Annotated in this window: 97 protein-coding genes, 2 tRNA genes, 1 other RNA gene, 1 pseudogene and 1 riboswitch (2 of these 102 cut by a window edge); of the genes and pseudogenes, 52 read left to right on the forward strand and 49 right to left on the reverse strand. The window is 60.0% G+C overall.

Annotation, left to right across the window (positions count from 1 at the left end):
- The 5 genes from INHI_RS0104435 to INHI_RS0104455 form a co-directional block, all read left to right on the forward strand.
- On the forward strand, positions 1 to 143 hold the 3' end of the coding sequence (locus INHI_RS0104435; protein WP_027246863.1) for a P-loop nucleotide/nucleoside kinase family protein. Its footprint begins 370 nt before the window's first position; the window shows 143 of its 513 coding nt (coding positions 371-513); the start codon falls outside the window, past its left edge; its stop codon occupies positions 141 to 143.
- Between the two features lie 151 nt (positions 144 to 294).
- Entirely contained in the window at positions 295 to 1,650 is a 1,356-nt protein-coding gene (gene gor, locus INHI_RS0104440; RefSeq protein WP_027246864.1) for a glutathione-disulfide reductase, read from the forward strand.
- Positions 1,651 to 1,719: 69 nt separating this feature from the next.
- On the forward strand, positions 1,720 to 2,877 hold the full coding sequence (hflK, locus tag INHI_RS0104445) for an FtsH protease activity modulator HflK (protein ID WP_027246865.1): 1,158 nt from the start codon (positions 1,720 to 1,722) through the stop codon (positions 2,875 to 2,877).
- Positions 2,877 to 3,767: a protease modulator HflC gene (hflC, locus tag INHI_RS0104450; RefSeq protein ID WP_014875271.1), complete on the forward strand. Its 891-nt coding sequence runs from the start codon at positions 2,877 to 2,879 to the stop codon at positions 3,765 to 3,767. Before hflK ends, hflC begins: the two co-directional genes overlap by 1 nt.
- Before the next feature lie 284 nt (positions 3,768 to 4,051).
- Positions 4,052 to 5,551 carry a Do family serine endopeptidase gene (locus INHI_RS0104455; RefSeq protein WP_211233562.1) on the forward strand — a complete coding sequence of 500 codons (1,500 nt, stop codon included), beginning with the start codon at positions 4,052 to 4,054 and terminating at the stop codon, positions 5,549 to 5,551.
- A gap of 557 nt (positions 5,552 to 6,108) precedes the next feature.
- Here the strand turns inward: INHI_RS0104455 and INHI_RS0104460 are convergent.
- Together INHI_RS0104460 and INHI_RS0104465 are read right to left on the reverse strand one after the other, a co-directional pair.
- A complete protein-coding gene (locus tag INHI_RS0104460; RefSeq protein WP_231739762.1) occupies positions 6,109 to 6,885 on the reverse strand; it encodes a Crp/Fnr family transcriptional regulator in 777 nt (258 codons plus the stop codon).
- A 42-nt stretch (positions 6,886 to 6,927) separates the two neighbouring features.
- Positions 6,928 to 7,512, reverse strand: a complete 585-nt coding sequence (locus INHI_RS0104465; RefSeq protein ID WP_027246868.1) for a peptidoglycan-binding domain-containing protein — start codon at positions 7,510 to 7,512, stop codon at positions 6,928 to 6,930.
- A 321-nt stretch (positions 7,513 to 7,833) separates the two neighbouring features.
- On the opposite strand from INHI_RS0104465, the gene INHI_RS0104470 reads away from it, so the two are divergent.
- The 3 genes from INHI_RS0104470 to INHI_RS0104480 all read left to right on the forward strand — a co-directional run bounded on the left by INHI_RS0104470 (position 7,834) and on the right by INHI_RS0104480 (position 11,001).
- Entirely contained in the window at positions 7,834 to 8,157 is a 324-nt protein-coding gene (locus tag INHI_RS0104470; protein WP_014875267.1) for a 2Fe-2S iron-sulfur cluster-binding protein, read from the forward strand.
- Positions 8,157 to 9,020 carry an FG-GAP repeat domain-containing protein gene (locus tag INHI_RS0104475; RefSeq protein WP_027246869.1) on the forward strand — a complete coding sequence of 288 codons (864 nt, stop codon included), beginning with the start codon at positions 8,157 to 8,159 and terminating at the stop codon, positions 9,018 to 9,020. Before INHI_RS0104470 ends, INHI_RS0104475 begins: the two co-directional genes overlap by 1 nt.
- A 205-nt stretch (positions 9,021 to 9,225) precedes the next feature.
- Entirely contained in the window at positions 9,226 to 11,001 is a 1,776-nt protein-coding gene (locus INHI_RS0104480; protein ID WP_027246870.1) for a DUF1217 domain-containing protein, read from the forward strand.
- A gap of 624 nt (positions 11,002 to 11,625) precedes the next feature.
- On the opposite strand, the gene INHI_RS0104485 is transcribed toward INHI_RS0104480, so the two are convergent.
- From INHI_RS0104485 to purD, 3 genes are all read right to left on the reverse strand, one after another.
- The gene (locus tag INHI_RS0104485; RefSeq protein WP_014875264.1) at positions 11,626 to 12,258 is read right to left on the reverse strand and encodes a LuxR C-terminal-related transcriptional regulator; all 633 of its coding nucleotides are present in this window, start codon (positions 12,256 to 12,258) and stop codon (positions 11,626 to 11,628) included.
- A 144-nt stretch (positions 12,259 to 12,402) separates the two neighbouring features.
- Complete coding sequence (locus INHI_RS0104490; protein ID WP_027246871.1) at positions 12,403 to 13,284, reverse strand: bestrophin family protein; 882 nt, start codon at positions 13,282 to 13,284, stop codon at positions 12,403 to 12,405.
- A 415-nt stretch (positions 13,285 to 13,699) separates the two neighbouring features.
- A complete protein-coding gene (gene purD, locus INHI_RS0104495; RefSeq protein WP_027246872.1) occupies positions 13,700 to 14,965 on the reverse strand; it encodes a phosphoribosylamine--glycine ligase in 1,266 nt (421 codons plus the stop codon).
- 144 nt (positions 14,966 to 15,109) lie between these two features.
- Here purD and xseA point away from each other — a divergent pair, with 144 nt between their 5' ends.
- Complete coding sequence (gene xseA / locus INHI_RS0104500) at positions 15,110 to 16,675, forward strand: exodeoxyribonuclease VII large subunit (protein ID WP_027246873.1); 1,566 nt, start codon at positions 15,110 to 15,112, stop codon at positions 16,673 to 16,675.
- Between the two features lie 77 nt (positions 16,676 to 16,752).
- Here the strand turns inward: xseA and INHI_RS0104505 are convergent, their stop codons facing one another.
- Positions 16,753 to 17,166 carry a hypothetical protein gene (locus INHI_RS0104505; protein WP_014880647.1) on the reverse strand — a complete coding sequence of 138 codons (414 nt, stop codon included), beginning with the start codon at positions 17,164 to 17,166 and terminating at the stop codon, positions 16,753 to 16,755.
- A 228-nt stretch (positions 17,167 to 17,394) separates the two neighbouring features.
- Between INHI_RS0104505 and INHI_RS0104510 the strand changes: the two genes are divergently transcribed.
- The 16 genes from INHI_RS0104510 to INHI_RS0104585 all read left to right on the forward strand — a co-directional run bounded on the left by INHI_RS0104510 (position 17,395) and on the right by INHI_RS0104585 (position 38,055).
- Complete coding sequence (locus tag INHI_RS0104510) at positions 17,395 to 18,072, forward strand: lysoplasmalogenase (protein ID WP_027246874.1); 678 nt, start codon at positions 17,395 to 17,397, stop codon at positions 18,070 to 18,072.
- A 111-nt stretch (positions 18,073 to 18,183) separates the two neighbouring features.
- The gene (gene ftsY / locus INHI_RS0104515; protein WP_027246875.1) at positions 18,184 to 19,467 is read left to right on the forward strand and encodes a signal recognition particle-docking protein FtsY; all 1,284 of its coding nucleotides are present in this window, start codon (positions 18,184 to 18,186) and stop codon (positions 19,465 to 19,467) included.
- Between the two features lie 96 nt (positions 19,468 to 19,563).
- Entirely contained in the window at positions 19,564 to 20,466 is a 903-nt protein-coding gene (locus tag INHI_RS0104520) for an EamA family transporter (protein WP_027246876.1), read from the forward strand.
- A gap of 123 nt (positions 20,467 to 20,589) precedes the next feature.
- Positions 20,590 to 21,204, forward strand: a complete 615-nt coding sequence (locus tag INHI_RS0104525) for an inner membrane-spanning protein YciB (RefSeq protein WP_014875256.1) — start codon at positions 20,590 to 20,592, stop codon at positions 21,202 to 21,204.
- Between the two features lie 162 nt (positions 21,205 to 21,366).
- Positions 21,367 to 21,445, forward strand: a riboswitch (SAM riboswitch).
- Positions 21,446 to 21,505: 60 nt separating this feature from the next.
- Positions 21,506 to 22,696, forward strand: a complete 1,191-nt coding sequence (metZ, locus tag INHI_RS0104530; protein WP_027246877.1) for an O-succinylhomoserine sulfhydrylase — start codon at positions 21,506 to 21,508, stop codon at positions 22,694 to 22,696.
- A 209-nt stretch (positions 22,697 to 22,905) separates the two neighbouring features.
- The gene (gene folE2, locus INHI_RS0104535) at positions 22,906 to 24,009 is read left to right on the forward strand and encodes a GTP cyclohydrolase FolE2 (protein ID WP_014875254.1); all 1,104 of its coding nucleotides are present in this window, start codon (positions 22,906 to 22,908) and stop codon (positions 24,007 to 24,009) included.
- Positions 24,010 to 24,233: 224 nt separating this feature from the next.
- Complete coding sequence (locus INHI_RS0104540; RefSeq protein ID WP_027246878.1) at positions 24,234 to 24,992, forward strand: hypothetical protein; 759 nt, start codon at positions 24,234 to 24,236, stop codon at positions 24,990 to 24,992.
- Between the two features lie 64 nt (positions 24,993 to 25,056).
- Positions 25,057 to 26,505, forward strand: a complete 1,449-nt coding sequence (locus tag INHI_RS0104545) for a TrkH family potassium uptake protein (protein ID WP_014875252.1) — start codon at positions 25,057 to 25,059, stop codon at positions 26,503 to 26,505.
- 157 nt (positions 26,506 to 26,662) lie between these two features.
- Complete coding sequence (locus tag INHI_RS0104550; RefSeq protein ID WP_014875251.1) at positions 26,663 to 27,901, forward strand: aspartate kinase; 1,239 nt, start codon at positions 26,663 to 26,665, stop codon at positions 27,899 to 27,901.
- A gap of 45 nt (positions 27,902 to 27,946) precedes the next feature.
- Positions 27,947 to 30,187: a phosphoenolpyruvate--protein phosphotransferase gene (ptsP, locus tag INHI_RS0104555; protein WP_014875250.1), complete on the forward strand. Its 2,241-nt coding sequence runs from the start codon at positions 27,947 to 27,949 to the stop codon at positions 30,185 to 30,187.
- A gap of 662 nt (positions 30,188 to 30,849) precedes the next feature.
- Positions 30,850 to 33,144 carry a bifunctional salicylyl-CoA 5-hydroxylase/oxidoreductase gene (locus INHI_RS0104560; RefSeq protein WP_027246879.1) on the forward strand — a complete coding sequence of 765 codons (2,295 nt, stop codon included), beginning with the start codon at positions 30,850 to 30,852 and terminating at the stop codon, positions 33,142 to 33,144.
- The gene (locus tag INHI_RS0104565) at positions 33,141 to 33,914 is read left to right on the forward strand and encodes an SDR family NAD(P)-dependent oxidoreductase (RefSeq protein WP_027246880.1); all 774 of its coding nucleotides are present in this window, start codon (positions 33,141 to 33,143) and stop codon (positions 33,912 to 33,914) included. Before INHI_RS0104560 ends, INHI_RS0104565 begins: the two co-directional genes overlap by 4 nt.
- A complete protein-coding gene (locus INHI_RS0104570; RefSeq protein ID WP_014880637.1) occupies positions 33,914 to 34,372 on the forward strand; it encodes a MarR family winged helix-turn-helix transcriptional regulator in 459 nt (152 codons plus the stop codon). Before INHI_RS0104565 ends, INHI_RS0104570 begins: the two co-directional genes overlap by 1 nt.
- A complete protein-coding gene (locus INHI_RS0104575; protein WP_014875246.1) occupies positions 34,369 to 35,172 on the forward strand; it encodes an enoyl-CoA hydratase family protein in 804 nt (267 codons plus the stop codon). Before INHI_RS0104570 ends, INHI_RS0104575 begins: the two co-directional genes overlap by 4 nt.
- Positions 35,173 to 35,276: 104 nt before the next feature.
- Positions 35,277 to 36,437 (forward strand): acyl-CoA dehydrogenase family protein, encoded by a 1,161-nt coding sequence (locus INHI_RS0104580; RefSeq protein WP_027246881.1) that lies wholly within the window; start codon positions 35,277 to 35,279, stop codon positions 36,435 to 36,437.
- A gap of 1 nt (position 36,438) precedes the next feature.
- Complete coding sequence (locus INHI_RS0104585) at positions 36,439 to 38,055, forward strand: AMP-binding protein (RefSeq protein ID WP_027246882.1); 1,617 nt, start codon at positions 36,439 to 36,441, stop codon at positions 38,053 to 38,055.
- Between the two features lie 32 nt (positions 38,056 to 38,087).
- On the opposite strand, the gene INHI_RS0104590 is transcribed toward INHI_RS0104585, so the two are convergent.
- Both INHI_RS0104590 and INHI_RS0104595 read right to left on the reverse strand, forming a co-directional pair.
- Positions 38,088 to 39,209 (reverse strand): glycosyltransferase family 2 protein, encoded by a 1,122-nt coding sequence (locus tag INHI_RS0104590; RefSeq protein ID WP_027246883.1) that lies wholly within the window; start codon positions 39,207 to 39,209, stop codon positions 38,088 to 38,090.
- 3 nt (positions 39,210 to 39,212) lie between these two features.
- Positions 39,213 to 42,533 carry a glycosyltransferase family 2 protein gene (locus tag INHI_RS0104595; protein WP_027246884.1) on the reverse strand — a complete coding sequence of 1,107 codons (3,321 nt, stop codon included), beginning with the start codon at positions 42,531 to 42,533 and terminating at the stop codon, positions 39,213 to 39,215.
- A gap of 342 nt (positions 42,534 to 42,875) precedes the next feature.
- Here INHI_RS0104595 and INHI_RS0104600 point away from each other — a divergent pair, with 342 nt between their 5' ends.
- A complete protein-coding gene (locus tag INHI_RS0104600; protein WP_014880632.1) occupies positions 42,876 to 43,658 on the forward strand; it encodes a hypothetical protein in 783 nt (260 codons plus the stop codon).
- Between the two features lie 143 nt (positions 43,659 to 43,801).
- On the opposite strand, the gene INHI_RS0104605 is transcribed toward INHI_RS0104600, so the two are convergent.
- Entirely contained in the window at positions 43,802 to 44,593 is a 792-nt protein-coding gene (locus INHI_RS0104605; RefSeq protein ID WP_027246885.1) for a DeoR/GlpR family DNA-binding transcription regulator, read from the reverse strand.
- A 148-nt stretch (positions 44,594 to 44,741) separates the two neighbouring features.
- On the opposite strand from INHI_RS0104605, the gene INHI_RS0104610 reads away from it, so the two are divergent.
- The 3 genes from INHI_RS0104610 (at position 44,742) to INHI_RS21180 (ending at position 48,787) form a co-directional block, all read left to right on the forward strand.
- Complete coding sequence (locus INHI_RS0104610) at positions 44,742 to 47,165, forward strand: GcvT family protein (protein WP_027246886.1); 2,424 nt, start codon at positions 44,742 to 44,744, stop codon at positions 47,163 to 47,165.
- Between the two features lie 11 nt (positions 47,166 to 47,176).
- On the forward strand, positions 47,177 to 48,109 hold the full coding sequence (locus INHI_RS0104615; RefSeq protein ID WP_254656846.1) for a choline kinase family protein: 933 nt from the start codon (positions 47,177 to 47,179) through the stop codon (positions 48,107 to 48,109).
- 537 nt (positions 48,110 to 48,646) lie between these two features.
- Positions 48,647 to 48,787, forward strand: a complete 141-nt coding sequence (locus INHI_RS21180; RefSeq protein WP_014875237.1) for an HAD family hydrolase — start codon at positions 48,647 to 48,649, stop codon at positions 48,785 to 48,787.
- Between the two features lie 148 nt (positions 48,788 to 48,935).
- On the opposite strand, the gene INHI_RS0104625 is transcribed toward INHI_RS21180, so the two are convergent.
- The 11 genes from INHI_RS0104625 to INHI_RS0104675 all read right to left on the reverse strand — a co-directional run bounded on the left by INHI_RS0104625 (position 48,936) and on the right by INHI_RS0104675 (position 63,150).
- Positions 48,936 to 50,081, reverse strand: a complete 1,146-nt coding sequence (locus INHI_RS0104625) for an iron-containing alcohol dehydrogenase (RefSeq protein WP_027246888.1) — start codon at positions 50,079 to 50,081, stop codon at positions 48,936 to 48,938.
- A 93-nt stretch (positions 50,082 to 50,174) separates the two neighbouring features.
- Positions 50,175 to 51,557, reverse strand: a complete 1,383-nt coding sequence (locus tag INHI_RS0104630; protein WP_027246365.1) for an aldehyde dehydrogenase family protein — start codon at positions 51,555 to 51,557, stop codon at positions 50,175 to 50,177.
- A gap of 82 nt (positions 51,558 to 51,639) precedes the next feature.
- The gene (locus INHI_RS0104635) at positions 51,640 to 53,001 is read right to left on the reverse strand and encodes a glutamine synthetase family protein (protein ID WP_027246889.1); all 1,362 of its coding nucleotides are present in this window, start codon (positions 52,999 to 53,001) and stop codon (positions 51,640 to 51,642) included.
- Positions 52,998 to 53,750, reverse strand: a complete 753-nt coding sequence (locus INHI_RS0104640; RefSeq protein ID WP_027246890.1) for an N-formylglutamate amidohydrolase — start codon at positions 53,748 to 53,750, stop codon at positions 52,998 to 53,000. The genes INHI_RS0104635 and INHI_RS0104640 overlap by 4 nt, the downstream gene beginning before the upstream one ends.
- Before the next feature lie 79 nt (positions 53,751 to 53,829).
- Positions 53,830 to 54,630: an inositol monophosphatase family protein gene (locus INHI_RS0104645; RefSeq protein WP_027246891.1), complete on the reverse strand. Its 801-nt coding sequence runs from the start codon at positions 54,628 to 54,630 to the stop codon at positions 53,830 to 53,832.
- A 22-nt stretch (positions 54,631 to 54,652) separates the two neighbouring features.
- Positions 54,653 to 55,645, reverse strand: coding sequence for a GlxA family transcriptional regulator (locus INHI_RS0104650; protein WP_254656847.1), 993 nt, complete (start codon positions 55,643 to 55,645; stop codon positions 54,653 to 54,655).
- An 87-nt stretch (positions 55,646 to 55,732) separates the two neighbouring features.
- Complete coding sequence (locus INHI_RS0104655) at positions 55,733 to 58,180, reverse strand: GcvT family protein (protein WP_027246892.1); 2,448 nt, start codon at positions 58,178 to 58,180, stop codon at positions 55,733 to 55,735.
- 8 nt (positions 58,181 to 58,188) lie between these two features.
- Positions 58,189 to 59,070, reverse strand: coding sequence for a phosphotransferase (locus INHI_RS0104660; protein WP_027246893.1), 882 nt, complete (start codon positions 59,068 to 59,070; stop codon positions 58,189 to 58,191).
- Positions 59,071 to 59,072: 2 nt separating this feature from the next.
- Positions 59,073 to 61,067 (reverse strand): ABC transporter permease, encoded by a 1,995-nt coding sequence (locus tag INHI_RS0104665; protein ID WP_027246894.1) that lies wholly within the window; start codon positions 61,065 to 61,067, stop codon positions 59,073 to 59,075.
- A complete protein-coding gene (locus INHI_RS0104670) occupies positions 61,064 to 62,098 on the reverse strand; it encodes a quaternary amine ABC transporter ATP-binding protein (RefSeq protein ID WP_027246895.1) in 1,035 nt (344 codons plus the stop codon). The genes INHI_RS0104665 and INHI_RS0104670 overlap by 4 nt, the downstream gene beginning before the upstream one ends.
- Positions 62,099 to 62,202: 104 nt before the next feature.
- Complete coding sequence (locus INHI_RS0104675; RefSeq protein WP_014875226.1) at positions 62,203 to 63,150, reverse strand: ABC transporter substrate-binding protein; 948 nt, start codon at positions 63,148 to 63,150, stop codon at positions 62,203 to 62,205.
- Between the two features lie 216 nt (positions 63,151 to 63,366).
- Here INHI_RS0104675 and INHI_RS0104680 point away from each other — a divergent pair, with 216 nt between their 5' ends.
- Entirely contained in the window at positions 63,367 to 64,203 is an 837-nt protein-coding gene (locus INHI_RS0104680; RefSeq protein WP_014875225.1) for a DeoR/GlpR family DNA-binding transcription regulator, read from the forward strand.
- Between the two features lie 779 nt (positions 64,204 to 64,982).
- Here the strand turns inward: INHI_RS0104680 and INHI_RS20855 are convergent.
- Positions 64,983 to 65,750, reverse strand: coding sequence for a HipA domain-containing protein (locus tag INHI_RS20855; RefSeq protein WP_162148080.1), 768 nt, complete (start codon positions 65,748 to 65,750; stop codon positions 64,983 to 64,985).
- Positions 65,751 to 65,785: 35 nt separating this feature from the next.
- On the opposite strand from INHI_RS20855, the pseudogene INHI_RS21040 reads away from it, so the two are divergent.
- Positions 65,786 to 65,956 (forward strand): annotated as a pseudogene (locus INHI_RS21040) (IS3 family transposase); the annotation flags it as partial.
- Between the two features lie 461 nt (positions 65,957 to 66,417).
- Here INHI_RS21040 and INHI_RS0104700 read toward each other — a convergent pair.
- The 5 genes from INHI_RS0104700 to INHI_RS0104720 form a co-directional block, all read right to left on the reverse strand.
- Positions 66,418 to 66,491: transfer RNA gene (locus tag INHI_RS0104700), tRNA-Cys, on the reverse strand.
- Positions 66,492 to 66,748: 257 nt separating this feature from the next.
- On the reverse strand, positions 66,749 to 67,498 hold the full coding sequence (locus INHI_RS0104705; protein ID WP_027246898.1) for a CbiX/SirB N-terminal domain-containing protein: 750 nt from the start codon (positions 67,496 to 67,498) through the stop codon (positions 66,749 to 66,751).
- A gap of 186 nt (positions 67,499 to 67,684) precedes the next feature.
- Positions 67,685 to 69,955 (reverse strand): hybrid sensor histidine kinase/response regulator, encoded by a 2,271-nt coding sequence (locus tag INHI_RS0104710; RefSeq protein WP_027246899.1) that lies wholly within the window; start codon positions 69,953 to 69,955, stop codon positions 67,685 to 67,687.
- A complete protein-coding gene (locus INHI_RS0104715; RefSeq protein ID WP_027246900.1) occupies positions 69,952 to 71,205 on the reverse strand; it encodes an FIST N-terminal domain-containing protein in 1,254 nt (417 codons plus the stop codon). Before INHI_RS0104715 ends, INHI_RS0104710 begins: the two co-directional genes overlap by 4 nt.
- Positions 71,206 to 71,222: 17 nt before the next feature.
- Entirely contained in the window at positions 71,223 to 71,939 is a 717-nt protein-coding gene (locus INHI_RS0104720) for a LuxR C-terminal-related transcriptional regulator (RefSeq protein ID WP_027246901.1), read from the reverse strand.
- 357 nt (positions 71,940 to 72,296) lie between these two features.
- Here INHI_RS0104720 and INHI_RS0104725 point away from each other — a divergent pair, with 357 nt between their 5' ends.
- The 5 genes from INHI_RS0104725 (at position 72,297) to INHI_RS0104745 (ending at position 78,183) form a co-directional block, all read left to right on the forward strand.
- Complete coding sequence (locus INHI_RS0104725; protein WP_027246902.1) at positions 72,297 to 72,845, forward strand: SRPBCC family protein; 549 nt, start codon at positions 72,297 to 72,299, stop codon at positions 72,843 to 72,845.
- 121 nt (positions 72,846 to 72,966) lie between these two features.
- A tRNA-Gly gene (locus INHI_RS0104730) sits at positions 72,967 to 73,040 on the forward strand.
- Between the two features lie 200 nt (positions 73,041 to 73,240).
- Entirely contained in the window at positions 73,241 to 75,040 is a 1,800-nt protein-coding gene (locus INHI_RS0104735; protein ID WP_014875218.1) for an ABC transporter transmembrane domain-containing protein, read from the forward strand.
- Positions 75,041 to 75,221: 181 nt separating this feature from the next.
- Entirely contained in the window at positions 75,222 to 77,117 is a 1,896-nt protein-coding gene (locus INHI_RS0104740) for an acyl-CoA synthetase (protein ID WP_014875217.1), read from the forward strand.
- Positions 77,118 to 77,256: 139 nt separating this feature from the next.
- Complete coding sequence (locus tag INHI_RS0104745) at positions 77,257 to 78,183, forward strand: alpha/beta hydrolase (protein ID WP_027246903.1); 927 nt, start codon at positions 77,257 to 77,259, stop codon at positions 78,181 to 78,183.
- 8 nt (positions 78,184 to 78,191) lie between these two features.
- Here INHI_RS0104745 and INHI_RS0104750 read toward each other — a convergent pair whose 3' ends face one another.
- The 15 genes from INHI_RS0104750 to INHI_RS0104820 all read right to left on the reverse strand — a co-directional run bounded on the left by INHI_RS0104750 (position 78,192) and on the right by INHI_RS0104820 (position 94,075).
- The gene (locus INHI_RS0104750) at positions 78,192 to 78,755 is read right to left on the reverse strand and encodes a DUF4453 domain-containing protein (RefSeq protein ID WP_027246904.1); all 564 of its coding nucleotides are present in this window, start codon (positions 78,753 to 78,755) and stop codon (positions 78,192 to 78,194) included.
- A 56-nt stretch (positions 78,756 to 78,811) separates the two neighbouring features.
- Positions 78,812 to 79,648 carry an alkaline phosphatase family protein gene (locus INHI_RS0104755; RefSeq protein ID WP_027246905.1) on the reverse strand — a complete coding sequence of 279 codons (837 nt, stop codon included), beginning with the start codon at positions 79,646 to 79,648 and terminating at the stop codon, positions 78,812 to 78,814.
- 125 nt (positions 79,649 to 79,773) lie between these two features.
- A complete protein-coding gene (locus tag INHI_RS0104760) occupies positions 79,774 to 81,411 on the reverse strand; it encodes an ABC transporter ATP-binding protein (protein ID WP_014880512.1) in 1,638 nt (545 codons plus the stop codon).
- Positions 81,408 to 82,223: an ABC transporter permease gene (locus tag INHI_RS0104765; protein WP_014880511.1), complete on the reverse strand. Its 816-nt coding sequence runs from the start codon at positions 82,221 to 82,223 to the stop codon at positions 81,408 to 81,410. Before INHI_RS0104765 ends, INHI_RS0104760 begins: the two co-directional genes overlap by 4 nt.
- On the reverse strand, positions 82,220 to 83,176 hold the full coding sequence (locus tag INHI_RS0104770) for an ABC transporter permease (protein ID WP_027246906.1): 957 nt from the start codon (positions 83,174 to 83,176) through the stop codon (positions 82,220 to 82,222). The genes INHI_RS0104765 and INHI_RS0104770 overlap by 4 nt, the downstream gene beginning before the upstream one ends.
- Before the next feature lie 14 nt (positions 83,177 to 83,190).
- Positions 83,191 to 84,777, reverse strand: coding sequence for an ABC transporter substrate-binding protein (locus tag INHI_RS0104775; RefSeq protein WP_027246907.1), 1,587 nt, complete (start codon positions 84,775 to 84,777; stop codon positions 83,191 to 83,193).
- Positions 84,778 to 85,231: 454 nt separating this feature from the next.
- Positions 85,232 to 85,678, reverse strand: coding sequence for a D-aminoacyl-tRNA deacylase (dtd, locus tag INHI_RS0104780; RefSeq protein ID WP_027246908.1), 447 nt, complete (start codon positions 85,676 to 85,678; stop codon positions 85,232 to 85,234).
- Positions 85,679 to 85,706: 28 nt separating this feature from the next.
- Positions 85,707 to 86,378, reverse strand: a complete 672-nt coding sequence (locus INHI_RS0104785; protein WP_027246909.1) for a nitroreductase — start codon at positions 86,376 to 86,378, stop codon at positions 85,707 to 85,709.
- 55 nt (positions 86,379 to 86,433) lie between these two features.
- Positions 86,434 to 87,585: a TFIIB-type zinc finger domain-containing protein gene (locus INHI_RS0104790; RefSeq protein ID WP_027246910.1), complete on the reverse strand. Its 1,152-nt coding sequence runs from the start codon at positions 87,583 to 87,585 to the stop codon at positions 86,434 to 86,436.
- Between the two features lie 9 nt (positions 87,586 to 87,594).
- The gene (locus INHI_RS0104795) at positions 87,595 to 88,122 is read right to left on the reverse strand and encodes a cytochrome b (RefSeq protein ID WP_027246911.1); all 528 of its coding nucleotides are present in this window, start codon (positions 88,120 to 88,122) and stop codon (positions 87,595 to 87,597) included.
- Positions 88,123 to 88,208: 86 nt separating this feature from the next.
- A complete protein-coding gene (locus INHI_RS0104800) occupies positions 88,209 to 89,396 on the reverse strand; it encodes an SPFH domain-containing protein (RefSeq protein WP_027246912.1) in 1,188 nt (395 codons plus the stop codon).
- Positions 89,397 to 89,451: 55 nt separating this feature from the next.
- A complete protein-coding gene (locus INHI_RS0104805; protein ID WP_027246913.1) occupies positions 89,452 to 90,336 on the reverse strand; it encodes a DUF2927 domain-containing protein in 885 nt (294 codons plus the stop codon).
- A gap of 86 nt (positions 90,337 to 90,422) precedes the next feature.
- Positions 90,423 to 91,619, reverse strand: a complete 1,197-nt coding sequence (locus INHI_RS0104810) for a toxic anion resistance protein (protein ID WP_027246914.1) — start codon at positions 91,617 to 91,619, stop codon at positions 90,423 to 90,425.
- Positions 91,620 to 91,641: 22 nt separating this feature from the next.
- The gene (locus INHI_RS0104815) at positions 91,642 to 92,559 is read right to left on the reverse strand and encodes a 5-bromo-4-chloroindolyl phosphate hydrolysis family protein (RefSeq protein WP_027246915.1); all 918 of its coding nucleotides are present in this window, start codon (positions 92,557 to 92,559) and stop codon (positions 91,642 to 91,644) included.
- 190 nt (positions 92,560 to 92,749) lie between these two features.
- A complete protein-coding gene (locus tag INHI_RS0104820) occupies positions 92,750 to 94,075 on the reverse strand; it encodes a pseudouridine synthase (protein ID WP_027246916.1) in 1,326 nt (441 codons plus the stop codon).
- A gap of 62 nt (positions 94,076 to 94,137) precedes the next feature.
- Between INHI_RS0104820 and INHI_RS0104825 the strand changes: the two genes are divergently transcribed.
- Positions 94,138 to 94,599: a nucleoside deaminase gene (locus INHI_RS0104825; RefSeq protein WP_027246917.1), complete on the forward strand. Its 462-nt coding sequence runs from the start codon at positions 94,138 to 94,140 to the stop codon at positions 94,597 to 94,599.
- Between the two features lie 74 nt (positions 94,600 to 94,673).
- On the forward strand, positions 94,674 to 95,297 hold the full coding sequence (locus INHI_RS0104830; RefSeq protein WP_027246918.1) for a DNA-3-methyladenine glycosylase I: 624 nt from the start codon (positions 94,674 to 94,676) through the stop codon (positions 95,295 to 95,297).
- A gap of 153 nt (positions 95,298 to 95,450) precedes the next feature.
- Here INHI_RS0104830 and INHI_RS0104835 read toward each other — a convergent pair whose 3' ends face one another.
- On the reverse strand, positions 95,451 to 96,143 hold the full coding sequence (locus INHI_RS0104835; protein ID WP_027246919.1) for a metal-dependent hydrolase: 693 nt from the start codon (positions 96,141 to 96,143) through the stop codon (positions 95,451 to 95,453).
- A 195-nt stretch (positions 96,144 to 96,338) separates the two neighbouring features.
- Between INHI_RS0104835 and gatC the strand changes: the two genes are divergently transcribed.
- The 6 genes from gatC (at position 96,339) to rpmG (ending at position 100,513) form a co-directional block, all read left to right on the forward strand.
- A complete protein-coding gene (gene gatC, locus INHI_RS0104840) occupies positions 96,339 to 96,626 on the forward strand; it encodes an Asp-tRNA(Asn)/Glu-tRNA(Gln) amidotransferase subunit GatC (protein ID WP_014875197.1) in 288 nt (95 codons plus the stop codon).
- A gap of 3 nt (positions 96,627 to 96,629) precedes the next feature.
- Positions 96,630 to 98,117: an Asp-tRNA(Asn)/Glu-tRNA(Gln) amidotransferase subunit GatA gene (gatA, locus tag INHI_RS0104845; protein ID WP_027246920.1), complete on the forward strand. Its 1,488-nt coding sequence runs from the start codon at positions 96,630 to 96,632 to the stop codon at positions 98,115 to 98,117.
- A 39-nt stretch (positions 98,118 to 98,156) separates the two neighbouring features.
- Positions 98,157 to 98,930, forward strand: a complete 774-nt coding sequence (locus INHI_RS0104850; protein WP_014875195.1) for a hypothetical protein — start codon at positions 98,157 to 98,159, stop codon at positions 98,928 to 98,930.
- 15 nt (positions 98,931 to 98,945) lie between these two features.
- On the forward strand, positions 98,946 to 99,659 hold the full coding sequence (locus tag INHI_RS0104855; protein WP_027246921.1) for an N-acetylmuramoyl-L-alanine amidase: 714 nt from the start codon (positions 98,946 to 98,948) through the stop codon (positions 99,657 to 99,659).
- A gap of 158 nt (positions 99,660 to 99,817) precedes the next feature.
- Positions 99,818 to 100,238: RNase P RNA component class A (gene rnpB, locus INHI_RS20775), an RNA gene on the forward strand.
- Between the two features lie 107 nt (positions 100,239 to 100,345).
- On the forward strand, positions 100,346 to 100,513 hold the full coding sequence (gene rpmG / locus INHI_RS0104860; RefSeq protein WP_007814563.1) for a 50S ribosomal protein L33: 168 nt from the start codon (positions 100,346 to 100,348) through the stop codon (positions 100,511 to 100,513).
- A 440-nt stretch (positions 100,514 to 100,953) separates the two neighbouring features.
- Here rpmG and INHI_RS0104865 read toward each other — a convergent pair whose 3' ends face one another.
- The 4 genes from INHI_RS0104865 to INHI_RS0104880 all read right to left on the reverse strand — a co-directional run bounded on the left by INHI_RS0104865 (position 100,954) and on the right by INHI_RS0104880 (position 103,554).
- Complete coding sequence (locus INHI_RS0104865; protein ID WP_027246922.1) at positions 100,954 to 101,427, reverse strand: GNAT family N-acetyltransferase; 474 nt, start codon at positions 101,425 to 101,427, stop codon at positions 100,954 to 100,956.
- A gap of 125 nt (positions 101,428 to 101,552) precedes the next feature.
- Positions 101,553 to 102,329: a Bax inhibitor-1/YccA family protein gene (locus INHI_RS0104870; protein ID WP_027246923.1), complete on the reverse strand. Its 777-nt coding sequence runs from the start codon at positions 102,327 to 102,329 to the stop codon at positions 101,553 to 101,555.
- Positions 102,330 to 102,679: 350 nt separating this feature from the next.
- Positions 102,680 to 103,051, reverse strand: a complete 372-nt coding sequence (locus tag INHI_RS0104875; protein WP_014875191.1) for a hypothetical protein — start codon at positions 103,049 to 103,051, stop codon at positions 102,680 to 102,682.
- A gap of 287 nt (positions 103,052 to 103,338) precedes the next feature.
- Positions 103,339 to 103,554: a DUF1127 domain-containing protein gene (locus INHI_RS0104880; RefSeq protein WP_014875190.1), complete on the reverse strand. Its 216-nt coding sequence runs from the start codon at positions 103,552 to 103,554 to the stop codon at positions 103,339 to 103,341.
- 127 nt (positions 103,555 to 103,681) lie between these two features.
- Between INHI_RS0104880 and INHI_RS0104885 the strand changes: the two genes are divergently transcribed.
- The gene (locus tag INHI_RS0104885) at positions 103,682 to 104,575 is read left to right on the forward strand and encodes a LysR family transcriptional regulator (RefSeq protein WP_027246924.1); all 894 of its coding nucleotides are present in this window, start codon (positions 103,682 to 103,684) and stop codon (positions 104,573 to 104,575) included.
- Positions 104,576 to 104,666: 91 nt separating this feature from the next.
- Here the strand turns inward: INHI_RS0104885 and INHI_RS0104890 are convergent, their stop codons facing one another.
- The gene (locus INHI_RS0104890) at positions 104,667 to 105,638 is read right to left on the reverse strand and encodes an NADPH:quinone oxidoreductase family protein (protein ID WP_027246925.1); all 972 of its coding nucleotides are present in this window, start codon (positions 105,636 to 105,638) and stop codon (positions 104,667 to 104,669) included.
- 366 nt (positions 105,639 to 106,004) lie between these two features.
- Here INHI_RS0104890 and INHI_RS0104895 point away from each other — a divergent pair, with 366 nt between their 5' ends.
- The 3 genes from INHI_RS0104895 (at position 106,005) to INHI_RS0104905 (ending at position 108,689) form a co-directional block, all read left to right on the forward strand.
- Entirely contained in the window at positions 106,005 to 106,376 is a 372-nt protein-coding gene (locus tag INHI_RS0104895) for a helix-turn-helix domain-containing protein (protein WP_014875187.1), read from the forward strand.
- Between the two features lie 65 nt (positions 106,377 to 106,441).
- Positions 106,442 to 107,236, forward strand: coding sequence for a histidinol-phosphatase (gene hisN, locus INHI_RS0104900; RefSeq protein WP_027246926.1), 795 nt, complete (start codon positions 106,442 to 106,444; stop codon positions 107,234 to 107,236).
- 112 nt (positions 107,237 to 107,348) lie between these two features.
- Positions 107,349 to 108,689 (forward strand): 8-oxoguanine deaminase, encoded by a 1,341-nt coding sequence (locus INHI_RS0104905; protein WP_027246927.1) that lies wholly within the window; start codon positions 107,349 to 107,351, stop codon positions 108,687 to 108,689.
- Positions 108,690 to 108,819: 130 nt separating this feature from the next.
- Here INHI_RS0104905 and guaD read toward each other — a convergent pair whose 3' ends face one another.
- Positions 108,820 to 110,106, reverse strand: coding sequence for a guanine deaminase (gene guaD, locus INHI_RS0104910; protein ID WP_027246928.1), 1,287 nt, complete (start codon positions 110,104 to 110,106; stop codon positions 108,820 to 108,822).
- A gap of 136 nt (positions 110,107 to 110,242) precedes the next feature.
- On the opposite strand from guaD, the gene mgtE reads away from it, so the two are divergent.
- The 4 genes from mgtE to INHI_RS0104930 all read left to right on the forward strand — a co-directional run bounded on the left by mgtE (position 110,243) and on the right by INHI_RS0104930 (position 115,241).
- Positions 110,243 to 111,631, forward strand: coding sequence for a magnesium transporter (gene mgtE / locus INHI_RS0104915; RefSeq protein ID WP_027246929.1), 1,389 nt, complete (start codon positions 110,243 to 110,245; stop codon positions 111,629 to 111,631).
- 60 nt (positions 111,632 to 111,691) lie between these two features.
- Positions 111,692 to 112,255, forward strand: coding sequence for a 5-formyltetrahydrofolate cyclo-ligase (locus INHI_RS0104920; RefSeq protein WP_027246930.1), 564 nt, complete (start codon positions 111,692 to 111,694; stop codon positions 112,253 to 112,255).
- Positions 112,256 to 112,371: 116 nt separating this feature from the next.
- Entirely contained in the window at positions 112,372 to 113,184 is an 813-nt protein-coding gene (locus tag INHI_RS0104925) for a TIGR00282 family metallophosphoesterase (RefSeq protein WP_014875181.1), read from the forward strand.
- 278 nt (positions 113,185 to 113,462) lie between these two features.
- Entirely contained in the window at positions 113,463 to 115,241 is a 1,779-nt protein-coding gene (locus INHI_RS0104930; protein ID WP_027246931.1) for an SLC13 family permease, read from the forward strand.
- A 41-nt stretch (positions 115,242 to 115,282) separates the two neighbouring features.
- Here the strand turns inward: INHI_RS0104930 and INHI_RS0104935 are convergent, their stop codons facing one another.
- Positions 115,283 to 115,343, reverse strand: partial view of an FAD-binding dehydrogenase gene (locus INHI_RS0104935; RefSeq protein WP_027246932.1) — the end only. 1,610 nt of this gene lie beyond the right edge of the window; the window shows 61 of its 1,671 coding nt (coding positions 1,611-1,671); its start codon lies beyond the right edge, outside the window — the gene reads right to left on this strand; the stop codon is at positions 115,283 to 115,285.

The raw sequence follows: 115,343 nt of genomic DNA on the forward strand, positions 1-115,343 counted from the left end.
TGGCGCGGCTCCGTCTGCGCAACGCGGGGGGCGTGCATCCCTTTGCGGCAACCGAAGCGCAGTTTCACGCGTTCAGCAAGCATTTTGCTTATCCTACTGAACAGGAAGGGTTCACGCTCGTGGTACATGGGGCAGCAGAGTGATCCCGCCCTTGCTTCTTCACGCGCCCTTCACGGTTTCGCGACTAAACCACGCTTGGCATTATAAACCGGCCACCGCACCCCCACCTGCGAGACTGGCAATTACCTCTGCGCTATGTGATACCTCGCGCAAGATATGAGAAGGGCGACTAACATGAGCTTTGATTACGATCTCTTTGTCATCGGCGGCGGTTCCGGTGGGGTGCGTGCGGCGCGGGTGGCAGCACAGCGCGGCGTCAAGGTGGCGCTGGCGGAGGAAGACCGCTATGGCGGCACCTGCGTGATCCGGGGCTGCGTGCCGAAAAAGCTCATGGTGTTTGCCAGCGAATATGCGGGCATGGTTGAGGACGCGCAGGCCTATGGCTGGGATCTGTCGCCCGGCAGCTTTGACTGGGATCGGTTCAAGACCAAACTGCACGCCGAGCTGGACCGGCTGGAAGGGATCTATCGGAATATCCTGAAAAATAACGAGGTCGAGACCTTTGATCAGCGCGCCAAACTGGCGGATGCCCACACGGTGGAGCTGGCGGACGGCACCCGCAAGACGGCGAAACATATCCTGATCGCGACCGGTGGCTGGCCGGTGACGCCGGAGTTCCCCGGCTCGGAGCTGGCGATCACCTCAAACGAGATCTTCCATCTGGAAAAACTGCCCGAAACCATGCTGATTGTCGGCGGCGGCTATATCGCCTGCGAATTTGCCGGCATCATGAACGGGCTGGGGGTCAAGACCACGCAGTATTATCGCGGTGCGCAGATCCTGCGCGGCTTTGATGATGAGGCACGCGGGCTGATCTCCGAAGAGATGTGCCAGTCCGGTATTGATCTGCACCTGGGCACCAATGTGCTGGAGATGCGCAAAGAGGGCGACAAGATCTGGGTGAAAGCGACCAATGGCAATGAGAGCCTGTTCGATCAGGTGATGTTCGCCACAGGTCGGGCCCCTAATGCCGATGGCCTCGGGCTTGAGGAACTGGGCATTGAGCGTGACCGCGCCGGGGCCATTGTGGTGGATCAGTACAGCCAGACCGGCGTGCCCTCGGTCTATGCGGTGGGGGATGTCACCAACCGGGTGAACCTGACGCCGGTGGCGATCCGTGAAGGCATGGCTTTTGTCGAGACGGTGTTTGCGGGCAATCCGACAAGCCCGGATCATGAGTTGATCCCAACGGCGATCTTTACCCAGCCTGAGATGGGTACTGTGGGCCTGAGCGAGGAAGCGGCGGCCGAGCAGGAAGAGATCGAGGTCTATGCGACCTCCTTCAAACCGATGCAGCAGGCCTTTGCCGGGCGGGCGCAACGGGTGCTGATGAAGCTGATCGTCTCCAAGGCGACGCGCAAGGTGCTGGGATGTCATATCGTCGCCCCCGGCGCGGGTGAAATGATCCAGCTGGCGGGCATCGCCGTAAAAATGGGCGCAACAAAAGAAGACTTTGATCGCACCGTGGCGGTGCATCCGACCATGTCTGAAGAGCTGGTCACGATGAAGACACCAGTGCGGACGGCTTGATTTTTCAGGCAGAAACCACAGGTAGGAACAATAAGCCGCGATGGGCGGCGAGATAGGGATTGGACACATATGGCGGGCAATAATGGTGGCCCCTGGGGGGGCAGTGGCTCTTCTGGCGGCTCAGGCAACAGAGGCAACAACCAAGGCGGTGACGACAACCGGGGCGGCGGACGTCGTCCTGATGACGGTCAGATCCCCGAGATCGACGAGCTGGTCAAAAAAGGCCAGGAGCAGCTGCGCGTTCTGATGGGCGGTCGCGGTGGTGGCACAGGCGGCGGCGGTCGCGGTGGTGCTGGTGGCGGCGGCGGTGGTCCGCAGCTGACCAAGGGCACCCTTGCGCTGGGCGCGCTGGCTGCGGTTGGCTTCTGGGCTTTTGCCAGCTTTTACACCGTGAAGCCGGAAGAACAGTCGGTTGAGCTGTTTCTTGGGGAGTATTCCGCAACCGGGCAGCCAGGCCTGAACTTTGCGCCCTGGCCGCTGGTGACCAAGGAAATCCTGCCGGTGACCCGTGAACAGACCGAAGACATCGGCGTCGGCGGCGGTATCAGCTCCGATGCAGGGCTGATGCTGACCGGGGACGAGAACATCGTCGATATTGACTTTCAGGTGGTCTGGAACATCAACGATCCGGCGAAATACCTGTTCAATCTGCGCGATGCCCGTACCACGATCCGCGCGGTGTCGGAATCGGCAATGCGCGAGATTATTGCCCAGTCCGAACTGGCGCCGATCCTGAACCGGGACCGGGGCGCGATTGCCTCGCGCTTGCAGGATCTGATCCAGTTCACGCTGGATGACTATGACAGTGGGATCAACATCATCCGGGTGAACTTTGACAAGGCGGACCCGCCGGCATCGGTGATCGCGGCGTTCCGGGATGTTCAGGCGGCTGAACAGGAACGTGACCGGCGCCAGAACGAAGCGGATGCCTATGCCAACAACGCGCTGGCCGAGGCCCGTGGTCAGGCGGCGGAACTGCTGGAGAAAGCCGAAGGGTACCGTGCACGTGTCGTGAACGAAGCCCAGGGTGAAGCCAGCCGTTTCTCTGCGGTTCTGACCGAATATGAAAAGGCCCCGGATGTGACCCGCAAGCGTCTTTATATCGAGACCATGGAGAAGGTGCTGAGCCGCGTCGACAAGATCATCCTGGATGAGCAAACCGGCGAAGGACAGGGCGTGGTGCCATATCTGCCGCTCAATGAACTGCGCCGTGGAGGAAGCAACTGATGCGTAAATCAACTCTCTTGCTGCCCGCGCTGGTGATCGTGGCGATCACGGTGCTGTCGTCGGTGTTTATCGTGGACGAGCGCGAAAAGGCGCTGGTTCTGCAGTTTGGCCGGGTTGTCTCGGTCAAGGAAGAGCCGGGACTGGCGTTCAAGATCCCGCTGATCCAGGAAGTGGTGCGTTATGACGACCGCATCCTGAGCCGGGATATCGACCCGCTGGAAATCACCCCCTCGGATGACCGCCGTCTGGTGGTTGACGCCTTTGCCCGCTATCGGATCACCGATGTGAACAGGTTCCGTCAGGCGGTGGGTGCCGGCGGTATCGCAACGGCTGAAAACAGGCTGGATTCGATCCTGCGGGCGCAAACCCGTGAGATCCTCGGCTCTGTCAGCTCAAATGATATCCTCTCCTCGGACCGGGCGGCGCTGATGCTGCGGATCCGCAACGGGGCGATCGCCGATGCCCGTGCGTTGGGGATCACTATCATCGACGTGCGGCTGAAGCGGACCGATCTGCCTACCGAAAACCTTGATGCGACCTTTGAACGGATGCGGGCCGAGCGTGTGCGCGAAGCCACTGATGAGCGCGCCCGTGGTAACGAGGCGGCGCAGCGGATCCGGGCGCAGGCCGACCGGACCGTGGTTGAACTGGTGTCCGAGGCGCAGCGCGAGGCGGAGATCATTCGTGGTGAAGCGGATGCTGAACGCAACGGTATTTTTGCGACTGCCTATGGTGCGGATCCTGAGTTCTTTGAATTCTACCGCTCGCTGAACGCCTATGCCACGTCACTGCAAGCCGGGAACTCCACCATGGTGTTGTCGCCGAACAATGAGTTTTTCAACTATTTGAAATCCTCCGACGGCAAACCGGCGGCAGCTGCCCAGCAATGATCACCGTTGCGGATATTCTGCGCGTGAGTGTGAAAGAACAGAGGGGGCTGACCGTTGGGTCGGCCCCTTTTTCGTCCCCCTTTTCTTGGGTGTGTTCCCCAGCGGCAGCTCACCGGGTTTCACTTCGAATTGAATACGTGCAACATTCGTTGTGACCGTTTTTGAAAAGACTACATTACAGCCCATGATCCGCTGCGGATCCAGAGGTGCGTGCCCGTGCAGGCCCCGCCGCAGACGATGGAATTTGGCGACAACTAAGGAGTAGTTTCGTGCAGCCACAGGCAATGAAAAATACAATCAGCAGCGCCCGCGCCGTTGCGCGCCAGCCCGCGCGCCAGATGACGCAGTGGCGGTTGCTCTGGCTGGCCATGATCAGCACCCTGATGGTGCTGGCGCAGGTGGCCATCGCGCAGGCCCGGCCCGAAAGCCTGGCGCCGCTGGCCGATAAGGTCAGCCGCGCGGTGGTGAATATCACGACGACAACCGTCGTCGAGGGGCGATCCGGCCCGCAAGGTATCGTCCCCGAAGGCTCACCTTTTGAAGATTTCTTCCGCGAGTTTCAGGACCGCAACGGTGGTCAGGGCGACCGTCCGCGCCGGTCTTCGGCGCTTGGTTCCGGTTTTGTGATTTCGGAAGACGGCTACATCGTCACCAACAATCACGTCATCGAAGAAGCGGATGAGATTGAGATTGAATTCTTCCCCGGTGAAGGTCAGCCGGCGCAGCCGCTTCCGGCCAAGGTTGTGGGCACTGATCCCAACACCGATATCGCGCTTCTGAAGGTCGAAGCGCCGATGCCGCTGACCTTTGTCAAATTCGGTGACAGCGATCTGGCGCGTGTTGGCGACTGGGTTGTGGCCATGGGGAATCCGCTGGGACAGGGGTTCTCTCTCTCGGCGGGTATCGTCTCCGCGCGCAACCGCGAGCTGTCAGGGTCTTATGACGATTACATCCAGACGGATGCGGCGATCAACCGGGGCAACTCAGGCGGGCCGCTGTTCAACATGGATGGTCAGGTTGTCGGTGTGAACACGGCGATCCTGTCGCCCAATGGTGGCTCGATCGGGATCGGGTTCTCCATGGCTTCCAATGTGGTTAGCAAGGTGGTGAACCAGCTGAAGGAATTCGGCGAAACCCGGCGTGGCTGGCTGGGGGTGCGCATTCAGGACGTAACCAAGGACGTTGCCGATGCGATGGGTCTTGACAGCGCCAAGGGCGCGCTGGTCACGGACGTGCCGGAAGGCCCGGCCAAGGCTGCTGGTTTGCTGGCAGGCGACGTGATCCTGTCCTTTGACGGGGTGGATGTGAAAGACACCCGTGCGCTGGTGCGTCAGGTTGGCAATACCGAAGTCGGCAAAGCCGTGCGCGTGCGCGTTTTCCGTGAAGGCAAGACCGAGACGCTGCGGGTGACCTTGGGCCGTCGCGAGGATGCGCAGCGCCAGAGCACTCCGGTCAGTGGCGATGACAACGCACCTGACATGACTGAAAAGCAGCTGCTGGGTCTGACCGTCAGCCGGCTGAGCGAGGACCAGCGCAGCGAGCTGAACGTGCCCGATGGCATGGATGGTCTGGTGATCACCTCGGTGGATGAAACCTCGGAGGCCTGGGAGAAGGGCATGCGCGCCGGTGATCTGATCACCGAGGCAGGCCAGCAGAAACTGACCTCGATCAGCGAGCTGGAAGCGCGTATCGACGAGGCAAAGGAAGCGGGTCGCAAGTCGCTGCTGTTGCTGGTGCGTCGCGCAGGTGAGCCACGCTTTGTGGCGCTGAACCTGTCTGAGTAAATTTTGGCTGTGGGCTGCTGCAAACAGTGGCCCGCCGCCGATGCGGTGCCCCGCGGCGCAGTTCTAAATCGCTGACGCTGGGGGAATATCGGCACAGATCGCAAGACAAAAGGGCCGGGCAGGGATGCTCGGCCCTTTTGCGTGGATCACAACAGGGTGGCGAAATTGCCCCCAGCCCTTGGTCCGGCGCGTCACGGACTCACGCCGGCGGGAGGTATCTGCACATGGGTCCAATGACCCCAGGCACCTCCCGGCACCTTCTGTCCGATCCAACGAGCTGTTCTTAGGTTTCCGCCGCCCCAGATGGCGCAGATGGTCCCCGGTGTGCGCCCGGCGGATTTCCTGGGTCCCGTCGAGCCATGTGCCGTGACACATGGCTCTTGATGGGACAGGCTGCCGTTGGGATGGAACGGATAACGGCGGCCTGACACGACCATGCCCCTAAGCGTTGGGGGTGGTCTGTAACCCAGTTCACAATTGAGTAAGATTATTCAGATGTGACCCCGCGCGGCGGTTGTTGCCTGATCCGGGGCCGGGACCTTGGGGGGCAGGTTGTGTCAGCCGATGTCGGGGTCGGCCAACAGCTTCAATGCGGCCCGGTCGCGGATGGTCAGACCACCACGGCTGATGTCGATCACGTCACTGCGTTTCCACTGCGACAGTGTTTTTGAAACCGCCTCACGGGTGGCGCCGACAAACTCCGCAAGTTCGCTCTGTGACAGCGACAGGCGCGCGTCTTCGCCTTCGGTCGTCAGATACAGCAGCTTGCGGGCCAGCCGCACGGGCATCGGCAGAAAGACCTGTTCGCTGTACTGCGTGTTCATCCAGCGCATCCGCTGGCCCGCCAGCCGCAGCAGATCCCCGGCCAGGGCGGGGTGGTGTTGCAGTTTTGCGACCACATCGCCGCTGCGCAGTCGGCGCAGGCGGCTGGGCTCCAGCGCGGTCGCGGTTGCAGTGCGCGGTCCGGGATCAAACAGCGCGATCTCACCAAAGACCGCGCCGGGGCGCATGATGTCCAGCGAGAGTTTGCGCCCGGCAGAGGACAGCGTGGAGAACTCCACCGCGCCACTGACAATGGCATAGAGCGCATCGCCCTCATCGCCCTGTTCAAACAGCTCTTCACCGGTCTGCAACAGAACTTCGCTGGCCTGGCTGTCGAGCATTTCCAGCAAGCGATCAGAAGCACCGGAGAGAAAGCCGCGATCGGGCAGCAGCCATTTGCGCCGCGGCGCATTGCCAGCGCCCGAGGTGCTGCCGGTGGTTCTGCCAGAGGCGTTCCCAGAGGCGTTGCCAGAGCGGGGCAGAGCACCAGGGGCAGGCCGCAGCGGGCTCATGCCGGGCCTGCGGCGATGATGCGAGGATGGCGGAGATCTGTCTCAGGTTTCAACGGCAACCAACCCCAGTTTGCGAGCGCTGAGCAGCGACAGCTGATCGTTGTCGAACCCGTCCTGTTTCTGAAATTTGCGGACAGACGCACGGGTGGCACTGTCCAGCTGGCCGGTAATTTCGCCGGTGTAGAGGCCGCGTGCCGCCAGAGCGCGTTGTAAGGAACCGACAAGTTGCGGGGTCATATCAACCGGGCAGGGCGTCTCAAACCAGCTCTCACGGCGGGGGCGTACGATGTCCTGACGGGTCTCCCGGCGAAAGCGGGCAGGCGCAATAACACGTCCGTCCGGCGCGGTCCTGGCCGGGCGGGTCATCACCTGTACGGTGACAGTTTCGATCACGGCAGGCGTTGTATGGGTGGCCCAGCAACTGCCGGGGGCCGCACCGGGCGGGGCGGCGGGGGTGTTGCGGGAGACCTGAGTGCTGTTGCCGCCTGTCGAAGAGTCGGCACAGGCGCTGAGCAGCAGCCCTGTCACCACAAGCGAGATCAGGCGCAGGCTGGTCCGCCGCCAACTGTCGCGCCTGAAACAGGCCTGTCCCAGCCAGGGCCCGTGCGGGCGCAAGAGGTCAGCCATGAACAAAGTCCCCGTGACGAAACACCGATGTGAAACACCTGTGTCGAAATATCAGCAGCCGTGATGCCGCGATGGCCCGTCCGCATGGGCGCATCTGGGCCTAGGCTACCGCAGTTCCGCCTCCGGCGCAAAGCCCTGTTGCCGCGGCACAGGGACGGGTGCCACACCCACGGCCCAAAAGGGCAGCGCAGGGCGCAAATGGGTCAGGGTGCCCCGGCGTCGGATCGCAGGAGTTTTACCCAAGCCGCGGTTTCTGACTGGCGCGGTGGCCGGTGGTTGGCTACAACCTCGGACGCAACGCGAAAAAGGATGCAGCTGACGATGGCAAAGATCACTTATGTCGAACACAATGGTGCCGAACACGTTGTGGAGGTGGCCAACGGCCTGACCGTGATGGAAGGCGCGCGCGACAACAATATCCCCGGTATTGAGGCAGATTGCGGCGGTGCCTGCGCCTGTTCGACCTGCCACGTCTATGTTGATGCGGGTTGGGTGGAAAAACTCCCCGCCAAGGATGACATGGAAGAGGACATGCTGGATTTCGCCTATGAGCCTGATCCCGCCCGCTCACGCCTGACCTGCCAGATCAAGGTGACGGATGATCTGAACGGTCTTGTGGTGCATATGCCCGAGAAACAGATCTGATGCTGTCGGGGTCTCAGGCGCGGCGTTCTCTGTCGCGGGCCTGGCCCCGGTTCATGCGCCGCGCAGCGCGGGCCTTGCGTCTGTGGCAGGCGGTGGTTGGTGGCGACGGCGCCAAACGGTCGGATTTCGCCGGGATCTGCGGCGTTGTCCTGCCGCTTGTTCTTAGCGTTGGTGCCGGAGCAGCCGCGAACGCGCATCCGGTCCTGACAGACGCGCAGTTCGAAGGGCCGGTCACCCATTATCCGCACGGGGTCTTGGGGGATCGCATTGAGTATTCTGCGATGGTGCTGCGGGACAGCCGTGGGCACAGCCATCGCATCGACCTGCCTGTCGGCGGAGCTGTCTTTGAGGATCTGTCACCGCGACTGTGGGATGTGACCGGAGATGGTCAGCCGGAGGCGGTGGTTGTTGAAAGCGATCCGCAGGCCGGCGCACAGCTGGCAATCTATGGCCTGCGCGGCGGGGCATTGCACAAGATCGCGGCAACCCCGCATATCGGCACCCGGTTTCGCTGGCTTGCGCCGGTTGCTGCGGCGGATCTGGACGGCGACGGCCATATCGAGATCGCTTATATTGACCGACCGCATCTGGCCAAGACCCTGAGGGTCTGGCGCTACCGGAACGGGGCGTTGCAGCAGGTGGCGCAGAAGGTGGGGTTGACCAATCACCGCATCGGCGAGGATTATATCACCTCCGGGCTGCGTGACTGCGGGGCCGGGCCTGAGCTGATCACGGTTGATGCCGGGTGGACGCGCATCATGGCAACGTCGCTGGTGGCCGGTCGGTTGATCAGCCGTGATATCGGCGTGTTTTCGAACCGGGACCAATTGACGGCGGGCTTGCACTGCCTGGACCCGGCATAGCCGGATAGGCATGCGGTGGGCGCCATCAAACCCATTGATAAAGTTACGCGTATTTTTTCCCCGCTGCCTGCGCTGCGCGCCCATTGCGTTGCAGGTTTGTTCACCAATTTGCCTGTAGTCTCTTGCCAAAGACACCTCCCGGGGGGCTGCGGATTAGGCCGGGGCGATCCGTGGCGGACCTCGTTTGCAAGCAGGAGACAGGCGCGTGACCTTTTCACCCTATGTGCTGGGCACCGGTATCGCCGGATGGAATTTCCTGGACCGAACCCGTGTCCAACAGCAGCAGATTTTTGAGAAATCGCCAATCCTGGATCGGGCGGTGCAGGATTTCACCCAGAAGATCGAGGGTATCCAAAGCTCGGATCAGCTGCTCGATGACTATAATGTGCTGAAGGTCGCGCTGGGGGCCTTTGGCCTTGATGAAGATATCAACAACCGCGCGTTTATCAAAAAGGTGCTGGATTCCGATCTGTCGGAGCCGACGTCATTTGCCAACCGCCTGAACGATAACCGCTATCTCGGTCTTGCTCAGACCTTTGGCTTTGGCAATGATGCAGGGCCGCAGTTGCCCAGCTCCAGTGTTGAAAAACCCTATGCCAATGTCGCCAGCCCGGAGGATCTGCTGTCCAACCAGACCCTGCTTAATCAGGCGCTGGACGATTTTGGTCTGAAAAAATACGCGGGCAACGAGTTCTTTCTCATGCGGGTGCTGGAATCCGACACCACCGATCCTGCGTCGTTTGTGAACCGGCTGAGCGACAGCAAGCTGGCCGATTTCGCCAATGCGTTTCAGTTCAATCAGCCACCTGAGTACACCAGCAGCATGGAGGCGCTGGTGGGGGAATTCAATGCCATGAATGATGGCAATGGCCCTGCCAATGCGAATGAGTTGTTGGAAAATGAGGACCTGTTGAAGGCGGTCGTCGACAGCTTCGATCTGGAATATACCAATACCATCTTCCTCAAGCGGATGCTGGAATCCAATCCATATGATCCGGATTCACCGGTGAACCAGCAGGAGGATCCGCGCTATCTGGCGATGTCGCGGGCCTTTGGCTTTGGCATTTCCGACATCAATAGTTTTACCAGCCCGGAGGAGCTGCTGGCGCAGCCCCAGCTGCTGGAAGATGCGCTGGAGCAGTTCAATCTCAGCAACCCCGGTGAACAATATATCCGGGATGTGCTGGAGTCGGATCTGTCGGATCCGAATTCCTTCGTGAACCAGCCAAGCAATCTTGCCTTCTATGACTTTGCCGAAGCCTTTCAGAATGAGTGGCCAAGCGCGCCCAGCCGGATGCAGGTGCTGGCCGATGAGGTGGGTGGCAAATTGGCGGGCTATGAACAGCCACAACAGTTTGTCTTTGATTTCGACGCCTTTGAGGCGGGGCTTGATGTGTTCAATATCAGTGAGCGGGAGCTGGATTTTGACGTAATGATCAAGGCGTTTGAATCCGATCTCTCCTCCGAGATTTCATATGCAAACCTGCACCGCGATCCGAACCTCAAGGCAATGGCGCATGCTTTTGCCTTCAATCCGGGGGGCAGTGATCACACCTATCCGGCTGGCTTTGCACAGGAAATCGCAGATCTATACAAGGATCGGAATTTCGAAATCGCTATCGGAGAAAGTGACCCGAACATGCGTCTGGCGCTGTCGCTGGAGCGTGAGTTACAGTCGATCGCGGATGCGGGGGGCAGCGAAGATGCGCATTGGTTCGGGATCATCGGATCGCCGCCGCTCAAATCCATGTTCGAGACGGCGCTTGGCCTGCCTGCGAGTTTTGGACAGCTTGATGTCGACCGTCAGGTGAATGAGATGAAAGAGCGTGCGCAGACATCCTTTGGCACGACGCATCCGGCTGATCTGTTGGAGCCGGAGACATTGGACGCGTTTCGCAACCGCTTTCTGCTTCTGAGCGGGCTGAACAGCGATCAGGCGGCAAATGGGTTCAGTAATCCGATCTTCACCCTGTTCCAATAGGGCTGATTGGGTGCTTGGTCACCGTGATGGTTGCACGGTTTGACTTCGGGCGTCGATGCCTGACTGTTGGGGCGGCGTGCTGGGGCAACTAGCATGATGGAGTGGTGGATTTGTACTTTATCCGGCCTTGGGGGCACGGATGAAATGATCTGCGGCATGTGTCCTGACGCCATGATTTTGACAGATGCACTAGACAATGGTCCGAGCATGTAGGGTCAGCTCTCAGCGAGCTTGGTCATACCTGGCTGGGCCATCAGACTTGATCACTTTGCAATGTCTCACATCGGGTTCGATCAGACTTGGCCGCCTGATACTGGGATGGACCATACCGGGCGGGAATAACCTGAAGCTGGGCCGCCTTGAGCCAGGCCATAATTGGCGCTGGACGTCTTCTGTGTCGCATGTCCCGAAATTGACAGAACACGGGCGCATGACATGCCGCATGACTGCGCCGATCAGATTGAACGGGTAGGAGATTGGGCGGACCAATGTGGACGGAAACCGGTGAAGCCCGCAGATCGACACGGACCGAGCGGTCTGCCGTGGCTCATCGGCAAATCGCTGCCGGATTTGGATTGGCTCAGGTCCGAGATTGCCGCCCAGTGCAGAGACCGCCGCGGAGGATCAAGGCTCGGCGCTGCCAACCACATGGTCCCCATCGATATCGCCAAGCGAGGAGAACAGTGCGGCAGTATTGCTGACCCCCATCTTTTTCAGCAACCGCGCCCGGTGGACCTCCACTGTGCGATAGCTCAGACCGAGGCTTCGGGCGATTTCCTTGCTGGTCTTGCCCTCGCAGAGCAGGGAGTAAACTTCCCGTTCGCGCCGGGTTAGCGGCTGATAAGGGCGTGAGCGTGATAGGTCAGCGAAGCTCCAGACCGCGCGCGCCAGCGGATCCTCAGGGGTGAAACTGTGGCCACGCACCCGCACCCAGAACAGGCTGCCATCCTTGCGCCGCATGACCCGTTCATCCCAATAGGGGGCCCCTGTGCCCAAAGTATCGTCACCGCGGCTGCGGAGGTTCAAAAACTCCTCCTCAGAGGGGTAGAGAAAGGCAAACAGCTGGTCGAGAAGTTCCGCGCGGGGATAGCCGAAGATTTCGCAAAACCGCCGGTTGCAGTCCCTGAGCACCCGGTTTTCTGTGACGACGATTCCGACCGGCAGGAAGTCATAGGCCAGCCGCATCAAATCACGATTGGCAAAGAGCTGATCAAGTGTTTCGGGGCTGGGATGGGTCTGCGGGGGCTGGGCCGTCATCTGATCCTGCTGGTGCTCCTCGGGTGGCCATAGGGGGGATCAAACCCGCTGACGTGACATGAGTTGCGGGTGGTATGGCTGTTGTCGCGGGGACCTTAGCGGAGTGATGCCATCGTGAAAACCGGCTGCAGGACGCGTCGGTGATCAGGACAGGTAGTAATCCACCGGCTGCAGTGGTGGTGGCGGCTCCTGTCCCAGTTTTGGGGCCAGTGTCCGCTCAACCGTGCGGCAGATCGCATCCAGCGGCAGGCTATTCACCGTTTCACCAAAGGGATGCGACAGCTCCTCGGTCACTTCGGCAAGACCAAAGAATACATAGGCCACAATGCCCACAAATATCGGTGTCAGCCAGCCCGCGCCGTCTATCAGCGCAAAGGGCAGCAACAGGCAGTAGAGATAGGTCGTGCGAAACACCAGCAGCGAATAGACATAGGGCAGCGGCGTGGTGGCGATGCGTTCACAGCCGGCCTGCGCCAGCGCGATGCTGGCCGTGCGTTCGGCCAGTGCCTTGCGGGCGAACCCATCGTCAGCACCAATGGCAACCGCTGCGGTGAGCGCATCCAATGCGGCGCAAGGGGCATGTGGTGATTCCGAAAAATCATCGCTTGCCCAGCGGATTGCGGGGGATGTGTCGGCTTCCTTGCGCAGATTGATGCGGTGCAGGTGCAGGAACCCAAGGGCGAGCCGCAGGATTTGCGCCCGCCTGTCAGGCTCCGCAACGAAGAGGTCGACTTCGCGGCTGAGGCTGCGCAGATCCGCTACCAGCTGGCCCCACAACCGCCGCCCTTCCCACCAGCGGTCATAGGCGGCGTTGTTGCGAAACCCCAGAAACAGCGAGAGCGCGATGCCAAAAACCGCGAAAGGCGCCGCATTTGTGTGGGGCAGCCGCATGACGTTGGCGTCGATCCACAATACCAGCGCAGACAGGGCCGAAAGCCCGAGGATCCGGGGCAGAATGCGGGGCAGGACGGAGCCGCGCACCGCAAACAGCAGCTGCATCAGTCCGGGTTTGTCACGAAGGATCATCGTCGGTGGGCTCCGAAGGAAGATGGGCGGGCGAGTACATGCTGGCGCGGGGCTGGCAGATTTCGGCGCCAATTTTTGGCGCATAAGAGGTCGGCGGCAGCTTAGACCGCAATCAGGTCGATGGCGGTGCCGAAAACGGCAGCTTACAGGCGTTCGCGGCGGTTTTCTGTCGGGTTTGCAGAGGCGAGATTAGGGGCGCGGGTGGTCTGGCCACGGCCGACGCCTTGCAGTGTAGAGCGACCGGCGTTCTCCAGAGGAACGTTATCGGCAGAGCTGCTCGGATATTCGGGCGTTCAGAGATTCAGAGATCCGGTTGGCCGCGATGCCGCCGGGCGCTTTGCGCCCGGCCATGCCCAACTGTGTCGGGCAATCTTTGATTGATCGTGAACAGGCGGGAGGGCCTGCTGTGCGGGTTCTATTTCAGCGCGCGCCAGCCGATATCGCGACGGAAGAACCCTTGCGGCCAGTCGATGCCATCGACCATCGCATAGGCACGGTCACGGGCCTCTTGCAGGGTGTCGCCCCGCGCGGTCACATTCAGCACCCGGCCACCCACCGCCTGCATCTTGCCAGCTTCGGCCTTTGTGCCTGCATGGAATACCATATTGCTGCTGTCTTCAGGTAGGGCTTCCAGGCCTTTGATTTCAGATCCCTTTTCGTAGCTGCCAGGATAGCCTTCCGCTGCCATTACCACGGTGATGGCATGGTCGTCGGCCCAGTTCACCTGTGTTTCAGCCAGACGGCCTTCAGCGGCGGCCTGCATCAGATCCAGCGCTTGCGCACCGAGGCGCATCATCAGCACCTGACATTCCGGGTCGCCAAAGCGGACGTTGTATTCCACCAGCCGGGGCTGCCCGTCCTTGATCATCAGACCGGCATAAAGCACGCCCTGATAGGGCATGCCGCGCTCGGCCATCACCCGCATGGTGGGCTTTACGATCTCTTCCATCGCTTTGGCCTCAATCTCCGCCGACAGCACCGGCGCGGGGGAATAGGCCCCCATGCCGCCGGTGTTCGGGCCGGTGTCGCCTTCGCCAACGCGCTTGTGATCCTGGGCGGAGCCGATGGCCAGCACATCTTCGCCGTCCACCAGCACAAACAGGGAGGCTTCTTCGCCCTCCATGAATTCCTCGATCACCACCTCGGCGCCGGCACCCCCAAAGGCACCGCCGAACATGTCGTCGATTGCCTCGATTGCCTCGGCTTCTGTCATGGCGATGATCACGCCCTTGCCTGCGGCCAGACCGTCAGCCTTGACCACTGTGGGCGCGCCGTGGTTGCGCACATGCGCCTTGGCCGCTTCGGCGTCGGTGAAATGGCCGTAAACTGCGGTGGGGGCTTTTGCCGCGTCGCAGATTTCCTTGGTGAAACTCTTGGAGGCTTCGAGCTTTGCCGCGGCCTCAGACGGGCCGAAAACCAGAAGCCCGGCGTCGCGCAGCCGGTCCGCAACCCCAGCGGCAAGCGGCGCCTCGGGACCAATGATCACGAAATCGATGGCGTTTTCCTCGGCGAATGCGGCCACCGCGCCCCCATTGTCGATGTCGAGGGAGGCGCAATCGGCGATCTGGGCAATGCCGGCGTTGCCCGGTGCCACGATCAGTTTGTCGCATTTGGGGTTCTGCATCACTGCCCAGGCCAAAGCATGTTCGCGCCCGCCGCTGCCGAGGATAAGGATGTTCATTGATGCATTCTCCGATCTGCCTGAGCCCTGTGACTCCCCGGTGCCAGCCGGGGCTTGCCTTGCTTGCCGCGGGTTCTATGCTGCGCGGACTTTCAAAACAAGAACTCAGTAGGTGCCTTCGCGCCGCAGGAGAGCAGCCCCGCCATGTCAGACCTGTTTGATGATCCAGCCCCATCCGACCGGCCCGGGCAGAATGCCCCCGAATTCACCGTTTCGGAGATCTCCGGCGAGGTGAAGCGTACGCTGGAGGGGACCTTCGGCCGCATTCGGGTAAAGGGCGAGGTGGGCCGGGTGTTCAAGGCGCGCTCCGGGCATCTCTATTACGATATCAAGGATGATCGTTCAGTGCTGGCCTGCACCACGTGGAAAGGGCAGATCGCGAGCCTCTCCGTGGTGCCGGAAGAGGGGCTGGAGGTGGTTGTCACCGGTCGGCTGACAGCGTTCGGCGGGCAGTCGAAGTACAACATGAACGTCGATGAGGTCGCGGTGGCCGGGCAGGGCGCGCTGATGGCGCTCCTGGAAAAGCGCAAGAAGCAGCTGGAGGCCGAGGGCCTGTTTGCGCCCGAGCGTAAGAAACCGTTGCCGTATCTGCCGGAGATCATCGGGGTGGTGACCTCGCCCTCGGGGGCCGTGATCCGCGATATCCTGCACCGGCTGCGCGACCGTTTCCCGCGCAAGGTGCTGGTCTGGCCGGTAGCGGTGCAGGGCGCCAACTGCGCGCCGGAAGTGGCCCGCGCCATCGAGGGGTTTAATCAGCTGACACCGGGGGGCGCGCTGCCACGGCCGGATCTGATCATTGTGGCCCGTGGCGGTGGCTCGATCGAGGATCTGTGGGGCTTTAACGAGGAAACCGTCGCCCGGGCTGTCGCGAACAGTCAGATTCCGCTGATCTCAGCCGTGGGGCATGAGACGGATACCACATTGATTGATTTTGTGTCCGACCGTCGCGCGCCGACCCCTACCGCTGCAGCGGAGCTGGCAGTGCCGGTGCGGCTGGAACTGCTGGGCTGGACTGAGAATCAGGGGGCGCGGCTGGTGCGCTCTGCCGGGCAAGCGGTGCAGCAGCGACGGCAGCGGCTGAACGATCTCGCGCGGGCTCTGCCAAAGCCCGATACGCTGTTGGAAACGCCACGCCAACGGTTGGACCGGGTGTCTGAACGGCTGCCCGATGCGTTGATCCGGGGGGTGGAGCGTCGCCGCCTGCGGCTGAGCGAGGCCGCTGCGGCGCTCCGGCCCAGCACGCTGCGCCAACTGGTCGGTGCCCGTCAGGACCGGCTGCGCAATCTCTCGTCGCGGCTGACGTTGCGCCCGATCCAGCAGGATCTTGCCCGTCAACATGATCGCATTGGCCAGCTGACGCAGCGGCTTGAGGCCGTGCAGACACAGCGGCTGGACCGACACCGGCAGCGGCTGGAGGCAACAGGTCGACAGCTGGAGATCCTCAGCTACAAGGCCACGCTGGAGCGCGGCTACGCGGTGGTGCGCAGCGATGACGGTGTTATCACCCGCGCAGCAGAGGCGGCTACCCAGCCACGGTTGCGGATCGAATTTGCCGATGCAGAGATTGACGTGACGCCTGCGGAGGCAGGGGGCGGAGACGGGGTGACGCCGCCCGCAAAGGCACCCGGCGCGCCCAAATCAGAAGGGTCCAAAGCAGTGAAACGCCCAAGCGGCAAGGCGCCGCCGGATGATCAGGGGTCGCTGTTCTAAACCTGTAGCGCAGCTGAGGTGACGCGGAAGCACCTACGTCGATGCGGTTGCGGGTCAGGGGTGTGCGTCGATGCCTGTCAGACGCCGATCTTGGGACCAAGGCAGAGCATGTCCTCGCCAAGGTCTTCGGCCTCATAGAGCTCGGTGGCCTCCGGGTCGCCGTCGAACTGCGCAATCAGCCCGTCCTCGCCGATTGAGAACTGCCAGCACTGCGGCGTGCCGATTTCATCGTAGACAAAGCAGATCTGATCCGCCTCGGGGTACCATTCGCCATCCTGACATTGACCATCCAGAAACGACCAGATCACCCGGCGGTTTGGCAGATAACGTTCAACCCCATAGGGCACGCCGTCGAAGCCGTAGAACAATGTACGGCCCTGGGTGTAGCGGTCGAACTGATCGGCAGTAAGCGGCGCGCCCGCCCAGACGGGGCGGCCCTCGGACATAGCGCCACAGAGCGCCGTCAATAGAATCAAGCAGGGCAGTCGCATACGGCAACTGTGCCAGAGGGCTGCGGCTCTGGCCAATGTTTCCGTGAACCATGTCCGGCGAAAGTACAGGGCCTGTTCGACGGCCGGCTTTGCGACTGGCTTGCGCGGCGTCACCTTTGACCGGTGGCGGAGAGGCAGGCAACATCAGTCAGATACCGGCCAATTTAAGGCACGGCACGCAATGCAAGCACCGGCGCAGACCGCAGCTGCAACGAAGGGGAGAGCGACATGCCAGATTTTGGAAGCAGCCCGGTCGGGGATGTGTTGATTTTGGCGGCGGCGCTCTCGGCGCTCTTGTATCTCGGCCTGACTGCGCGACCTCCCACAGCGCTGCGCAGCGTGACCAAAACGCTGGCGGTGCTTTTGCTGACCGTTGCCGCATGGCTGGGGGGAGGGCCGCTGCTGCTGACCCTGGCGCTTGGCCTCTGCGCGGTTGGTGATTTCTGCCTGTCGCGCGACGGGGAAAGCGCGTTCATGGCTGGGGTGGGCGCCTTTGCGGCTGGCCATCTCGTCTATATTTTTCTGTTCCTCGGTCAGGAGAGCAGTGATCTCGCAAGGTTGGTCCAGCTGCCGCAACTGGTTGGCGTGCTGGTGCTGGCTGTGGCCGGGCTTGCCATGGCACGGCTGCTGGCGCCGCGGGCCGGTGCATTGAAGGGGCCAGTGCTGGCCTATGTGCCGATCATTCTGGGCATGGGGCTGGCGGCGCTGACCTTGCCGCTGGGCCTTGGGCTGACGGGTCTGGCGCTGGTGCTGCCGGCGGCAGTGGCCTTCATGGCCTCTGATATTGTGCTCGCGTTTGAGACCTTTGTGTTGGGCGAAGATCACCCGGCGCGGCGGATCACGCCTTATGTGGTCTGGCCGCTTTACTGGGGGGCGCAGGCGGGGTTTCTGCTGGCGTTTCTCTAGGTCGGGACCGGATTTTCATTGGTTGAGGTGGCGAGGTGCTTTGCACTTGCCGCAAAACCGCATTAGGTGTCCGCGTAACAACTCGCACCGACCCAATATGCGGAGACCGACATGGCGTTTTTCTCAAAACTGAAGGACCGGCTGTTCAAGTCGTCGAACAAGCTTGAGGAAGGGCTGGATGCCATCGTTGAGGAGGGCGCAGAGGATGCCGCCCCACAACAGTCCGTACCGGAAAAGACGCCCGAGGTGCCGCCGTCCACACCGCCGGTCGAGGTCCCAGCTGAACAGCCTGTTGAGGCACCAAAGGCCCCACCTGTGGAGGTGCCGTCTGAAGCGCCGTCTGAGATCCCCGTAGATGCCCCTGCTGAGATCCCGGCCCAGACGCACGAACAATCGCCCCGCCCGGCGGAACCCATGACGAAACCGGCGGAGCCCGTGACGAAACCGGCGGAGCCGATGGCGAAACCATCGATCAAGCCGACGGCCGCGCCTAACCCAACTCCGGCAACGCCTGGGCTCTTGGGGCGTCTGATGGGGCGCGGCAAAGCGGATGAGCCGCGCCGGGCGCTGGATGATGACATGCTGGAGCAGCTGGAGGACCTTCTGGTCGGGGCAGATATGGGCGTTGATACCGCGCTGCGTGTCACCGCCAATATGGCTGAGGGTCGATTTGGCAAACGGCTGTCCACCCGCGAGATCAAGGAACTGCTGGCCGCAGAAGTTTCCCGGATCATGGAGCCGGTGGCCCGCCCGATGCCGATCTATGCAAAACGGCCGCAGGTGGTGCTGGTGGTGGGGGTTAACGGCTCCGGTAAGACCACCACGATCGGTAAGCTTGCCAGCCAGTTTAAGGCCGTGGGCAAGAAGGTGGTGATTGCGGCTGGCGACACCTTCCGCGCGGCAGCAGTGGAGCAGCTGCAGGTCTGGGGAGATCGCGCGGGCGTACCGGTCCTGACCGCACCGGAAGGGTCTGATCCGGCCAGCCTGGCTTTCGATGCGATGACCCGCGCGCAGGAAGAGGGCGCGGATCTGTTGATGATCGATACTGCTGGCCGCCTGCAAAACCGCGCCGACCTGATGGAAGAGCTGGCAAAAATCGTGCGGGTGATCCAGAAAAAAGACCCCAGCGCGCCACATAATACGCTTTTGGTTCTGGATGCCACCACCGGGCAAAACGCGTTGAACCAGGTCGATACCTTCCAGAAATTGGCGGATGTGTCGGGGCTGGTGATGACCAAACTGGACGGCACGGCCAAGGGGGGCGTTCTGGTGGCGCTGGCAGACCGCTTTGGCCTGCCAATCCATGCCATTGGCGTGGGTGAGCAGATCGACGATCTGGCTCCCTTCGATCCCGAAGACTTCGCCGCCGCACTAACGGGTCTGGAGAAATCCTGATCCCCAATCTGTGATGGCATCTTCTGGCTGAAAATATCCTCGGGGGTCGGGGGGGGAACCCGCCCGACCTCTCGTCATTGTACAAAGGTTGTTTGTTTGAGCGATTGGCTGATCTCGCTGGAGGGCACGGAGGCGGGGCATCATGCCGCGTTGGTGCTCGCAGTGCTTGCGGCGGTGCTGCACGCGGTGTTTGGCGCTTTGCAAAAGGGGCGATACGATCCCTGGCTGTCGCGCGGGGCAATTGATTTTTCCTACGGGATGATGGCGATGCCATTGGCGCTGTTCGTGGTGCCCTGGCCGGAACCACATATGTGGCCAATCTTTGCGGCCGTCTGGGGGATCCATATGCTCTACAAGATCCTGCAGGGGCTGGCTTACAGTAAGGGCAGCTATACTGTGGTCTATCCAGTGGTGCGCGGCACCGGGCCGCTGTTCACAGTGATTGGCGCCACGGTGCTGTTCGATGAGCGGTTTACGGCGGTACAGTGGCTGGGGGTTGCTGTCTTGCTGGCAGGTATCTTTGGTCTGGCGCTCTACAACTTCCGCAATCTGACCAGCAATCGCGAGACACTTGGCAGTGCGTTGGCACTGGCTGTGGCCACCGGTGTCTTCGTGGCGCTTTATACCACTTATGATGCCTATGGCATCCGGGCGACTGCGGATCCTTTCACCTTTCTGGCGTGGTTTTTCTTCATCGATGGGCTGGCGATGCCGCCCTATGCCTACATGCGTTGGCGCGCGATGGTGCCACGCCCTGACCCGGGCCCCTTGATGGCCAAGGGGCTGCTCGGAGGTGTGATCGCCTTCGGTTCCTTTGGGGCGGTGATGCTGGCCACGCGGCTGGACAAGGTGGGCGAAGCGGCGGTGTTGCGCGAGACATCGACCGTGTTTGCGGCCCTGATTGGCTGGCTGGTCCTGAAAGAGACGGTCGGTCCGCGCCGGATTGCGCTGATGGCTTTGATCGCGCTGGGGGCCGTGATAGTGGAGATGGGCGGCTGATCCGCTGGCCCTTCACCACCCTATGATGATCCGACAGGTTGAAGACCAGAGGCAGGCAACCCAGATTTCGCAGAACAGACCGCGACCGCTGATCACGCACGGGCGCAACAGGCAGGAGATCCCATGGCGGGCAAACCCATCAACCCAACCCTGAAACTGGCGCTGGAATACGGCCCGCTTGTTGCGTTCTTCGCAGGCTATCTGTGGTTGCGCGACGAGATGTTTGTGATTGGTGGCGAAGAGTACCGGGGGTTTATTATTGCCACCGCAGGCTTCATCCCGCTGATGATCCTCTCAAGTCTGGCGCTGTGGCGGCTCACCGGACATATCTCCAAGATGCAGGTCGGCACGCTGATTATCGTGGTGCTGTTTGGCGGGCTGTCTGTCTGGTTCAATGATGAACGGTTTTTCAAGATGAAGCCAACGATCCTCTATGTGCTGCTGGGCGGTGCCTTGGCGATCGGTCTGATGCGGGGCGAAAGCTATCTTAAGGTGGCAATGGATGAGTTGATGCCGCTGCAGGATGCCGGCTGGATGATCCTGACCCGGCGGCTGTGTTATTTCTTCTTTGCCCTGGCGGTGACCAATGAGCTGGTCTGGCGCAGCCTGAGCGAGGAAACCTGGGTCTATTTTAAGACGTTTGGCCTGTCGTTGGCGATGTTTGCCTTCTTTATGACCCAGGCGCGGGTGTTTCAGGCCTATGCGCTGCCGGATGCAGAGGTCGATGAGGCCGAGTGAGCGGGGCGTGCTGGTTTTCTAAGGACCACTGGGATGTCGGATGTCGCAGGCTTCTCGTCGTCTTTGAATTTAGGTCACGCGGGTGTGATGTAACACCGGGAACTGAAGGGCGCGCAGCGCCGCTGCAGACTTGACCAAACGGCGGTTTCGGCTTATCCGGAGCTTACATATCGTGGCGATTTGTTACCGGATTGCGGGCCACGTAAAACAATCCCGCTAAAGAGGTCAGGATGTGAAGGACCCCCTTTCGCTTGGCCGAACGGGGGTTTTTTAATGCGCAATACGCGCAAGGAGACATGAGATGAGCGAGACCTGGAACAAGCGCACCAAACTGGTCCATAGCGGCACCCGGCGCAGCCAGTACAATGAGGTCAGCGAAGCGATCTACCTGACCCAGGGTTTTGTCTATGACACTGCCGAACAGGCCGAGGCGCGGTTTATCGAGACCGGCCCGGATGAATTCATCTATGCCCGCTACGGTAACCCCACGGTGGCCATGTTCGAGGAACGTATCGCCGCGCTGGAAGGGGCCGAGGACGCCTTTGCCACCGCATCGGGCATGGCGGCGGTCAATGGCGCGCTCACTTCGATGTTGAAGGCTGGCGACCATGTCGTGTCAGCCAAGGCGCTGTTTGGCTCCTGTCTTTATATCCTGGAAAATATCCTGACCCGCTATGGGGTTGAGGTGACTTTTGTTGATGGCACCGATCTTGACGCTTGGCGGGCGGCGCTGCGGCCGGATACCAAGGCGGTGTTTTTCGAATCCATGTCCAATCCGACGCTGGAAGTGATCGATATTGCGGCGGTTACCGAACTGGCCCATGCGGTCGGCGCCACTGTGGTGGTGGATAACGTGTTCTCGACCCCGGTGTTTTCAAACGCCATCGAACAGGGCGCGGATGTGGTGATTTACTCCGCCACCAAGCATATCGACGGGCAGGGCCGGGTCTTGGGGGGGGTCATTCTGGGCACGCGCGATTTTATCCGCGGCACCGTTGAGCCCTATATGAAACACACCGGCGGAAGCCTCAGCCCGTTCAATGCCTGGACGTTGCTGAAAGGGCTGGAGACGATTTCCCTGCGGGTGAATGCCCAGGCGGAGACCGCGCTGGAACTGGCACAGGCGCTGAGTGGTCATCCTGCCCTCAGTCGACTGATGTATCCTGGCCTGGAAGATCACGCCCAGCACGCGCTGGTCCAGCGACAACTGGGGGGCAAAGGCGGGACTGTGCTGTCTCTGGATCTGAAGGGCGGCAAGGATGCAGCCTTTCGGTTCCTGAACGCGCTGACCATCCCGGTGATTTCCAACAATCTGGGGGATGCGAAATCTATCGCCACCCACCCGGCCACCACCACCCATCAGCGATTGTCTGAGGAGTTGAAGTCCGAACTGGGTATCACCCCGGGGCTGGTGCGGTTTTCCGTCGGGCTGGAGGATGCAGGTGATCTGATTGCGGATCTGACGCAGGCGCTTGCGGTGGCCGAGGGCTGAATGCAGCGCTATCAGGACACGGTTGGGGCAGGGGGCATAGTGGGCTGCCTGCCTCGATCAGGAAGCGATCCTGAGTGATCTTGGGTCAATCGCCGGAAATACGCAAAACACGACGCTTTTGAATGATCTGTTTTGCGATCTGCAGCGTAACAGACTAAAACCAATCCTGCTGCCTGATGAACGGGCAGCGTCAGCGGAGGTCTCTGTTCATGAACTCTCACTCGCGTAATCTGACCAAGGCGCCTGATCGAGCAGATGCAGAGGATGCGCTCGACCTGTTGCGCAAATGGGCCAGCACGGCAACCGAGACCGAAATTGCCCAGTTGAACCCGGCGGTTGCAAGGCTTTTGCCGAACTCACCTGTTGGCAATTACCCCGATCTGTCGCGCCATTACCCTGAGGAGTTTGAGGCTGACAGCAGCTATCGTGCGACCCTGCCGGACCTGCAGAACGGCCCCTCCAGCCTGATCCGCGGGGCACATGAGCAGATCCAGCACGTCGGAATTTCCAACTTTCGTCTGCCGATTCGCTTTCATACCCGCGACAATGGCGATCTGACGCTGGAAACCAGCGTCACCGGCACCGTCAGTCTGGACGCCGACAAGAAGGGCATCAATATGTCCCGGATCATGCGGTCGTTCTACAAACATGCCGAGCGCACCTTCAGCTTTGAGGTGATGGAAGCGGCGCTGGACGATTATCTGACCGATCTGGAGAGCCTGGATGCGCGACTTCAGATGCGGTTTTCCTTTCCGGTGAAGATCGAAAGCCTGCGGTCGGGTCTGTCGGGCTATCAGTACTATGATATCGCACTGGAAATCGTCGATCACGATGGCGAGCGGACGAAGATTATTCACCTCGACTATGTCTATTCCTCGACCTGCCCCTGTTCACTTGAGTTGAGCGAACATGCGCGCAGCGCGCGGGGACAGCTGGCGACACCGCATTCGCAGCGCTCTGTTGCGCGGATATCGCTGGTGCAGGAACCGGGGGCTCCGGTTCTGTGGTTTGAAGATGTGATTGATCACTGCCGCCGCGCGGTGCCGACTGAAACGCAGGTGATGGTGAAACGTGAGGATGAACAGGCCTTTGCCGAGTTGAATGCGGCCAATCCGATCTTTGTGGAAGATGCCGCACGGCTGTTTTGCGAGGCGCTGCAATCGGACCCGCGGATTGGCGACTTCCGCGTGGTGGCCAGCCACCAGGAGAGCCTGCACAGCCACGACGCCATCAGCGTTCTGACACAAGGGCCGACATTTGCCGCGCGTAGCATCGACCCGAAGATGTTTGCGACCCTCATTCATCAGGGCTGAGGCTGCCCGAGGCGGCACATCCGCGCCGGGCTTACCCTCTCAACTGCAACCGCCTGCCCATCCGGGCGGCGGTTTCTTGCGGTTTTCAACGGTCATTTGCGTTGCGGCATTTTTTTGCTGCGTTGCGGCGATAATCGGCTAAACTTGCAACCTGAAGGGGTGCACGCTTTGCGGCTCCCATCGTCAGGAGGCCGCAAAAGCTGCCCGCCAAACAGGAGATGTTGATGATCCCTCTACTCGACTTCACAGACCTTCCCCGAACCCCTGCTGCGCTGGCTGGCACGATTGTCGGAAACCAGTTGCGGTTCTGGCGTGGCGCCATGACCCTGATGGGGGCGATGCCTGCAGCGCAGATGGCCCTGGCCCGCGAGGCGATGGCTGCGACCTCCAGTGCCACTGGCGTCAAGACAGCGTTGACGCCATCGGCCAGCAATAGGGTCGCAACGCCCGCGCCGGTGAAAGCAACGTCACCCGCCCGCCGCAAGGCCACCCGCAAACCGGCCCGTCCGGCGCAATCCGCAGCGATCAAAACGATCAAAAAATCTGCCCCGGCCCCGGTCACGACCACAGAGGCGGCGGCCCCAAAGGACACCAAGGCAGCAGAAACGCCTACCCGGGCCACCGCTGGCCAGAGTGGGTTTTCCAGCCAAAGAGCCACCAGCGGCGGCAGCGCTGTAAAGCCGACCGCATCGACACCCCCTGCTGCGAACACAGCCAGCCGCAAAACACCCCGTGCGCCGTCGAAACCGGCGCAGATGCCGGCCCCGCTTAAGTCATCCGCAGCCAAACCTGAGGCAAAGCCCGCTGCGTCCGATAGCCGACAGGTAGGTGTCAAACAGGCCGGAACCACCAGCGCGCAGGCCTTGATCGCGGGTCAGGCCGCAGGGGTGGCCCCAGGACAACAGGATACTGGCAAACAGGTCGCCGCCAAGCCTGCCGCTGCGAAGGCCAAATCTGCGCCAAAGGCACGGACAAAACAATAGCGTCAGCGCGCCGGACGCGCGCATTCTCTTGACACTCTGCGCGAGGGAGGCCAACGCTGCGCCCATGTTGGATCTGCGTCCGGTTGGATATGTCATTGGCCTGTTGGTGGCCATTCTTGGGGCGACCATGGTGTTTCCTCTGGCCGTCGATCTGTACGACGGACAGGGGGAGTGGCCGGTTTTTCTCGAAAGCGCGGTGATCACCATCCTTGGGGGCGGGCTGATTGCGCTGTCCTGTGCCAATGGGGTGCGTGAGGGGCTGACCATCCAGCAGACCTTTCTGCTGACCACACTGGTCTGGGTGGCGCTGCCGCTGTTTGGAGCCATCCCACTGATGCTGGGCGCCACCGAGCTGCGGTTTGTTGACGCGTTTTTCGAGGCGATGTCGGGACTCACAACCACCGGCTCCACAGTGATTTCCGGTCTGGACGATCTGCCGCGCGGATTGCTGCTGTGGCGCGGCATTCTGCAATGGTTGGGCGGCATCGGAATTATTGTGGTCGCGATGGTATTCCTGCCCGAGCTACGGGTCGGCGGCATGCAGATCTTTCGCTCCGAAGCCTTTGACACCATGGGGAAAATCTTGCCCCGCGCTCAGGCAATCGCGAAGCAGATTTCACTGATCTATGTGGGGCTGACCGTCGCCTGCATGGTGGTCTATATGCTGTTGGGGATGGAGCCGTTCGACGCGCTGGTCCATGCGCTGACCACCTGTTCGACCGGCGGTTTTTCAAATTATGATGCGTCTTTTGGCACCTTCACCGGCGCACCCGAATATGCGGCATCAGTGTTCATGATCCTCGCGGCGCTGCCGTTCGTGCGCTACGTCCAGATGATCAACGGCCATTCCAAACCGCTGTTTCGTGACAGCCAGATCCAGGCGTTTCTGGCGACAATTGCCCTGTTGGTCGTGGTGACGGCCTGTGTGCTGGTCTACGTCTTTCCGCATCATCCGGAACAGGCCGTACGCGAAGCGCTGTTTAATATCACCTCGATCATTTCCGGCACCGGCTACGCCAGTGTCGACTATATGCAATGGGGCAGTTTTCTGGTCATGCTGTTCTTCTTCATCGGGCTGATCGGGGGCTGTGCTGGCTCCACCGCCTGTTCGGTAAAGATCTTCCGCTATCAGTTGCTGTTTGCGTCGATCCGGGTGCAGATCCAGCGGATCCATTCGCCGCATGGGGTGTTCGTGCCGCGCTATCAGGGGCGGGCGGTGGATACCGAGGTGCTGAGCTCGGTGATCTCCTTCTTTATGTTCTTTGTTGTCACGCTGGGGATTGTGGCCTGGGCGCTGGCGCTGACGGGGTTGGATTTCGTGACTGCGGTGTCTGGTGCTGCAACGGCTGTGGCCAATATCGGCCCCGGTCTCGGCGATCGGATTGGGCCTGCTGGCAATTTCGCGACGCTGAACGACGGGGCCAAGTGGATTCTGAGTGCGGCGATGCTGATCGGACGGCTGGAATTGATGGCCGTCTATGCCATTCTGACCATCCGGTTCTGGCGCAATTAGGCAGATCGACCGCAATGGGAGGCTCCGGCGCATCAATATTGCGTGTTGCCCCTGCGTTTCTATGTGTATCGCTACAATCCGTAGGCTTGCCCTCTTGGGGCCGCTCGCATAAGAGGCGGGGAGTTGAAACCCGCAAGCGCACGGAGAGTTTTGCCCAATGCCCGTTCTTGTGATGAAATTCGGCGGTACATCTGTCGCCAATCTGGACCGCATCCGCCGCGCCGCCAAACGCGTTGGTGTCGAAGTGGCCAAGGGTTACGACGTGATTGTGATCGTCTCTGCGATGTCGGGCAAGACCAATGAACTGGTCGGCTGGGTCAATGAGACCTCGCCGCTGTTTGATGCGCGCGAATATGATGCCGTTGTGTCCTCTGGCGAGAATGTGACCGCCGGGCTGATGGCGCTGACCCTGCAGGAAATGGATGTCCCGGCGCGCAGCTGGCAGGGCTGGCAGGTGCCGCTGAAGACCACCAGCGCCCATAGCCAAGCGCGGATTGAGGAAATCCCGCCGGAAAACATCAACGCCAAGTTCGGCGAAGGTATGCGTGTGGCCGTTGTTGCGGGTTTTCAGGGCATCAGTCCCGAAGGCCGCATCACCACGCTGGGCCGGGGGGGATCGGACACCACCGCCGTTGCTTTTGCTGCGGCGTTTGAGGCCGAGCGTTGCGATATCTACACCGATGTGGACGGGGTCTATACCACCGACCCGCGGATTTGCGACAAGGCGCGCAAGCTGGATAAAATCGCCTTTGAGGAAATGCTGGAGCTGGCGTCGCTGGGCGCCAAGGTTTTGCAGACCCGCTCGGTTGAGCTGGCGATGCGTTACAAGGTGAAACTGCGCGTGCTGTCCAGTTTCGAGGAACAATCGGACGAGGCCGGAACCCTGGTCTGCGACGAGGAGGAAATCATGGAATCCAATGTTGTGGCCGGTGTGGCCTATTCCCGTGACGAAGCCAAGCTGACCGTCCAATCGGTTGCCGACCGTCCCGGTATTGCGGCCCATATCTTCACCGCGCTGAGCGAAGCGGGCGTGAATGTGGATATGATCGTGCAGGATATCTCTGACGAGGGCCGCACCGATATGACCTTCTCCTGCCCGACCGATCAGGTTGCGCGCGCAGAACAGGCGCTGCAGGCGGTGAAGGAGAAGGGCGAGCTGAACTACGCAGAGCTACTGGCTGACCGCGACGTCGCCAAGGTTTCTGTGGTCGGGATCGGCATGCGTTCGCAATCTGGGGTTGCGGCGAAGATGTTCAAGGTGCTGTCGGATGAGGGCATCAATATCAAGGTGATCACCACCTCCGAAATCAAGATTTCGGTGCTGATAGACCGGAAATACATGGAACTTGCGGTGCAAGCACTGCATGATGCGTTTGAATTGGACAAGGCGGCCTGATCTGGACCTGGCCGCCTGACACCGAAACCTGTGTGAACGGCCCCCATGGTAAAGACGACCGAATCCGAAAGTCGCAACTTATTGATGCGCTTGCGCGAGGCGATGGCCGGTGATGATGCCGGTCAGGCCCGTCTGGACAAGATCACGCAGCTGATCGCCGACAGTATGCAGAGTGAGGTGTGCTCGGTCTATCTGTTCCGCGATGATGAGACGCTTGAACTCTGCGCGACGCAGGGGCTGAACGTCGAATCCGTGCACCAGACGCGCATGCGTATCGGTGAGGGGCTGGTGGGCCGTGTGGCGCGCTATGGCAAGGTGATCAATACGCCGGACGCGCCCAACGCCAAGGGCTTTCGCTATATGCCGGAAACCGGGGAGGAACGCTTTTCCTCCTTCCTTGGTGTGCCGATCCAGCGCCTTGGCGAAATGCTGGGCGTCCTGGTGGTGCAGTCCAAAGAGGGGCGTGAATTTTCCTCTGATGCGGTCTACGCGCTGGAGGTGGTGGCCATGGTCATCGCCGAGATGACCGAGCTTGGCGCCTTTGTTGGCGAAGGCGCGGCCTTGTCACCGCTGCACCAACAGCCCGTCTTGTTGCGCGGGACCATTGCGCAGGAAGGGGCCGTGGAGGGCCATGTCTGGCTGCACGAGCCGCGCGTTGTTGTAACCAACCCGATTGCCGATGACCCCCACCGCGAGCTGGAGCGCCTGCATGAGGCGGTTGAAGAGCTGCGGGTGGGTGTCGACAAGATGCTGGAGGTCACCCAGACCGGCGACAAAGAACAGTTGCAGGTGCTGGAAGCCTACCGGATGTTTGCCAATTCCAAGGGCTGGATGCGCCGGATGGAAGAGGATATCGGTCGCGGGCTTAGCGCCGAAGCGGCTGTTGAAAAAGAACAATCGCAGGCCCGTGCCCGCATGGGGCAGGTGCAGGATGCCTATCTGCGCGAGCGCCTCAGCGATCTGGATGATCTGTCGAACCGCTTGTTGCGTATCCTGACCGGGCAGGGCAGCGAGACAGGCGCCGAATTGCCTGAGGACCCAGTTCTGATTGCGCGAAATATCGGTCCGGGAGAGCTGCTGGAGTATGGCCGCAATCTGCGTGGCATCGTGCTGGAAGAGGGTTCCGTCGGATCACATGCTGCAATCATTGCCCGCGCGCTGGCCATTCCGCTGGTGGTCCATACCAAACGCATTACGACAGAGGCGCTGAACGGCGACCACATCATGGTCGATGGCGAGCAAGGCGTAGTGCATCTGCGGCCGGATGATACCGTTGTCAGCGCCTTTCGGGACAAAATCGCCATGCAGGCCAAAGCGCAGGAGCGTTATGCCTCGATCCGGGACAAACAGGCGCTGACCCGGGATGGCCGCCGCGTGCATCTGCTGATGAATGCCGGGTTGATGGCGGATTTGCCTTCGCTGGAGAATTCCGGTGCCGAAGGTGTTGGTCTGTTCCGCACCGAACTGCAGTTTCTGGTGCGCAATCAGATGCCCAAACGCTCGGAATTGGTGGCGCTTTACCAGCGGGTGCTGGACGCGGCCGGGGGCAAGCGGGTGGTGTTTCGCACGCTGGACATCGGGTCGGACAAGGTGCTGCCCTATATGAAGCCCACGGATGAACCCAACCCGGCGCTTGGCTGGCGGGCGATCCGGGTCGGTCTGGACAAGCCTGGTGTGATGCGGATGCAGTTGCAGGCGCTGATCCGGGCCGCGAATGGGCGTCCCCTGACGGTGATGTTCCCGTTTGTGGCTCAGTTCGAAGAGTTCCGAGATGCCAAGGCAGAGGTCGAAAAGACGCTGGAGCGGGAGCGCCGTCTCGGCCATGCTCTGCCCGAAAAGCTGGAAGTCGGGGCGATGCTGGAGACACCTTCTCTCGCCTTTGCGCCGCAGAAATTCTTTGACGAGGTCGAATTCCTGTCGATTGGTGGCAATGATCTCAAGCAGTTCTTTTTTGCCGCTGACCGCGAGAATGAGCGGGTGCGCAAACGCTATGACACGTTGAATGTCAGCTATCTGAGCTTCATTGCGCAGATCGTTGAACGCTGTGAGAAATCCGGCACGCCGCTCAGTTTCTGTGGCGAAGATGCTGGCCGCCCGATTGAGGCTGTCTGCCTTGCGGCGATGGGGTTGCGGGTGCTGTCGATGCGCCCTGCCTCAGTTGGTCCGGTGAAATCGCTGCTGATGCGTGTGGATCTGAATGACATCCGCAAAATCATCACCGATGCCCGGCACAGAGGGGAGCAGACGGTGCGTCCGGCGGTCATGCAGTATCTGCGAGAGCTCTGAAGACGCCCCAATATAACTAGGCCAGAGTCCTAAGACCGCGCGGCATTTTCCGCGCGGTTTATTCTGGCTGCGACTGCAGCTTATGGGTGTCATAGGGGAGGCGCCTGTTGATGAATTGCTGGAATTTTCCCGTCTGTCGATTGATGGATATCGATTTTTCATCCGAAAATATTCAATGAGAATTTTCGAAATCCCAAATGTTGTTGCAGAATGTTGATAATACTTCAGATGTCGCAGGGTTTGAGACTAAGTCGCGTATCGGTTGAGAGTTCCTGAATTACCCCCTGACTTATCCACAGGGGTATCAGTGTGTCTAAGATGTACGTATCTTATTGAAATTAATCATTTAAATATCGTTCTGTTTGCGTTGAAGTGGGGTTGAATTACGAAGTTCTCAACATCAACTGTGGCGCCTAGGTAGCTGAAATATTGAGAGAAATCTCGGTCACATTTTGCAGGTTTCGTGCCCCCACAGGAAGAGATCCCGTGAAAACCGGGGAGGCCTGCCGCAATCTGAAGTCTTTCAGGGTTGGGTGAATATTCCCTTAACAGGCCAAACCTGCTGTGGAGGTAAAAGCTTCAAGTATAAAAGTTTAAGCTTGAAGTTTATTGTGATCCGCTTATCCTGTTTGCAGCTTAGACAGCAATAGGGGAATGGCATCATGAAAATCGCCTGTTTGGGAGGCGGCCCAGCCGGCCTATATTTTGCAATCTCGACCAAGCTGCGCCAGCCCGACGCTGAGATCACGGTTTTTGAGCGTAACAAACCGGATGACACGTTCGGTTGGGGGGTTGTGCTGTCTGATGATGCGCTTGAGAACCTGACAACAAACGACCCTGTCAGCGCCGGTCAGATCCGCGATAAATTTGCCTATTGGGATGATATTGCCGTGGTGCATGGCGGTGTGCGGACGGTCTCAGGCGGGCATGGTTTTGCCGGGATTGGTCGTAAGGCGATGCTGGTGATCCTGCAGGAACGGGCGCGTGAACTGGGCGTTGATCTGCAGTTCGAGACGGAGGTCGGGCCCGCGGCCTCCTATCAGGCGGAATATGATCTTGTGGTTGCCTGTGATGGGTTGAATTCGCGCGTCCGCAGCGAATTTGCGGAACACTTCAAACCCAACGTCGATGTGCGCCCCTGTAAATTCATATGGCTGGGCACGAAGCAGAAGTTTGATGATGCCTTCACCTTTATCTTTGAAAAGACACAGCACGGCTGGTTGTGGATCCATGCCTATCAATTTGATGCCGACACGGCGACTGTGATTGTCGAATGCTCTGCTCAGACCTGGGAAAACTGGGGGTTTGAAGCGATGAGCAAGGACGAGATCCTGCGGACCTGCGAGGAGATCTTTGCCAATCATCTCGGTGGGCATGCCCTGATCTCAAATGCGGATCATCTGCGCGGCTCCGCGGTCTGGATCAACTTCCCGCGGGTTCTGTGTGAGACCTGGCACCACGAAAACGTTGTACTGCTGGGCGATGCCTCGGCCACGGCGCATTTCTCGATCGGATCGGGAACCCGGCTTGCCTTTGACAGCGCGATCGCATTGGCAGAATTCATCACAACCGAACCGACGCTGGAGCAGGCTTTTGTGCGCTATCAGGAAGAACGGCGCCTGGACGTGCTGCGGCTACAATCGGCGGCGCGCAATTCACTGGAGTGGTTTGAAGAGGTCGAGCGATATCTGGATATGGATCCAGTGCAATTCAACTACTCGCTACTGACCCGGTCGCAGCGGATCTCCCATGAAAACCTGCGCCTGCGGGATGCTGACTGGCTCGCCTCGGCGGAGAAATGGTTTCAGGAGACCGCAGGTGCGCCTGCGGATGCAGCGACCCGTGCGCCAATGTTTGCGCCTTATAAATTGCGGGAGATGCGGGTCAAGAACCGCATCGTGGTGTCGCCGATGGCGCAGTACAAGGCCAAGGATGGCTGCCCGACCGACTGGCATCTGATCCACTACGGAGAACGCGCTAAGGGGGGCGCCGGGCTGGTCTATACGGAAATGACCTGTGTCTCGGCCGAGGGACGGATTACACCCGGCTGTCCCGGCCTATACGCGCCAGAGCACGAGGCCGCGTGGGCGCGGCTGACGGGTTTTGTCCACGCTGAGACCGACGCGAAGATCTGCTGTCAGATTGGCCATTCGGGTCGCAAGGGATCCACCCAATTGGGCTGGGAGACCATGGATGCACCGCTGCGGGAAGGGAACTGGGAGACGGTCTCCGCCTCGGCCATCGCGTGGTCCGATGGTAACGCACCTCCCCGGGAGATCACGCGGGCGGAAATGGACGCGATCAAGGGTGAATTCGTTGCCGCAGCACAGATGGCTGAGCGGGCAGGGTTTGATATGATCGAACTCCATGCGGCCCATGGCTATCTGATTTCTTCGTTTATTTCGCCAAAATCCAACATTCGGACGGATGCCTATGGTGGGGCATTGGCAAACCGCCTTCGTTACCCGCTGGAGGTGTTTGAGGCCATGCGTGCGGTCTGGCCTGCGGACAAACCGATGTCCGTTCGCATCTCTGCCAACGATTGGGTCGGCGACGAAGGCGTGACGCCGGAGGAGGCGGTCGAGATTGCGCGGGCCTTCACCGCGGCGGGTGCGGATATCATTGACGTGTCTGCGGGGCAGACCTCAACGGAGGCGCAGCCGGTCTATGGCCGTATGTTCCAGACGCCATTTTCGGACCGGATCCGCAATGATGCCGGGATCGCGACCATGGCGGTGGGCAATATCTACGAAGCGGATCACGCCAACTCCATCCTGATGGCAGGGCGGGCTGATCTGGTCTGCGTTGGGCGCCCACATCTGGCGGATCCCTATTGGACCCTGCATGAGGCAAGCCGGATTGGCGATCGTCATGCGGACTGGCCGCTGCCCTATCTGGCGGGACGGGATCAGGCCTGGCGTCTGGCAGACCGCGATGCAGAGGTGATCCGGGCATGAGCAATCTGGCGGGTAAAGATCTAGCTGGCAGACATGTGGTGGTTACCGGTGGTGGATCCGGCGTGGGCGCTGCACTGGCGCGCAGCTTTGCAGGGCAGGGCGCGCGGCTCACACTGCTTGGTCGGCGGATTGAAACGCTGGAGGAGGTGGCCGCTGAAACAGGTGCCCTGCCGCTTGCCTGTGATGTTACCGAGGCAGAGGCGGTGCATGCGGTACTCGCTACGGCGCGACAGCAATATGGACCGGTGGCCGTCGCTATTGCGAATGCAGGTGCTGCGCCGTCGAAACCCTTTGCCAAGATGGATCTGGCGGATTTCGAGGCAGCCCTAGCTGTCAACCTGTCGGGGGTGTTCAACCTGTGGCAGGCCGCCCTGTCTGATATGAAGTCGGCAGGCTGGGGGCGGATGATTGCCGTTGCCTCAACTGCCGGGCTCAAAGGCTATCCTTATGTTTCGGGGTATTGCGCGGCAAAACATGGGGTTGTCGGCCTCACGCGGTCGCTTGCGCAGGAACTGGCACGCAGCGGCATCACCGTGAATGCGATTTGTCCGGGCTTCATTGAGACGCCGCTGCTTGAGCGTTCGATTGCGACCATTGTGTCCACCACCGGGATGAGCGAGGAAGCGGCGGCAAAATCGCTGCGCGCAGGCAACCCGCAAGGCCGCTTTATCCAGCCGGAAGAGGTGGCGGATGCGGCGCTTTTCCTTGCCTCCTCTTCGGCAGCATCCATCAACGGCAGCGCGCTGCCCATCACCGGAGGTGAGATCTGATGCAAACCGACCGTTCCAAGGATCGGCTGCGACTGTGGCTGAAAGTACTTAAGGCAACCCGCGCCGTGGAAAGCGAAATTCGCGAGAACCTGCGACAGGAGTTCACCACCACGCTGCCCCGGTTTGACGTAATGGCAGCTCTCAGCCAGCATCTCGACGGGCTGAAGATGAGCGAGCTCTCCGGCGTGCTGAAAGTGTCCAATGGCAATGTCACCGGGATTGTTGAACGGCTGGTGGATGACGGCCATGTGCAGCGCGAGAAGGTCCCCGGAGACCGACGTGCCAGCCGGGTACGGCTGACGGAGGCGGGGATCGCGGAATTCGCCCGTCAGGCTGCCGCCCATGAGGCCTGGATTGACAAGATGTTTGACAGCGTGCCCGAAGCCGAGGTTCAGACGCTCTCTGATGCGCTGGATCAGGTGGCCAGACGGCTTGAAAATGAAGGACGCGACGGATGATTTCGACGGACACCAAGTATTTTCTGTGCAGTATTGAGGACGGCATCGCCACCGTGGCACTGGACCGCCCCGAGCGAAAGAACCCTCTGAGCTTTGACAGCTACGCGGAGCTGCGGGACTGGTTTCGTGACCTGCATTATGATGACGACGTGAAGGCTGTGGTGTTCGCTCCCAATGGCGGCAACTTCAGCTCAGGTGGCGATGTCCATGATATCATTGGACCGTTGACAAGAATGTCGATGAAAGACCTGCTCGCCTTTACCCGGATGACCGGCGATCTGGTCAAGGCGATGGTGAATTGCGGCAAGCCGATCATCGCAGCGCTGGACGGTGTCTGCGTGGGGGCGGGTGCGATTATTGCCATGGCGTCGGACATCCGGATCGCCACGCCAGAAACCAAGACGGCGTTTCTGTTCACCCGCGTTGGACTGGCAGGCTGCGATATGGGGGCCTGTGCGATCCTGCCGCGCATCATTGGCCAGGGGCGTGCCGCAGAGCTGCTCTATACCGGGCGATCAATGAGCGCGGATGAAGGGGCGGCCTGGGGGTTTCATAACAAAGTGGTGCCCGCAGATTCACTGCTGGGCGAGGCACGCAGCTGGGCAGAGCGGATCGCGGCGGGGCCGAATTTTGGTCACATGATGACCAAGACAATGCTGGTGCAGGAATGGTCGATGTCGATTGAGCAAGCCATCGAGGCGGAGGCACAAGCACAGGCGATTTGCATGCAGACAGCCGATTTCGAGCGCGCCTACCAGGCCTTCGTGAAAAAGGAAAAACCCCTGTTCGAAGGGGATTGATACGGCCCTTGCGGGGCGCTGCGCCGGAGGAGGGTGCGGGGCCTCCGGCGGGAGTATTTAGAGAAAGATGACAGGCGGCGTGTGCCGCTGCCGGGAGGAGCGATATGGCGGATAAGACATTTCTGAGCTGGCCGTTTTTTGAAGACCGCCACCGCGCACTGGCGGCGGATCTGGACAGGTGGGCAGAGGATGCGCTGGCGCATATTGATCACAGTGATACCGATGCTGCCTGCCGCGGGCTGGTGTCGGCCCTGGGGGCTGCGGGCTGGACGCAGCATTCCGGCGCCATGGCCGGGGAGGTGCTGGACGTGCGCACGCTGTGCCTGATCCGTGAGACCTTGGCCCGGCACGATGGTCTGGCAGATTTTGCCTTTGCGATGCAGGGGTTGGGAACAGGGGCGATTTCTCTCTTTGGCACGGAGGCCCAACAGGCAGAATGGCTGCCGCTCACACGCAGCGGCAAGGCGATTTCTGCCTTTGCGCTGACCGAACCGCAATCAGGATCCGATGTGGCCAATTCCACCATGACCGCGGTGCGGGATGGGGAACACTATGTTCTGAACGGCGAGAAGACCTGGATCTCCAACGGCGGGATTGCTGACGTCTATACGTTGTTTGCCCGTAGCGGCGAGGGGCCGGGGGCCAAGGGGCTCTCGGCCTTTGTCGTGCCTGCGGGGCTGCCGGGGTTTGAGGTGGTGGAGCGTCTGGAGACGCTGGCACCGCACCCGCTTGCGACCCTGCGGTTCAGCGATTGCCGTATCCCGCGCAGCGCGTTGCTGGGGGCGCCGGGCGCGGGCTTCAAGATTGCGATGTCGGTGCTGGATGTGTTTCGCTCCACTGTGGCGGCGGCAGCATTGGGGTTTGCGCGCCGGGCCCTGGATGAGGCGCTGGCACGCGTAACAAGCCGTCATGTGCAGGGGGCGCGGCTGGCGGATCTGCAGATGGTGCAGGGGCATATCGCGGATATGGCGCTGGATGTGGATGCAAGTGCCCTGCTGGTCTATCGCGCGGCCTGGGCCAAGGACAGTGGCGCCGCGCGCATCACCCGGGAGGCCGCGATGGCGAAGTTGTTCTCTACCGATCAGGCGCAGAAAATCATCGACAAGGCGGTTCAGTTGCATGGCGGTGACGGGGTGCGGCAGGGTCAGAAGGTCGAGGAACTCTACCGCGATATCAGAGCGTTGCGGATCTACGAAGGCGCATCTGACGTCCAACGTGTGGTGATTGCCCGTCAGGCGATTTCCACGTTTCAGAAGGGAAGCTGAGATGCTGGGACCAAGCGCACATACCGACACATTCACCCGCGACAACCTGCCGCCGGTGGATCAGTGGCCGGAGTTCCTGACCGACGGATATGACTATCCTGAGCGATTGAATGCGGCAGTCGAATTGACCGATGCCATGGTCGCCAAAGGGTTCGGGGATCATACGGCGCTGATCGGCAACGGGCGGCGGCGGACCTATAAGGAACTGACCGATTGGACCAACCGGCTGGCCCATGTTCTGGTGGAGGATCTGGGGGTGCAGCCCGGCAACCGGATCCTGATCCGCTCTGCCAACAATCCGGCGATGGTGGCCTGCTGGCTGGCGGCGACCAAGGCAGGCGCTGTGGTGGTGAACACCATGCCGATGCTGCGGGCAGGCGAGCTGGCGAAGATCATCGACAAGGCAGAGATCAGCCATGCGCTGTGTGATACCCGGCTGATGGAGGAGCTGGTTGCCTGTGCCAAAACCTCGGCGCATCTGAAGTCCGTCGTCGGGTTCGATGGCACCTCCAACCATGATGCGGAACTGGATCGGTTGGCGCTGGAAAAACCGGTGCGGTTTGAGGCGGTGGCGACGGGCCGCGATGATGTGGCCCTTCTGGGGTTCACCTCAGGCACCACGGGGTCACCGAAAGCGACGGTGCATTTTCACCGCGATCTTTTGATGATTGCCGATGGTTATGCAGCCGAGGTGCTACAGGTCACGCCTGAGGATATCTTTGTCGGCTCGCCGCCGCTGGCGTTTACGTTTGGACTGGGCGGTCTGGCAATTTTTCCGCTGCGGTTTGGGGCGGCGGCGACCTTGCTGGAAAATGCCTCGCCGCCGAATCTTATTGAGATCATCGAGACATACAAGGCAACGGTCTGTTTTACCGCGCCGACCGCCTATCGGGTGATGCTGCGCGCGATGGAGGAGGGGGCAGATCTGTCATCGCTCAGGGCGGCAGTGTCCGCCGGGGAAACCCTGCCAGCGCCGGTTTATGACGAATGGATAGCCCAGACTGGCAAGCCGATGTTGGATGGGATGGGGGCGACGGAGATGCTGCATATCTTCATCTCCAACCGGTTTGACGACCACCGCCCCGCCTGCACCGGCAAACCTGTGAAGGGCTACCGGGTGCGGGTTCTGGACAGTGATGGCAATGAAGCCCCGCGCGGAGAGGTTGGCCGACTGGCAGTGAAGGGGCCGACCGGGTGCCGCTACCTCGCGGATGCGCGGCAGGGTGAGTACGTCAAGGATGGCTGGAACATCACCGGCGACAGTTTCGTGATGGACGTTGATGGCTATCTGCACTTTGCTGCACGCAACGATGATATGATCGTCTCTGCCGGGTATAACATAGCCGGTCCGGAGGTTGAGGCGGCGTTGCTGTCCCATGACCTGGTGACGGAATGTGCCGTGATCGGCGCCAGCGATGATGCGCGGGGCGAGATCGTGCAGGCCCATGTTGTGCTGGCCGAGGGGGCGCAGGCGTCGGAGGTCCTGACCAGGGCGCTGCAGGATCACGTCAAGGCAGCCATTGCACCCTATAAATACCCCCGCGATATCGTCTACACTGACGCCCTCCCGAAGACCGAGACCGGAAAGATTCAGCGGTTCCGCCTGAAATCGACATAAGAGGCAGCGGGTGCCAGTCTCTGGTCCTGATGCTAGAGCACTGGTACTTGTGCCAGCCGATCCATCAGGTCGGCAGAAATTGCGTCGGGGCCGTCGTTGAACTGCGCGCGGGAGGCAAAGTTCAGGTGCCGTGAGAGAAGCGTCAGCTTGGGTGATGTGATCTCATCGTAGAACCTCTTCATATCATCACGCGCCATCAGCTCTGTGATCTTGCTGTGATGGGCGGTGACGGCCGCCTCATGCAGTGCTTTGATGCCTTTGAGACGTTTGAGCCGGGTCAGTTCCTTTTTTGTGGCAGTAAGGCGGCGTTGAATGGAAAAGTCCTGCTCCATATTGAAGTTCATCCGCATCCAATAGGCCAACCCCTGATCACGTTCCACGTGGTTCACGCGGCCACGGTCCCGTTTGACGAGGAAGCTTTCGGTGCTGCGTACAGCGTAGTGGTTGAGAGTGACCATGTCATAACCATGGTCGCGAATGCCAAAACGCCAGCCCTGATCTGCCATATCCTCAGGCACCGGTCGGCCGGTGCCCGCAACCCAGTTTGGCATACCTGCAATGCGCCGTTTCAGCGGACGGTGGACACCGATGCGGTCATAGCTTCCCGCCACATGATCACCAGCTGTTTTGAACAGGGTCTTGATGCCCCAGGCCTGGATCGGGGCAGGGCAGTATTTCGGTGCGCAGTAGCTGTGCCGTTGCGTTAGCAATACGTCGTCGTAGCTGTTTCGGAAGCTGTTGCCGAACAGGCGCCACTGCATCGAGATCATGTCAGGACCATTGGTAGCGGCAAAGAGGCTGTCGAGATCCCCATCCCCAACGTGGATATTCACGAATTCATCAACGTCGGAGACCAGAACCCACTCCGCCTGCTGGACCAGATCGAGGCTCTCGGCGAATTTGAGTGCGCCCTTTTGCGGATTATAGCCGCTGCCCATCTCCTGATAGGGGTTGTCCATCCTGGTAACATAGCCGCGCTCTGCCAGCCCATCCAGCAGTTCAACCGTGCCGTCGTCGCAATCGTTGGTGAAGACCAGCATATGATCGAATCCGATAGCGCGGTGGTGGGCCACCCATTCCAGAATGAAGGGACCTTCGTTCTTCATACAGGTGATGATCAGGCGCTTTGCCTTGGCAGTTGGGGCGGCGGTCATGGCTTATCCTTCCGCTTTGGCAAGGTCGGCACGGAGGCGGTCAAGAGAATTGCGGATGTTCTTGGCATCGCGTTTTTTCAACGTGTATTCGCAGACCTGAATGGCGAGCTTTGGGTGGTTTTTCTCCTCAGCCTTCATCAGCAGATCATGCTGGAATCGGGGAAGATCACGACGGGCGCGCAGCAATTGGTAGAACCGCTGGGCGGTAAGGCGGCCCTCAAAAATCTCGCTCAGTATCGGTTTTAGAATGCCCATGTTGACCAGCGCCTGCGGCAGCTGATGGCCGAAAAATGGCATTCTCAACTTGCGGATATTGTCACCTTTCAGGCGGTCGACCTGCTGCACATCCGGTTCGAAGTAGGGGTCATATAGGACCACCATATCATCGGCGAGATGGGTCGCCTCTGCGGCGTCCGCGTAGCGATCATCCCAGTCCAGTCGCGCGGTCCAGCCCCAGCGATCATCATCGGGCAGAAGGCGGCGGTCCAGCGTGGTTTGCGGCGCGATGGCAAATACCTTGGCCCCGGGCGCGCATTGTGAATAGGTCAGTGCGCCATATGCCCCCATGGAGGCGCCGTAAAACAGGACCTCATCGAATTGATCAAAGAAACCACTGTCGCGCAGGTGGTCAAAGCTATCATGAACAAAGGGGCTCCGGAACCAGTTGCGCTTGGAGCCGATCACACCGAGGACCGAACAGCCCAGCGTCTGCGATAGCAGTTTGTAGCCCCAGGGCCATCGCTGACCCTCTTTTTGCTGAACCACATGGATATTGTCGAAGGTGACCACAAGCCGCTTGCCAAAAGGTTCGAAGAACAGCGCGTTTTCATCACTCTCCCAGAAAAAACCGGCTCGCTGAGCAGCATGAGCCCGCATGTCGGTGAACCTCGGGTCACCAGCAGCGGGTGCCGTGGTGTCTGGAGCCTTGGGAAGCCAGATTGGCGCATGATCAAGCCTATGCTGATCGCTGGGGTTGGGTGCAACGGGTGCAACCTTGACCACACGGGCCGCGGTGGGCTTCTGTGGCGTGGCAGCGGGCGCCACCCGAGGCGTTTGCTGCATTTTCTGGGCCAGATCCGAGACATCCATCGACACGCCCAGCTCCGCTTCGCGGCTGCGCAGATCCGCAACACGGATCTTGCCTTGCACCATCTCCTTCAGCAGCTGTATCTTCGCCTCAATCTGGTCGGGAGAGAGCAGCAGCGCTTCAGGTTCGGGGATATGGACATCCGCCGGGGTTCCGGCCTCAGGCTGATCTTCCAGCTTGGTGAGATAGATCGCATCCGGGCGCGCGACTTCGGTCAGGTTCTCGTAAAGTGCCGCGTATTCCGGTCTTGATTTCAGGTCAGCGATCTTGGCCTTGTGCCATTGAACCGCTTCTGCATGCAGGCTTGCCAGCTTGACGTCGGCCATCAGCGTGTCCAACTCGGCGCGCATCATCGGCGCGCGGTTGTGCATGCGTGCGTCGGTTTCGGAGGCGTAGTTGCGCCGGGCCCAGTAGTCGATACCCTGATCTTGTTCCGTATGGTTGATCCGGCCTCGGTCCCGTTTCACCAAAAAACTGTCGGCGGAGCGCAATACGTAGTGGTTAAGCGTCGCCATGCGATACCCAAGTGACCGCTTGGTTGAACGCCAGCCATTGTTGGTCAGCAACATCTCCGGCATGACACGCCCAGAGCCGTTGACCCAGCGCACCTGCGAGATGTTTTCTTCGTCGTCGATTTTCAACGGACGGTGGACGCCGATCTTTGTGTAAGGTGCAGACTTATGCAGCATGCTTTTGAATCCCCAACCCAGTCGTGGCTTGGGAATGAACTCTGGAGCGCAGGCAGTGAACTGTTCGGTGATCGGGCGGTCTTCATAGTCGGCAACGCCACCATTGCCGAAAAATTTCCAGGTGAAGGAGATGACATTGGGGTCGCCAGCCGCTTTGAACAGGTCAGCAAAACGCCCATCGCCGACATGGATATTCACAAATTCATCGACATCAATGGTCAGAACCCAATCCGCAGCCTGGTACACGGGTTGCTGCATCGCGTCAGCCAGCGCCACATGCTGAGGCTTTTTGCCGGAGGTCGGATCCCAAGGGTTGGCGACGCGGGTGACCAGACCCAGCTCTGCCAAGCGATCCAGGATCTCATTCGTGTTATCGCTGCAATCGTTGGTGTAGACGAGGAAATGCTTGGCCCCGATCGCCTTGTGATAGGCGATCCACTCCAGAATGAAGGGCGCCTCGTTCTTCATTGAGGTCAGGATCAGGATATTGTCGTTTGAAATCGGCTCTGGCAGCGGTGACAGCCGGTCGCCAATAGTCTCGATGCGCAGCTCAAGGTTATCAATCGCGCGTTGGTAATGCGGGCTTTGTACCAGTTGGTCCAGCGGCATCGTGAGACGCGGGTGCTGGCGGGGCTCAGCGGCAGGGGGGGAGACTGTGGCCGCCGGGGAGGAGGCTTTGGCTCTTGCTGCCAGCTCGGCCTGCGTCGGTTTTCCCTCTGGTGGGCGGTCGGGGATCGGGGCTGCAGCGGCATCAATGTCGTGACGGATCAACGCGCGGCCAAGATAGCTCTCCGGGTGGGGAATGCCGCCTTCATGGGTGATCAGGCGGCGGCTCAGTCGACGGTTCCAGAGATGCACACCGTAGCAGCCATCATTGATCTTCTTCTCGACGATATAGCCCGGCGATAGCAGGTTGCGGCGCTCCTTGAACGAAATCTGGAAAAAGGCCATCTGTGGCTTCACATGCGCCATCTCGCCAGTTTCATTGAGGAAATGCGTCAGCGCTGAGGGACCCCAGACGCCCCATTTCAGCTCGGATACATGCACCGGATTGCCGGCTGCATGTGCGGCTTCAAGCTGTGCCCGTTCTTCCCCCTTTGCCCAGGGCGGGATCGGGTATTCGTTTTCGCAAAAGGCATTGAGCCGCTGCAGCGTCCGGGAGAACCGGGGCAGGCCGAGGACGGCATTGCAGACCAGACGCCCGGTTTTTTCCCAACCAAAAACCCATTGATCCTGAAAATCCCACGGCTTCACGCAGAGAACATCAGCGTCCACCCAAATGACATTCTGCATCGAGATCATCTTGTAGCGAAAGGCATCGGCATGAACGGCTGGGGAACCAGACACCTTGTGACGGATGAAGTCTGACGCCGGAAAAATTCGGTTCGCGTCCATCAGTTCAACACCGGGTGGGCAATTGTCTACGGTTTCATAGGTGTAAAGAAGGGTGCGATGTCCGTGATCCGCAAATGATTTCAGACAGGTTTGCTCAAGATAGCTTAGATTTCCCCCAATCCAGAGGGAGGCGATTACCGGGAGGTCAGACATTATATTCCGCACTGCTTCGTTGTTTTATGGAAAAGGCCAAGAGGGCGATAGTTGGGTCGCTTGGAAATCGCATCTTTCGCGGGGCGAAATTGACGAATTGCAAAGTCGAGCCTGAAAAACTGCTCCCTGTCCAGCAGTGCCTCGTCCGACACTCATCCTCATTACCACAAGGGGGGCTCCATGGGTATGTCGACACCAGTCTCTCAGCGTTGAGGTGGCTCGTGCGTATTCATACCTGCTTTATCAACCTCTTGGGCCGGTTGTCCGCCTGCCTGTGATCATTGCCCGAGGTCACCCCGCATGTCATAAGCGGACGATACCCTACCTTCTGAGCGCGTTCAAATGATTGTAAGCCACAAGCACAACTTTGTTTACGTGAAGCCGGGGAAGACTGCTGGCAGCTCAATCGAACTCGCGATCAGCCGATATTGCGGCCCGCAGGATATGATCACCAAATTGCGCCCGCGTGAGGAAACCCAGCGGGTGGATTGCGTCGCGCGGGTCGAAAATCCGCGATTTGTGAATATCAATTCCGGCGAAATGATCGAGCTGCAAAACCACTCCAGATATTGTGATGCGCTGCGCATCTACGGTGAGGATATCGTGGATTACGATGTGGTCTGCACCGAGCGTAACCCTTGGGAGAAGGCGGTTTCCTCCTTTTTCTGGAAGGGTAACCGGCGCCCGGAGCGCCCGGTAGCACCGCGGTTCAAAAGGTTCGTCAGCGATGGCCGCTGGCCGCAGGATTTTGATGTCTATTCGCTAAATGGTGTCTGCGTTGCGGATCACATCATTCGGGTCGAGCGCCTGAAGGATGACTACCGTGACTTTTTGACGTTCCTCGGAATTCCAGTGGAGGGAGACATTGTGTTTCCATCATCCAAGGGCTTCCAGCGCCCGAAGGAGGCGACGCGAGAAGCGATGTACACGCGCCCCTGGGTGGTGCGAACTGTGTTTGAGCATACCGAACAGCTGCGCGCAGTACTGCCTTACCGTTTTGAAGACCGCTCCGCGCCCGATATCCGGCTGCACGAGGATCGCAGGGCGGCGCGCTACAAGTTTCTCGAGGAGAATGACTGCGGTCCTGTCTACTGGGAGCCGGTTCAGGCATCTGCCTCGGTTTAGGGCGGGTTTTGCAATCCCAGACAACGGGTGCTGCTTGAGCGTGTGTGACACCTTTCCGTCGTGAGCGGACGAAGAGGTTGGGGCAGCGGCAGAGTGGTATTGGGTATCGCAGATTGTGACGGCATCGGGTCTGCGGCGCATTTTCAGCTGCGGCTGCCACTCCCTGCAGTGGTAGATCCATCTGCGATCAGCAATTCTGCCTTTCCGGGGAGGGCGCGGTAGGCGGGCGGGGGGCGACGGTCGGTGACTATAAGGTCATGCGCTGCGAGTTCGGGCAGGCGCAGTGCGGGGGTGTTGTCGGCATCACTGAATTTCGTTGAGTCAACGGCCATGAACGTTCGCTCGGCAATGTCAGTCATTGCAAGTGCCATGTCCGCCTCGCACTGATCATACACCATGAAGCCTCTCACGGGGTGAACCAGAGAGGCGGAAAGCACAGCAGTCTGCACTGACACACCGGCAATCACGTCGTAGGCGGCCCTGTCGAAAGCAGCGCCGTCGTGATTGCGCAGTTGCGTGCCGGCCATGAAGACCCGGTTTCCCTCTTCCATCGACAGCGTAGCAGCGATGAAAGCTGAGTTGGTCACCACCGTGAGGTTCTTACGCCCGCGCAGGGCTTGGGCAACGAATCCGGAAGTAGAGCCAGTATCAATGGCGATAGCGGAGCCGTCAGGGATCCATTGAGCAACAGCATTGGCAATCGCCACCTTGGCCGCGCGGTTCTGCGACATCCGGGCGATGAAGGGGGGATCCAGTACGTTCTGGGTGCTGACCAATGCGCCATGCACTTTGGACAGGCGTCCGTCTTCGACCATCGGCTTTACGATTCGCCGGACGGTTTGATCCGAAACCTGGAGAATTCGGGCCAGATCCAAGACGGAAACACGCCCATGCAAGTTCACGGTGTTGAGGATGTCTTGCTCATATTTCGACATTTTTGACGCTTTTACGTTGTTGGGTGGAGGTTATGGGCAGCGTTGCCCACAATCAACCGACAAATTTCAACGAAATATGACAATTGTGTTGATTTGTGTTGATTTGGTGAGTTTGATGTCTCCAACTGTTTTTAACCAGGAAAACGCTATGATCACTCATTCAGCCAAGCATCTCATTATTGGTGGCGGCATCATCGGATGTTCCATCGCCTATCATCTGGCCCGCGCGGGCGAAAAAGATGTGGTTCTGTTGGAAAAGGCATCGCTGACTGAAGGCGCGACCTGGCACGCGGCGGGTCTCGTCGGGCAGTTGCGCTCATCGCGCAACACGACGCGGATGCTGAAACGCTCAGTGGCGCTTTATGACCGGCTTGCGGATGAAACCGGAATGGAATTCGACTGGAAGAAAGTAGGCAGCCTGCGTCTTGCGGCAACCAGAGAGCGCCTGTTGGAGGCCAAGCGGCTGGCGACAATGGCGCGCAGCTTTGATCTGGAAATGGAGATCATTACGGCAGCGGAGGCAAAGGAGTTATTCCCTTATATCGATGCGAAAGACCTCGAAGGGGCGGCATTCATTCCATCAGACGGTCATGTGGATCCTGCCAGTCTCTGCCAGGCGATTGCGGCAGGAGCCCGCATGCACGGGGCAAAGATCTGCCAGGGCGTCAAGGTTGAAGACTTCGAAGTGCACGGCGGACGCATTACCAAAGTGATGACATCCCATGGAGACTACGAAGCGGAAACCGTTGTTCTAGCTACCGGAATGTGGAGCCGGGAGCTGGCAGCAAAACTGGGTGTGGTGGTGCCTGCCTGTGCGGTCGAGCATCAGTATATCGTGACCGAACCGCTTCCGCAGCCAGAGCTAGTCAAAGGGCTTCCGACGCTGCGCGATCCGGAGCGGTTGGTGTACTACAAACCCGACGCAGGCGGTCGGCTGGTGATCGGCGGTTACGAAGAGGGCACCTTGCCGTTTGGTGACAGGGGCATCCCGGGTGAATTCGTGCGCCAGCTGCTGCCGGACAATCTGGACAGGTTCGCGCCGTTGGCTGAGCTGGCAGGTCAGGTCACCCCGGTGGTCAATGAGGTTGGAATTCGTCAGGTTATCAATGGTCCTATTCCCTATTCCGCAGATGGTGATTTCGTCATGGGCTGGGCCCCTGAACTGAGGAACTTGATGCTGTCGACCGGCTTCCTTTACGGTATCGCCGCTGGTGGCGGTGCTGGGGAGATGATTGCAGAATGGATTTTGGAAGGCCGCCCGAGTTTGGATCTGTGGCCGCTGGATGTGCGCCGTTTCAGCCCGCATCATGCGACCCGTGCTTTCATGTATCCGCGCGCGGTGGAGCACTACGCGCATCACTACAAGATGCGCTATCCCGGTCAGGAGGCGGAAACCGCGAGAAACCTTAGATTGTCGCCGCTACATGACCGCCTTAAGCAGCATGGCGCGGTGTTCGGGTCAAAGAATGGCTGGGAACGCCCACTGTGGTTCGCGCCCGAGGGGGTTGAGCCGGTAGACCAGCTGGACTTTCTGAACCCGGGTTGGAAGGTCTTTGCGGAGCAGGAGCATAGCGCCGTACGGAACGGTGTTGTCCTGATCGACCAGTCGAGCTTTTCGAAGTTCGAACTGATCGGCCCCGGGGCCTTGGCCGCTATCCAGAACCTCGCGGTGTCGAACATGGACAAGCCGGACGGTGCGGTCATCTATACACAGCTCTGCAACATGCAGGGCGGAACCGAGGCTGACATTACCGTAACGCGTCTGGGGCGCGATCATTTCTACATCGTGACCGGCGCTGGGTTTGGCGTCCATGATGCGGACTGGATTCGGCGCCACCTGCCTGAGGATGGGTCGGCGCAGCTGATTGAGATGACTTCGGCCCGTGCGGTAATAAATCTATGTGGGCCTAAGTCGCGCGAGGTGTTGCAGGCTGTTTCGGAAGAAGATGTCTCTAACAGGGCCTTTCCCTTTGCGACCGCGCAGGACATCACTCTGGGGGCTGCCACCGTGCGTGCTGCGCGGATCGGGTATACTGGCGAACTGGGATGGGAGCTCCATGTCCCTACAGAGTTTGCGCTGCATGTCTACGACCTTCTGTGGCAGGCAGGTCAAGAGCACGGTATCCGTGACATCGGCTATCGGGCGATCGAGTCGCTTCGACTTGAAAAAGGGTACGTGTATTGGAGCGCCGATATCACACCTGATTATTCCCCTGTCGAGGCAGGTCTTGCGGGTCGCGTGCATCTGAAGTCGAAGGAAGATTTTCTGGGCCGAGCGATCCTCGACCGGCAGAAAAGGGAGGGCACTAGCCAGCAACTCTGTACGTTTACGGTGGATGAGCGGCTGCCGATGACAGGTGGGGAGACCATCTTGCACAAAGGGACAGCAGTGTCCTTGGCTTCGAGTGGTGGCTACGGGCCGACTGCAGAAAAGACGATCGTTTATGGCTATCTTCCGACGGCGTTGGTTGGAGAACGGGATTTTGAACTGGAACTGTTTGGCAGACGTCAGGCGCTGCGCCAGGTGGACGGACCACTGTATGACCCGACCAATGATCGCCTGAAAGCCTGAGTGAGGAGGCCATGAATATGGAATATGTCACGCAAATTACTGCCGCATTGCAAAATCTGGAGGGATTCGAAGGCCTTAACGCCCAGAAACTCGAGGTTCAGCGCCTGGGAGGTTTGACCAATCTTGTCTATCGTGTGGAATGCGGCCCGCAGATTGTGATCGTGCGTATTCCGGGGGAAGGAACGGAAGAATACATTGATCGTTCCGTGGAGATTCATAATGCTGAGGTGGCTGCGGACGCCGGTGTCGGGCCATTGGTCTTATGGGCGGATCCTGAAACCGGGGTGATGATCAGCCAGTGCGTTCCAAATATCGCGACCATGACCCCGGAACTGTTTGCAACGCGCCGGGAGGCCCCGGCCCGGGCAGGGCGGGCGCTGCGAAGGCTGCATGACGCGCCTGCGCCTTTCAAATTTCGATTTGAGCTGTTCGCAATGATCAACGGTTACATGAAGATCCTTGCGACAAAGGATGCGAGCCTCCCTGAAGGTTACGCAGAGGTTGTTGCTGAAGCCGCTCCCATCAGGGAGCTGTTGAGGAATAAGCCCGGCACGCTGGTGCCCAGCCATTGCGACCCGCTCTGTGAGAATTTTCTGGATGACGGGCGGCGGATGTGGATTGTTGATTTCGAATACTCAGGCATGAATGATGCACTTTGGGATTTGGGTGATCTGTCAGTCGAAGCGTGCATGACCACAGTCCAGGAGCAGGAAATGCTGACGGCCTATTTTGGCGCACCGCCGAGTGCAGCACAATACGGGCGGATGGTCATCTATAAGGCGATGTGTGATTTGCTCTGGACGCTCTGGGGGCTGATCCAGAACGCCGACGGGAATCCAGCGGAGGATTTTTGGGCCTATGCCACACGTCGCTTCGACCGTTGCAAGGCCTTGATGCTGGGGCCCTCATTTGCCGAACATTTGGCGGCTGTTGCTGCTGAATAGTGGTATCGTTTCTGCCTGACACTTGCGGGCGGTGTTCCGCGCTGTACACGGGATTACTTGGGGGGAGCGTGTGATTGTCTTCGACTTCGACGGTGTGATTGCGGACTCGCTTAGAATGTGCGTGACAGCATGCGGTCGTGCTGCAAGGCGGCAGGGCTGCGAGCAGTCGCTCGCGGAAAATCCCTTTGCCAGTCTGAAACAGGTTAGTTTTGAAGGCTTGGCTATGAAACTGGGCTCCAGTCCCTGGCCTTTGCAGCGGATGCTTGTCGGTGTCTTGCTGATTGTGATGAGGTCGCACCGGTTTTTGAGAGTGTTCCCCAAACCTTGCAACGCGTCGCATCATTCAGTCCGATCATTATTCTGTCAGCCTCTGCACGGAGCAGCATAGAGCCCTTCCATTACTTCCACGGATGCGCAGCCCATGTCTCAGCGATACTCTCGCGGGATACAGCGGGTGGAAAGAGTGAGAAACTGAAAATCCTGCAGAACAAGGCGACGAGCCCAGTCTGTTGCATCGTAGGAGATGGTATCAGCGACATGGAGGCCGCAAAACTGGCGAATATTCCAGCAACTGGTGTGGCCTGGGGGTGGCAGGCACCGGATCTGTTGCGTCACGCCGGTGCGTATTTTATTGCCGATACTCCTGCAGATATCATCCAGATCCTGAACTCTCTCTGATCAATATTCCGATCCGGATTAACGCGCCTATGCGGAATGGCGCCAGGATCTTGGTTCATTTGCCGGTTTTCTCTGCAGGCGCTTTGATCTGCTTCGCAATGATATAGCGCCTCCTGCGGATAGCCCTGCTGGAGGCGTTAGAGATAACCTAGAGGGTATTCATAAACAGCTGGGTTAGGTTTGCTTGGTCCAGGACGACCGGGTTTCCGCCGCAGGAAGGGTCGATGAGGGCGCCTTTGACGAGTTCTGGAATGGCGGCTTCGGTGACGCCCAGTTCGGACAATCCGCGTGGGATGCCGAGGCTGTCGTTCAGCTCCTGCACATAGGCGCAGACGCCCTCAAAGCCGCCGTCGATGCCCAGATAATCTGCGGCGGTCTTGAAGCGGTCGGCGATCTCCGGTGCGTTGAAGGCCAGCACCGCGGGCATGCAGACGGCGTTGGTGGTGCCGTGGTGGGTGTTGAAGAGCGCCCCGATCGGGTGGCTCATGGCGTGGATCGCGCCCAGCCCTTTCTGGAAGGCGGTGGCGCCCATGGCGGCGGCCGACATCATCTGCGCGCGGGCCTCAATGTCGGTGCCATCAGCATAGGCGCGCGGCAGGTACTCCTTCACCAGGCGCATGCCCTCCAGCGCGATACCCTGGGACATCGGGTGGTAATGGGGCGAGGAGAACGCCTCGACACAATGCGCAAAGGCATCCAGACCGGTGCCTGCGGTGATGAACTTCGGCATGCCGACGGTCAGTTCGGGGTCGCAGATCACCACGGTGGGCAGCACCTTGGGGTGAAAGATGATCTTTTTCTGATGGGTCACGCTGTCGGTGATCACAGAGGCGCGGCCCACTTCGGAACCGGTCCCAGCCGTGGTCGGCACCGCGATGATCGGCGCGATGGCATCGGCATCGGCGCGAGTCCACCAGTCGCCGATATCCTCAAAATCCCACACCGGCCGGGTCTGGCCGCACATGAAGGCAACCATCTTGCCCAGATCCAGCCCCGAGCCGCCGCCAAAGGCAATCACCCCGTCGTGATCGCCTGCCTTATAGGCGGCAACACCGGCTTCGAGGTTTTTCTCGTTCGGGTTGGGGTCAACCTCGCAGAACATCGCCCGACCAAGGCCCGCGGCCTCCAGGATGTCGAGGGTGGACTGGGTGACCGGCAGATCGGCCAGCCCCTTGTCCGTGACCAGCAGCGGTTTTTTCATGCCCGCTGTCGCGCAGGCCTCGGCCAGTTCCCTGATCCGGCCAGCGCCAAACTTGATTGCGGTCGGATAGGACCAGTTTCCAACAAGAGTCATAGGTGTGTTCCTGTGATGAAGCCGGGGAGGGGGCGCTGCCCCCGCTTGCCCTGCGGCAAGCCCCCCGGAGTATTTCGGGAAAGATGACGGGGCTCAGCCCGTGACCTTTTTCAGGTGATAGGATTTCGGGCGGGTGAGGTTGTGATAGCCGATGACTGACAGGCCTCCCCCGCGGCCGGTGTTCTTGCAGCCGGTCCAGCACAGGCCCGGATCCAGATAATCGGCGCGGTTCATGAACACGGTGCCGGTTTCGATCTGATCGCCAACACGGGTCGCGCGCTCTACATCCCCGGTCCAGAGCGAGGCGGTGAGGCCAAATTCGCTGTCATTCATCAGGTCGATGGCTTCGGCGTCAGAGGAGACTTTCATGATGCCCACCACGGGGCCAAAGCTTTCGTCACGCATCACCCGCATGTCATGGGTCACATTGGTCAGGATCTGCGGTGTGAGATAGGCGCCCCCGTCATCTTCGGCAAAAGCCGCGATATGGGCCACAGCCCCCGCCGCAACCGCCTCGGCGATCTGGCTGCGCACCTCAGCTGCAAAGCGTACGTTCGCCATCGGGCCGATGGTGGTTTCTGCCTCCAGCGGATTGCCCAGTTTGTAGGTGTTGACGATGGCCACAGCCTTTTCGACGAAGGCGTCGTAAAGGCTCTCATGGACATAGATCCGCTCAATACCGCAGCAGCACTGGCCAGCGTTGAACATGGCGCCGTCGATCAGCGTGTCCACCGCCGCATCAAGATCGGCGTCTTCCATCACATAACCCGGATCCTTGCCGCCCAGCTCGGTGCCGACGCCGGTAAAGGTGCCTGCAGCCGCGCGCTCCATCGCCTGACCGCCACCGACGGAACCTGTGAAGTTCACGAAGTCGAAGGCGCGGTCTGCGATCAGTGCTGATGTGGTGTCATGGTCGAGGAACATATTCTGGAACACATCTGCCGGAATGCCCGCCGACTGGAAGGCCTGCGCCATGCGCTCGCCCACCAGCAGGGTCTGGGTGGCATGTTTCAGCACCACGGTATTGCCCGCAATCAGGGCAGGAGCCACGGTGTTGATGGCGGTCATATAGGGGTAGTTCCAGGGCGCCACCACCAACACCACGCCATGAGGGACATGTTTGATGTAGCGCTTGAAGGTTGCGTCTTCGCCGACCTGGATATCGGCCAGCGCCTCGGCGGCGATCTGCGCCATATGGCTGGCGCGCTCGTTGAAGCCGCCAAATTCGCCGCCATAACGCACCGGGCGCCCCATCATATGGGCCAGTTCCGGCACAATATCGTCGTTCATCGCGCCAACAGCCGCCACACCGGCCATCACCAGGTCAACCCGCTCCTGCAGGGGGCGCGCGGCCCAGGCGGCCTGGGCCGCGCGGGCTGCGGTCACGCGCTCCGCTGCGGCCTCCGGTGGCAGCGTCTCACGCTCGGCATAGACCGATCCGTCGATCGGTGAGATACATTTCAGGGTCTGGCCCATGGTCTTCCTCATGTGGTTTGACGGAGGCCACGCCCCCGTCGTCATCTTTCCAAAAATACTCTCGCCGAAGGCTCTGCGCGCCTCAGGCGCGCTCAAACCCGCGGGCAATCTCGTAATCGGTCACGATCCGCTCGAAATCCTCGATTTCCACTTCGGCAGCGCGCACGTAGTGGTCAACCACCGCATCACCCATGGCGGCCCGCAACATGGCCGAGCTTTTGAGTGCCGTCGCCGCATCCCGCAGGGTGCCGGGGATCATGCCGGTGTCGCCCTGATAGACATCGCCCGTGGTGGGCGCCTGCAGCTCAAGCCCTTCCTCGATGCCTGCAATGCCCGCAGCCAGCATGCCTGCGATGGCCAGATAGGGGTTCATGTCCGAGCCCGGAATACGGCATTCGACGCGGATGGCCTTGCTGCCGACACCACAGAGACGATAGCCTGCGGTGCGGTTGTCCACCGACCAGATGATGCGGGTGGGGGCAAAGGTGCCCTTCATGAAGCGTTTGTAACTGTTGATATAGGGCGCCATGAAGGCGGTGTAATCCGGCGCGTATTTCAGCAGGCCACCCATGTAGGCCTTCATCAGCGGCGACATGCCCAGCTCATCCGACGGGTCATGAAACGCGGGCTTGCCGTCCTGCCACAGCGACTGATGCACATGAGAGGAGGAGCCGACTTTCTCGTGGCTCCATTTCGGCAGGAAGGTCACCGCATGGCCCTGTTGCTGGGCGATTTCCTTCACCGCATGTTTGGCGATGGTGTGATAGGCGGCCGTGTCCATCGCGGCGGCGTATTTGATGTTCAGCTCTTCCTGACCGGTCTCGGCCTCGCCTTTGGAATTCTCAATCGGCAGGCCCGCATCCCACAGGTGGTTGCGGATCGGGCGCAGCACGTGCTCCTCGCGGGAGGTCTGCAGGATGCTGTAGTCCTCATTATAGCCCGAGATCGGCTCCAGATCGCGGAAGCCTGATTTGCGGATCGCATCGAAGCTCTTCTCGAAGAGGAAAAACTCCAGCTCGGTGGCGCACATCGCGTCAAAACCCATCTCTTTGAGACGGTTCACCTGACGTTTGAGGATGGCGCGCGGCGAATGCGGCACCTCTTCGTGGCTGTGGTGATCCAGTACGTCACAGAGCACCATCACCGTGCCTTCGAGCCAGGGCACCGGGCGCAAGGTTGCGAGGTCCGGCTTCATCACGTAATCGCCGTAGCCGTTTTCCCAGCTGGTCGAGGCATAGCCATCCGGTGTCGCCATCGCCAGATCGGTGGCCAGAAGATAGTTGCAGCAATGAGTCTCTTCCCAAGCGCCATTCACAAAATGCTTGGCGTGAAAACGCTTGCCCATCAGCCGCCCCTGCATGTCCACAAGGCACACAAGAACTGTGTCAACCGTGCCGTCGGCAACCTGGTCCTTAAGAGTGTCGAAGGAAAGCTGTTCGGTCACGATGTTCTCTCCATGCTGTTCATATCCATCACTGCTGGTTCCAGAAGGAGCAGGATTTCACGCGCCCGTTCGGCGATGTCGTGCTCGCTGCGCATCAGGTCACTGCGCACCTCAATCATCACATTTGGCAATCCGCGTGGCTGCGCATGGAGGCGCAACGTGTGGGTGACACCATCCCCTGGCCCGTAGGGCTCATTCCGCGCGACCTTGCGACCGGGCAGACGGCCTATATGCTCCAGCATCGCGTCCACCAGTCGGCTGTCGTCATCATGCAAAAGACCGATTTCCACCTCCCGCGGCTGGCCGAAGTAGACAGGGGTGAAGGAGTGAACGGTGACCAGTACTGTGTTCGAGCCGCGGGCGTCGAGGATCTGGGACACCGCAGCACAGAATGGGTCGTAGACAGCAGTCGCGCGGGCCTGTCGGTCCGCAGGCGTCAGATCTCGGTTGCCGGGCACGTCGATGAGTTCCGAGCTTTCCGGCATGGCGCTTGTTGCCTCAGGCGGGCGGTTGCAGTCGTAGACCAGCCGTGACACGGTTGATGCCACAACTGGCGCGTCCAAGTCTGCGGACAACTTGAGAGAAAGATCCAAGGCGCCAGGGTCCCAAGCGGCATGGCTTTTCAGGTCGTCATGCGCCAGCCCGAGGTCATCATAGATCGCCGGGATGTACGCAGAAGCATGTTCACAAATAATCACAACAGGCCCCGCACCATCAGGATTGATGATTTGTAGAGGTTGCGGCATCATAAATGGCCTCCTTTTCGGCACGACTTTGGGACGGGCGGCGGTGCCCGATCAAGTCTTTCAGACTGCGCGATGGCAAAGATCAGCTGTTCAGAAGATCGACGAGAGTTGCATGAAGTTCCGGGGAGGCTGCGGACACAACCGCACCATCAGAGTCCAGCGTCAGCGTTTTACCCTGCCAGTCCGTCATCAGCCCACCTGCCGCTTCAATGACAGCTGAAACGGCCAGAAAGTCATAGGGTTTAAGATCATAATCGATCACCGCATCGACGTGGCCTGCCGCAAGAAGGGCATGGGGATAGCAATCGTAGCCGAAACGTCGTGTCTGCCCGGCCTGAAGCAGTCGGGTGGCGATGGCCGGGTGGTTTTCCAACAGTTTTTCACCCTCGTTGATGTAAAGAACCGCCGAGTTTAACTCGCGCTGGCCTGAAACCTGAATTGGAATTCCATTGCAAGTTGCGGGCACTCCGAGGCCCCCGCAATAGATTTCATTCAGTGCAGGCATGCTGATGGTGCCAGCCTGCAACTGGCCGTGACTGAGAAACGCAATCAGCATGCCAAACAGCGGGTGGCCGGAAATGAAGGATCGGGTGCCATCAATAGGGTCGATGACCCAGAGATGATCCTTGCAGTCACCCTCGATCCCGGTTTCTTCGCCGAGGATCGCGTGATCCGGGTATCTGGCGGCAATCGCGGCCTTCAGTTCCCGCTCCACTGTCTGGTCGGCCAAGGTAACCGGGCTGAGGTCTGCCTTGAAATCAACGGCGGTACCTTGCCGGAAGAACGACAGCGCGGTTGATGCGGACAATTCCGCCCAAGCCACGCAGTCTTGCAAGATCTTTTCTGTAGCAGGCCGTTCGGGGGTAGAGGAGGTCATTGTCATGAGAGTATGTTCCGTGATCGCATCAGGATTTTTGCCTGGCCTTGGCGCCGTTAAGGGACTTGCGCAGAGCGTTTGGAGTGGTGCCGTATACTTGCTGAAAGGCGGAGGCGAAGCTGGCGCTGGTGGAAAAACCGGCTGCGATTGCCACGTCAATCAGGGTCATATTGGTTCTCAGCAAAAGTCTGCGGGCATGATCAAGCCGCATCTGCCGGTAGTAGGTGCAGGGCGTTGTGCCGCAGTGCTGCTTGAAGTGCCGTTCAATACGGCGAGACGGCGACCCCAGAATACGGGACACCTCCGCCATCGGGAGCGGATTTTCCAAATGGCGTTGAAACAGCGTGATTGCTTCGTTGACGAGCGCAGAACCGGAGACTGCAGCATGGAGAACTTCACCAGTCTGGGTGCTGTGGGGGTCGCTCAGGCGGGTGTGGATGAAGGTCTGAGCCAGTCGGGTGGCGGTCGGTTTTCCGTAGATTTCGGTCACGACATGAAGAGCCAGATCCAGTGCGCCGGTTTTCCCGCAGGACGACCAGTCGCCGTCGTTGACCGCGCAGACCTGATCCGTCGGGGCCAGTGTGCTCATTAGACCGTTGAACAGTTCTCGGTTTTGCCAGTGAACCGCGCAGCGACTGCTTTCGAAGACGCCGTCCTTCGCCAGAGTCAGCGCCGCGCCGCCAACCGCAGCCACCTGACAGCCACTGCGACGCAGAAGCTGCAGCGCCGCCCTGAAATGCTGGTTCCGGCCGACGCTGAATTTGTGGCCACCGAATATCACGAGATAGTCCAACTCTCTCAGCGCATCGGCCAGGGGGCTGGTCTTTACCGCCGCGTTACAACTGCCCTGCACAAAACCGCCGTTGCTGGACAATACGTTAACTTTCAGGCTTTGCCCGCAAGTGTCGCCAGCGTCATGCAGGGCTGACGCAAACAGGGCATACTCCTCCATCGGGAAACCGGAAAACACGTAGAGCCCGACGCGTGCAGTGTAACCCGGCGTTGCTGCGATGGCACGCACGGCCCTCCGGACCGGCGCAGGGTCGCGAAAATTGCTCTGTTCCAAGTGGTGCATCATCATATTCCCTGGTGATGGACGAGCGGCGCTTCAGACTTTTACCCGGCTCATAGATGGGTCATAGAGCGGACCGAGCTGCACTTTACAGGGCACCCGCTGAGTGGCGACTTCCAGTTCATAGTCCCCGCTCAGCACATAATCTGGATCGACGCCATCAGGATTGCGGATATAGCCGTAGCCGATCGACTGACCGACGGTGTAGCCGTAGCCGCCGGAGGTGAGCCAGCCGACGCGTTTGCCGTTGCGATAGATGGTTTCGCGGCCCATCAGCACCACGCTGGGATCGGTGGTGAAACAGGCAAGCATCTTCTTCACCCCCCCGGCTTTCCGCGCTTCGGCAGCGGCGCGCCCCTTAAAGGCGATCTTCTTTCGGAGTTTCACCGCCCAGCCCAATCCGGCTTCGAACGGGGTGTGGTCCGGGCCAATATCTGAGCCCCAGGCGCGGTAGCCTTTTTCAAGGCGCAGGGACTCAATCGCACGGTAGCCGGCATCGACCAACCCAAGAGGCTGTCCAACACCCATCAGTGCTGCGTAAACAGTTTGGGCGTACTCCACCGGCAAATGCAGTTCCCAGCCTAACTCCCCGACATAGGTCACACGCAGCGCCTGAACTGGGCATCCGGCGATACCGATGGTGCGGATCGTGCCGAATTGGAAACCATCGTTGGAGACATCGTCCCGGGTCACCGCAGCCAGGATGTCGCGTGCCTTTGGTCCCATCAGCGACAGGACAGCGTTGGACGAGGTGATATCGAACAGCTGGCAGTTCATGCCCTCAGGAATGTTGCGGCGGATCCAGTCGAAGTCGTGTGTGGCATAGCCGGTTCCGGTGACGATATAGAACTCATCCTGGGCGACGCGACCGACGGTCAGATCGCATTCGATGCCGCCTTTGTCGTTCAGCATCTGGGTATAGATCAGCGATCCCACTGGCTTGTCTACATCGTTGGCACAGATCCAGTTCATGGCGGCCAGTGCATCCGGGCCTTTCAGCGTGAATTTGGCGAAGGACGTCTGGTCAAACAGGACTGCGGCCTCTCGTGCCGCCTTGTGCTCACGGCCTACCGCGTCAAACCAGTTCTGACGGCCAAAGCTGTAGAGATCCTGAGGTGTCTCGCCTCTGGTGGCGTCGGCAAACCAGTTCGGGCGCTCCCAGCCAAGTTTCTCGCCGAAACAGGCGCCTTTGTTTTTCAACGTGTCGTAGAGCGGGGATTTGCGGCAGGGGCGGCCGCTGTCGTGTTCCTCATGTGGCCAAGCCATGGTGTAATGCTTGCCGTAAGCCTCCACCGTGCGTGTGCGGATCCAGTCGGTATCGAAATGCGGGCGGCCAAAGCGACGGATATCGGCAGACCAAAGATCAAACGGCGGCTCGCCATTCTTCACCCATTCCGCAAGTGCCATGCCGGCGCCACCGCCAGCGGCGATGCCGAAAGCGTTGAAACCCGCACCGACATAGAAATTGCTGAGTTCCGGCGCCTCGCCGATGATGAAGTTGCCATCTGGCGTGAAGCTTTCGGGCCCGTTTGTCAGCGTCTTGATACCGGCATGTTCCAGCGCTGGGACCCGGCCAAGCGCCTGTTCCATCAGCTGCTCGAAATGGTCGAAATTGCTGTCGAGCAGGCTGTAGTGGAACCCTTTGGGGATGCCATCAGTGGCCCAAGGGATCGGGTTCGGCTCATAGCCGCCCATCACCAGCCCGCCGACTTCCTCTTTGTAGTAAGTCAGCCGATCTGGGTCGCGTAGCGTGGGCAGATTGGAGGGCACGCCCTCGAACGGTTCCGTAACCATATACTGGTGCTCCATCGGAACCAGGGGGACGTTGACACCAAATCGTTTTGCAAAGGTGCGAGTCCACTGACCGGCGCAGCAGATCACCTTTTCGCATTCGATGCGGCCATGTTCGGTGATCACGGCGCGGATCCTGCCGTCTTCGATTTCGATATCAATGACTTTTGTGTCCTCGAAAATCTTGGCGCCAGCCATCCGTGCGCCCTTCGCCAGCGCCTGAGTGATGTCGGAGGGGTTGGCCTGCCCGTCGGTGGGCATGAAGGCGGCGCCGATCACGTCGGAGATATCCATCAGCGGCCACAGGTCCTGGGCTTCCTTGGGGGTCAGCAGCTCCATCTCCAGACCGAAGGAGTGTGCGGTGGTGGCCTGACGTTTGACCTCAGTCCAGCGTTCCTCGTTACAGGCCAGGCGCAACCCGCCGTTCATCTTCCAGCCGGTGCCTAGGCCGGTTTCTGCCTCAATCTTGTTGTATAGATCGACCGAATAGCCCAGCAACTGCGTAATGTTGGCGTTCGAGCGCAACTGTCCGACCAAACCGGCAGCGTGAAAGGTAGTACCAGAGGTTAGTTTTTTCCGCTCCAGCAGAACGGTGTCGGTCCAGCCCAGTTTGGCCAGGTGATAAGCGGTTGAGCAGCCGATGATGCCGCCACCGATGATGACTGCCTTGGCAGTTGAGGGGAGTTCAGTCATGTCAGTCCTCAGGTGTTTTGAAAGTCGTCAAGCGCCGCGCGGAAGCGCGCGAGATTGCTGGCGGTGTAGGCCGCGTAGTCAAATTCGATTTTGGAAGTGATCTCGGAAACCATGCTCCACATCGTTTCGCGAAGAAGCGATGCACATTTCATGGCGTTGTAGCGATGCAGCAGGTCATCGGTCACGGGTGCGCCGAAATAGGTCTCCAGAATCCAGAGCTCCTGCTGCTCTGACAGCCCGTTGTTGGACGCCAGCCCGCCGAGATCAAACAGTGGTGAGTTGAAACCGGCATAGTCATAGTCAATCAGCCAGAGTCTTGTACCGTCATCGAGAAAATTGCCGCATAGGAGGTCGTTGTGCCCAAAGACGATGTCGAACGGACCTGCAGCCTGTTCTAGACGATTGCCGATTGTGGCCAGTTCAGCGGCCAGAGCGGCATGGCGGCTATTCTTGTCCTGCAGGGCGGCTGTGTAGTCGCGGATCACATGGAAAACCCAGAACACCAATGCGGGACCGCGCAGATGCCCGGGCACTTTTTGGTGGCAGGATTTTACCAACTCCAGCACCCGTGGCAGCATCGCGGGCGCGCGTATGTCATCCTCAGTCAAGGTATGGCTTTCGATGTATTCCATCACCGTCAGCCCTTGCTGGGTGTGCACTACCGCGGGCGCTAAGCCGGCAGCGTGAGCGGCGCGGCTGGCTGACAGTTCGTTGAACCGCATCACCTGGTGCAAGGGGATGTCATCGCCTGCGCGTACCACGTATTTGCCGGAATTGTCGGTAACCAGGTAGTTTATATTGGTGATACCACCGTTCAACGGTTCAGCCGTGATCTCTCCCTGCCAGATGGGCAGGGCGCGGATTTGATGAAGCAGATTGGATTGGCTCATGCTTAGGTCTCCAGTCCAAAGCGGATGCGGGCGCCACGGGCTCCTGCGTTGACCAGACGGTCGGCGATGATTGCGATAAAGGCGATGGCCAGCCCTGCCACCAACCCACGACCGGTGTCCGCCTTGGTCAGAGCGATATAGACTTCCTGACCGAGATCACGTGTGCCAACCAGAGCGGTGATCACCAGCATCGACAACGCCAGCATGATGGTCTGGTTGATACCCAGCAGGATTTCCGGCAGCGCCATCGGTAGCCGTACCATTCGCAAGAGTTGCCAGCGGGTGCATCCCGAGACTAATCCGGCCTCGATCAGCTCGCCGCTGACACTACGCATTCCGTGCGCCGCGTAACGGACAGCCGGTGCCAGCGCATAAAGAACGATAGCAATCATTGCGGTGAAGTCCCCAACCCGGAACAGCATCACCACCGGGATCAGATAGACGAAGCTGGGCAGGGTTTGCAGCGTGTCGATAAACAGGCCGATCGCCACGCCTGCGCGCTTGTTCAGCGCCGCCAGCACACCGAGCGGTACGCCGATCAAAGTTGCCAGGATTACCGAGGCACCGCAAAGGTAGACGGTAACCATCGCCTTGGCCCAAAGACCGCTGAAAGCGATCAGCGTGGACATGCTGCCGCACATCAATGCCAGCCGCAACCCGCCAGCGCGCCATCCGACCAGTGTCAGCATGGCGACGGCCCAAGGCCACGGGATGCCCAGCAATGTTTTCTTTATTGGCAGCATGAACCAGTGAAGGAAGAAAACTTTTACCGCCTCGAACGCGTCGAAATAATTCACGTTCAGGTATTTTACTGTCTCGCTCCAGAAATCGCCCGTGGTGATGGTCTGGCTGATCGGGTATTGCAGCAACAGCGGGGAAAAACGGCCCAACCCCCAGGTGATAATCAGCAGAGACAGGACCAGCACCGTCCGCTTGTGGCGGGTGGCCTTGGATCCGGGTGCAATGTGGTGGACTTGGCCCATACGCTCTGCGAAGGCCTGGCTTAGCCGGTCGACCGCAATGGCCAGCACAACGATGGCAATACCTGCCTCAAAACCCGCACCGATATCCAGACGGCGCAGCGCGGCCAGCACGTCAAAGCCGAGCCCGCCAGCGCCGATCATTGACGCAATGATGACCATGTTGAGCGTGAGCATGATCACCTGGTTCACGCCAACCATCAGGCTTTGGCTTGCCGAGGGGACCAGGACCCGCCACATCAGCTGGCGCGGTGTGGTGCCAGCCATACGGCCGAAGTCGAGGATCTCCGGATCGACCGACTTGAGAGCCAAAATGGTAACGCGGATCATTGGCGGTGTTGCATAGATGATGGTTGCAACCAGCGCCGACACCGGGCCAAAGCCGAACATGAACAGGATCGGCACCAGATAGGCGAAGATTGGTATGGTCTGCATCAGATCCAGTAGGGGTGACAGAATGCGCTCGCCCACGGGGTGGCGGTAGGCCCAGATCCCTGTCAACAGCCCGCCGCCGGCACCGATCGGCACCGCGATCAGCACGGAGGCAAGTGTGACCATGGCACTGTCCCATTGCCCAAACACTGCAAGATAGGCAAAGCAGGCTCCTGCCACCGCCGCCAGACCCCAATTGCGGCAATAATGGCCGAGAGCTATAACAGCCGCCGTCACAGCGATCCAGCTGGCGGCAGGCAGCAGGGCCTCCGCGCCGGGGCCGGAGGACACAAAAAAACCATTTGCCAGCAGGCTCAGCATCAACTCGTAGGGCTGCTCAATCAGCCAGGCGACGGCGCGCGTGACATCAGTAAAGGATATCGGGCCGATGGCTGCGTCTTCTACGAGCCAGGTCATGGCGGATGAGATATGGCCCTTGAGCGGAAGCACCCAACTTGAAGGCACTTTGATCAGCCAGCGTGCATCCAGCGCTTTGGACAGATCACGGCCAAACCTGCCCAGAAGGATCGTGACAAGGATCAGCCCCCATACTGTCGCTGACTGAGGGGAGAGGCGGGCGCTCATTCTATCCCTCCGGAGGTCTCGCCAGCGCCAAACAATACGCGGGCGACGGCTTGTCGGTTTATGCTGCCAATAATGCGGCCGCTATCGTCGCAGACCGGGCGCGGCGCATCGGCGGCAATGATCTGCTCCGCGACATCCGAAACCCGGGCGGTTTGCGGAACAGGTGTACCCTCGCCGTCGGTACCGGAGGCCATGATGCCGCCCACGGTTAGAACCTTGGATCGTGGAATATGGCGGGTGAACTCGGCGACGTAGTCAGTGGCCGGGTTCAGTACCAATTCCTCCGGCGTTGCGATCTGGATGATGTGACCGTCTTTCATGATGGCAATTCGGTCGGCCAGGCGCACGGCTTCCTCAAAATCATGAGTGATGAAGACGATGGTTTTGTGGAGGCGCGCCTGCAAGCGCAGGAATTCATCCTGCATCTCGCGGCGGATCAGCGGATCAAGCGCCGAAAACGGCTCATCTAGAAACCACAGGTCGGGTTCTGTCACCAGTGAACGGGCAATGCCGACACGCTGTTGCTGGCCGCCCGACAGCTCACGCGGGTAGTAGTCCTCGCGCCCCTTCAGGCCTACCAGTTCCACGACTTCCCGGGCCTTCACTTCGGCTTCGCTTTTGGGTACGGCCTGAACTGTCAGTGGAAACATGACGTTCTGCAAGACCGTCAGATGCGGCAACAAGGCAAAATGCTGAAACACCATGCCCATCTTGTGGCGGCGGATTTCAATCAGTTCCTGTTCGCTCGCGGCCAGCAGATCGACACCATCAAACAGAACCTGTCCGCCGGTGGGTTCGATCAGTCGCGACAGGCAGCGCACCAGAGTTGATTTGCCGGAGCCGGAGAGCCCCATGATGATGAAAATCTCGCCCTCGGCAATGTCAATCCGGGCGTCCCGCACGGCGCCAATGATGCCGGCCTTGCGGATGTCCTCACCGCTGGGCGTGGGGTTGGCGTTCAGAAAGGCTTCCGCATTGGCGCCATAAAGCTTCCAGATGTTGCGGCAAGAAAGTTTGGTCTTGGAGGTCATCAAGGCGGCTCCGGTGCCGGTCCGCATCGGCGGCCAGCGGGATTTGTCATGCGGGGAAGAAAGGGGCCGCCTTGAGAGCGGACAGCAGCCCCTAGGGAGTGAGATCAGTTAGCGATCCAGCCAGACCAACGTTCCTTGTTGGCGGTCATCCAATCAGAGACGACGGCGTCGATATCGACGCCATCCAGGTCCGCCTTGCCGACCATGGCGCTCATTTCGTCATTTGAAATGTTGTAGGCTTGCACAATTTCGTAGGCGCCGGGCCATTTTTCGGGCAAGCCCGCCCAAGCGGCTTTCCAGATCGGGCCGCGTGGTTTCCCGCAATCATACGCGAGATCCGGATTTACACCCACTGATGGATCAGAGTAGCACTCTGAGGAATAGGGCGGGAATTCCACAAACTCGCCTTCGTATTTGGCCGGTGCCCAATGAGGCACGTAGATCCAGAGCACAATGGGGTCCTGGCGTTGGTAGGCAGATTCCAGTTCGGCAAACAGGGCCGCGTCGGTGCCCGCGTGCACCACTTCAAAATCAAGTTCCAGCGCTTCTACGCGTTCTTCGTCGAAGCCTCCCCAAGTTACCGGGCCACCGACGTAGCGACCGTTTGGAGAGGTTTCAGCAGTCGAAAACTCATCGGCGCAGTCCTTGAGTGCCTGCCAGTCCGGCAGGCCCGGGCAGCGCTCTTTCATGTAGGAGGGATACCACCATTCTTCGATCGCCATCAGACCGGTTTCGCCCGCGTTGACCACCTTGCCTGAGGCGGTCGCCTCGTCCAGCGCTTCACGCCCGGTGGTTTCCCAGATCTCCATAGCCAGATGCAGGTCGCCTGTCTTCAGTCCCGCGAATTGCGCTATATAGTCAGCCTGCACATATTCGACGTTGTATCCTGCCTCCTGCAGGATGCGGCCCATGATCTTGGTGTTGATCAACTGGCCAGACCAGTCGTGCAGAGTCAGTCTGATCGGGTCGGCGGATTCTGCAGACCAGGCGGATGATGCGGAAAAGGCGGCCGTCAGTGCCGCAGCTCCGAATATTCTGAGGTTCTGTCGCATATCGATTTCCCTGTTATGTGGCGTTATGTGTGATTCTTGGCGTCACGTAGAGGTATCGTGCAGTTGGCTTGGCTTTCAGTCAATATAAGCCACAAAAAACAACGTTTTTTCATTCAATACGTCAATTCACGCGCTGAAATATGCTGCTCGCTGTTGCATTGTGTGGCTTTTTTGAATAGCGCTTAGCAAAACTAAGAGCTTTCCCCTGCATCCGAAATGACCCAGAAAACCACCAACCAACGAGAAGAAGAGATCTTGCGGGAGCTTCACCGCGCAGGTGGATCCTGCCGTGTGAGCGCGCTTGCGCAGAAGCTGAGCGTCTCTAACGAAACCATCCGGCGTAATGTCAAAACGCTGCAGGAGCGCAGAATTGTGCGCAAGGTACACGGTGGTGTACATCTCAACGAAGAGGTCATTGAGCCGCCTTTTGAAAACCGCCTTAGTTCGCATGCAGATGTAAAAACTGCACTGGCCCAGGCCGTGGCGGAGACGATCAGCGATGGGGATTCTGTGTTTCTCGACATCGGTTCGACAACGGCCTACGTCGCGCTGGCGCTCAGAAATCACAGCAACCTCTTTGTGGTTACAAATTCCGTTTTTGTTGCCCAGACGCTGGCCATGCGGAACAATAACAGGGTTTTTCTCGCGGGTGGCGAATTGCGTGCACATGATGGCGGGGCCTTCGGAGCAGAGGCGCTGGATCTGCTGCGGCGTCTCAACGTTCAGCTAGCCGTGTTCTCAGTTGGCGCCGTGAATAGCGAACTGGGCTTTATGCTGCATGATCTTGAGGAGGCAAATATCGCGCGGGTCGCGGCAGAAAATGCGCAGGTCTGCATCGTCGTGGCTGACAGCGGCAAATTCAACAAACGCGCTCCCGTCTCTCTCGACAAGATGTCTTCGATTGACGTTTTCTTCACTGATAGCCCTCCACCGGACGGTATCCGTGAAATGCTGGACAAGAACGAGATCGAGACCGTTGTTGTCGAAGGCAAAGAGCGTCACGCCGGTTGGTCTAAGTTATTGGCAAAGAATAAGGCCTCTCCCACGCCATAACGGCACAGGTCTGGGTGCTGGCCGGGTTGATGTCCAGCCGGTGAACTGCTTTGTCGCTCAGGCAGAATCTGCCACAAGCAAAGTGATTTGGTCTCCTGACGTGTATGATTGGCCTGGGTGATCAGCATTCTTGCCCGCGAAACGGGGCCGGTTCGCAAGTCAATCTAGTTGCCGGGAGTGCTGTGTCGAGGGCTAGGGGGAGGTCTGCCGGACTGGTGCGATTGCCGCGGGGCAATCTTGAGAGCTTTGATGAAGTTATTTGCTTTCGGGTTCGATCGCAGAAGAGGCGGCGTGTGGTACATAGCCCCGTGAGGCCTGAGCTTAGGCGTTTGAATTGTTGCAGACGCTGACATTCTTCCCATACGGGTGGGCGTTCCTGGCAGCGTTTTGATTGTTCATCCCGATGCTGCTTGACCCAAGCTTTGACCGCTGAATGAAGCCTTTTGAAATCGTGCAGTTCCGTGAACTCAGCAATGACCTTCTTTGCCATGAACCGTGCGGTTTCGTCCTTAGGAGATTGCCACGTCCTTGGCGGAACAGGTATGATGTCGAAGGAAGCTAATTGACCTTTTCTAAGCGGCGGCAAAGGGGTTGTCTCAACATCCTTGCCCGTCACCAATTTAGTCCAATGCCTCTGAGGCGGTCAGGGGTTATCATGTCGGTCGCAGATTTTTGCAAGCCCCGTTGTCGTTACCCAAATTCCTTCGAAAGCCTGGTAACGGGCTTATCCCAAACCGCACAATTTAACTCTTCTCGTGATACTTTGCGTGTGTTCAATGTCAGTCTTTCGCGTCATTTGTGCTGGTCTTTTCGTTTAGTCTACTCGCGATCCTTCGGGCGTTACTTTCAATCAGCCCCGCAACATGTTCGACCATGCCACGTTCGGCACCAGGCTGAGCGCACACGGCCTCCACGCGCTTCGCCACCATTGCATCGACGGGTTCCTGCACGCGCGGTCGGATGCCACGCGGGCTGAACCCTGCTGCATCGGCGATCCGTTCCCAATACAGCCGTGCCATGTCAGCGGGCTTGCGTTTGCGCCTTCCCAGTTTCTGAGCGTGGTATTGGTTTACGTGGTCACAGTGCAGGACAATCGATACGTCATAGAGTGGTGCCAACCTTGGCCCGCCACTGAGCAGCATCGAATAGTCCTTTGCATGTGCATCGGTATTGGCGACAAGGATGTTGAAGATTACCTGATCTTGCAGTGTTGGGGCATCTTGTGCGGGCAGATGCTGCGCAGTCGTAAGAAGTTGGTTCAGGTTCAAACCTGCCACGGTGCCTTGCTCATACTTCTGGCTGGGGAAAATACCATTGGCTTGTGCGAAATCCTCTTGATGAAGGCGTCGTAGTGACCCGTCCCTACGTGTCGTCCGATCATACCGTGCAACGGCAAGTACGGTCCCGTTTCTAACATCCACGATGCCAGGAAGGTTTGGATTGTCGGGCTTGATGATTGTGGTCGATGGCGGACCCGACATTGGGGTGGCAAGCTGATCAGCCTTCTCTGGCAATCCCAACCTAGGCGCACCTGCGGCATCCAACACTGCAAGTGCAGTCTTCTTCTGCCCCCCAGAAAGGGACCGCCTGGCGATACGATTACAACAAGGTTGGTCCCCACTCATCACTGGAAAACCAAACACCTGCTGAAGCGCGTCGAGTGCCTGAGCAATTTGAGAGCTCCGCGCACGACGCGCTTGCCCAACACGAAGACGACGAATATGAAAAACACACCCACAAACTCTCGTTATGAATGAGGGAGCCTTGGGGGGGGCGGGTCACATGGTCTGTGGGGCAACGTCGCCAATTTTCTGGCAATATGGAAAGAGGTAGCTCACGTCAGAGAGGCCCAATTCTCCTACCTCTGTCTGAAACGCGCTGCCTCTTGCTGAAAGCCGGTCCTCTTGAACCTTCCTCAAGATTTGTTGACGCATCTACAGATCAAGGTCGCAGCGTTTCTTCTCTGATCCCCAAACATGAGAGGTGCCGGTGGACATCCTCAATTGCGTACTTCCCACGGCGGCTCGTGCCTGCTTCGGGACTGTTAGCACAACATAGTATTCCTGGCCTCGGCGGCTCACTCTGGTGGCGTGCCAATTCAACATCGCACCTCTCGAATAATGTCGCCTGTAGTGTCAGGCATAATGTCAGTCCTAGTCCCTTCAGAGACTTTCTGACTATATTATCAAGGAATATAAGGTCCATATGGACATGTGGAGGCGAGTACCGGAATCGAACCGGTGTACACGGATTTGCAATCCGCTGCGTCACCACTCCGCCAACTCGCCTTACCGGTGGTGTGAGGCGTGATTAATCACATGCGGGGAGGCGGTGCAAGGGGAGCTGTGCAGAACCGGGCGGAAAAATTGAAAAATTCTGTCATGGCGCTGTCTTGTACTTAAGGGCGCGCTGACCCGGGTGTCGGGGTGATGGAGACAGATGCCTGTGCCGGTGGCATGTGGCAGGAGAAAAATCCACCCTGGAATGATCATCGCGATGATGCATGGCTGCAGGCAGAGTGCAGGAGAGCCCCGCCGCAACCAGATCAAGTCCGCATGATGCCAGGGCCGGAAAGGGCCGTGTTGAGGGCGTTTGCAATCAGCTGTGGCACCTGCGGGAGCGCGCCGAGAACCGGCAGCGTATCACCACCAAAGCTTGCATCGGCCAGCGCATCGGGGATGTCGTCGCGCACATGTTCGCCCGCTTGCGCAAAAAACGGCAGGCAGAGGCTGGGCTGCGCTGGGGTGGTGTCCTCAAAAACTCGGGCGGTCTCTGCGATGCGTGGGTCTTCCTCGACATAGCCGGTGGCCAGCGTGGTGCCGGGAAGGCGGTCGCGCATCGCAGCTGCAAAGGTCTCTGCCGCTTCTGCGGCCTTGGGACCACGGGCTGACCCATGTGCCGCGAGCAGAATGTGGGTTTGGGAGAGGGACCAACCGCGTGCGGCACAGGCAAGGGCGAGCGCGTCGCAGGCCAAGTCTGGCAGGCTTGGATCCAGCCCAAAAGGGGGGAGAAGATGAACGTTATGGCCTTGCAGGCGTCGCGGCAGCACCGAACTGGTAAACCAGCCATTTGCCATGAAGAACGGGTAGATCAGCGCCCCCTCCGGGGTCACCTGCTCCAGCCGGTCGGACATGGCAAGGGTGGCCGAACGGATATCCCACTCTGGCATCAGTGATGCGACCGCATCTGCAAGCTCCGCCAGTGCGCGTTCCTGCGGGGCGGGATCGGATGGTTGTCCGTGCGCAGTGATGATCGCGGTGGGCCGGTGCGTCGGCATTGCGTGGAGAGAGGTCATCTGGCGTGGGTTTCCGGCTGTGTGATGATCTTGGCGGCGGGATAGGTATCGCAGATAGGTAGGTATCTATAAATTTGCTACGTTTGGCCAGCACGGCCGGATCACTTTTGCGGCGGTCAGGCGCGTCACCCCGTTGTCTTTGTCAGCGCGGCTGCTGGCTTCAGGCGGAGGTGCGCAGGTTGGGCGTCAGACTTGCGGGGACCGAAGGCCGTTAAGAAAGCTGCGCAGTTGCTCTGTGTTGATAGGCTTTGCAAACAGCTGGGCATCCAGTTTCTGTGCCAGCCTGGTGATGTCCGGGTTGGGGCTGGAGGAAATGAGGCAAGCGGGCAGTGGTCCAAAATCGCGACGCAGATCCTCAATGACTTTGGCGCCGCATTGATTTGACCCCAATTGCAGGTCAATCAGCAGAACATCCGGGGTGACTTCAATTTCGGCGAGCAAGGTCCGGGCCTCATCCTCGCTGGCACAGGGCAGCACGTCGATACCCCATTGTTCCATGGTGAGGCTCAGCGCCTGGCGCAGGTCCGCATCGGCAACGATCAACAACGCGATCAATTGGGGCAGCTGCGTGGGGGCAGGGTAAGGGGCATCTGTCCTGAGGCGGGACACCTCCCCGATTGGCGGGCTGGCGGCGTCGCGGGGCAGATCGATGGCGAAGACCGTTCCACGGCCAACTTCAGATCTGAGTGTCAGGGGATGGCCAAGCAGCGCACAGGCACGTTCTACGATGGCCAGCCCCAGCCCCATGCCGTCTGCAGCACTTGCTGTGGCATTGAGGCGCTGGAATTCCGCGAAAATTCGGTTGCGGTCTTCGTCTGCAATGCCGGGGCCTGTGTCCCAGACCTCGACCCGGACGGAGGCCCGACGGGGCCGTATGCCGATCAGTACACCACCTTGATCGGTATAGCGCAGCGCGTTGGAGATCAGGTTCTGCATGATACGCCTCAGATAGGTCACATCACTCAGCACGCGCGTGCGACTGGGCCTGAGGCGCAAGATCAGCCCCTTGGCATCGGCCATTGGGCGCATCTCGTCCTGCAGCTGACCCAACAGGTCATCCAGATCTACTGAGGTCACATGGACCTCTGCGCGACCGGAATCCAGCCGTGAGATATCAAGGAGGGCGGAGACCAGTGTTTCCACACTGTCCAGCGCATTGGCTGCCTTATGCAGCGTGTTCTGAGGCGAAGCGTCAGGCAATTCGCTTTTCAGAGCCGCAACAAAGAGTTTTGCGGCAGACAAGGGTTGTAGCAGATCATGGGATGCGGCAGCGACAAAGCGGGATTTGGACGCATTGGCCCGTTCAGCGGCTTGTAGCGCGTCTTCCAGCTCCAGCGTGCGCTCCAGCACACGTTGCTCCAATGTGTCGCGCGCTTCGCTCATGGCGCGGGCCGCCTGCCGTTCAGCTGTGACATCGGTGAAGCTGATCACAAAGCCCCCATCGGGCATATCCTGCATAAACACGGTCAGAACCCGCGTCGCGCCCTGCTGAATATCGAAAGAGAGCGGAGCGCGCGCGTGCTGATCAGCGGTGGTCTGTTCGGAAGCTGAGCCGACCGCCAATTCGGTGCGCGGGCGGGCCCAGTCTGTGACCTGATCGGCGATATCCACCTGCGCAAAGGTGAACGTCTCGCGCAGCCGCTCAAAAATACTCTCAAACCGGCTGCCGATGCGAAACCTCCCGATTGGGATCGACAGAAGATCCCCCATCAGCCGGTTCCACCCGACCAGCTGGGCCTGCTGATCGAAGATGCAGACTCCTTGATTCAGGTGTTCCAATGTGGCGCGGATCAGCCGCGCCTGATCGTCCAGAATGCGTTCACGCTCCTGATGCTGAAGCCGCATGATATCGGTGACATCGGTCTGCAGAATGACCGTGCCGCCATCCGGCGTCCGGTGCTCACTCACCTGCACCCATCGACTGCCGGTCATGCGGACGTTGAACATGACGCTGCGATCCTGATGACGGGCCAGTCGGCGCGCAGCCCAAGTGGCGGGGGGCGTGCCCGCCGGGAGTGAAAGGGACGTGCTCGAACTGACCAGCTGCACATAACTGTCAAACCTCAGCCCCGGTCGCAGATCAGCGCGAATGTCTGGCATGTGCATTCCAAAGCGGCTGTTGCACATCACCAGCACATCCTGCGCATTGAAGAGGGCGAAACCTTCCTGCACGGTTTCAATGGCATTGGCGAGATTTGCGCGCGCGGCTTCGGTCTCGCGATTGGCCTCGGCAAGCTTGGCATTCGAGAGATTGAGCAGATCCAGCGTGCGCTCCAGATCGCGGGTGCGGATGCGGATTTCCTCTTCCAGCAACACGGCGCGTTCGAACTGCGCATAGGCTAGGCCTGAGGCATCCGTATCCTGTTCCACCCTGCGCATCAGGGTGGCAGTGATTTTCAGCAACTTTTCATTCTGCCGTTCCAGCGAATCGCGCGGATCAATCAGGCCCGCGGTCATGACTGGACCGCAGCGTCGTCTGTTTCGGGCGGGTAGATGGCGACACCGGTCAGGGTCTGGTTCACATGGATGGAGTTCACCTGCTCGCCGTAGGTGCAAAATCCCACTGCGCGGTGTTTGGCCAACAGCGCGGATATCTGCGGGGTGAGCTGTTTCTGCTGGGCTTCCATCCGTCGCAGAAGGCAATCGCAGGCCAGAATCACATCCGGTGTCCGGGTTTCTCCCAGTGAAGACAGCGCACGGTCGAGATGATCCACCATGTCGAGAGGCTCTGCCAACGTCAGCACGACCCCTTCGTCGATGGCTGAGAAGAACACAAGATCGCCAGTGTCTGCGACCTGCTGGATGGCGCGGACATGATGCTGGCCCCCAATGCGCACCACCAGGGGATGGGCGGCAAAGGTAAAGGTGGTCAGCTGTTCCGGATCCTTGCCCAGCAGGCGCGCATATTCACGGGCCGCGGGTTCTGCGTTGATCTCATAGACCAATCTGCGGGCAGGATCAGCCCCGGTCACCACCATGCGCTGGGCCGTCGGTACAAGATGATCGGTGTTGAAGACTTTGATCGGGCAGTTGCTGCGGATCTGCAGCAAGACCGCAGCGTTCTGCCGGGCCTCTCCGTTGCAAAGAACATAGGTCGCGCCAAAATCGGTGCTATCCCCGGCGGATCCTCCAAACAGTGGCACCGGGCCAAGCCCTGGCGCTAGATCGGCGGTGAGCGCGTCCTCCTTGACCGACAATCCATCCACCAACAGAAAGGCAAATTCGGATCCCCACTGCGGTGTCTCCCGCGCCATGTCATTGCGATTGCGGATAATCTGGTCGATCTGGCTCTGGGCATCATAGGCGTTCAGATCGTCAATAGGCAGGACACGTGCGCAGAAATGGCTGCGCGGAAGGCCGATAGCGACAATCTCTCCGTCTGTGTAACCGGCTTCGCCGATTTCGCCTGCGGTGGTGCAGCCAATCACCCGTGCGGGGGCCAGATCACGTGTCGCCGCAGCGCTGAGCGCATGGATGTCGGCCTGCGGAGAAACAAAGAGAATGACCAGCTCAAGATCATCCAGCGGCGCCAGCATCTGTGCCAACTTCGCCGGCGCATCGGGCGCGTCGGCCACAGCAAAACCGGTGCGGGTGATGCGACTGGCCTGGTGTAATGCGGAAGCCATCGCGGGCAGCGTGCGCCCAGCCTCAACCGGCGCGACTGCGGGGGAGCTGGCGTTGGCGCGGGGAGGGGCAGGGCGTGTCATGGCGGATGGTAGGCAGGTCAGCCAAGATCTTTCAAGACGTTTGCAAAGCTGGTTTCCTTTGCGATCAGAACCGCTTGGGTACGGCTTTGCACGCCGAGTTTGCGCATGATTGCGGTGACATGGGCCTTGACCGTGGTTTCGGCAATCGACAGGTCATAGGCGATCTGTTTGTTCAGTTTGCCAGCACAAATCAGTTGCAAGATGCGCGCCTGCTGATTGGTCAGTGTCGCCAGTCGTCCGGTCGCGTCCTGCGTTTCGCTGTCGCGGGGTAGCAGCACGTAGCCGGGCGGGACAAAGGGCGTGCCCCTTGCGATCGCGTCAAATGCGCTGATGTAGATCTCGCGCTGACTGTGCTTGGGGACGAAACCTGCGGCGCCGGAGTGGATGGCGGCACTAATCACCCGATTGTCCGCCATCGACGAGACGACAAGGATCGGCGCGCTGGTGGCGTTGCGCAACCGGATAAGCCCGTCCAGCCCATGAACATCCGGCAGGTTCAGATCCAGGACCACCGCATCCGGGGTGGCAGCATCGGCAATCTCGGCTATGGCCTGTTCCAGAGTCGGCGCGGTTGCGATGGTGCTGATCCCGACCGTCGCGCGCAACGTCATCGCCAGCGCATCGCAGAACAGCGGATGATCCTCGACGATCAGCGCGGTGACAAAGCGGGCCGATTTCGCAGGCTCGGCGTTACCGCTCTGGGTCGGGGGGCTTGTGGGGGGCGACTGTGTCATCAGGCTCCTGAGATCGGTCGGGCGGTTCGTCCGTGGCGCAGGCCGGGACCGGCGGTGAATTAAGCGCCGCTTGCGGCAAGAATCATGCTAACAGCAGAGATGCAGACCTACCAATAGGCGAAAGGTCGAAGCCTATGATCAGCGCCTATGATCTGGTTAGAAAATGGCCGGCAGCAGACCGATGGCGCGCGCTGGCCTCAAACGTTAGGGCGGCGCGCATCATCAGTCTGCTGGCTTGCAACCAATGTCGCATATCGGAGCGGTTATGGTTTCGGCTATGCAAATGTCACGCAGGCGGTCCGCTGCCTGCCAAGAAACCGCTCGTCAGCAGATAGCCAGAAGAAGGAAAAAGCGCTTATGAAACTTGCCGATACCCGCACCATAGATGCTCCGCGCGCCGAGGTCTGGCAGGGGCTTCTGGATGCCGAAACCCTGAAGAACGCGGTGCCCGGCTGTCAGGAAATGGAAGGTTCCGCCGAGGACGGCTTTACGGCGGTTGTCGTGCAGAAAGTCGGCCCGGTGAGGGCGACATTTCGCGGTACTGTGATGCTCTCTGATCTTGATGCGCCAAACAGTCTGACCCTGCGCGGCGAAGGCAAAGGTGGGGCGGCCGGGTTTGCCAAAGGGGATGCCCATGTGACCTTGAGCGACGGCGAAGATGGGCAAACCCTGCTGACCTATGAAGTGGAGGCCAAGGTCGGTGGCAAGCTGGCGCAGCTTGGCAGCCGTATCATTGATGGCTTTGCCAAGAAAATGGCCGATCAGTTCTTCGAGCGGTTTCAGGCGGCTGTTGAAGGCGAGGGGGCGGCTGGCGCCGACGTGGAGGCAAACGATGCGGGCGCAGAAACGCCTGCCGAAGGCGACGCGCCGCGCAAGGGCTGGATCGGCCGCGTGCTGGGCAGCTGACGAGGCCGCAGATCAGATCTGCGGCAGTGGGTGGTTCCAAGCGAAGCTACGAAATGTGAGATTTTCACGTCAGATCTGCTTGACGCTCAGAAAGCACCGATTTATAGACCAAATTCCCTGAGCGGGTATGGTGAAATGGTATCATAAGAGCCTTCCAAGCTTAAGGTGCGGGTTCGATTCCCGCTACCCGCTCCAGGACATCCCATATCAGCTGATATCTTGTTGTGTTCGCGTTGTATTTTCACCACGCGACACGGCTGTTTGATGTTCGGCATGCGGCGCTATGGCCGCGGATGATGACCTCTGTGCGCTTGACCTCAGAGGTTTGCGCAGTCATGAACCTTGGCGATGCGCAGGTCAGAGTTCCTGCCACACGGAACGTCGAAGGAGCTGACATGGCGGGAAATCAAGCGGTCCCGACTGCGGATGTAGAGCGCGAGAAATCACGCAAAGTTGGTGTTCTCTCTGCTCTGTGGCCATTCATGCGCCCCTATCGTGTGCTGATGGCCATGGCGACGCTGGCGCTGGTGTTGACAGCGGGCCTGTCGCTGACCTTGCCGCTGGCGGTACGTCGGGTGGTCGACAATTTCCGGATATCCGAAGCCGCGCTCCTTAATCAGTATTTCGCCGCCGCCCTTGTGATTGCAGCTCTGTTGGCGGTCGGCACCGGTCTGCGCTACGCGCTGGTCACACGGCTTGGAGAGCGGGTGGTTGCCGATATCCGTAAGGCGGTGTTTGACCGCGTCATTGGCATGAGCCCGGCATTCTTCGAACAGATCATGACCGGTGAGGTGCTGAGCCGGATCACCACGGATACGACGCTGATCCAGTCGGTTCTCGGATCGTCGGTGTCGATTGCCCTGCGCAACATGTTGATCTTCATCGGGGGGCTGGTGCTGATGCTGCTGACCTCGGCCAAACTGACCAGCCTTGTTCTGCTGATTGTGCCTGCGGTGATCGTGCCGATCCTGGTGTTGGGGCGGCGCCTGCGCAAGATCAGCCGTGAGAACCAGGATTGGATCGCTGCCTCATCCGGCAATGCAGGGGAGGCGCTAGGCGCAGTGCAGACGGTTCAGGCCTATACCCATGAAGTGGCAAGCCGAAGCGAATTCAGCCGTCTGACCGAAACCGCCTTTGACGTGTCGATGCGACGTATCCAGACGCGCGCCTTTCTGACCGTCATCGTGATCTTCCTGGTGTTCTCCGGGGTGGTTGGGGTGTTGTGGATGGGCGCCAATGACGTGCGCGCAGGCGTGATGACCGAAGGTACATTGGTGCAATTCGTGATCTATGCGGTGCTGGTGGCAGGATCCGTGGCCGCGCTGTCGGAAATCTGGAGCGAATTGCAGCGGGCCGCCGGCGCGACCGAGCGTTTGGTGGAGCTGCTGACGGCTGTGGATCAGGTTCAGGACCCCAAGTCGCCCCAAGCGCTTGCCGCACCGGTGCGCGGGGAAATCCGGTTTGACAACGTGTCCTTCCGCTATCCCGCACGGCCACAGATCCCGGCGTTGGTGGATGTTTCGCTTACCGTGCAGCCGGGTGAAACAGTCGCCTTTGTCGGGCCGTCTGGTGCAGGCAAGACAACGATCATCCAGATGATCCAGCGGTTTTACGATCCGACGTCTGGTGCTGTTTGCCTGGATGGTAGGCCGCTGCGGGAACTGCAACGGGATGACTTCCGCCAGCATATTGCGCTGGTGCCGCAGGATCCGGTGATCTTTGCGCTGTCCGCGCGCGACAATATTCGCTTTGGCCGTCCCGGTGCCAGTGATGCCGAGGTTGAGGCCGCTGCCCGGGCCGCTGCGGCCCATGACTTCATTTCTGCACTACCCGAAGGCTATGACAGCCAGGTTGGCGAGCGCGGTGTGATGCTGTCGGGTGGCCAGAAACAGCGGATCGCCATCGCGCGTGCCATCCTGCGTGACGCGCCGGTGCTGCTGCTGGACGAGGCGACCTCTGCGCTTGACGCCGAAAGCGAACGTCTGGTGCAGGCCGCCGTGGACGAGCTGAGCCAAGGCCGGACCACACTCATCGTGGCGCATCGTCTGGCGACCGTGAAAAAGGCTGACCGCATCGTGGTCATGGAAGAGGGGCGCATCATCGCCACCGGCACCCATGATCAGCTGGTTGCCGAGGACGGTCTTTACGCCCGCTTGGCGCGTTTGCAGTTCACCGACGGAATGGCGGCAGAATAGGCAATACTGGCCTCGAACGCTCAGAAATTCGGTTTCAAGGTTGAAAACTGTCAAATGTCGCTGCGTCAAAGCGCAGGCTTCCTTGACGTGACCCTGTCGGCGCGCTTGCACGACGGGCCGTTTCAAATCATTTTGTGTTAACTGAAATTCCCCGGCACAAGGGGACTAGGGGAGGAAACCAATGGGATTTGCCACGGCCGCGGACTGCTTGGCACTAGTGAATGAGATGCCTTTCGGGCAACGGAATATGCCGACAACGCTATACGGGCTGTTGTCCCGTACGGCCGGGAAGTTTCCCGACAACAAGGCAATAAGTTATCAGATCTTTTCCGGTCCGACCGATAAGGCTGAGACCCTGACCTGGCGCCAGTTGAAAGACAAGGTGACCCAAGCGGCGAATATGTTCCGTTCAATGGGCATCGGCGAAAAGGATGTGGTGGCCTATATTCTGCCCAACTGCAACGAAACGGTTGTGACCCTGCTGGGCGGCGCCGTTGCGGGTATTGCCAATCCTATCAACCCATTGCTTGAGCCAGAACAGATCGCCTCGATCCTGCGCGAAACCGGGGCCAAGGTCGTGGTGACGCTGAAACCCTTTCCCAAGACCGATGTGGCACAGAAGGTCGCCGAGGCCGTGCGCCATGCGCCCAAGGTGCATACGGTTCTGGAAATCGACCTCAACCGTTATCTGACACCGCCAAAATCCTGGATTGTGCCCCTGATCCGTCCCAAGCTTGAGGGCAAGGACAAGCTGGCGCATGCGAATTACAAAAACTTCAACCGCGAGCTGCGCAAACATCCTACCGAGCTGACGTTTGCGGATTCGGACAGTGACCGAGTGGCTTGCTATTTCCACACCGGCGGCACAACCGGCATGCCCAAAGTGGCGCAGCACACCTATTCCGGCATGAACTACAACGGCTGGTTGGGCAGCAAACTGCTGTTCACCGAAGAAGACAACATCATGTGCCCGCTGCCGCTGTTCCATGTCTTTGCGTGCCATGTGATCCTGATGGCTGCTGTTGCGTCTGGCGCGCATGTGGTGTTCCCGACTCCGCAGGGCTATCGCGGCGAGGGGGTGTTCGACAATTTCTGGAAGCTGGTCGAACGGTGGAAAATTTCCTTTATCATTACAGTGCCAACGGCGATCTCGGCCAAGATGCAGCGGCCTGTTGATGCGGATGTCTCAACCGTGAAAACCGCCTTTTCCGGGTCCGCGCCGCTGCCGGTGGAGCTGTTCAGGCGGTTCGAAGAGGCAACGGGTGTGAAAATCGTTGAGGGCTATGGCCTGACCGAAGCCACATGTCTGGTGTCCTGCAACCCGGTGTTGGGTGAAAAGAAAATTGGGTCCATCGGCATTCCGCTGCCCTATACCGATGTGAAAATCGTCAAGGGCACCGACGAGGGAACCGTAGAACTGGGTGTGGATGAGATCGGCGAGATCTGCATCTCCAGCCCCGGTGTTTACGCCGGTCATACCTATACAGAGGTCGAGAAGAACGAAGGGTTGTTCTACCAAGACACGCATCTGCGGACCGGCGACCTTGGGAAGCTGGACAGCGACGGGTATCTCTGGATCACCGGTCGTGCCAAGGATCTGATCATTCGCGGTGGTCACAATATCGACCCGGCCGAGATCGAAGAGGCGCTATTGGGCCATGAGGCCGTCGCCTTTGCCGGTGCTATCGGCCAGCCAGATGCCCATGCCGGCGAGGTGCCCTGCGCCTTTGTCGAGCTGGTGGACGGCGCAACTGTGACGCCTGACGAGCTTCTGGCTTATTGCCAAATTCACGTACACGAGCGGGCTGCGATCCCCAAACATGTGACTGTGATGGATGAGCTCCCGAAAACGGCTGTGGGCAAGGTCTTCAAACCGGATCTGCGCAAGAATGCGATTACCCGGATCTACAACGACGCGCTGCTGAAGGCTGGTCTGCCTGCGCGCGTTGAACATGTGGTCGATGACAAGGGCCGTGGACTGGTCGCGCAGGTTGAAGAAAACGGCGCCAAGGCCTCGGACATTTCCGATGTACTGGGCGTCTTTACCCGTCCATGGGAACCTATGCCCAAGGCATGATCACATGCCCTCGGTCTTGGCCGTTCACAGAGGTTGAGAAAGCGCCCCATTGGGGCGCTTTTTTCGATTGTGGGGCATGGTTTTTGGCCGCGGCGCTGCTAGGCTCATCCGGCGCACTACGAAACGGGGAACGGGCAAGATGAATTACGAACGGCTGATCGACGAAGAAACCTGGGCCTTTATCAAAAAAACAGGTGAGTGTTATCCGGATGATGCCGTTGATCTGACCATCGAAGAGCAGCGAGAGGTCTACAACGCCATGGCCGCTGAGTTCCGTACGGCCCGCCCTGACATTGTCAGCTGTGAGGACCGTTTGGTCGGTGCCGTACCGGTGCGCATTTACACCGCCGGAGAGCCGGGCTGTACGGTAATGTTCTGTCACGGAGGCGGGTTTGTCGTGGGCGGTCTGGACAGCCATGATGATGTCTGCGCCGAACTCTGCGCCCAGACCGGTTATCGCGTGGTGGCGGTCGACTACCGGCTGGCACCGGAACATCTGCATCCTGCTGCCTTTGACGACGCCTGGGCGGTCTGCCAGTGGATCCACGAGAGTTTTGATGGTGACCTTGTGCTGGCGGGTGACAGTGCTGGCGCAAATCTCTGCGCTGCAGTGGCGCATCATGCGCGTGGACGTCTCACGGGGCTGGTCGGTCAGGTGCTGATCTATGGGGCCTTTGGCGGTGATATAGACGAAGGCTCATATCTTGAGCACGCCCAAGCCCCGATGCTGACGCGGGATGATCTTCTGTTTTATGGTGATATTCGCCGTCCTGATGGTGCAGGCGATGCACCAGACCCGACCATGGCTCCGCTTTCGGACAGTGATTTCGCCGGGCTGCCTGCCACCGTGCTGGTCACCGCTGATTGCGATCCGGTGCGCGATGACTCCCGCCACTACCGCGATAAGATTTTGGCCGCAGGGGGCAAGGCGCATTGGATCAATGAGCCGGGGCTGGTCCATGGCTACCTACGCGCCCGCCACAGCGTTGGCCGCGCCCGCGACAGTTTTGAGCGGATTTCTGTGGCCGTGGAAGCGCTGGGGCAGGGGCTCTGGCCTTACGAGTGACGCCAGACCTAACCTGCAAAATCACGGCATTGTTCGGGTGCGGCACTGCGATCATACCACCCCCCGCTCTTGACGCGCCAATCGCTCGTGTGGGTGGTCACATAGGACCAATTGCCCACCGGAAGATGGGAGTACCCAATGACATCGCCGGGCTGGATCAGTCCAATGCGGGCGGTCCCCGCGCTGTGACCTGAGTAAAGCGGGACCGGCGCCCCCAGCCAGCCGAGGCAGGCGCTTTCAAACTCATCCCGGATCGGCAGATCGACAAGCAGGCGGCGCAGGTGGGTGTCATTAAGTGCCAGTTGACGGCGTTTGGTGTTGACCTTGCAGCCGTGAAATTGCTCTAGCCCCCGGATTTCCTGCACCTGTCGATTGCTATGTGGGTCAAGCGCAACCGATTTTCCCAGACAGTCGCTATTGTCAAAGACGCTTTGACCCAATGTCGACCCAAAGCAATAGCCCGCCCGGTCCATGATCAGGTTTCGGGTGAACCACAGATCATCACAGCCATCCTGCGCCAATGCGGGCAATGGCAGAAGCAGTAGTATCAGGGCAAGGCAACGTCTGGTCATGGCAGGCTCCTGTCGGGCGGATATAGTGATCGCCCAAAGAAGCCTGCCACGGATCCTCAGCTGAGGAAAGATTTTGCCTTCATCGTGTCGGCAATTGGCGCGCCGAGACGGTTGAGAATGGTGGGGGCCAGTTGCAGCTGATCGATCACCACATCCTCTGCGGGGCCTGTCGCATCCCCAAAGTAATAGAGCGCGGTTTCCTGCTGCAGGGGGCTGCGCCCGCCGTGGTGCCCGCGCTCATCCTGGCCATGATCTGCGGTAACGATGATCTCGTAGCCCATTTCGCGCCATTTGATTATGAACGGGGCCAGCATCTCGTCCATCACGAAACAGGCGTGATCCATCTCCTGACAGTCGTGGAAGAACCGGTGCCCCATGCAATCCAGCGTGCAGGTGTGCAGCATGCCGTAGTTGAGGCCAAAGCGCAGGCAGAGGTTGGTCAGCGTGCCAAACAGATCCACATCGGACGGCGTCATCTGGTTCACCAATCCATAGCCGGTCATGGAATGAAACCGCCCATGATTGATGGTGGCGCTTTCGGGTTCGTCATATTCCACATCGCGCACCGGATCATAGGGATGGCGATTGAAGAACGAGGACCAGAAACTATGCGCGACCGCACCGGTCACGCCGCCGCCGTCGCGGACCTGACTGAACACATCCTTGTGGCCCAGACGGAAGACATTGCCATTGCCGGTACAGCCATGTTCCGCAGGGACAACGCCGGTGTGGATCGAGGCATAGCAGCTGGCAGAGATCGACGGCAGCACTGCCCGGTGTTTCCAGACCCGCGCTTCGCCGCTGTCAACCCAGCCTTCCAGATTGCCAAACAGCCGACGGAAATTGCGCCAGGGGACGCCGTCCAAGATGATGAGGAGAAGTTTGTTGTCCATCGCAGAACCCAGGGTCTTGTAAAGGTGAGGTAAAAAGGCGGTCGTGAGGAGTGTTCCTGCGACCGCCTTTGATAGCGTTCCGCCGCAGTTGCCTGCGACGGGGGATGATATGTACTGCCTGCCCGCTAGTTGCCGGCACTTTCCATCTTGCGATTGGCGATGACTTCTTCCAGCCAGCCCAGGCGCATTTCCGGTACCGAGCTGAGCAACAGATCGGTATAGTCGTCAAAGGGTGGCGACAGCACCTCGGTCTTGCCGCCATAGCGTTGCACGCGCCCCTGATACATCACTGCGATATTGTCCGAAATCGCCCGCACTGTGGCGAGGTCATGGGTGATGAACAGGAAGGCGACATTCTCGATCTTCTGCAGTTCCAGCAACAGCTTGAGGATGCCGTCTGCCACCAGCGGATCCAGCGCCGAGGTGACCTCGTCGCAGATGATCATCTTCGGTTTGGCGGCCAGAGCGCGGGCAATACAAACACGCTGTTTTTGCCCACCCGACAGCTCTGCCGGGTAGCGATCCATGAAGCTTTCGCCCAATTCGATCTCATCCAGCAGCTCAATGATCCGCTTGCGCTTCTCTGCGCCTTTCATGCCGAAGTAGAACTCCAGCGGGCGCCCGATGATGGTGCCGACGGTCTGGCGCGGGTTCATGGCCACATCTGCCATCTGGTAGATCATCTGCAACTCGCGCAGGTCTTCGCGGCTGCGCCCCGCCAGATCGGAGGACAGGGTACGCCCTGCGAACTCGATCTCGCCCTCGCGCGGTGGCAACAGACCGGTGATCACCCGTGCGAGTGTCGATTTCCCAGAGCCGGATTCCCCGACCACGGCCAGTGTCTGACCAGGGTGCAGATCAACGTTCACATTGTGCAGCACGTCGAATTTGGTGCCCTTGTAGCGCGCGGTGATATTGCGCACGCTGAGCACCGGCTCCGGGGTGGGGGCCTTCTCCTCATGGGTGATGGAGCGCACCGAGACCAGAGCCTGCGTATACTCCTCCTGCGGTGCGTTGATGATCTGATCGACGGGGCCGTATTCCACCATATTGCCATGGCGCAGCACCATGATGTCGTCGCTCACCTGCGCCACAACCGCGAGGTCGTGGGTGATATAGAGCGCGGCGACACCGGTGTCGCGGATGGCTTCCTTGATCGCCATCAGCACCTCGATCTGTGTGGTCACATCCAGCGCCGTGGTCGGTTCGTCAAACACCACCAGATCCGGCTCCGGGCAGAGCGCCAGCGCGGTCATGCAGCGTTGCAGCTGCCCGCCGGAGACCTGATGCGGGTACCGCTCGCCGATATTGTCAGGATCAGGCAGACCCAGCTTGGCAAACAGCGCGCGCGCGCGCGCCTCGGCGTCCTTTTTGGAGAACTTGCCCTGCTCAACCGCTGCTTCGATCACTTGTTCCATGATTTTCTTGGCTGGGTTGAACGAGGCCGCCGCCGATTGCGAGACATAGGTGACCTCGCCGCCGCGCAGACGGCGGATATCGCGCAGTTTGGATTGCAGGATATCGCGACCGTTCACCCAGACCTCGCCGCCGGTGATTTTGACTCCACCGCGGCCATAGGCCATGGAGGCCAGACCGATGGTGGATTTGCCCGCGCCGGATTCCCCGATCAGCCCCAGCACCTTGCCCGGTTGCAGATCAAAACTGACACCATGCACGATCTCGATGTCGTGGGGCTTTTCACCCGGCGGGTAGACAGTTGCGCCGATCTTGAGATCGCGCACTTTCACGAGAGGTTCGCTCATCCGCGGCCTCCTTTCAGTGATGTTGTGCGGTTCAGGACCCAGTCCGCGACAAGGTTGACCGAGATCGCAAGGGTGGCGATGGCGATGGCAGGCAGCAGAGCCGCCGGGATGCCATAGACAATGCCTTCCTTGTTTTCCTTCACGATCCCGCCCCAGTCTGCTTCGGGAGGTTGCACGCCAAGGCCAAGGAACGACAGGGTCGAGACAAACAGCACCATAAAGATGAACCGAAGTCCCATTTCGGCCACCAGTGGTGACAATGCATTGGGCAGGATCTCACGGAAGATGATCCAGACGGTTTTCTCACCACGCAGACGGGCCGCCTCGACGTAGTCCATCACCTCAATATCGACCGCAACCGCACGGGCGAGACGATAGACACGCGTGGAGTCCAGCAGCCCCATGACCACGATCAGCACTGGCACGGTGACTGGCATCACTGACAGCACCACAAGGGCAAAAATCAGCGTTGGGATCGACATCACCAGATCGACCAGCCGCGACATCACCTGATCCACCCAGCCGCCGGAGACGGCAGCAAAGAAACCCAGGATTGATCCCGTGGTAAAGGACAGAATGGTGGCCGCTGTCGCGATGAAGATGGTCGTCCGCCCGCCGTAGATCATTCGGCTGAGAAGATCGCGACCGATGTTATCGGTGCCAAGAAGATGCTCGGCTGTACGTGGCTCCCAGACGTCACCAACGATTTCGGCCATGCCGTAGGGGGCCAGCAGCGGGGCAAAGATCGCCATGAGAAAATAGAGGGCCGTGAACAACAGCCCAATCATTGCAGAGATAGGGATATTCTTCATTTCGGATGCCTCAGACGCGGGTTGGACAGGATGGCCACAATATCGGCGATCATGTTCAGAACGATATAGACCGCCGCAAAAATCAGACCGCAGGCCTGCACCACCGGCACGTCACGCTTGGACACATGGTCGACCAGATACTGCCCCATACCGGGGTAGACAAAGACCACTTCGATCACCACGACGCCCACCACCAGATAGGCGAGGTTCAGCATCACCACGTTGACGATTGGTGCAATGGCGTTGGGGAACGCATGGCGGGCAATCACCTTAAATGTGCTGAGGCCCTTCAGTTCAGCGGTCTCAATATAGGCCGATTGCATCACATTGAGGATCGCGGCCCGCGTCATGCGCATCATATGCGCCAGAACCACCAGCGTCAGCACGGCGACGGGCAGGGCGATTGCGTTGAGTTTTTCCAGCAAGCTCATGGAATCATTGATCATCGCAACGGAGCTGAACCAGCCCAGCTGTACAGCGACGAAATAGATCAGAAGATAGCCGATCAGGAATTCCGGGATCGAGATCGAGGCCAGGGTCACGGCCGAGATCAGTTTGTCAGGCCAGCGGTCACGGTAACGCACCGCCAGAAGGCCGAGAAAGATTGCCAGCGGAACCGAGATGACAGCAGCCCAGAACGCCAGGAACAGCGTATTGCCAAGGCGGCGACCGATGCTGGTTGCAATGTCCTGACCATTGGTCAGCGCGGTGCCCAAATCGCCCTGCAGGGCGCCGAACAGCCAGTCGAAATAGCGCAGTACGGCAGGTTCATTCAGGCCCAGCTCTTCGCGCAGATTGGCGAGCGCCTCAGGGGTGGCCGACTGGCCCAGAATGGACTGCGCCACATCGCCGGGCAGGATCAAGGTGCCCACAAAGATGAGCACGGATGCGGCAATCAAGAGAATTAATCCCAGCGCTAGGCGCTGGGACACAAGTTTTACGACGGGGTGCATGGCATAGACCTCTATCAGGCCAACCAGCACTTATGCGACCATTTGCCGGCCATGGTGTCGCCGGTGGAATCCACCACCCAACCCTGGACCTTGCTGCTGGTCGCTTCGATGAAGTCGTTGAACATCGGGCAGATCAGACCACCCTCGTCCCGCACCATCATGCCCATCTGGCTATAGAGCGCCTTGCGCTTGGCTTCGTCCAGCTCGCCGCGGGCGGCAAACAACAGCTTGTCGAAGTCTTCGCGCTTGAAGCGGGTGTCGTTCCAGTCTGCGGTCGACAGATAAGCGGTCGAATACATTTGATCCTGCACAGGACGGCCACCCCAGTAGGAGGCGCAGAAGGGCTGTGCATTCCAGACTTCCGACCAGTAGCCATCACCGGGTTCACGCTTCAGCTCAAGCGGGATGCCGGCTGCGTTCGCGGACTGCTGGAACAGCTGTGCTGCGTCCAGAGCACCGGGGAAAGCAACATCCGACACCCGCAGAGTGATTGGGCTGCCGTCATGGCCGGATTTCTTGTAGTGCTCAGCCGCTTTGGCCGGATCGAAGGGGCGCTGCGGAATGCTGTCGTCAAACAGCGGGTAGGCTGCATTGACGGGCATGTCGTTGCCAACGGATCCGTAGCCGCGCAGCACTTTGTCGACCATTTCCTCGCGGTTGATGGCGTATTTCAGTGCCAGACGCAGTTCGTTGTTGTCGAACGGCGCGGTGTCGCAATGCATGATGAACACATAGTGACCCGGACCTGCGGCATTACGCACGGTGAGGTTCGGCGCGCGGTCCAGCAGACCTGCGACCTTTGGCTCAACACGGTTGGCGATGTGGACCTGACCAGACTGCAGCGCCGCCATACGGGCGGTTGCATCGTTGATCACAACGATCTCGACCTCATCAACGTGGCCGCGGGTGTCATCCCAGTAGTTGGGGTTTTTCTTCCACATGTGGCGTACGCCGGGTTCATCCGCCTCCAGCATATAAGCGCCGGAGCCGATGCCTGCCGCCGGATTGTCAAAGCCGCCATCAGGTTGGATCATCAGGTGATAATCGGCCATCAGATAGGGCAGGTCGGCGTTGGGTGTGGTCAGCTCGACGATGAAGTTGTCACCATCGGTCTTCATGCTCTCGATACCGCGCATGATGCCCAGAGCACCGGACTGGCTGTCATCGTTAGAGTGACGCTCCATCGTGCGCATCACATCTTCGGCGGTCACAGACTTGCCGTTGTGGAATTCTACACCCTTACGGATCTTGAAGGTCCATGTCTTGGCGTCTGCGCTGGCTTCAACGCTTTCGGCGACGCGGTTTTCAATGCCGCCCTTGGGCGTCACATTCACCAGCGTTTCACCGAACTGATAGAGGTTGTGATAAGGCACTTGGCTGGCGGCCACAGCCGGATCCAGCGAGTCGGTGCTACCACCGCCGATGGAGCCCAGCTTCAGCGTGCCCCCTTTGACCGGGCCTGCGGCCTCAGCTGCACGGGCAAACATGCTGCCTGCAACAGCGGCGCTGATCCCCAGTGCAGCGGTTTTGCCCATGAACTCACGCCGGGTCATTTTACCGGAGGTGACGCTTTGCGTCATGAAATCAAGTTGGTCTTTCATTGCGGACTCCCTGTCGTATTTAGACGCTGAACACGTCATTTCTTGAATTGTCATTCAAGGTTTGCGCATTTGATGCGACCTCGCAACCCTTATTAGCGTCCTTTTTGGCACCAGCGGGGGCGGCAAAGTCATCAAGAGACGGCGATCCCGTCGTCTTTTGCGACTGCTATGTCGTATTTGGTAGGAAGTGAATGCTTGGCGGGACAATATGTGGAAAAAGCCTCCCGGATCAGAGACCAAATATTATCCCGCTCACAGCGAAGTATTCGCCAATGGCTGGCAGAAATCAGCATATTTTCGGCCAAAACGTGTGTGTGGATCGGGTTTCTCGGCCGGGACGGGCAGATGACACAATGTCGACTTTTCAGACCTTCGCCGCGATTTGGGAGGCGGAGATCGGGCCGAATGTACTGTTTAGGACCTGACGAAACGCGACATTAACAGCCTGCGCAGATCACCAGTCGGCGCTGTCCATCCAGATGGTCACCGGGCCGGAATTGACCAGGGCAACCTGCATATCCGCACCAAACGATCCGCGCGCCACCGGTACGTCCAGCGCGGCAAGCTGATCGGCAAACCGGGTATAAAGTGCACGGCCCAGTTCAGGGGCGGCGGCATTGGAAAATCCGGGGCGGTTGCCCCGGCGGGTGTCGGCAGCAAGGGTGAACTGGCTGACCACCAGCGCGCTGCCGCCAATATCCTTGACCGAGCGGTTCATCTTGCCCGTGTCATCACGAAAAATCCGCAGTTTGCTGATTTTGGCCGCCATCTGATCGGCTTGCGCTGCACTGTCACCTTCCATGGCGCAGATCAGGATCAATAGGCCGGGGCCGATATCGCCGATGACATCACCGTCGACACTGACAGAGGCTTCAGAAACGCGTTGGATCAGAGCACGCATAGTCTCTCCTATTCACTGGTCGGAGGCGTCAGTCGCGCCAGCTGGTAAAATCGCTCAATTCGGCGCGTTCGGTTCGGAATTGATTGGCAGGATGGTCCGGATCACCGTAGCCGAAGGACAGCGCACAAAGGATATTGCGATCCTCAGGTATGTCGCAGAACTGATGTAGCATCGGGGCGTATGTGGCGACCGCAGCCTGCGCAATGGTCGCCACACCTGCGGCTGTCGCAGCAAGCATGAAACCGGTGACAAAGCCTCCGCAATCCAGCGCGCCATAGGGACCTAGCCCCTTCGGGCTGGTCAGAATGGCGCAATGGGGTGCGTCAAACAGGGTGAAATTGCGCATCATCTGTTGGTGAGATGCGGCGCGATCGCCGCGTTCGACACCCACCGCCTCATATAAGGCCCAGCCGCAGGCCTGACGGCGTGTCTTGTACTCGCCGCTGTAGCGTTCCGGAAACGGCAGATCCGGCGCAACGGGATCTTTCATGACCGCCTCCATCAACGCGGATCGCAGCGCGTTGGTGGCCGCACCGCTGAACAGGGTTACCTGCCAGGGCTGGGCATTGCACCAGGACGGGACCTTCTGCGCGCATCGCAAAATATCCTCGATCACCGCGCGGGGCACCGGCTCGGGACGAAAGGCACGACAGCTGTGGCGCTGACTGAACAGGGCATCAAGCGCGGGCAGAGTGGTCATGGCGGATCCTTGATTTCTGACATCAGTAAGTGGACATGAGGGCGAGCCTTGGCTGTCAACGCGATCCGAAATACGCCACAGCGCCGCCAAGGATCAGTGCCAGGATAACGGCCGATGCAATCTTCCACGCGGAGTAAGGGCGTTCCCCCTGTACACGGCCCGATTGCCCGTTGACCACAAACCGGTAGGTTTTGCCACGGTACTTGTACGCGGCGAGCCAGACCGGCAGCAGCACATGTTTGAATGTGATATCGGAGAAATTGCTGTCGATATGTTCAATGCGCTGTCGATCCCCACCGATGTCAAAACGCACGTCACGTTCAATCACCCGGCGCATCCGCGCGTTTGCTTCGCTGTAACCGTCGGCCAGCTCCACTGCATAGGCCTCGGCCCGGAACCCGGCCAGATACTGCGGCTGATAAGGTTCCAGCGCGGACAGATCCCAGGGTTCCAACGCGTCGGTGTTCTTTTTCGGCAGGCTTTTGGAGGCCAGCACCAGCACATCATCGAAAAACCGCTGGACCCGACCCGTGACTGGCCGCCAACGCACCTTGGGCACTTGGCGGGATTGGCGCTTGCCATCGACCATGACGGTTTCGGTGACATAATAGACCGTGCCGCGCTGGCCGCGATATTGCGACCGGGTTTCGGCGTCAAAGGTCCAATAGGGGACATAGATCCCGTCCATACGCCGCCCCTTGCGGGCGTATTGTTGCAGGCCGTTTGGGGCGAACCACAGCTGACCCAGCCAGTCTGACATGGCCTTATGGGCGCTGCGCTCATCAAAGGCGAAGGGCAACACACCCTTTGGCTTGATGTGACGGTGGGTGCCGGTATCGGTCACCATAGGCGTGGCGCAGAAAGGACATTCGCCCGCATGGTCCTTTGGGTCCAGCTCCACCTGGGCCGCGCAATTGGGGCAGCGCAGGACGCGGGTTTCTTCCATGTCGGCCTCTGCCAGACCGGACGACAGGGCGGTCTCGAAATCCAGTTCGCGCAGGCTGCCACCGCGCCAAGGACCGGAACGTATGGTTTCCTGATGGCCGCAATGATCGCAGGTCAGCGTGCCGTTCTGCGGGTCATAACGATAGTCTGCGCCGCATTGTTCGCAAGGGAACCGGTGTTCTGCCGACTGAGCGTGGGCGCCGGAGGACGCAGGGGGCACGGCAGTGAGCGGGCCGGGTGGCGGCGGTGGGGGTTGGGTCACGGGGGAGCCTCAGAGATACTTGTGTAGCAGTTTCGGCACCATGATGCGCCGGGCGTTGTCCTTCAACAGGAAATGACGCCAAAGATGAAAGACCCCGTGCAGCACAATGACGATGAGCAGCGCATCAAAGGCGATTTCATGCAGGTCTTCAGCCAGTTCATGCAGGTTGCGGCTGCCCGCCGCAGGGTTGATCGGCACAACCCCAAAAGCACGGATCGCAAAGGGCGCCAGCATCCCGGCCAGCGCGCCGGTTGCAACCATAATCGGCAGGCCGATTTGCAGAACACGATGGTTCAGCCCATGGAACCGCTTGGCCCAGCCGGGCAGTTTGGGACCGGCGCGCGCGGCTAACCCATTGCGCAGATAGATTGTGGTCCAGATCAGCACGACCAGCGCTAGGATCAACCCAACCCCGGCATAGGTGGCCAACGCCAGCCCAGGGGCTGCGCTGTTTTCCTCCGGCTCCACCAGGTAGAAGTAGACGATAAGAGCGAGGCTCAGCCAGCGGAGCCATTTGAGCGCACTGCGTCGGATCATGACTGCTTAATCCTTCGTGGCAAGGAGGCTGCGTCGGTCGTGAGAAAGGGCGCCGATGATCACAGCGCCCTTGGGTCGGTTTCATGTCAACCCGCAGGAGGGGGCGGAGGCGGTGGTGGGGGCATGATGGTAAAGAGCTGCGCCAGTTCCAGCACATCGCCAGCTGTCTTCCAGCCGTCCTGACCCGGGGTCCAAACCAGGCTGTCCCGGCGCAACCCGCCCTCCTGCGCCATCCGACCAAGGCGTGCTTTGGAGAAGGGGCCGGTGGTCTGTCCATTCTCGGCGATGTGCCAGACGTGTTCCACCGGCGGCGGCGGCGGGGCCACCGGGGCGGTCATCGGTGCGGTTTGCGGGGCAGCGGGTGCGGGGCGTGCGCCCCAAGGACCGGCGGGCTGACCCGCTGCCTGACCGGCGGCACCCGGTTGCGCCATCTGCGCCATCTGTTGGGCCATCGCCATGCCCATTCCCATGCCCATACCAGCCCCCATGCCGCTGTTGGGCGTCTGGGCTGCGGCGGTCATCGCCTCGGCGGCAGAGAACTGCGTGTAGCGGCCAAGATCACCGACGATCCCCATCTGGGTGCGCTTGTCCAGCGCCTGTTCGACCGCGGCGGGCAGCGAGATGTTCTCGATATAAAGCTCCGGGATCGCGATGCCGTAGTCTGCAACCGTTGCGGAAATCTCTGCTGCGACCAGCTTGCCCAGATCCGCAGTATTCGCCGCCATGTCCAGCACCGGGATGCCGGACCCTGCCAGCACCCGGCTCGCCTGTTGAACGATAATGTTGCGGATCTGGAAGGAGATTTCATCCATGGTGAATTCACCATCGGTGCCGACGATCTCGGTCAGGAACCGGGCCGGGTCCACCACCCGGATGCTATAGGTGCCAAAGGCACGCAAGCGAACGGGACCGAACTCCGGGTCCCGCGCCATGATGGGGTTCTTGGTACCCCACTTCAGATCGTTGAACCGGGTGGTGTCGACGAAATAGATCTCGGACTTGAACGGCGACTGAAACCCGTGGTCCCAATGCTGCAGCGTCGTCATGACTGGCATGTTGTTGGTCTCTAGCATGTAGAGTCCGGGGGTAAAGACATCCGCCAGCTGGCCTTCATGGACAAAGACAGCAGCCTGACCTTCGCGGACCGTCAGCTTGGCGCCGTATTTGATCGCATGGCCTTCACGCTCAAATCGCCAGACCAGCGTGTCATTGGTGTCGTCGGTCCAGTGGATGACGTCTATGAACTCTCCCTTGAGAAAGTCGAAAATACCCATTGTCTTCATCCTTGTTCGGCGATGCCAGAGCATCGGGTCGGCAAATGCGGGGCCGCTACTGCGGCTCCCCCATGATATCATAGGCGATTGTTTGCACGATCGGGCGGGCCTCCTCGGCGGACATGCCGGGGCGCAGGCGTGGATCATACAGGATCTGCAGAAGCTTCTCGTCCTGGCTGGTGAGCAGCGCAAATTCATCGTCATCGTTGAAGATTGAGGGACGCGCGTGCGGGCTGTCGTTGCGCAGGCCAAGGCCTTGAGCGATTTCCTCGTGGATACAGCTGCGCCGTGCCAGATCCGGATGCTCTGCGCGAATGAGCGCCACTCCGCGCATATAAGACGAGGGATCCGCCTGCAGACCTCCGGCGCGCACCAGACAATAATAGCTTTGCGGCGGATTGGAGAAGACCTGAAGATCGGCGTCGCTGATCGACGGCAGGATTTCCCGCACCCGTCCGGCCACATAGGCACTGTCATCTGCGCCAGCGAAGATCACGTTGAAATTGGCCCGTGCGCGGCTGGTTGTCATACTGATCGGATGACCGGTGATCCGGGCCAGACGGGCGGCATATGCCTCCAACGTTGAGCGGTCTTTCTGCTGCTGTTCGGCGCTGACCGAGGGGCCGAAGTCGGCCCTCAGGCGCACCGGCCCGTCCCACCGCCCCAGCGCGCCGGAGGTGCGCAGATTGCCGCTCCCGTATTCATCGTAGAAGGCGATCTGCTCAAAGTTCCTGCGCAGATCGTCAGCGTCATAGGGCGTCTCCGGCCCGCCACCATCTGTCCGCAATAGCCCACGGGTGAGCAGATCCTGCTGCAGGGCACCATAGTAGCGAGCCAGGCGCTGGCTCTCGACGGAGGGCGGTTTGGGCTGCGGGGCCAGGTTGGCAGGGCGCGTTGGCGGCACCAGCGAGGTGCGCTGAGCCAGGGGATCGCAGCCCATCAGGAGCGCAGTCCCGGTCAGCGCGCCGACAAGCACCGGCACCATTCGTCGCTTTCGGGCGCGCTGCCATATGCGGTGGGTCTTGCTCATGCGGTGCCGGGAACCGCCGTAGCAGCTGTGTCGCCAACACCGTCTCGGCGTGCCTTGGCTGCGGCGAGGGTGTCGCGCAATTCTGCTTCCATCTTTTTCAGATCTTCCTCAGCTGCGGCGCGTTTGGCCTTGCCCTCGTCAGCGATCTGCAGGCTATCCTGAATGGTGCCGATCAGATCGGCATTGGCCTGTTTCACCGCTTCGATGTCGAAAACGCCGCGCTCCATTTCCTGACGGATTACCTTGTTGGTTTCGCGTAGGTTGGCGGCGTTTGAGGTCAACAGCTCATTTGTCAGGTCATTGGCATCGCGTACGGCCGCCGCTGCCTCTGCCGAGCGCTGGATGGTGACAGCCTGCGCCAGCTGGGTCTCCCAAAGCGGCACGGTGTTGACCAGAGTAGAGTTGATCTTGGTCACCAGGGATTTGTCATTTTCCTGCACCAAACGGATTGAGGGCAGTGACTGCATGGTGACCTGACGGGTCAGTTTCAGATCATGCACCCGGCGTTCCAGATCGTCGCGGGCGGCGCGTATGTCGCGCAACTCCTGCGCGCGCATCACCTGATCGCTCTCAGCCGCAGCGGCGACAGCGGCTTCCAGGGCGGGGATCTCATTGGCATCCAGTTCGGCCAGCTTGGCCTCACCTGCTGCAATATAGAGCGCCAGTTCGTCATAGAAGCTCAGCGTTTTGGCATAGAGCAGATCCAGCGATTTGATATCTTTGAGCAGCTGATGCTCATGACCGAGGAGATTATCGGTGATGCGGTCGATCTGGCCCTGCACATCCTCAAACCGGGCGGTGAATTTGGCAAAGGGTGCGGCGCGACCCAGCAGACGCTCCCAGAAGCTGCGCTTGCGGCGCACGTCCAGTTCGGACACGGAAAAGCCACGGATGGTGGTGACGATATTGCGCAGACTGTCGCCGGCGGGGCCGACGTCTTTGTTGCGCACATCCGTCAGCATAGCCTGGCTAATCTGCTGCAATTCAGCCTGTGCGCCAGAACCGAAATTGATGATCGAGTTGCTGTCCGACATGTCGATCTGCGCCATGCGGGACTTGATATCGGCGCTGGTGGCCTCATCCGCCTGTTCCAGCGACTGGATCTCCGCCACCGGTTCCGGCAGCTCAATCGCGGTGATCTCGGAAACTATTTGCGTCTCCTTGGCGGCTTTCTTCTGGGTCGTCTCGGACATGTGCAAATTCCTTATGGCTGTGTCAGCGGGTGTCCAGATGAACGCCCTCGCGCTGCAAACGATCCCGCAGCACGTCGATTTCAACGGTTAGATCGGTGCGATCCTCCAGCAGCATCTTGCGGGTGCGGGCGGCGAAATTCTGTTCGAGGTCAGTCAGCAGGGCCAGAAAATCCTGCCGGGCCTGAGTGTCGCCGCTGCGGGTATAGATATCGGCGAATTTGATGGTCGCATCGCGCGCCCCCATCAAATAGACGGTGAGGTAGCGCCGCGCGCCGGTCAGATCGCGGGGGTCTTCCTCAACTGTACGAAAGAGGTCGCGCGCCACCTCCTGAAAGGCCTCAACCTGCTGCTCGACCTTGCGGTCGCGGGCGCGCAGGGCGGCATCCTTCATTGCGGAGAGATAGGTTTCGGCCTCGTCCACTACACGGGCAACGCGGTCACGTTGGAAATCATCAATGCCTTCAGTGCCCTTGTCGCGCAGGGGATCAACGCCAAAGGCCGCCAGATGCAGGCCAGTCGCCGCAGCGGCATAAATCAGCGCGCTGAGGGCGCCGGGGTCCTGCCGCCAGACAGCAAACAAGGCGCCGATACCGCAGAGCAGCGCCGCCAGGATCTTGCGTGGCAGGGCAGGGCGGCGGGCAACCTTGCGATCATCATAGGCGGCTTCAGCCCGCAGGCCATCGCGCAGCAGATAGGCCGACCCGGCCCATGTCGCTGCGGCAAGCAGGCCAAACGCCAGACCCGCCGCGTCCGAGAAGACAGACATCAGGACCACCAGCCCCGCGGGCAGCGCCATCAGATTGGCGCGCATGCCGACTGGATCAACTTTGGCGCTGCGATAGCTGTTGGCGCTGGAGGTGGTGTGGTCGGAGGTGGGGGCTTTATCTGCCCCTGTGTCGCGGCCATCAGGGCTGTATTTGCCGCCAAAACGCTGTGCCATGGGGTTAGCCTCCGACCAGCCAGCCGGTTGCCAGGCCAATCAACAGGATCAGCAAGGCCACAAAGGCGAGTTTCTGCACGTCTGTTCCCCCAAGATGAGCGCTGCAAGCAACTGGAAACTTAGGATATGCAGCGTCATCTTGCTAGGGGGAACTCTGAAATCGTGGACGCAACTTGTTGTCGCGAGCGGCTTAGCGGCGCGGTGGTTTGCCACCACTGCGTGGCGCGGGCCCTCGACCCGTGTCCCTACCTGCATCGCGACCCGCATTACGGCCCGAGGGTTTGCCGCCGAACTTGCCGCTGGGTTTACCACCCGGTTTGCTTCCGAATTTGCCTGCGGGTTTGCCACCGGGTCTGTCCGGCGTGCGATCAGCGGTCCGGCCCGTGGGCTTACCCTCGGATTTTCCGGTAAACTGATCGGATGGTTTGCCTTTGCCTGCAAATTTTCCGCCAGGTTTGCCAGCAGGGCGGGCACCAGATCGGTCGCCGGGTTTCTCGCTCGACCGATCAGAAGAACCAAAGGAGCGACCTGACGGTTTCCCACCTGGTTTCCCGCCCGGCTTACTGCCTGATTTGAAATCTGGCTTGGCACCTGGCTTCGGGCCGGGTTTGCCCGCACCGGGGCGTTGGCGCACAGGGCGCTTGGGTTTTTCGTCTTCTTCAGCTTCTGGGGCAGTAAGTCCCAGCTGATCCCGCACCACGCGTGAGCGCAGTTCTTCGACCTCGCCCGGCTTCAGATTACCCAGCTGGAAGGGGCCATAAGACAGGCGCAGCAGGCGGTTCACGGTAAAACCGATGTCTTCGATCGCACGGCGGATCTCGCGGTTTTTGCCTTCGCGCAGACCAATTGTCAGCCAGGCGTTTGCGCCTTGCTGGCGGTCCAGCGCGACGGTCATCGGCTGAAAACGCTCTCCCTCGATCACCAAACCCTGACGCAATGGTTCGAAATCGGTGTCTTTTGGACGACCGTTGATCCGCACGCGGTAGCGGCGCAGCCAGCCGGTAGAGGGCAACTCTAGCTGGCGCTTGATGCCGCCATCGTTGGTCAACAGCAGAAGGCCTTCGGAGTTGAGATCAAGTCGCCCCACGGTCATCACGCGCGGCATATCCTCAGGCAGTTCGTCAAAGATGGTTCGGCGGTCCAGCTCATCATTTGTCGTGGTCACCAGACCTGAGGGCTTATGGTACATCCACAGGCGCGGGGGTTCGGGGTCCTGCATCGGGTTGCCATCCACCACGATCCGGTCCTTGCCCAGCACCACGTTCAGCGCCGGGCTGTCGATGACCTTGCCGTTCACCGCAACGCGCCCTTCGGCGATCATCCGCTCGGCTTCGCGCCGCGACGCAACGCCTGCGCGCGACAGAACCTTGGCGATGCGGTCGCCTTCGGGGCCATCACCCATGGCGGGCGTGTCAGTCGGTGTCTTACCAGCCTTTGCCGAAACAGGGCGTGTGTTGCGGGCTGGTTTGGCCGTGCCGGGGCGCTGGCCTTTGGGGGAAGATGGTGTTTTGCTCATACTGAGGCCATAGATCATTCCGCGCAGTTGCGAAAGCTCCCATTCTGGGGCAGGGAGAGGCTATGCCGTTTCGTTCTCACATGGATGTCGCCCTTGCCGAAGCCCGCGCCGCCGCCGCGCGCGGAGAGGTGCCAGTGGGGGCCGCCCTGATCTCCCCGGAGGGGCAGGTGGTGGCCCGTGCAGGCAACCGCACCCGAGAGCGGAGCGATCCCACCGCCCATGCCGAGGTGCTGGTGATCCGTGAGGCCTGCGCTGTCGCCGGGTCGGAGCGTCTCAATGGTCATGACCTCTATGTAACGTTGGAACCTTGTGCGATGTGTGCCGCCGCCATTGCTGCTGCCCGCATTCGCCGTGTCTACTACGGGGCGTCTGATCCCAAATCCGGCGGCGTCGCTCATGGGGCCTGCGTGTTTTCGCATCCGCAGGCGCATCACGCGCCAGAGGTCTACGAGGGGATCAGTGCCGAACCGGCTGAAACCCTTCTGAAGGCATTCTTTGCCGCCCGCCGCTCAGGCGATGGTTGACCCGGCAGATGTGAGGGTCGTAGCGTGACATTTTGGTTGCGCCACCCGGTCGCGCCGCAGGAGGGCAAACAGACATGAGCAAGGAATTTCTGGCACCTGACGGGCAGTTGCGCTGTGGGTGGGCAGGATCCGCCCCGGAGTTTCTCGCCTATCATGATCACGAATGGGGCTATCCGGTTGCGGATGATAAGCGCCTATTTGAGAAGATCTGCCTGGAGAGTTTTCAGTCAGGCCTGAGCTGGCGCACCATTCTGGCCAAACGCGAGAATTTCCGGGCAGCTTTCGCGGGGTTCGACTGGAGCCAGGTCGCCCGGTTTGGCCCTCAGGACGTGGATCGCCTGTTGCAGGACGCAGGCATCATCCGCCATCGCGGCAAGATCGAAGCGGTGATCAACAATGCCCGCCGCGCTGAGGACATGGTTGCGGAGGAAGGATCGCTCGCCGCGTTTTTCTGGAGCTATGAACCCGGCCCGGATGAACAGGTGTCGCCGCAGACGGCCTCCATCACGCCGCAGTCGATTGCGCTGTCGAAGGAGCTGAAAAAACGCGGCTGGAAATTTGTCGGACCCACCACCTGTTTTGCCTTCATGCAGGCGATGGGGCTGGTGAATGACCACGCAACAGACTGTATCTGCCGGAAAAAGGCCGCCCAGGCCCGCGCCGCCTTCACCTCCCCCGCAGTGCGGCAGGCGGGCTGAGCCGCGCAACAGACCGACTGGCAACCTTGCTCATAAGTTACCTGTTGCCGCAGCAGCCGCCTGCGCCGCCCGTTTGGGGCGGCGCCACGCCCAACGGGACCAGATCTGCCCGGCAGATTGTGGTCCGGGCGGGAGCGCCCCGGTCAGCGGCGCTTATAGGGTGATCGCCTCGAGCACCTGCGGTTCAATCACCGTCACATCCGGCAGCGCCTCCGCCAGTTTTTCGGCGCTCTGCTCCAGGATCGGGAAGGTGCGGTAGTGGCAGGGGATCAGCGTCTTGAACTTGAAATACCGCTTCGCCGCATAGGCCGTCTGCGCCATATCCATGGTGAAATGCCCACCAGCGCTCAGAATGCCGATCTCAGGTTTGTAGTAATCGCCCATCCAGTCCATATCCGCCATAAGCCCGGTATCGCCAGAGATATAGAGCGTTTTCCCTTCGCTCATCAGCATATAGCCCACCTCGCTGCCAGCCGTCCTCAGCCCATCCTGTGTCGCAAAGGTGGAGCTGTGCGAGGCCGGAACCATGGCGAGGTTCGGCCCGTCCAGATTTACGGTACCGCCCTTGTTGAAGCCGATGGTGGTCACATCTTCGGTCTCGCCCCAGATGCCCATCAGATCATATTGGCCCACAATTGGCACAGTCAGCCGCCGTGCCAGCGCCAGTACGTCAATGACATGGTCAAAATGGGCATGGGTCAGAATGATGTGCGTGGCGCCTGCGATAGCGGCCTCATGTTGGTCGTCGCGCAGCATCGGGTTGCCGGTCAGCCAGGGGTCCACCAACAGAACCTGTCCTGCGGTCTCGATGCGAAAGCTGCTATGGCCCAGCCAGATAATCTTCATGTTTTATACTCCCTCACGGCTGTTGCGATCCGGCCCGCTAGGGGCGTTGTCTTGCCCCAAGCCTATCGCGACGGAGGCAGAAATCCACAGGCTCAGGTGCCTTGTGGTCGAATTCCCGGGGCTTTCACGCGCCCGCAGGCTTGCGGCGGCGGCGGTGCGGCGGTAAATGCGTCCTAACACGAGATGAGGGTTTCCATGTCGATTGACCAAAGCACCGCCGCCAAGGTGGCCAAACTGGCCCGTATCAAGGTCGAAGAGGACGCGCTGCCCGCTCTGGCAGATGAGTTCAATACCATCCTCGGCTTTATCGAGCAGCTGAACGAGGTGGACGTCGAAGGCGTCGAGCCGATGACCTCCGTGACACCACAGCGCCTGAAACGTCGGGTGGATGAGGTCACGGACGGCAGTCAGCAGGACAAGATCCTCGCCAATGCTCCCGATGCCCGCGAAGGCTTTTTCGCAGTGCCCAAGGTGGTTGAATAAGACATGACCGAACTGAACAAACTCACCCTGTCCGACGCCCGTGACGCCCTGCGCAAGGGCGAAACAACCTCTGTCGAGCTGACCGAGGCCTGCCTGAAAGCCATTGATGCCGCTGATGCGTTGAATGCCTTCGTGCATAAGACGCCCGAAATCGCGCTGGAGCGCGCCAAGGCAGCAGATGCACGGATCAAGGCGGGCGATGCGCCTGCCATGTGTGGCCTGCCGATCGGCATCAAGGATCTGTTCTGCACCAAAGGTGTCGCCAGCCAGGCTGCTTCCGGCATTCTGGAGGGCTTCAAGCCCGAGTATGAATCCACTGTATCGCAGCAGCTTCAGGACTCCGGCGCGGTGATGCTGGGCAAGCTGAACATGGACGAATTCGCCATGGGCTCGTCCAATGAAACCTCCGTCTATGGTAACGCGGTCAGCCCCTGGCGGCGCGGCAATGATACTGCCGAGCTGACACCGGGTGGCTCCTCCGGCGGGTCCGCATCTGCCGTGGCAGCTGATCTGTGCCTCGCGGCAACTGGCACCGACACCGGCGGTTCGATTCGCCAGCCTGCGGCCTTTACCGGTATCACCGGCATCAAACCCACCTACGGGCGCTGCTCGCGCTGGGGTGTGGTGGCCTTTGCCTCATCGCTGGATCAGGCCGGCCCGATGACCAAATCGGTGCGCGACGCGGCAATGATGCTTGAGGCGATGTGTGGCCACGATCCCAAGGACAGCACCAGCGCCGATCTGGCAGTGCCGAATTTTGAGGCGATGCTGACCGGTGACATCAAGGGCAAGAAGATCGGTATCCCGCGTGAGTATCGCATGGATGGCATGCCTGCGGAGATTGAGAAACTCTGGTCTGAAGGGGCGGAGATGCTGCGCGCGGCAGGCGCCGAGATTGTCGATATCTCCCTACCGCACACCAAATACGCGCTGCCTGCTTATTACGTGATTGCGCCGGCTGAGGCCTCGTCGAATCTCGCGCGCTATGATGGCGTGCGCTACGGTCAGCGCGCCACGCTGGAGGCTGGCGATGGCATCACCGAAATGTACGAGAAAACCCGTGCTGCGGGCTTCGGTCACGAGGTGCAGCGCCGCGTGATGGTGGGCACCTATGTGCTCTCTGCAGGTTTCTATGACGCCTATTACAACCGCGCCCGCAAGGTCCGCACCCTGATCAAGAAGGACTTTGAGGATGTCTTTGCCCAAGGCATCGACGCGATCCTGACGCCAGCCACGCCCTCTGCCGCCTTTGGCTTGGGCGAAATGATCGACGCGGATCCGGTGCAGATGTACCTCAATGACGTCTTCACCGTCACCGTGAACCTAGCCGGTCTGCCGGGGATTTCGGTGCCTGCCGGTGTTGATGCGCAGGGGCTGCCGCTGGGGCTTCAGCTGATTGGCCGTCCCTGGGAAGAGGGCGATTTGCTGAATACAGCCTATGCGCTGGAAGAGGCTGCCGGATTTGTGGCCAAGCCCGGGCATTGGTGGTAAACCCTGTCCTGATCTGAGCAGAACCAACAGGTGGTGATCATGCGTGTATTCCGGTCCATCCTTGCGACCAGCAGCCTTGTCCTGCTGGCCGCGTGTCAGCCTCCGGTACCCGACAGCGGGCCAGAGGCCGGATTTGGCTCCAGCCCCTTTGACGGGGCGCCTGCGACCGGCACCACCATCAACGGCGACCCACTGGTGCCACCGGCACGGGTCGCCAGCGAGCCTCTGCCGCGTGCTGTGCAGCCTGCGCCGCGTGTGGCGGCACGCACCAGTGGCGCCGGAACACTCGCATCTTCCGGCAGCAGCAGCGATGACATCGCACGGGAAACGGCAGCCGCGCTGGAGGCAGCGCGCAGCAATTCCGGTACCGCCCCGATTGAGGCCAGCCCCACCAACCCGGCACCGACGCTTGCGGGCAATCCGCGGATCTCCGATGAGAATGACTTCGACGCGGTTTCCTCCCGTCAGAGCATTGAAAGCGACGCGGAGCGGCTGGCCCGCCAGCGCGCGCAATATCAGGTGGTGAGCCCAACGGCCGTGCCCATCCGCAGTGGCAGCCGTGACCCCAATATCGTCCGCTATGCGCTGAGCACCTCCAATCCGCGCGGGCAGCGCATCTATTCGCGTTCTGGCATCAATCTCGCCGCGCGCTCCTCGCGCAATTGCGCGGGCTTTGCGTCACCCGAACTGGCCCAGATCGCCTTTCTTGAGGCAGGCGGCCCAAAGCGTGACCGTCAGGCCTTGGACCCTGATGGGGACGGCTATGCCTGCGGCTGGGACCCGGCACCCTACCGGCTTGCGGTGCAGAACTGAGGCGGCTTGCGCCCCATGACCCCTCCGCCGATCTCTGCTGACACCGGGACGGATGCCATCTGGCATCCCAGTCCCAATTTCAATGCGCGCCGCAATGATCTGAGGCCGCATTTGATTGTGCTGCATTACACCGCGATGGACAGTGCCGAGGCCGCATTGGAGCGGCTCTGCGACCCGCAGTACGAAGTTTCCGCCCACTACCTGATCGGCGCTGATGGAACGCTGTGGCAAATGGTGCGCGAGGCGGATCGCGCCTGGCATGCGGGCGCAGGTGAGTGGTGCGGGCAGGAGGATATCAATTCGCGCTCTATCGGGATCGAACTCGACAATCGGGGGGATCATCCATTTTCCGCGCCGCAGATGACCCGGTTGGAAACGCTCCTGAGCGCCATCCTGCAACGTTGGGCGATCTCGCCGACAGGGGTGATCGGTCATTCCTGCATGGCGCCCGGCCGCAAATCTGATCCCGGTCCGCGTTTTGACTGGGCGCGTCTGGCCCGACAGGGGCTTGCGGCGCCTGTCCCTAAGGTCACGGGGGCTGAGCCCGCCATCGCGCAGGAACCCTGCGCGGGGATGGACCACTTTCGCGCCCTTGCGCGGGCGCGCGGCTTCACCGCAGATGTCGATGACGCTACCCTGCTGCAGGCGGTGCGTCTCAGGTTTCGGCCCTGGCAACGCGGACCGTTGAGCGACGTGGATGTCCAACTGCTTCTGCCTGACAATCCCTGAAGATACTCCCCCACGCCGCATATCTTCTGGCGATAATATCCCGGAGTGACTTGGCCCCGATCTTGAGGGGGCAAGAGGGGCAACGGCCCATCCCTTTCCTTACATGGCTTGCACAATCTGCTTGACGCGAGGCGCGGTTGTTCCTAGGCGATCAGGGCGCAGAGGGCTGGATGGCCGCGGGGGGCCGCAAGGCGTCGCGAGGAAAGTCCGGACTCTACAAAACGACGGTGCCGGGTAACGCCCGGGCAGAGCGATCTGACGGAGAGCGCCACAGAAAACAGACCGCCCGCGTGCGCCTGCCTGTCAGGTGATCCCATGCGGGTAAGGGTGAAACGGTGGGGTAAGAGCCCACCGCACCGCTGGCAACAGGGGTGGCACGGCAAGCCCCACCGGGAGCAATGCCAAATAGGACCCCCGCGCGGGCCGGTCGGCGCAAGCCGATACCGCCGCTAGGCATGTTTTGGCCAAGAGGGGTCGGGTTGGCAGCTGGAGGTGCGCAGCAATGTGCATCCTAGATGAATGGTCGTCGAAGGGGCCTTGGCCCCGGAACAAAATCCGGCTTATAGGCCCTCTGCGCAAAATATCCCGGCGAACCCTCTTGACTCGCGGGGTGGTGCAGGTAAAAGCGCATGCTCATATAGGAATTTACCGAGAGGCCCCTGCCTTTTCGGACGCAGGAGAATACCATGGCGAAGCCGACCACAATCAAGATCCGCCTGAACTCGACCGCGGGCACGGGCCACTTCTACGTGACCAAGAAAAACGCACGCACCATGACCGAGAAAATGGTTGTGCGTAAGTACGACCCGGTCGTGCGCAAGCACGTTGAATACAAAGAAGGCAAAATCAAATAAGCCTCTTGATGTCGCGCAGCCACTGGCCGCGATATCAGCCCCGATGTTCGGGACAGTAGATAAGAAGGGTCGCACATGAGTGCGGCCCTTTTTTATTGGCGCAGAAGGCGCTGCGCGACGCCGCATCAATTTTATGAAAATCCGGTAAATGAAATCGCGGCCCGCCGGGCGCTTTGGCCTGAAAAAGCCACATTTCACCACGACAAGTGATCCCGGGATGTGGGTGAGAGAGTGGCGCCGAGATATCTCGCCGGAAGTGCGAGGTCTCAGGCGGTCACAGCACCGCAGGTCGGCTCGGGGGAGCGACCAGAGCAGGAGGCAGCGGTGGGGCTGCCTCCTGTTTTTTTACGGGGCGGCAATGCCTGTGTTTCAGGGCTCCCAGAGACGCAGAGGGCAACCGGCTCCGGTGCGCGATAACCTCGCCTGAGATGAGGCCTGTTTCAGCCACGCCACTCGGCCATTACATTCACCGGCTTCAGCCCCATACGGGCCATCAGCGCGGCGGAGGCGCTGTTGAACGGTGCATATGTGGTGGCAACTATCTGGATGCCTTGGGCTGCCACGGCACGCTTCAGATCCGCGATCAGCGCGGATCCGACGCCCATACGTCGCCAGCTTTCTGATACGGCGATGTGATGCAGCATTGCGCGGGTTTCAGCCCGGCGCACAGGCAGCGCAGGGCGCTGTTCAATCCCATAGATCATATAGCCCATCACGCTGCCCTGCGGGCTGACCGCAGCGCGGGCGGTCACACTGGTCTCGCTCAGCCACTCCGTCAGCCAGCGGGTCAATGCGGCGTCGTCCGGGGCTGCCGGGTAGCGGTCGGGCTGATGGGCCACATGCAACGCATGCAGGTCCTGCAGCAGGGGGATCAGGTGGTGGGCGTCTTCGTGGGAAATATCGATCAGATCCATGGATGTCTCAAATGCGGCGGTTATAAGAAGCCTGCCCGGCGACAGAAGGTCAGGCGCGCAGACAAAGAAAAAGGGCGGATCGTAATGATCCGCCCCGGTCGTGCTTAGGTCTGGAAGGTGTCGCGTTATTCGCGGTTTCCAAGCAGCTGGAGCAGCATCATGAAGAGGTTGATGAAGTCCAGATAGAGGCTCAGCGCGCCCATGATGGCGGCTTTTCCAAGCCATTCTTGATCACCGGTGTGGGCCATCTGCAGATAAGTTGTCTTGATCTTCTGGGTGTCATAGGCCGTAAGACCTGCAAAGATCAGCACACCGATAACCGAAATCGCAAATGCCATGGCAGAAGACGCCAGGAACATGTTGACGATTGATGCTACGATCAGACCGATGAGACCCATGATCAGGAAAGCGCCCATGGCCGAGAGATCTTTCTTGGTGGTGTAACCAACCAGGGACAGACCGGCAAAGGCGATGGAGGTGATCAGGAACACCTGAATAATCGACTGTCCTGTGAACACCAAGAAGATGGAGCTGATCGACAGACCCATCACTGTGGCAAAGACATAGAACACCAGTTGAGCGGTGGCCGCGGACATGCGATTGATGCCGGCACTGATGCCGAACACAAAGGCCAGCGGCGCGAACATAATCACCCACTTCAGCGGCGACCCATAGAGTGCGTAGCCAAGGCTGGTCAGATATTTGTCAGCGCTCAGCTGGGCTGCGGCATTGGCCGGGTCCGTGGTAACCGCCAGGCCAGAGATGGCCCAGGCAGCCAGAAATGTAATGAATGTGCCTACGGCCATGGTGCCGTAGACCTTGTTCATATGGGCGCGCAGGCCCGCATCGATCTCCGCAGAGCGTGCGCCCGCTGTGGATCGGATGGTGTCAAACTGTGCCATGTATCATGGTCTCCGTCTTTAAACTCCCTCGCGCAGGTTTCCTGCTGCGTGCAGAGACCTGGCGTTCCTCGCAAATATCGGGTGAAGCGGGGCGCGGTTCAAGCCTGTAGATCGAAGTTTCGACGCAATTATCAACAAAAAGCGGTACAGAGCGGGGTCGTGATCCTGAAGTTTGCATTTATCAGGCGGATGCGCAGCGAGAGTGCATAAAACTATGAAGGCAGCGGGCAACCGCAGGGGTGCTCTTTTGCCAGGTTGGCTTCCTCAGTTCACACCACGGTATAGACGGGCTGCGGAAACCCTTTGGACAGTCCGGGCGCAGGGCGTTTCACAGGGTGATCGTGACATATTCAGTTCACTCTGAGGAACCGGCCGATACCATCATCGGTGCGTGCAATTTTTCGCGCATATCGGCACAGTTTCTGAGGGTCGTCTGTGCTCACGCCGCTCATGGTCAGCGTTATATGCCCCAACCGTCTCAGATTTTCTCTGTTCCCGTAGTAGAGGATACGCAGCAATCGCTGCTCGCGCAGACCATCGCGGGCGACACCGATGGATACAGCGTTATGACCTGAATAGGTCGTCACGCCCTTGCAGGTCTCGGCGATCAGGGCTGACGCCATATACTGCCCCCAGAAAACATCATACTTGCCTTGCGCTGTGGAAGCAGTCGCTGACGCGAGAAAAAGAAACAGGGCAACAGTAAATCGGGAAGGCTGCATGTGTAATCCACTAAGGTCTAATATCGAAAAAGATAATATTACTTTGTAACCCACCATCCCTTCGGCATCAATTAGGTGCGCGGTGTTGCGATGTATTCCGGTCACAGGCCTGAGTGGAGGTGGTTGAGATGATTGCCAGCCTAGGGGGTGTTGAACCGATGGGCCCCATTGTGGACAGGTGCAGACAGGAGGGGGCTTCGGGAAGCTCATCTTCCAACAAAAAAAGGCCCGCAGCGCGGACCTCTTTTCGTATTAGACTTAGCGTGAGCCTTGTCGGGGCGTCGCCTTTAGCGGGTCCAGTTGTTTGGAGCGTCCCAGATCGGACGGCGGGCTTCTGCCTCGGCGTCGCGTGGGCTGATGCCCATGTCCTCAAGCGCGGAGGAATCCAGTTGCGCCAGCATCCGGCGTTCACGCCAGACGGCCAGCGCGTGCGCCACAGTTGCCAGGATCGAGCGACGGGGGGCGCAGGAGGTGGAGCGCAGGCTGTTGTCCATATAGGTCATGATCTGTGTCCTTTTCTGGATCTATGATGGTGTGGTGCGTTGTTATCAATTCTGTTGATGTATATGGCGCAGTGTGATTGATATGAAAAACGAATGTTTATGATTTCAACTATCAAGGATTGTGATGATGCGGAATCTCGATATCACCACGCTGCGCTCCTTTGTGGCGGTTGCGGATAATGGCGGGGTGACCCGTGCCGCCGGTTTTCTGCATCTGACCCAGTCTGCGGTATCCATGCAGCTGAAACGGCTTGAGGAGCTGTTGGGCCTGCAACTGCTGGATCGCTCTGGCCGGACGATTGCGCTGACGGCTTCGGGGGAGCAGCTGCTGGCCTATGCGCGGCGGATGGTAGCACTGAATGACGAGGTGATCGGGCGGCTCACCGATCAGGCCTATGAAGGCGAGATTGTCCTTGGGGTGCCGCATGACATTGTCTACCCGGCGATCCCGCAGGTGCTACAGCGTTTCAATGCGTCGTTCCCACGGGTGAAGGTGCAGCTGATCTCCAGCTATACCCGCTCTTTGAAGGAGCAATTCTCGCGCGGCGAATGTGATCTGATCCTGACCACGGAGACCACCACCTCGGAAAATGGTGAGACACTGGCAGAGCGCCCGCTCTGCTGGATTGGCGCCCCCAACGGCTCCACCTGGCGGCAGCGTCCGCTGAAACTGGCCTTTGGCCGTTACTGCACCTTCCGGCCCAAGGTGGTGGGCGCGCTGGATGCGGCTGGGATCTCCTGGGAGATGGTGGTGGAAACCGACAGTGACCGTACGATTGAGGCGACTGTCAGCGCCGATCTTGCGATCCATACTATGATTGAGGGGACCGAGCCGCCGCATCTGGTGCAGATCGACCACGGCGGCAATCTGCCGGAGCTGCCGGTTCAGTTGATCAACCTCTATGGTGCGGAGACCTCAGGCTCCCCCATGGTGAGCGAGCTGGCGTTTCTTGTGCGCAAGGCGTTTCAGAACATCAGCGCTCCGCTGGCCGCAGCGCAGACGCATTGGACCGCTGCCTGAACTCTGACCTTTGATCAACACCCGCGTCGCACCGGTTCGCGATGCGGGGTTTCAACGCTTGGCGGGGGCAGGGCACGCAGGCAGGCTGTCGTTATCTCTGATCCGGTCGGATCATGATCACCACCTTGCCCGTGGCCTGTCTGCTGCGCAGCAGATCCAAACCCTCGGAGACTTGATCCAGCGGTAGCCTATGGCTGATATGCGGGCGCAACGAGCCTTCACGGTACCACTGAAGCAACCGTTCTATAGCGCCGCGGATCACCGCGGGATGGCTCTTGAGGTAGCCGCCGAAGTAGAAGCCGATCACACTGAGGTTCTTCACCAGCAGGTGGTTCGCCGGGATCTGTGGCACCTCACCGCCGGCAAAGCCGATGGGCAACAACCGCCCGCCGGGGTTGGTGGCGCGAAAGGCCGCTTGCCAGACCTCGCCGCCAATCGCCTCATAGACCACATCCGCGCCGCCCAGATCCTTGACCGACTGGCGCAGATCTTCGCTGGCGTCGATCAGATGATCCGCACCCGCCGCCTTGGCCACGGCCAGTTTTTCAGCACCACGGGCATGGGCAATCACCCGCGCGCCCAGACGTTTGCCAATTTCAACAGCTGTCAGCCCGACACCGCCGGCAGCGCCGGTGACCAGCAGGGTCTCCCCCGGCTGAAGCCGTGCGCAGTGATCAAGGGCCACAAGCCCGGTGCCATAGGTGATCTGGAACGCCGCCGCATCGGCAAAGGACATCTCATCCGGGATGCGCGTGACCCGATCGGCTGGGAAAACCCCGGTCTCGGCCAGACCGCCCTGACCGGAAAACACCGCTACCCGATCGCCCACGGCCAGCCCATCCACATCCGTGCCAACCGCTTCGATAACACCGGCGAGTTCCAATCCCGGCACAAAGGGCAGGTCCGGGGTGTCCTGATATTTGCCACGAAGCAGAAGAAGATCTGCAAAATTCAACCCACAGGCGTGTATTGCAACTGCAACCTCTCCGCTTTTCGGTGATCTAACGTCAACCTCTGCGATAGTTGGTAAGATGTCGAAGCTGCTAACACTGTAGGCGCGCATATCATTTTTCCATATCTGGCATGGGGTAAGGTGATTCTGAGTGGCAAAACCATGCCAGATTCGTCTTCAGTACACCTCACTATTTATGGGGAGGTGCGGAACATGTGTAAAACATGCAAAAAAGTGAAATAAAATTGGTGCATGAAATCATGCGTTTGACGCACAGGCGCTGATTGTGGCGAGAGTGACCGCTTGAATTCAACCGTTAAGGTCGTACACTCAACCTCAATGGGAGCGCCTTGTTCGTTTGCACAGGGACTTGCGGGTTTTTTGGCAACATTGGTCTTGCACGGTATTTGCCGGGTGGGCGGGGGTTAAGAAAGACGGCTAGGGTGGCGCCCAGTTTGTAAATCTTAGGAGAAACGCATGGCTCATCCAGTGGACGTGCACGTGGGGAAACGCATCCGGCATCGCCGGTGGCTCATCGGCATGACGCAACAACAGCTCGCAGAGCTGGTTGGTATTAAATTTCAACAGATCCAAAAATATGAAACCGGTGCAAACCGGGTCAGCGCCTCGCGGCTCTGGGATATTTCCGACGCGCTCAGCGTTCCGGTCAGCTTCTTTTTTGAAGGGTTGCAGGACGATGATGCGCCAGCATCAGACAAGGCACAGGTGCCTGATGATCTGATGGGCGATAAGGAGGCACTGGATCTGGTGCGGTCCTACTACGCGATCCCTGAAAACCAGCGCCGTCGCTTGTTCGAACTGGCGCGCGTGCTCAGCGACGCGGCCTGATTTTCCGGCCTCAAGTGGGGGCTTGGGGCTTGAAAAATGCGCGGTTGAATGTCAGGCCTTCGGGTATGACTTCAGCCGCGTTTTCAGATCTGGAGGTTGCCCATCGGATGGCCGATGCTGCACGCCAGGCGATCCTGCCATATTTTCGTTCAGCCGGGCTGCAATCCGACAACAAACTGGACGAAGGCTTTGATCCTGTCACCATTGCTGATCGCGCTGCCGAACAGGCGATGCGGTCCGTGCTTTCCGAACTGCGCCCCGAGGACAGCATCCTTGGCGAGGAATTTGGCGAAACACACGGCCAGTCCGGTCGTACCTGGGTTCTTGATCCGATTGACGGCACCCGTGGCTTTATCAGTGGGACCCCAACTTGGGGGGTGCTGATCGCGCTTGGGGATGCAGATGGTCCGTTTCTGGGTATCGTCGATCAGCCTTATATCGGCGAGCGCTTTATCGGCACGCCAGAAGGGGCCAGTCTGACTGGTCCGCTCGGTCACAGCGCACTTGTCACGCGCGCCACCGACAGCCTGTCTGAGGCAACGCTGTTCACCACATTTCCAGAAGTCGGCACCGAGGCCGAACGCGCCGCCTTCCAACGGGTTTCAGCTCAGGTGCGCCTCACCCGCTACGGCATGGACTGCTACGCCTATGCGCTGCTGGCCGCCGGACAGTGTGATCTGGTGATTGAGGCAGGTCTCAACGCCTATGACATTCAGGCGCCGATCGCGGTCATTCAGGCGGCGGGCGGCGTGGTGACCAACTGGCAGGGCGAGCCCGCGCATGAGGGCGGTCAGGTCCTCGCAGCCGCCACTGCCGAGCTTCATGCTGCAGCGCTTGCGCTGATCCAGCAAACCGCTTGAACTGCCTGCAGATAATCAGCTAAACCATCACAGCGCGCCGAGTCCTTTGCCCTTATTCTGTCGGCGCGTCTTCACACTTCACCGAAATGGGCGGCCTGATGGAGTGTGACCTGTGCCTGAAATTCTGATCCAAGATATTGATGTCGCGCTGACAATGGATGATCAGCGCAGCCAGCTTTCGGCTGTGGATCTGCGTATCCGCGACGGGATTATCGCTGAGATTGGCAGCGGTCTCACCACCGAGGGAGAGCGGATCAGCGGCAAGGGCTGTGTGGTGACGCCCGGTCTGGTGAACACCCACCACCATCTCTACCAGAACCTGACCCGCGCGGTGCCTGGTGCGCAGGATGCGCTGTTGTTTGGCTGGCTGAAGCGGCTCTATCCGATCTGGTCCGCCTTCACGCCGGATGACATCCATGTCTCCGCCCAGCTGGGGCTGGCCGAGCTGGCCTTCTCCGGCTGCACGCTTACCTCCGATCACCTCTACCTCTACCCCAATGGTTCAAGACTTGAGGACACGATTGAGGCCGCAGGTGACATTGGTCTGCGCTTCCAGCCAACCCGTGGCGCCATGAGCATCGGCGAAAGCGCGGGCGGCCTGCCTCCCGACAGCCTGGTCGAGGATGAACGCGCTATTCTTGACGATATGATCCGGGTGGTGGACCGGTTCCACGACCCCGCCGAAGGATCCATGTGCCGGGTGGCACTGGCCCCCTGTTCGCCGTTCTCCGTCAGCCGCGAGCTGATGCGGGACAGTGCCCTTCTGGCGCGGGACAAGGGCGTTATGCTGCACACCCATCTGGCCGAAAATGACGAAGACATCGCTTATTCCCTCGCGCAGTTCGGTTGCCGACCCGGCCAATACGCCGAGGATCTGGGTTGGACCGGCCCCGATGTCTGGCACGCCCATTGTGTGAAACTGGATGCTGAGGAGATTGACCTCTTTGCCCGGACCCGGACCGGCGTGGCCCATTGCCCCTGTTCCAACTGCCGTCTTGGCAGCGGTATCGCGCCACTGCGCGCGATGCGGGATGCGCGGGTTCCAGTCGGGCTGGGGGTCGATGGATCTGCCAGCAATGACATGGCCAGCCTGATCAGCGAGGCGCGTCAGGCCATGCTCTTGCAACGGGTCGCGCAGGGCGCCGATGCCATGAGCGCCTATGAGGCACTGGAGATCGCCACCCGGGGCGGCGCAGAGGTGCTGGGACGGCCCGATGTCGGTCAGCTTGCGGTGGGCAAACGCGCCGATATCGCCATGTGGGACGTAACCGGCGTTGCCTCAAGCGGCAGCTGGGATCCGGCAGCCCTGTTACTGGCAGGACCTGCTCAGGTGAAACATCTCTTCGTCGAGGGGCGCCAGATCATCCGCGATAGTAACTTGGCGACCATGGACCTGCCGGGGCTTCTCGAACGGCACCAAAAAGCCACCACACGGCTGATGCAGCTGGCTTGATGCGACTGGCCTGACGCAACTGGCCAAACTGGGCACCATCGCTCCGCCCATCTTCTGGCGCCAAATATCCCCGCCGGAGGCAGAGGCGCGTCAGCGCCTCCCTCGCTTTGACGTCCTGTTGCGGCAGGGTTCAGTCGCGCGCGCCGTTGATCCAGACCTCGGCAACCGCCCGGTCATCGCCCATCATGATGGTGGCAAAGACCGACTCCCAGAGGTCTTTCGCCCCGGCGCTGCGCTGCGCAATGGCAGGGGTTGAGGCCAGATCCAGCACCACCAGATCCGCCTCCATGCCAGGTGCGATATTGCCGATCTGGTCTCCCATATGCAGCGCGCGGGCCGAGCCTTGCGTGGCCAGCCACAGCAATTGTGCCGCATGCAGGGGCGTGCCGCGCAGCTGACCAACCTCATAGGCCGCCGCCATGGTGCGCAGCATCGAGAAACTGGAGCCGCCACCGGTATCTGTGGCGAGACCAATGCGTTGCCCTTCGGCCATCAATCCGGCCATATCAAACAGCCCAGACCCGATGAAGGTGTTGGAGGTCGGGCAATGCACCAGCGCCGCGCCAACCTCGCGCAGCCGGGCACGTTCGCGGTCTTCCAGATGGATGGCATGCCCATAAAGACCACGTGCGCCCAGCAGGCCAAATTGCTCATAGGTGTCCAGATAATCCCGCGCCTCGGGAAACAGCGATTTCACCCACGTAATTTCATCCGTCTGCTCGCTCAGATGGGTCTGCACCAGGCAGTCCGGATGATCAGCCCAAAGCGCGCCCATCGCCTCCAGCTGTTCGGGGGTCGAGGTGGGTGAGAACCGCGGTGTGATCGCATAGGACAGCCGGTCGACCCCATGCCAGCGCCCAATCAGCGCCGCGCTGTCGTCATGGGCAGACTGCGCGGTGTCGCGCAGCCCGTCGGGGGCGTTGCGGTCCATGCAGGTCTTGCCCGCAACAACCCGTTGGCCCCGCGCCTGCGCGGCGGTGAAAAACGCATCCACGCTTTCGGGGTGGATGGTGCAGTAGCTGCACATCGTGGTGGTGCCATTGGCCCGCGTCAGATCGAGATACCGTCCGGCGATTTCATCGGCATAGGCACGATCGCCAAACCGCATCTCCTCGGGGAAGGTATAGCTGTTCAGCCAGTCGATCAGCCGCTTCCCCCAGCTGGCGATAATGGCAGTTTGGGGGAAATGCACATGGGCATCGACAAATCCGGCCAGGATCAGCCGGTCGCCGTGATCCACCAGTTCTGCCATCGGATGGGCCTTGCGCAAGCCATCCCATGTGCCCAGCTCCAGCACCTTGCCACCACCGATGGTGACCGCCTCATGCAGCTTTGCCGCAGCCTCAGGGCTGTCACCCTCAAAGGGGGTGCCCGCAAACGAAAGAACCTGTCCCCGTAAGATATATTCTGCCTGCATAAGACGCGGTCCTTTCTTGCCAAACTGCGGTCCACAGGATACGCGCAGCATCATCGGCGGTAAATTACGTCATTGTCATTGTTTTTCGGTAACTGCTTCTTTTATTCCAGAAGCAACCGCGAAAAAGGGGCCTCAGATGATTGCAGACGACCACCAGGAGCCAGTCGACCCCGCGTCCGAGGATGCCTATGAGCTGGATCGCAAACGGGTCACCCAGATCCTTGAGGCGGTAGAGGCCGCAGATCAGGCGCAACTGACTGCACTGATGGAGCCATTGCACGCGGCGGACATCGCTGACCTGCTGGAACAGATCAGCGCCTTTGACCGGGGCCAGCTGATCCGGCTGTATGATCGCGAATTCGACGGTGAGATCCTGTCGGAACTTGATGAGAGCATCCGCGAAGAGGTGATTTCTCTGCTGGCGCCACAGGTTCTGGCTGAGGCGGTGCGTGATCTCGAAAGCGATGACGTTGTTGACCTACTGGAGGATCTGGAAGAGCCGCAGCAAGAGGCCATCCTCAACACGCTCGAAGATGCGGACCGGGTCGCGGTCGAACAATCACTGAGCTATCCTGAGAATTCCGCCGGCCGTCTGATGCAGCGTGAGGTGGTGATGGCCCCGGATCACTGGACTGTGGGGCAGGCCATTGATTTCATGCGGGAGTCGGATCATCTGCCGGATCAGTTCTACCATGTCGTTCTGGTCGACCCGCGGTTACATCCGGTGGGCAATGTCACGCTGGGGCGGATCATGTCGTCGAAGCGTGAGGTACCCCTCAGCACTATCGTCGAGGAGACCTTTCAGATCATTCCCGCCGATCAGGACGAGGAAGACGTGGCCTATGCTTTCAACCAGTACCACCTAATCTCGGCCCCGGTTGTCGATGATGAGGGACGGCTGGTGGGTGTCATCACCATGGATGACGCGATGGTGGTTCTGGACGAAGAACACGAAGAAGACATCCTGCGCCTTGCCGGTGTCGGCGAGGGCAGTCTGGCCGACCGCGTCATGGCCACGACCAAGCAGCGCTTTCCCTGGCTGGCAGTGAACCTTGCGACCGCGATCCTAGCCTCGCTGGTGATTGCCCAGTTCGAGGCGACGATTGCCGAATTTGTGGCGCTGGCGGTGCTGATGCCCATCGTGGCCTCCATGGGCGGCAATGCCGGCACGCAATCGCTGACGGTGGCGGTGCGCGCGCTCGCCACCCGCGACCTTACCGGCTCCAACGTCTGGCGGGTGATCCGGCGGGAGGTTCTGGTGGGATTGGTGAACGGCCTCGCCTTTGCCCTGATCATGGCCGTTGTCGGGATCCTGTGGTTCGGCTCGCCCATGCTGGGCGCCGTGATCGCCGTCGCTATGGTGATCAATCTGGTCGTCGCGGGGCTGGCAGGTACGGCGGTCCCGATTATTTTGGAGAAGATCGGCGTCGATCCGGCGCTGGCCTCCGGCGCTTTTGTGACGACGGTTACGGATATCGTTGGTTTCTTTGCCTTTCTTGGGCTGGCCGGGGTGTTGCTGCTCTGATCCTGCCTGCTGTTACTGCCCATTTGGGCCGTGTTCACTCACTCTGACAGGACCCGTATCATGGATGACCTTACCCAGATCAAGGCCGACGCCCGCAAGGCCGCCTTTCAGCGCCGCAAGGCCGCCTTTGACATGAACAAACCCGGCGTCGCGGGCCATCTGTCAGAGGTGCTGGCAGGCTATCGCGGCGTGCCGCTGTCGGGCTATATGCCGATCCGCACAGAGATTGATCCGCTTCCCGCGATGGCGGAAGCCGCCGCTCATGGCCCTGTTGGTGTGCCGGTGATCCAGGCCAAGAGTACACCGCTGAAATTCAGTAGCTGGCAGCCGGACGGCGCGCTGCGCGACGGGCCCTTTGGGGCCAAAGTGCCAGAGGTCGATGACTATTTTGAACCCGAGATCCTGATCGTGCCGCTGGTCGCCTTTGATGCGCGGGGCGGGCGCCTTGGTTATGGGGGCGGCTTTTATGACCGCACGCTGGAGCTGCTGCGTGCCAAACGTGCGACATTGGCCATCGGTTTTGCCTTTGACGCGCAAGAGGCCGACGACCTACCGCTGGAACCAACGGATCAGCCGCTGGACATGCTGATCACCGAAAGCCGGGTGTTGCAGTTCAACCGATGACGCTTGGGTGGGGGTGACCAGGATTTTTCGAAAAAATCCTGACAAAACTTTTCAAAACGTTTTGCACCCACAACGCGGCTCTTGTCCTGAGCCCAGCAACGGCGTACCACGCCCGGATGCGACTATTATTTCTTGGCGATGTCATGGGCCGTGCGGGACGCAAGGCCATTTCCGAACACCTCCCGCAGATGCGCAAGGACTGGCGGCTCGATTTTGTCGTGGTCAATGGCGAGAACGCCTCCAATGGGATGGGGCTGAATGGCGAACACGCCAAGGCGCTGCTGGATGCGGGGGCCGATTGCCTGACCCTTGGCGACCATGCCTTTGACCAGAAGGACATGTTGCAGGCCATTGAGAAAGAGCCGCGCATTATCCGGCCGCTGAATTTTGCTAAAAACGCACCGGGGCGCGGCTTCCGGCTGTTCAATGCCCCCGGCGGGCGCAAGGTGCTGGTGGTGCAGGCATTGGGGCAGGTGTTCATGAAACGCGCCTATGATGATCCCTTTGGCGCGGTTGAGGCGGTGCTGAAATCGCACCCACGCGGTGGGCTGGCGCAGGCGGTGATCGTGGACATGCACTGCGAAGCCACATCCGAGAAGATGGCTATGGGGCATTTCTGCAATGGCCGCGCTTCGCTGGTTGTGGGGACACATACCCATGTGCCGACGGGCGATGCGCAGATCCTGTCCGAGGGCACCGGCTATCTGACAGACGCCGGTATGTGCGGCGATTACAACTCGGTGATCGGCATGGAAAAAGCTGAGCCGATGCGGCGCTTCCTGACCGGAATGCCCAAGAACCGCTTTACCCCCGCCGAGGGCCCAGCAACCCTGTCCGGCGTTTTTGTGGAAACCGATGACCGGACAGGCGCGGCGAAATCAATCCGCATGATCCGTGTTGGTGGCCTGTTGGAACAGGCAATCCCCTGAGGCAAGCTCTGCTCATGCGGTTTGCAGCGTGCTGTGCTCCGCAAAAATCACGCGCAGGGCAGGGGGATACTTGCCTGCCTATGCGCGCAAAACCCGAACCCTGTTCGCAAACAGCTGATAAATCAGCGCTATGCAAACCGGTTGCATAGCGAGCCCCTTGCCTCGGCTGACAAGATCAGGTTCACTCCCTTGGGCCGCGCGATAACGGATGCGGCCATGGCAGTTCTTTTCGGTTTGCGATGATTGATCTTTCAACCTCTTGGATGTCTTTACCCCTGATGCAGTTTCTTCCCCTTGGTGAGACCGGCGGCGCGGTTCTGACGCTGCTGATCGTGGTGGCGATGTTTGCCGCTTTCCTGCGCGAAACCTTCCCGACCGAGGTGGTGGCGCTGGCGGGAGTATCCGTGATGCTGGCAACCGGCGTTCTGCCCTACCAGGCGGCGCTGCCGGTGTTGTCAAATCCGGCGCCCTGGACCATTGCGGCCATGTTCATCATCATGGGGGCCCTGGTGCGCACCGGTGCGCTGGATGCTTTTACCGCGCAGGCCCGCAAACAGGCCGAGGTCAATCCCAAGCTGGCCATCGCGCTCTTGATGGTCTTTGTCGTTGCTGCCTCTGCCGTTGTGTCGAATACGCCGGTTGTGGTGGTAATGATTCCGGTGTTCATCCAGATATCGCGCACGATGAAGGTCTCCGCCTCCAAGATGCTGATCCCGCTGAGTTATGCGGCTATCCTTGGCGGTACGCTGACGCTGATCGGTACGTCTACGAACCTGCTGGTTGACGGTGTCGCACGGGCGCAGGGGCTGGCACCTTTCACCATCTTTGAGGTGACACCGCTTGGCATCATTCTGGTGATCTGGGGTATGATCTACCTGCGTTTCATCGCGCCGCGCCTGCTGCCGGACCGTAGCAGCATGGCCAGCCTGCTCAGCGACCGTTCGCGGATGAAATTCTTTACCGAGGCGGTGATCCCCCCCGAGAGCAACCTGATCGGCCGCGAGGTTACCGGTGTGCAGCTGTTCAAACGTCAGGGCGTGCGGCTGATTGATGTCATTCGCGGTGATATCTCACTGCGCAACGCGCTCAAGGGGGTAGAGCTGCAGGTGGGGGATCGCGTGGTGCTGCGCACGCAGATGACCGAATTGCTTAGCCTGCAACGCAACAAAGAACTGAAACGCGTCGATCAGGTCTCCACCGTGGAAACGGAAACCGTTGAAGTGCTGATCACTCCCGGCTGCCGCATGGTGGGGCGTTCGCTGGGCGCGATGCGTCTGCGCCGCCGTTATGGCGTCTATACGTTGGCGGTGCATCGCAGGAATCAGAACATCGGCGTTCAGCTGGAGGATCTGGTGGTGCGGGTCGGCGATACCCTGCTGCTGGAGGGCAACGCCGAGGATATTCAGCGCCTTGCCGCAGATATGGATATGGCTGCGGTGTCGCAGCCCTCTGTGCGCGCCTACCGCCGCCGTCACGCCCCCATCGCGATTGTCGCGCTGATCGGTATCGTGGTTCTGGCAGCGCTTGGCGTGGCGCCGATCCTGTTGTTGTCGGTGCTTGCCGTCTCCACCGTGCTGATCACCCGCTGTATTGACGCGGATGAGGCCTTCTCTTTTGTTGATGGTCGCCTGCTGACGCTGATCTTTGCGATGCTGGCCATCGGGGCCGCCTTGGAAAGCTCCGGCGCCGTTCGGTTGATCGTCGATGCGGTAGCGCCCTCGCTCTCAATGCTGCCGCCGTTCCTGCTGGTCTGGGCAGTCTATCTGTTGACCTCAATCCTGACAGAGCTGGTCTCGAACAATGCCGTGGCCGTGGTGGTGACGCCCATCGCAGTGGGGCTGGCGCAGGCCATGGGCATTGATCCACGCCCCTTGGTGGTGGCGGTGATGGTGGCGGCCTCGGCCTCTTTTGCGACGCCAATCGGCTATCAGACCAATATGCTGGTCTACGGTCCGGGCGGTTACAAGTTCACGGATTTTCTGCGCGTCGGCATTCCGCTGAACTTCAGCGTTGGCCTCTTGGCATCCATCCTGATCCCCTTCTTCTGGCCGCTTTAACAACGGGCAGTAAGGGTCTGTTAACCATAATTTATGTGACTTCAGGCAATGGCGCGTGATTGTCCGGCCTGACGACCAGTAAAAAGACAGCCGCCCAGAAAG

It is taken from the genome of Phaeobacter inhibens DSM 16374, assembly GCF_000473105.1.
GTDB lineage: Bacteria > Pseudomonadota > Alphaproteobacteria > Rhodobacterales > Rhodobacteraceae > Phaeobacter > Phaeobacter inhibens.

Bases quoted from the DNA above. Each gene is read 5' to 3' on its own strand.
- INHI_RS0104775 (WP_027246907.1), bottom strand. From the start codon at position 84,777: ATGAAAGACCAACTTGATTTCATGACGCAAAGCGTCACCTCCGGTAAA.
- INHI_RS0104510 (WP_027246874.1), top strand. From the start codon at position 17,395: ATGCCAGATTTTGGAAGCAGCCCGGTCGGGGATGTGTTGATTTTGGCG.
- INHI_RS0104545 (WP_014875252.1), top strand. From the start codon at position 25,057: ATGTTGGATCTGCGTCCGGTTGGATATGTCATTGGCCTGTTGGTGGCC.
- INHI_RS0104710 (WP_027246899.1), bottom strand. From the start codon at position 69,955: ATGACCGCGGGCCTGATTGATCCGCGCGATTCGCTGGAACGGCAGAAT.
- INHI_RS0104675 (WP_014875226.1), bottom strand. From the start codon at position 63,150: ATGCGACAGAACCTCAGAATATTCGGAGCTGCGGCACTGACGGCCGCC.
- INHI_RS0104750 (WP_027246904.1), bottom strand. From the start codon at position 78,755: ATGACCAGACGTTGCCTTGCCCTGATACTACTGCTTCTGCCATTGCCC.
- gatA (WP_027246920.1), top strand. From the start codon at position 96,630: ATGACCGAACTGAACAAACTCACCCTGTCCGACGCCCGTGACGCCCTG.
- INHI_RS0104600 (WP_014880632.1), top strand. From the start codon at position 42,876: ATGATTGTAAGCCACAAGCACAACTTTGTTTACGTGAAGCCGGGGAAG.
- INHI_RS21180 (WP_014875237.1), top strand. From the start codon at position 48,647: ATGGAGGCCGCAAAACTGGCGAATATTCCAGCAACTGGTGTGGCCTGG.
- INHI_RS0104720 (WP_027246901.1), bottom strand. From the start codon at position 71,939: ATGACACAGTCGCCCCCCACAAGCCCCCCGACCCAGAGCGGTAACGCC.
- INHI_RS0104570 (WP_014880637.1), top strand. From the start codon at position 33,914: ATGCAAACCGACCGTTCCAAGGATCGGCTGCGACTGTGGCTGAAAGTA.
- ftsY (WP_027246875.1), top strand. From the start codon at position 18,184: ATGGCGTTTTTCTCAAAACTGAAGGACCGGCTGTTCAAGTCGTCGAAC.
- rpmG (WP_007814563.1), top strand. From the start codon at position 100,346: ATGGCGAAGCCGACCACAATCAAGATCCGCCTGAACTCGACCGCGGGC.
- folE2 (WP_014875254.1), top strand. From the start codon at position 22,906: ATGAACTCTCACTCGCGTAATCTGACCAAGGCGCCTGATCGAGCAGAT.
- INHI_RS0104770 (WP_027246906.1), bottom strand. From the start codon at position 83,176: ATGCACCCCGTCGTAAAACTTGTGTCCCAGCGCCTAGCGCTGGGATTA.
- INHI_RS0104560 (WP_027246879.1), top strand. From the start codon at position 30,850: ATGAAAATCGCCTGTTTGGGAGGCGGCCCAGCCGGCCTATATTTTGCA.
- INHI_RS0104825 (WP_027246917.1), top strand. From the start codon at position 94,138: ATGCCGTTTCGTTCTCACATGGATGTCGCCCTTGCCGAAGCCCGCGCC.
- INHI_RS0104765 (WP_014880511.1), bottom strand. From the start codon at position 82,223: ATGAAGAATATCCCTATCTCTGCAATGATTGGGCTGTTGTTCACGGCC.
- guaD (WP_027246928.1), bottom strand. From the start codon at position 110,106: ATGCAGGCAGAATATATCTTACGGGGACAGGTTCTTTCGTTTGCGGGC.
- gatC (WP_014875197.1), top strand. From the start codon at position 96,339: ATGTCGATTGACCAAAGCACCGCCGCCAAGGTGGCCAAACTGGCCCGT.
- INHI_RS0104485 (WP_014875264.1), bottom strand. From the start codon at position 12,258: ATGACGGCCCAGCCCCCGCAGACCCATCCCAGCCCCGAAACACTTGAT.
- metZ (WP_027246877.1), top strand. From the start codon at position 21,506: ATGAGCGAGACCTGGAACAAGCGCACCAAACTGGTCCATAGCGGCACC.
- INHI_RS0104470 (WP_014875267.1), top strand. From the start codon at position 7,834: ATGGCAAAGATCACTTATGTCGAACACAATGGTGCCGAACACGTTGTG.
- INHI_RS0104475 (WP_027246869.1), top strand. From the start codon at position 8,157: ATGCTGTCGGGGTCTCAGGCGCGGCGTTCTCTGTCGCGGGCCTGGCCC.
- INHI_RS0104575 (WP_014875246.1), top strand. From the start codon at position 34,369: ATGATTTCGACGGACACCAAGTATTTTCTGTGCAGTATTGAGGACGGC.
- INHI_RS0104890 (WP_027246925.1), bottom strand. From the start codon at position 105,638: ATGCGCGCCTACAGTGTTAGCAGCTTCGACATCTTACCAACTATCGCA.
- INHI_RS0104715 (WP_027246900.1), bottom strand. From the start codon at position 71,205: ATGACACGCCCTGCCCCTCCCCGCGCCAACGCCAGCTCCCCCGCAGTC.
- INHI_RS0104740 (WP_014875217.1), top strand. From the start codon at position 75,222: ATGGGATTTGCCACGGCCGCGGACTGCTTGGCACTAGTGAATGAGATG.
- hisN (WP_027246926.1), top strand. From the start codon at position 106,442: ATGACTTCAGCCGCGTTTTCAGATCTGGAGGTTGCCCATCGGATGGCC.
- INHI_RS0104640 (WP_027246890.1), bottom strand. From the start codon at position 53,750: ATGATGCCGCAACCTCTACAAATCATCAATCCTGATGGTGCGGGGCCT.
- INHI_RS0104755 (WP_027246905.1), bottom strand. From the start codon at position 79,648: ATGGACAACAAACTTCTCCTCATCATCTTGGACGGCGTCCCCTGGCGC.
- gor (WP_027246864.1), top strand. From the start codon at position 295: ATGAGCTTTGATTACGATCTCTTTGTCATCGGCGGCGGTTCCGGTGGG.
- INHI_RS0104850 (WP_014875195.1), top strand. From the start codon at position 98,157: ATGCGTGTATTCCGGTCCATCCTTGCGACCAGCAGCCTTGTCCTGCTG.
- INHI_RS0104855 (WP_027246921.1), top strand. From the start codon at position 98,946: ATGACCCCTCCGCCGATCTCTGCTGACACCGGGACGGATGCCATCTGG.
- INHI_RS0104880 (WP_014875190.1), bottom strand. From the start codon at position 103,554: ATGACCTATATGGACAACAGCCTGCGCTCCACCTCCTGCGCCCCCCGT.
- INHI_RS0104725 (WP_027246902.1), top strand. From the start codon at position 72,297: ATGAAACTTGCCGATACCCGCACCATAGATGCTCCGCGCGCCGAGGTC.
- INHI_RS0104760 (WP_014880512.1), bottom strand. From the start codon at position 81,411: ATGAGCGAACCTCTCGTGAAAGTGCGCGATCTCAAGATCGGCGCAACT.
- INHI_RS0104490 (WP_027246871.1), bottom strand. From the start codon at position 13,284: ATGATCCTTCGTGACAAACCCGGACTGATGCAGCTGCTGTTTGCGGTG.
- INHI_RS0104605 (WP_027246885.1), bottom strand. From the start codon at position 44,593: ATGTCGAAATATGAGCAAGACATCCTCAACACCGTGAACTTGCATGGG.
- INHI_RS0104595 (WP_027246884.1), bottom strand. From the start codon at position 42,533: ATGTCTGACCTCCCGGTAATCGCCTCCCTCTGGATTGGGGGAAATCTA.
- INHI_RS0104885 (WP_027246924.1), top strand. From the start codon at position 103,682: ATGCGGAATCTCGATATCACCACGCTGCGCTCCTTTGTGGCGGTTGCG.
- INHI_RS0104800 (WP_027246912.1), bottom strand. From the start codon at position 89,396: ATGGGTATTTTCGACTTTCTCAAGGGAGAGTTCATAGACGTCATCCAC.
- INHI_RS0104665 (WP_027246894.1), bottom strand. From the start codon at position 61,067: ATGAGCGCCCGCCTCTCCCCTCAGTCAGCGACAGTATGGGGGCTGATC.
- INHI_RS0104460 (WP_231739762.1), bottom strand. From the start codon at position 6,885: ATGAGCCCGCTGCGGCCTGCCCCTGGTGCTCTGCCCCGCTCTGGCAAC.
- INHI_RS0104835 (WP_027246919.1), bottom strand. From the start codon at position 96,143: ATGAAGATTATCTGGCTGGGCCATAGCAGCTTTCGCATCGAGACCGCA.
- INHI_RS0104705 (WP_027246898.1), bottom strand. From the start codon at position 67,498: ATGACCTCTCTCCACGCAATGCCGACGCACCGGCCCACCGCGATCATC.
- INHI_RS0104820 (WP_027246916.1), bottom strand. From the start codon at position 94,075: ATGAGCAAAACACCATCTTCCCCCAAAGGCCAGCGCCCCGGCACGGCC.
- INHI_RS0104465 (WP_027246868.1), bottom strand. From the start codon at position 7,512: ATGGCTGACCTCTTGCGCCCGCACGGGCCCTGGCTGGGACAGGCCTGT.
- INHI_RS0104615 (WP_254656846.1), top strand. From the start codon at position 47,177: ATGAATATGGAATATGTCACGCAAATTACTGCCGCATTGCAAAATCTG.
- INHI_RS0104670 (WP_027246895.1), bottom strand. From the start codon at position 62,098: ATGACCTCCAAGACCAAACTTTCTTGCCGCAACATCTGGAAGCTTTAT.
- INHI_RS0104625 (WP_027246888.1), bottom strand. From the start codon at position 50,081: ATGACTCTTGTTGGAAACTGGTCCTATCCGACCGCAATCAAGTTTGGC.
- INHI_RS0104680 (WP_014875225.1), top strand. From the start codon at position 63,367: ATGACCCAGAAAACCACCAACCAACGAGAAGAAGAGATCTTGCGGGAG.
- INHI_RS0104505 (WP_014880647.1), bottom strand. From the start codon at position 17,166: ATGCGACTGCCCTGCTTGATTCTATTGACGGCGCTCTGTGGCGCTATG.
- INHI_RS0104795 (WP_027246911.1), bottom strand. From the start codon at position 88,122: ATGATCCGACGCAGTGCGCTCAAATGGCTCCGCTGGCTGAGCCTCGCT.
- dtd (WP_027246908.1), bottom strand. From the start codon at position 85,678: ATGCGTGCTCTGATCCAACGCGTTTCTGAAGCCTCTGTCAGTGTCGAC.
- INHI_RS0104580 (WP_027246881.1), top strand. From the start codon at position 35,277: ATGGCGGATAAGACATTTCTGAGCTGGCCGTTTTTTGAAGACCGCCAC.
- INHI_RS0104895 (WP_014875187.1), top strand. From the start codon at position 106,005: ATGGCTCATCCAGTGGACGTGCACGTGGGGAAACGCATCCGGCATCGC.
- INHI_RS0104455 (WP_211233562.1), top strand. From the start codon at position 4,052: ATGAAAAATACAATCAGCAGCGCCCGCGCCGTTGCGCGCCAGCCCGCG.
- ptsP (WP_014875250.1), top strand. From the start codon at position 27,947: ATGGTAAAGACGACCGAATCCGAAAGTCGCAACTTATTGATGCGCTTG.
- INHI_RS0104735 (WP_014875218.1), top strand. From the start codon at position 73,241: ATGGCGGGAAATCAAGCGGTCCCGACTGCGGATGTAGAGCGCGAGAAA.
- hflK (WP_027246865.1), top strand. From the start codon at position 1,720: ATGGCGGGCAATAATGGTGGCCCCTGGGGGGGCAGTGGCTCTTCTGGC.
- INHI_RS0104805 (WP_027246913.1), bottom strand. From the start codon at position 90,336: ATGGGCTGCGATCCCCTGGCTCAGCGCACCTCGCTGGTGCCGCCAACG.
- INHI_RS0104830 (WP_027246918.1), top strand. From the start codon at position 94,674: ATGAGCAAGGAATTTCTGGCACCTGACGGGCAGTTGCGCTGTGGGTGG.
- INHI_RS0104925 (WP_014875181.1), top strand. From the start codon at position 112,372: ATGCGACTATTATTTCTTGGCGATGTCATGGGCCGTGCGGGACGCAAG.
- INHI_RS0104930 (WP_027246931.1), top strand. From the start codon at position 113,463: ATGCAGTTTCTTCCCCTTGGTGAGACCGGCGGCGCGGTTCTGACGCTG.
- INHI_RS0104645 (WP_027246891.1), bottom strand. From the start codon at position 54,630: ATGACAATGACCTCCTCTACCCCCGAACGGCCTGCTACAGAAAAGATC.
- INHI_RS0104630 (WP_027246365.1), bottom strand. From the start codon at position 51,557: ATGGGCCAGACCCTGAAATGTATCTCACCGATCGACGGATCGGTCTAT.
- INHI_RS0104810 (WP_027246914.1), bottom strand. From the start codon at position 91,619: ATGTCCGAGACGACCCAGAAGAAAGCCGCCAAGGAGACGCAAATAGTT.
- INHI_RS0104585 (WP_027246882.1), top strand. From the start codon at position 36,439: ATGCTGGGACCAAGCGCACATACCGACACATTCACCCGCGACAACCTG.
- mgtE (WP_027246929.1), top strand. From the start codon at position 110,243: ATGATTGCAGACGACCACCAGGAGCCAGTCGACCCCGCGTCCGAGGAT.
- INHI_RS0104870 (WP_027246923.1), bottom strand. From the start codon at position 102,329: ATGGCACAGTTTGACACCATCCGATCCACAGCGGGCGCACGCTCTGCG.
- INHI_RS0104875 (WP_014875191.1), bottom strand. From the start codon at position 103,051: ATGCAGCCTTCCCGATTTACTGTTGCCCTGTTTCTTTTTCTCGCGTCA.
- INHI_RS0104550 (WP_014875251.1), top strand. From the start codon at position 26,663: ATGCCCGTTCTTGTGATGAAATTCGGCGGTACATCTGTCGCCAATCTG.
- INHI_RS0104785 (WP_027246909.1), bottom strand. From the start codon at position 86,378: ATGACCACTCTGCCCGCGCTTGATGCCCTGTTCAGTCAGCGCCACAGC.
- INHI_RS0104745 (WP_027246903.1), top strand. From the start codon at position 77,257: ATGAATTACGAACGGCTGATCGACGAAGAAACCTGGGCCTTTATCAAA.
- INHI_RS0104540 (WP_027246878.1), top strand. From the start codon at position 24,234: ATGATCCCTCTACTCGACTTCACAGACCTTCCCCGAACCCCTGCTGCG.
- INHI_RS0104590 (WP_027246883.1), bottom strand. From the start codon at position 39,209: ATGACCGCCGCCCCAACTGCCAAGGCAAAGCGCCTGATCATCACCTGT.
- INHI_RS0104655 (WP_027246892.1), bottom strand. From the start codon at position 58,180: ATGACTGAACTCCCCTCAACTGCCAAGGCAGTCATCATCGGTGGCGGC.
- INHI_RS0104525 (WP_014875256.1), top strand. From the start codon at position 20,590: ATGGCGGGCAAACCCATCAACCCAACCCTGAAACTGGCGCTGGAATAC.
- hflC (WP_014875271.1), top strand. From the start codon at position 2,877: ATGCGTAAATCAACTCTCTTGCTGCCCGCGCTGGTGATCGTGGCGATC.
- purD (WP_027246872.1), bottom strand. From the start codon at position 14,965: ATGAACATCCTTATCCTCGGCAGCGGCGGGCGCGAACATGCTTTGGCC.
- INHI_RS0104565 (WP_027246880.1), top strand. From the start codon at position 33,141: ATGAGCAATCTGGCGGGTAAAGATCTAGCTGGCAGACATGTGGTGGTT.
- INHI_RS0104660 (WP_027246893.1), bottom strand. From the start codon at position 59,070: ATGAGCCAATCCAATCTGCTTCATCAAATCCGCGCCCTGCCCATCTGG.
- INHI_RS0104610 (WP_027246886.1), top strand. From the start codon at position 44,742: ATGATCACTCATTCAGCCAAGCATCTCATTATTGGTGGCGGCATCATC.
- xseA (WP_027246873.1), top strand. From the start codon at position 15,110: ATGTCAGACCTGTTTGATGATCCAGCCCCATCCGACCGGCCCGGGCAG.
- INHI_RS0104920 (WP_027246930.1), top strand. From the start codon at position 111,692: ATGGATGACCTTACCCAGATCAAGGCCGACGCCCGCAAGGCCGCCTTT.
- INHI_RS0104815 (WP_027246915.1), bottom strand. From the start codon at position 92,559: ATGGCACAGCGTTTTGGCGGCAAATACAGCCCTGATGGCCGCGACACA.
- INHI_RS0104865 (WP_027246922.1), bottom strand. From the start codon at position 101,427: ATGGATCTGATCGATATTTCCCACGAAGACGCCCACCACCTGATCCCC.